The sequence below is a fragment of the Pseudomonas sp. BGA-UO-ETr-WB11 genome, assembly GCF_059567785.1.
In genome coordinates this window covers 56,249-168,409 of record NZ_JCAQOS010000003.1, presented here as the reverse complement: position 1 = coordinate 168,409, position 112,161 = coordinate 56,249, and the positions used below count along the sequence as shown (strand labels likewise).

Sequence of the window (112,161 nt, the reverse complement as noted above, 5' to 3'; positions counted from 1 at the left end):
ACGCTGCAGGGAAAATTGCGGGCCTTGTGCTTCTTGGGCGGCGCCGGTGGTTGCTTGATCAGTCATGACAGAGCCTTATTGTTGATACACAGGTTGAGTGATGGAGTGGGTAATCAGCCTTTGAGCAGTGCGTCGAGCTTGCCGGCGCGCTCCAGGGCATGCAGATCATCGCAGCCGCCAACATGGGTGCTGCCGATCCAGATTTGCGGCACCGAGGTCTTGCCGGCCTTGCGCACCATTTCCGCCCGCAGGGCTGGTTCGCCGTCGACCTTGATCTCGTTGAACGCCACGCCCTTGTTGTTCAGCAGTTGCTTGGCGCGCATGCAGTAGGGGCAATAGTCGCTGGAGTAGATGACGACGTCGACCATCTCACTTCACCAACGGCAGATTTTCGCCGCGCCAGCTGGAGATCCCGCCGCCCAGCTTGGCAGCGGTATAACCAGCCTGCTGCAGCTCGCGGCAAACGGTGCCAGCGTGCTGACCGAGGGCGTCGACGACGATGATGGTCTTGGCCTTGTGCTTATCCAGCTCGACCATGCGCTCGGCGACTTTCTCGTAAGGGATGTTCAGCGCGTCGATGATATGACCGGCGGCGAAGTCCTTGTGTGCGCGCACATCAACAATCACGCCTTGCTCGCTATTGACCAGCGCAGTCAGTTCGCGACAGCTGAGGCTTTTGCCGCCACGCTGCAGCTCGGAAAAGATCAGCAGGGCCAACGCAACCGCGAAGGCACCGGTCAGCAGGTAGTGATTGGTGGCAAATTCAAGCAGATGAGCAAGCATCAATAAATTCCAGAACGCTTAAGATAGCGGCCAGTATACACAGCCCCCAAGGTCGGCCAAACCCCGCCGGACGGTGACTTGAACAGCATCCGGGATTAAAATGCCCGGCTACTTTTACCTCTCCACTACATGGGTCGTACTTATGCCTGCCACGCCAAAACCTCTGGTGCTGATCATCCTGGATGGCTTCGGTCACAGCGACAATCCCGAGTACAACGCCATTTATGCGGCCAACACCCCGGTTTACGACCACCTGCTCGCCACCCAGCCGCACAGCTTGATCTCCGGCTCCGGCATGGATGTGGGCCTGCCGGACGGGCAAATGGGCAACTCCGAGGTCGGCCATATGAACCTCGGTGCCGGCCGTGTGGTGTATCAGGACTTCACCCGAGTGACCAAGGCGATCCGTGACGGCGAGTTCTTCACCAATGCCGCCATCACTGACGCCGTGGATAAGGCCGTCGGCGCGGGCAAGGCCGTGCATATCCTCGGTCTGCTGTCGGATGGCGGCGTGCACAGTCACCAGGACCACTTGGTGGCCATGGCCGAGTTGGCCGCCCAGCGTGGCGCAGACAACATCTACCTGCACGCGTTCCTCGACGGCCGCGACACCCCGCCGAAAAGCGCCCAACCGTCCATCGAGCTGCTCGACGCTACCTTCGCCAAGCTGGGCAAGGGCCGCATCGCCAGCCTTAGCGGTCGCTACTTCGCCATGGACCGCGACAATCGCTGGGACCGTGTCGAGCAGGCCTACAACCTGATCGTCGAAGGCCAGGGCCAGTTCCACGCCGCCACGGCCCTCGAAGGCCTGCAGGCAGCCTATGCCCGTGAAGAAAGCGACGAGTTCGTCAAAGCCACCACCATCGGCGAGGCGGTCAAGGTCGAAGATGGCGATGCTGTGATCTTCATGAACTTCCGCGCCGACCGTGCCCGCGAACTCAGCCGCGCCTTTGTCGAAAGCGACTTTGCCGAGTTTCCGCGCTCGCGCCAGCCGCAACTGGCCGGCTTCGTCACGCTTACCCAGTACGCGGCGAGCATCAAGACCCCCAGCGCCTTCAAACCTGAGCCGCTGACCAACGTGCTCGGCGAATACCTGGCCAAGCAGGGCAAGACCCAGCTGCGCATCGCCGAAACCGAGAAATACGCCCACGTTACCTTCTTCTTCTCCGGCGGCCGCGAAGAGCCGTTCGAGGGCGAAGAGCGCATCCTGATTCCGTCGCCGAACGTCGCCACCTACGACCTGCAGCCGGAGATGAACGCACCGATCGTCACCGACCGCATCGTTGAGGCCATTGAGCAGCTGCGTTATGACGTGATCATCGTCAACTACGCCAACGGCGACATGGTCGGCCACACCGGGGTGTTCAGCGCCGCCGTGGCCGCCGTGGAATGCCTGGACACCTGCGTCGGCCGCATTGTCGCGGCCCTCGACAAGGTTGGCGGCGAAGCCCTGATCACCGCCGACCACGGCAACGTCGAGCAGATGGAAGACGAGTGCACCGGCCAGGCGCACACCGCCCACACCTGCGAGCCGGTGCCGTTCATCTATGTCGGCAAGCGCCCGCTCAGCCTGCGCGAAGGCGGCGTACTGGCGGACGTGGCGCCGACCCTGCTGACCCTGCTGGGCCTGCCGCAACCGACAGAAATGACCGGCAAATCGATCATCAGCTTCAGCTAACCCTGGCCAAGCCAAGAAAACGCCCCCTACGTCAAGTTGGGGGCGTTCTTTTTGTGCCATACCGCGGGCATACTAGGCCGTCGCCCATTCTGGTACCGCACTCCCCATGTTCCGCACCCTGACCGCCCTCCTGTTTGCCTGCCTGCTCAGCCCGGTAATGGCTGACCAGCGCGCCGAAACCCAGCAACAGCTGGATGCCGCGCAGAAAGACGTGGCCGAACTGAAAAAGCTGCTGGAAGCGATCCAGAAGGAGAAATCCGGGGTCCAGGGCGAGCTGAAAAAAACCGAAAGCGAGATGGGCCAGCTGGAGAAGCAGGTCAAAGGCCTGCAGCAAGAGCTGAACAAGAGCAACGAAGAGCTCAAGCGCCTCGACACTGAGAAAAAAAAACTCCAGCAATCACGCCTTGAACAGCAACGCCTGATCGGCATCCAGGCCCGCGCGGCCTACCAGGGCGGCCAGCAGGAATACCTCAAGCTGCTGCTCAACCAGCAAAACCCGGAAAAATTCTCCCGCACCCTCACCTATTACGACTACCTGAGCCAGGCGCGCCTGGAGCAGTTGGCCACCTTCAATGAAACCCTGCGCCAGTTGGCCAATGTCGAGCAGGACATCGCCAACCAGCAGAACCAGCTCAACGAGCAGAAAAGCGCCCTCGATGGCCGCCGCGAACAGCTGGCCGAAGCCCGCAAGGAACGCCAGCTGGCCCTGGCCAAGCTGAACAAGGACCTCTCCGCCCGCGACCAGAAGCTCAAGGCGCGCCAGCAGGAACAGGCGCAACTGGGCAATGTGCTGAAAACCATCGAGGCCACCCTCGCCCGCCAGGCCCGTGAAGCAGCCGAAGCGCGCAAGCTGGAACTGGCCGCCGAACAAGCCCGCCTCAAGGGGGACAAGGCCGGCCCAGGCGCCAATGGCCCGCTGGTGTCCAGCAGCGGCGCCACCTATGGCGGCAATTTTGCCAGCGCCCGCGGCAAGCTGCCGTGGCCGGTCGATGGCCGTCTGGCCGCGCGCTTCGGCACCGTCCGCGGTGGTGATGAGCGGACCAAATGGGACGGCGTACTAATAAGCGCCGGCGCCGGCAGCCAGGTACATGCCGTGCATGGCGGTCGCGTGGTGTTTGCTGACTGGTTGCGCGGCGCCGGCCTTCTGGTCATCCTCGACCATGGCAACGGCTACCTGAGCCTCTATGGCCACAACCAGAGCCTGCTGAAAGACGCCGGACAGATTGTCAAAGCCGGCGAAGCCATCGCCACCGTCGGCACCAGCGGCGGACAGAACACCCCGGCCCTGTATTTCGCCATCCGCCAGCAGGGTCGCCCCAGCGACCCGGCCCAATGGTGTCGCCGCCAAGGCTAGGCCCAGCCGAGCCGAGCCAAGCGCCCCTTATTCTGGAGTTAGTTCGACATGCCGCAGACTTTCCGCCCCACCTCACTGGCCCTCGCGCTCGCCCTGCTGATTGGCTCGCCGGCGCTGCTGGCCAGCGAAAAGACGGTGGAAAAGGTCGCAGCCCCTGCGCCGATCAGCGATGACAAGGCGCCGCTGCCGCTGGAAGAGCTGCGCACCTTCGCCGAGGTCATGGACCGCATCAAGGCCGCCTACGTCGAGCCGGTGGACGACAAGACTCTGCTGGAAAATGCTATCAAGGGCATGCTCAGCAACCTCGATCCGCACTCCGCCTACCTGGAGCCCGAGGCCTATGCCGAGCTGCAGGAAAGCACCAGCGGCGAATTCGGTGGCCTCGGTGTCGAGGTCGGCATCGAAGACGGCTTTATCAAGATCATCTCGCCCATCGACGACACCCCCGCCTCCCAGGCCGGCATCCAGCCCGGTGATCTGATCATCAAAATCGACGGCCAGCCAACCAAGGGCCTGAGCATGACCGAGGCCGTCGACAAGATGCGCGGTAAGGCCGGCAGCAAAATCCTTCTGACCCTGGTGCGCGAAGGCGGCCAGCCGTTCGACGTGGAGTTGATCCGCGCGGTGATCAAGGTCAAGAGCGTGAAGAGCCAGCTGCTCGAAGACCACTACGGCTACCTGCGTATCTCGCAGTTCCAGGTCAACAGCGGCGAAGAAGTCGGCAAGGCCCTGGCAGCCCTGAAGAAGCAGAACGACGGCAAAAAACTACGCGGCATCGTCCTCGACCTGCGCAACAACCCCGGCGGCGTGCTGCAGGCGGCCGTGGAGGTCACCGATCACTTCCTGAAGAAGGGCTTGATCGTCTACACCAAGGGCCGCATCGCCAACTCCGAACTGCGCTTCTCTGCCGACCCGGCCGACGCCAGCGAAGGCGTGCCACTGGTGGTATTGATCAACGGCGGCAGCGCCTCGGCCTCGGAAATCGTCGCCGGCGCCCTGCAGGATCACAAGCGCGGCGTGCTGATGGGCACCGACAGCTTCGGCAAAGGTTCGGTACAGACCGTGCTGCCGCTGAACAACGACCGCGCCCTGAAGATCACCACCGCGCTGTACTTCACTCCCAACGGCCGCTCCATCCAGGCCCAGGGCATCGTGCCGGACATCGAAGTCAGCCGCGCCAAGGTCACCCGCGAACAGGACGACGAGAACTTCAAGGAAGCCGACCTCGCCGGCCACCTGGGCAACGGCAACGGCGGCGCGGACAAACCGTCCAACGGTAAAGGCAAAGCCGCCGGCCAGCCACCAAGACCGCAAGACGACGACTTCCAATTGAGCCAGGCCCTCAACCTGCTCAAGGGCCTGAGCGTCACCCGCGGCGAGTAAATCGCAGAGGTAAAAAAACCGGGCTAGCCCGGTTTTTTTCTGCCGCCAAAACGCCTTAGAGGTAGCGTTTCTCCACCTCAGCGGCAAAGCCGTCGGCGCGCATGGCATCCAGCGCCGCCTGCAGTTTTTGCACCACGGCATCCGGGGTGTCTTTGTTCAGTGCCAGGTAGAGCTGGGCGCTGTCGAAACGCAGGACATTCTTCAAGCCGCTGATGCCTTGCTGCTTGGCCAGGTAACGACCGGCAGGATCGCCGGTGGCCCACAGGTCGATCTCGCCCTTCATCAGCTTCAGCGGGTTTTCCTGATCGCGCAGGGCGCTAAGCGGCTGCACGCCTTGCTTGTTTAGGTGTTCGGAGATGGCATCGCCCTTGTAGGCACCCACTTTGTAGGCCTTGGCCTCTTCCAAACTGGTCAGACTGATGGTGCTGTCGGCGCGCGCCAGCATCACCCAGTCATCCGGCCCCAGAGGCCCAACCCACTTGAAGTCATTCTCACGCTCGGGCAGGCGCGCAGTGCAGAACACCCCGTAACCTGGCTGCTCCAGGGCCATCTTGTAGATGCGCTCCCAAGGGAAACGCAGGGTCAGGCTGTAGTTCACCCCAGCGCGCTTGAACATCTCGCGCACGAGCTCAACGGCGATGCCGCTGATCTTGTCATCACGGGCGAAGTTCTTGCCTTCTGCCGCCATGTTGTAGGGCGGGAAGTTTTCCGTGAGCAATACCAGGCTGGCAGGCTCCTCGGCGCGCACAGCCGCAGTAGACAACAGGCTGACCGCGGTCAGGGCCAGCAGAAGACGTTTGAACATGGTTCGCTACCTTGTATTGAACAACCAATGAAACGGCAAAAGACCCTAGCGCACCACGATGCCGCGGCTGGCCAGATAGGCCTTGGCCTCAGGCACAGTGTATTCGCCAAAGTGGAAAATGCTCGCCGCCAGCACCGCCGCCGCCTTGCCTTCGAGAATGCCGGCGGCCAGGTGTTCGAGGTTGCCGACACCGCCCGACGCAATTACCGGGATTCCGACGGTCTCACTGATGGCGCGCGTCACACCGAGGTCATAACCGCTCTTCACGCCGTCCTGATCCATGCTGGTCAGCAGAATCTCGCCAGCGCCCAGGTCTTCCATCTTCTTCGCCCACAGCACCGCGTCCAGTCCGGTGGGTTTGCGCCCGCCATGGGTGAAGATTTCCCAGCGCGGGGTTTCACCGGGCTTAGAGACCTTCTTCGCGTCGATGGCCACGACAATGCACTGCGAGCCAAAGCGTGCCGCTGCTTCACCGACGAACTCCGGGTTGAACACCGCAGCCGTGTTGATCGACACCTTATCGGCGCCGGCATTCAGCAGGTTGCGGATGTCCTGCACGGTGCGCACGCCGCCACCGACGGTGAGCGGGATAAACACCTGGCTGGCCATGCGCTCAACCGTGTGCAACGTGGTGTCGCGGCCATCGACGCTGGCGGTGATGTCGAGAAAGGTAATCTCGTCGGCGCCCTGCTCGTCATACAGACGGGCGATTTCCACCGGGTCACCGGCATCGCGGATGTTCTCGAACTTGACGCCCTTGACCACCCGACCGTTGTCGACGTCGAGGCAGGGGATGATGCGTTTGGCCAGGGCCATAGTGGTGTCCTCAGCCTTGGTAGGCGTCGCAGAAGGCTTGCGCCTCGGCGACATCCAGGGTGCCTTCGTAGATCGCTCGGCCAGTGATGGCGCCGATGATGCCGGGCGCCTTGGCGGCCAGCAGGGTCTGAATGTCGCCGAGGTTATGGATACCGCCGGAAGCGATTACCGGAATCTTGGTGGCATTGGCCAGCGCAGCGGTAAAGCTCACGTTGCAGCCCTGCATCATGCCGTCTTTGGCGATGTCGGTATAAACGATGGCGGACACGCCGTCCGCTTCAAAGCGCTTGGCCAGGTCGATGACCTGCACGGTGCTGATCTCAGCCCAGCCGTCGGTAGCGACGAAACCGTCCTTGGCATCCAAACCAACAATCACCTTGCCCGGAAACGCCTTGCAGGCGTCTGTCACGAACTGCGGGTCTTTAACCGCCTTGGTGCCGATGATCACGTAGCTAACGCCGGCCTTGACGTAGGCCTCGATGGTTTCCAGCGAGCGGATGCCGCCGCCGATCTGAATCGGCAACTGCGGGTAGCGCTTGGCGATGGCGGTGACCACTTCGCCGTTAACCGGCTGACCTTCGAAGGCGCCGTTCAGGTCGACCAGATGCAAACGCCGGCAACCGCCATCCACCCACTTGGCTGCCATGCTCACCGGGTCATCGGAAAACACCGTGGAGTCGTCCATGCGGCCCTGGCGCAAGCGCACGCAGGCGCCGTCTTTCAGATCGATAGCGGGAATAATCAGCATCGGGTGAACCTGTTCAAGTCGATAAATGGGGTAACGGGTCAGCTCTTCTCGAGCGACCACACGTCGCTTTCGAGGCTGGCGAAGCGCTCGGACAGCAGCGCCTGCACATCGGCAACCGCTTTGTTGTAGTAGTGCGGGGCAATCTCGCTGCTGAACAGATCGAGCACTTCCTGCACCTCGAAGCTGCCCAGTTGCAGCTCGAAGCGCTCATCGAGAAAGCGCTTGAGCAACTGCAACGCGGCCTGTTCCTCACTGGCCTGCAGGCGCAGGATCGGCGCCTTCGCCTTGCCCCGGCTCATTTACCAGCGACCATTCCAGCTGGCGAAGTTCTGCAGCAATTGCAGGCCGTGGGTGTGGCTCTTCTCCGGGTGGAACTGCACGGCAAAACGCGAGCCTTCGGCCAGCGCCGCAGCGAAATCCTTACCGTAGTGCCCGCGCCCGGCCACCTGAGCCTGATTGCCGGCCTCGATGTAGTAGCTGTGCACGAAGTAGAAGCGCGCCATATCGGGAATGTCATGCCACAGCGGGTGCTCAATGCTCTGCTGCACCTGGTTCCAGCCCATGTGCGGCACTTTCAGCTGCTCGCCATCCTCAACCATGCCCTTGCCAAAGAAGCGCACTTGTCCGGGGAACAGGCCGATGCAATCGACACCGTCGTTCTCCTCGCTGCGCTCCATCAGCGCCTGCATGCCGACGCAAATGCCGAGAAACGGCCGGTCGGCACTGACTTCCTGCACCAACTGGTCGAAGCCCAGGCGCTTGATCTCGGCCATGCAATCGCGGATCGCACCAACACCGGGAAACACCACGCGATCGGCTTCACGAATCACCGCCGCATCGCTGGTCACCAGCACTTTGCCGGCGCCAACGTGCTCCAGCGCCTTGGCCACCGAGTGCAGGTTGCCCATGCCGTAATCGATTACTGCTACCGTCTGCATAAGAACCTGCCCGCCCAAAAATCATGCCCGCGTTGCAGCTCAAAAGCGTGCCAGGCAAGGCGTGGAACGCAGCCAATGGTTGTTCCATTGGCAAGTTCCACAACGCTGCATGGCGCGCTTTTGAGCGCAACCCTACGGGACGGGGCCGTTTTTCCGCAGCCCTGCGTTAATCGTCGTTCATTTGGAATAACCAAACTTCTCTCCTCTTGCCTTGCGCTGCGGAAAAACGGCCTCCGGCGCGGGCATGATTTTTGGGCGGGGCAGGTTCTATAGGCAACCCTTGGTCGACGGCATCTGCCCGGCCATGCGCGGGTCCAGCTCGATGGCCATGCGCAGAGCGCGGCCGAAAGCCTTGAACACGGTTTCGATCTGGTGGTGGGTGTTGGTGCCACGCAGGTTGTCGATGTGCAGGCTGACCAGGGCGTGATTGACGAAGCCCTGGAAGAATTCCTGGAACAGATCCACATCGAAGCCGCCGACCACCGCGCGGGTGAACGGCACGTGCATCTGCAGGCCTGGACGCCCAGAGAAGTCGATGACCACGCGCGACAGCGCCTCGTCCAGCGGCACATAGGAGTGGCCGTAACGGGTCATGCCCTTCTTGTCGCCGATGGCCTTGGTAAAGGCCTGGCCAAGGGTGATGCCGACGTCTTCGACGGTGTGGTGGTCGTCGATATGCAGGTCACCGTGACACTCGATATCCAGGTCGATCAGGCCATGACGGGCGATCTGGTCAAGCATGTGTTCAAGGAAGGGAACGCCGATGGCGAACCGCGCCTTGCCCGTGCCGTCCAGGTTGATCGAGACCTTGATCTGCGTCTCCAGGGTGTTGCGCTCGACGCATGCCGTACGTTCGGCCATCACCAGCTCCCAAAATTGGCTTGCGGAAAAGGTCGGCATTATAGGCGGGCCGAGCCTTTGGCGGCTACCGGCGACGGTCGGCCAGGTTTACACTCGCGCGCCATCCCGCCGTCCGAGGAGTCGCCCATGCCGGTTTACGTCGAATTTGTCCGCCAGCCCAGCGCCCAGGACCGCAGCGATCTGGCCAAGGTCTACGCCGATGCGCCGGCCTGGTTGCTGGCCCCGCACGCCGATGCCGACACCCTGATTGCCGTCGGCATCGCCAGCGGCAGGCTGATCGCCGGCCGCTTCAACGACCGCCTGCTGGGCGCCGCGTTGCTCGAACAGGGCGCAGATTGCTGGCGCCTGTCGCATTTGTGCGTGCGCCAGATCACCCGCCAGCGCGGCGTCGGCCGCCGCTTGCTGGATGAAAGCCAGCGCCTGGCCAGCGCAGCCGGCCGGCCTCTGCACCTCGCCGCCCCGGCCGGTCATCTGGAAAGCCAAGCCCTGGCCGCACGCACCGGCCTGCCGCTACAGAGCTACTGAGCCACCGCCCGAAATGGCGCGCCCCGCAGCAGATAGTGCAAACCGAGCAGGCTGCCCAGGCAAAACCCCGCCACCCCGACGCCGACCCACCACTGCGCCGGAGCCAGATAAGCGCCCCAGGCCAGTGCCAGCAGGGCCACACTCAGCAATCGCGCGGCTTCCAGACGCCACAGTCGGCGCCCCTCGAACAGTCGCCCCAAACTGATGCAACCAACCACGATCGCCACCGCCAGCAGCCAGGGCTCCCAGGCGGCAGCCCGTTTGACGCTGGCGAGAAAGGCCAAGGTCAGGGCGTTGATCGCCAGAAACTGAATAAACGCGTACAGCTTGAGGTTGGCCGGATAAGCGCAGTCAAAAACCTGCGCACCCATCTTCGGCCACGGCCGCTGGCGAACATCGGCCGGGCGCCAGCCGGTGGGCATCCACCACAGGCGCAACTTGTCCCACCATGAGTGAGTGGCCCGCGCATCGGCCCAGAGCAGGCGCCACCAACTGAGCTGCAGGCGCAGCGGATCGAAGCTGTTGACGGGCGTAGTCACCCCGTAGCGCACCGGCTCACGCTCCTCGGCAAAGGTGCCGAACAGCTTGTCCCAGACGATAAACACCCCGCCGTGGTTCTTGTCGATGTAGCAGTCGTTCTGGCCGTGGTGCACACGGTGATGGCTGGGCGTGACAAATATCTGCTCCAGCCAGCCCAGGCGCTCGATGTGCTGGGTATGAATCCAGAACTGATAGGCCAGCTGAATCCCCAGCAGGAGCAGAAACAACGGCAATGGCACGCCTAGCAGGGCCAGCGGTAAATAAAACGGCCAGTCGAAGGCGGTTTGAAAGGCGCCTTTGCGCAGTGCCGTCGACAGGTTGAAGTCTTCACTGGAGTGATGGGGTTGATGGGCGCCCCACAGCAGGTTGTAGCGATGCAGGCTGCGGTGCGCCCAGTAGAAGCACAGGTCCACCGCGACAAAGCCGCCCAACCAGACCCAGGGCGAGCCCGCATCCAGCTCCAGCACGCGCGCATGCTCATACAGCCAGGCGTACGGGATCAGCAGCAACAAGCGCAGCGGCCCCTCCAGCACCAGCCGCAGCACGGCACTGTTGATGCTGGTTACGCTGTCTGCCAGACGCCAGGTGTGACGCCCCGTGTGGCGTTCATAGGCGAGCTCCAACAGTATCAGCAGGATGTACAACGGCAACGCCATTACCGCGATATTCACGCTCATTTTGACCCGTACTCGACTTATTCTTGTCACCCAAGCCTAACCCCCACCGCCGTGATGCGCATGGCCGTAGCCGCCAAAGCGCGCCACCAAAGACGCCATCTCGGCCCATCTACCCGGCACAGGGAACCGCGCCAGCACTTCAAGCCTCCAAGGCTACTGACTCGCGGCCGCAAACCGTGGCCCGCGCATTTGCCATCTGTCGATGGTGACGCGCGCGGCCGACGGTATACTCGCGGCCTCACCTGTATGGCTCTCACCACAAGGATTCGTCCATGAAAGCGCTCGGCAAAGTTCTGGGTCTGATATTTCTCGGATTATTGCTGCTGGTTGTCGCCCTCGGCTTCGCCCTCACCCAGCTGTTCGATCCCAACGACTACAAGGACGAAATCCGCCAACTGGCCCGCGACAAGGCCAACTTGGAACTGAGCATCAACGGCGATATTGGCTGGAGCCTGTTCCCCTGGCTGGGCCTGGAGCTGACCGACACCACCCTGGCCAGCGCCGCCACGCCGAACCAGCCGTTTGCCGACCTGCGCCTGCTCGGCCTGTCGGTGCGCGTGTTGCCGCTGCTGCGCAAAGAAGTGCAGATGAGCGATATCCGCATCGACGGCCTCAACCTGACCCTGCAGCGCGACGAAAAAGGCCATGGCAACTGGCAGGACATCGGCCGCCCCGCCAAGCCCGCCAAAGCGCCTGATGCCGGTACCGCCCCCGCCAGCCCGACAACCGCTAGCAGCACTGAAGCAAACGCCAGTCAGCCGCTGCGCCTGGACATCGACAGCCTGACCCTGAGCAACGCGCGCATCGACTACCGCGACGCCAAAAGCGGCCAGCAGTACAGCGCCGAGAATATCCAGCTGAGCACCGGTGCCGTGCGCGAAGGCGCCAGCATCCCCGTGCAACTGAGCGCCTTCTTCGCCAGCAATCAACCCGTGCTGCGCGCCCGCGCCGAGCTGCAAGGCCAGCTGCGCTTCGACCGCGCCCTCAAGCGCTACCAGCTGGAAGACCTGAAACTGTCCGGCGAAGCCTCGGGCGAACCCTTCCAGGGCAAAACCCTGACCTTCGCCACCCAGGGTCAGTTGCTGCTCGACCAAGCCGCACAGATCGCCGAATGGAACGGCCTGAAGCTGTCGGCCAACCAGCTGCGCGCCCTCGGCGAACTCAAGCTGCGTAACCTGGACAAACAGCCGGCCCTGGAAGGCGGCCTGTCGATTGCCCAGTTCAACCTGCGCGAGTTTCTCGACGGCATTGGCCAGCCCGTACCGGCCATGAGCGACAGCAGCGCCCTGGGCAGCGTCGAGCTGGTCAGCCGCCTGCAAGGCAGCGCCAACAGCCTGACCCTGCAAGAGCTGACCCTGAAACTGGACGAGAGCACCTTTACCGGCAACCTGAGTGTCAGCGACTTCGCCAAGCAGGCCGTGCGCGCCCAACTCAAGGGCGACCGCCTGAACCTCGACCGCTACCTGCCGAGCACCAGCAAAGAAGGCGCCAGCGCCCGCCAGAACGAGGTGAAAAACACCCTGGCCGCCGCCGGCCAGGCCGGCACCACCGACCTGCCACAAGCCCCAAGCCAACAGGCCTGGAGTGAAGTCAGCCTGCTGCCCATCGAACGTCTGCGCCGGCTGGATGCCCAGTTCGACCTGAGCCTGGGGCAACTGACCCTGAAGCAATTGCCGATGACCACGGTCACCCTCAAGGCCAGCGGCAAAGACGGCCTGCTCAGCCTCAGCGAACTGCGCGGCGAGCTGTACAACGGCAACTTCAACCACAGCGCCAGCCTCGACGTGCGCCCGGACAGCCCGCAGTTCAAAGTACAGAAAAACATCAGCCGAGTGGACGCTGCCAAGCTGCTCAAAGCCCTGGGGCAAAAACCCACCATCACCGGCACCCTCGACCTCAATGCCGACCTGCAGACCCAAGGCAACAGTCAAAAGGCCTGGATCGACAACCTCAACGGCAAAGCCCACTTCAACCTGCGCGACGGCGTACTCAGCAACGCCAACCTCGAACAGCAACTGTGCCAGGCCATCGCCACCCTCAACCGCAAAAGCCTGAGCGGCGAAACCCGCGGCAAGGACACCGCCTTTGAGTCCCTCGGCGGCAACCTGACCATCACCAACGGCGTGGCTTACAACCCCGACCTCAAGGCCCGCATCCAGGGCCTGAGCGTGAATGGCGACGGCAGCCTCGACCTGCGCGTATTGGGCATGGACTACCGCGTCGGCATCATCATCGAAGGCGACAAGAGCGAAATGCCCGACCCGGCCTGCCAGATCAACCCACGCTATGTCGGCCTCGAATGGCCGCTGCGCTGCCGCGGCCCGCTGGAACTCGGCGCCAAAGCCTGCCGCGTGGACAAAGAAGACCTGGGCAAAGTCGGCGCCAAGCTGGCCACGGAAAAACTCGGCGAGAAGATCGAAGAAAAACTCGGCGACAAAGTCAGCCCCGAGCTGAAAGATGCCCTCAAAGGCCTGTTCAACCGATGACACCTGAGCACTTCGGCAACGCCGTACTCGACTGGTACGACCAGCACGGGCGCAAAGACCTGCCCTGGCAGCAAGGCATCACGCCCTACCGGGTGTGGGTCTCGGAAATCATGCTGCAGCAGACCCAGGTCAGCACCGTGCTTGGCTATTTCGGCCGCTTTATGGATGCCCTGCCCAACGTCCAGGCCCTGGCCGCCGCGCCGGTCGACGAAGTGTTGCACCTGTGGACCGGCCTGGGCTACTACACCCGCGCGCGCAACCTGCAAAAGACCGCGCAGATCGTCGTCGCCGAGCATGGCGCCGAGTTTCCCGCCTCAGTCACCCAGCTCACCGAGCTGCCCGGCATCGGCCGCTCCACTGCAGGCGCCATCGCCAGCCTGAGCATGGGCCTGCGCGCGCCGATTCTGGACGGCAACGTCAAGCGCGTGCTGGCCCGCTACAGCGCCCAGGAAGGCTATCCCGGCGAGCCCAAAGTAGCGGCACAACTGTGGGCACTGGCCGAACAGCTCACCCCCGCCGCACGGGTCAACCATTACACCCAGGCGATGATGGACCTCGGCGCCACCCTCTGCACCCGCAGTAAGCCCAACTGCCTGCTGTGCCCGCTGCAGCGTGGCTGCCAGGCGCACCTGCTGGGCCTGCAAAGCCGCTACCCGATTCCCAAGCCGCGCAAGGTCCTGCCGCAAAAAAGCACCCTGATGCCACTGCTGGCCAACCGCGACGGCGCCATCCTGCTCTACCGCCGTCCGGCCAGCGGCCTGTGGGGCGGCCTCTGGAGTCTGCCCGAGCTACTCGCCGGCGAAGAACTCGACGGCCTGGCCCTGCAGCACGGCCTCATACTCGGCGAACGCCAGGCCTTGCCGGCCCTGACCCACACCTTCAGCCACTTCCAACTGGCCATCGAACCCTGGCTGGTGCACGTCGAACAGGCCAGCAGCGCCGTGGCCGAGGGCGACTGGCTCTGGTATAACCTCGCCACCCCGCCGCGCCTGGGCCTGGCCGCACCGGTCAAAAAGCTGCTGAAACGCGCCGCCGACGAATTGAACGCAGGAGAGTTGTCATGACCCGCACCGTGAATTGCCGCAAGCACAAACAAGAACTGCCAGGCCTGGAGCGTCCGCCGTATCCGGGCGCCAAAGGCGAAGACATCTTCAACAACGTCTCCAAGCAAGCCTGGGACGAGTGGCAGAAGCACCAGACCATGCTGATCAACGAACGCCGCCTGAACATGATGAATGTCGAGGATCGCAAGTTCCTCCAGGGCGAGATGGACAAGTTCCTCTCGGGCCAGGAATACGCCCTGGCGGAAGGCTACGTGCCGCCCAGCGAGTAAGGCATTTGGGCGTAAGCGACGGTAATAGTTAAATATTTTCCAGCTCGCGCTTGACAGGCCAGCGCAAAATCCGTCTAATGCGCCCCGTTGCCCAGATAGCTCAGTCGGTAGAGCAGGGGATTGAAAATCCCCGTGTCGGCGGTTCGATTCCGTCTCTGGGCACCACTAATACCGAGAAACCCCAAGCGAAGTTAAATTCCTTGGGGTTTTTTATTGCCTGCAATCCCTGCTCACTGCCGCCAGCAGATGCAGAGTCGATACTCCCCGGCAACTCGCTGACGCATGCTCACAACCACAGACCAAGCCGCAACGGTCAGGATTTTGTGTTGGCGCGACAGCCAGCATTAGCGATGCGACAAGCTGTCACATGGCTGGCACTTAGCCCTGTTTGGCCGCTTGGCGCTCGCGGAAGCGCTATGCTAGCTTGACGCCTCGCCAGGAAGGCCAGCCCGCTGCCGGAGCGCATTCGAACAAGAAGAGGACACCCCATGGCCGAGGCCACGCCCGCGCTGGAAATTCGCAACCTGCATAAACGCTATGGCGATCTCGAAGTGCTCAAGGGCATCTCCCTGACCGCCCGCGACGGCGATGTGATCTCGATCCTCGGCTCGTCTGGCTCCGGCAAGTCGACCTTTCTGCGCTGCATCAACCTGCTGGAGAACCCTCATCAGGGCCAAATCCTGGTTGCCGGCGAAGAGCTCAAGCTCAAAGCCAGCAAGAATGGCGAGCTGGTGGCTGCCGACAACAAGCAGATCAATCGTATGCGCAGCGAAATCGGCTTCGTGTTCCAGAACTTCAACCTCTGGCCGCACATGAGCGTACTCGACAACATCATCGAGGCACCGCGCCGTGTATTGGGGCAGAGCCGCGCTGAAGCCACCGAAATGGCTGAGGCCTTGCTGGCCAAGGTTGGCATCGCCGACAAGCGCCACGTTTACCCCGCCCAGCTCTCCGGTGGCCAGCAGCAACGTGCCGCGATTGCCCGCACGCTGGCCATGCAACCGAAAGTGATCCTGTTCGATGAGCCAACTTCGGCCCTCGACCCGGAAATGGTACAAGAAGTGCTTAATGTGATCCGCGCGCTCGCCGACGAAGGTCGCACGATGCTGCTGGTTACCCACGAGATGAACTTCGCCCGCCAAGTCTCCAGCGAGGTGGTATTTCTCCACCAGGGGCTGGTTGAAGAACAGGGCTCACCCGAGCAGGTGTTCAACAACCCCAGTTCGGCGCGCTGCAAACAATTCATGTCCAGCAATCACTAACGGAGCTCTATCGCATGCAGAACTACAAAAAAATCCTGCTCGCCGCTGCCGCCACTCTGGCTTTTGGCAGCAGCGCTATGGCCGCCGAAAAAATCAAAATCGGCACCGAAGGCGCCTACCCACCGTTCAACCTGATTGATGCCAGCGGCAAACCGGGCGGCTTCGACGTCGACATCGGCATGGCCCTGTGCGCCCAAATGAAAGCCGAGTGTGAAGTCGTTACTTCCGACTGGGACGGCATCATCCCGGCCCTGAACGCGAAGAAATTCGACGCCATCATCGCCTCCATGTCGATCACCGAAGAGCGCAAGGCTGCAGTCGATTTCACCGACGCTTACTACACCAACAAGCTGCAGTTCATCGCCCCTAAAGGCGGCGACTTCAAAATCGACAAAGCTAGCCTGAAGGGCAAAGTGATCGGCGCCCAACGCGCCACCATCGCTGGCACCTGGCTGGAAGACAACATGGCTGACAGCGTAGAAATCAAACTCTACGACACCCAGGAAAACGCCTACCTCGACCTGACCTCGGGCCGTGTTGACGGTGTGCTGGCTGACAAGTTCGTCAACTGGGAATGGCTGAAGAGCGATGCCGGCAAAGGCTTCGAATTCAAAGGCGACCCAGTATTCGACAACGACAAGATCGGTATTGCCGTGCGCAAGGGCGACCCCCTGCAAGGCAAGCTGAACGAGGCACTGAAAGCCATCGTGGCTGACGGCACCTACAAGAAGATCAACGACAAATACTTCCCGTTCAGCATCTACTGATGCCTGACCGGCGCAGCCTCGCGGCTGCGCCGGCACCACGTAGTATCCCTTGATGACTCTCGACCTCTACGGCTTCGGCCCGGCCCTGCTGGCCGGCACCCTGATGACCATCCAGCTGGCGCTCTGCGCGCTTGCTCTGGGCTTGGTACTTGGGCTGCTTGGCGCACTGGCCAAAACCTCCCCAAACAAGTTTCTGCAATGGCTTGGCGGGACCTATTCGACCATCGTCCGCGGCGTACCCGAACTGCTCTGGGTACTGCTGATCTACTTCGGCACGGTCAACCTGATGCGCGAGCTGGGCACCCTGCTCGGTTATCCGGAGCTTGAACTCAACGCGTTTGCTGCCGGCGTCATCGCCCTCGGCCTGTGCTTCGGCGCTTATGCCACGGAAGTATTCCGCGGCGCGATCCTGGCGATTCCACGCGGTCACCGCGAAGCCGGCCAAGCCCTCGGTCTCTCTAAGGCACGCATTTTCTGGCGCCTCATACTGCCGCAAATGTGGCGTATCGCCCTGCCTGGCCTGGGCAACCTGTTCATGATCCTGATGAAGGACACTGCCCTGGTCTCGGTCATTGGCCTGGAAGAAATCATGCGCCGCTCGCAGATCGCCGTCAGCCTGAGCAAAGAGCCGTTCCACTTCTTCCTGATTGCCGCATTTATCTACTTGAGCCTGACTGTGCTGGCAATGACCGCCATGCACTTCCTTGAAAAACGCGCCAGCCGCGGCTTCAAACGGAGCGCCTCATGAACTGGGAAGTGATCTACAAATTCCTGCCCAAGCTGCTGGAAGGCGCCTGGCTGACGCTGGAGCTGGTGGGCATCGCCGTAATCGCCGGCCTGATCCTCGCCATTCCACTGGGCATCGCCCGCGCTTCCAAGCATTGGTATGTGCGCGCCCTGCCGTATGGCTACATGTTCTTCTTCCGCGGTACTCCGCTGCTGGTGCAGCTGTTTTTGGTCTATTACGGCCTGGCCCAGTTCGACGCCGTGCGCCAGGGGCCGCTGTGGCCGTACCTGCGCGACCCATTCTGGTGCGCCATCATCACCATGACCCTGCACACCGCGGCCTACATCGCAGAGATCCTGCGCGGCGCCATCCAGGCCATTCCACCGGGCGAACTGGAAGCAGCGCGCGCCCTCGGCATGTCGAAAACCCAGACGCTGTTCTGCATCACCCTGCCCCGCGCCGCACGCATCGGCATGCCGGCTTACAGCAACGAAGTGATCCTGATGCTCAAGGCCAGCTCCCTGGCCAGCACCATCACCCTGCTGGAGTTGACCGGCATGTCGCGCACCATCATTGCTCGCACGTACCTGCCAGTAGAGATTTTCTTTGCCGCCGGCATGTTCTACTTGGTGATTGCCTACGCCATGGTCCGCGCCTTCAAAGTGCTGGAGCGGCGTCTACGGGTGGACGCCTGCCAGGGTCGTTGAAACCCCGGGCGCCTGGCGCCCAGGACTTTTCTTCATCCGCAACAGGCTGACTACCCGCGATGCCCACACCCCTGAGTGGTTCCGTACTGCGCCAGCGCTTCGTCGCGCTGGATGCTTTCCTGCTCGCCCACCAGGCGCTCTGGCGACCCAAACCCTTCACCCATCTGCACCTGCCCTGGGAAAACCAGCACCGCTCATTGGCCGACTGGCTGCGCGCGCGCTCACTGGCGCAGGCCGAGGCTGAGCATAACCACCCCGAGCAACTGGCGGCACCAGCGCCCTTCCCGGAGCTGGCGCAGCAGGCCAGCGCACTGAGTGCCGTCGGTGCCTTGCCCAGGACCACGCGTAAAACGCCGCCGGCGCGTCTCAGCGTCGATGTGCCGGGGCGCAAATGGCAACAGATCGACGCCTTCGCCAGCAGCCTGCAATTTCGCCAGCCCACTCGGCATTGGCTCGACTGGTGCGCCGGCAAAGGCCACCTCGGCCGCCTGCTGACGCAGGACGGACAAAGTCTGCGCTGCCTGGAGTACAACGCCGAACTGGTTGAGGCCGGCCAGCGCCTCAGCCAGCGTCACGGCATCACGGCCGAGCACCGCCTGCAAGACGTCCTCTGCGCCAGCACCGCCAACCACTTGCAGGCCATGCACAGCCCTGTGGCTCTGCACGCCTGTGGCGACCTGCATGTACGCCTGTTGCAACTGGCCAGCCACACGGGCTGCCTGCAACTGGCCGTGGCACCCTGCTGCTACAACCGCATCCAGGGCGATAGCTACCAAGCCCTTTCAACCGCGGCCCAAGCCTCGATCCTGCGACTGTCGAAAGACGACCTCGGCCTACCCCTGAGCGAGACAGTCACTGCCGGCACCCGCGTGCGCCGCCTGCGTGATCAGTCCATGGCCCGCCGCCTGGGCTTCGACCTGCTGCAACGAGAACTGCGCGGCATTGATGAGTACCTACCTACACCTTCACTGCCACCGGCTTGGCTGGACAAAAGCTACGCCGACTACTGCTGCGACCTGGCCGCCCTGAAAAACCTGCCCAGCCCATCGGCACGAGACTGGCTCGCCCTCGAAGCCCGTGGCTGGCAACGCCTCGCCGAAGTGCGCAACCTAGAACTGCTGCGCAGCCTGTTCCGCAGACCATTGGAACTCTGGCTGGTACTCGACCGCGCCCTGTATCTGCAAGAACAAGGCTTTCAGGTCACTCTGGGCACCTTCTGCGCCGCCCAACTGTCACCCCGCAACTTATTGCTGCTCGCCGAGCGGGATGCAGTTGCCCACAAAAGCTGTGGATAAGTGTGTGGATGAACGCTGGGCAACTCACGCAAAAGCCCACCAGCCATGGCCTGCGGCTTTTTGCGCACTTTCCAACCAAGAATAAAAATTCAATTAAAACAATGAGTTGAAAATATGCGCAGATTCCAGCGCAAGAGGGCCCACACCCGCACTCGCCCAACGCATTTTGTGCATAACCTTCCTGACCCCACCCACAGCACGCATTTACACCAGTAGAAACAAAGGTTTACAGCCGTCGGCAAATAGCTATAATCACGCCCCACAAATGCCGGTATAGCTCAGTTGGTAGAGCAACTGACTTGTAATCAGTAGGTCCCGGGTTCGACTCCTGGTGCCGGCACCATACGAAACACCGAAAAGGCTCACCGCAAGGTGGGCCTTTTTTGTTTCAGCGCTGCGCACCCGACGCTAGCGCCTCCACCGGCCGAGTATCTGCCAGGCGGTCGATGTTTTTCCGCCGATTGAACTGCGCCATGGCGCCGCGATTCCTTTAAAATCGCCGCCTCTCCATTGCCGGCCCTGGCGTGCGTTGCGCCGCTGGATCGTCCCTTGCCCACGGTTGAAGCTGATCATCATGTCCCTGCCCAAGCACCACCTCGAACTGCTCAGCCCGGCGCGCGATGCCGCTATCGCCAAGGAAGCCATCCTGCATGGCGCCGATGCCGTGTATATCGGTGGGCCGAGCTTCGGCGCGCGGCATAACGCCAGCAACAGCGTGGCGGACATTGCCGGCCTGGTGGAGTTTGCCCACCTGTTCCACGCCAAGGTGTTTGTCACCATCAACACCATCCTGCATGACGACGAGGTGGAGCCGGCGCGTCAGTTGATTCACCAGCTCTACGACGCCGGCGTTGATGCGCTGATCGTGCAGGACATGGGCATTCTCGAGCTGGATATTCCACCGATTGAACTGCATGCCAGCACCCAGACCGATATCCGCACCCTGGAAAAAGCCAAGTTCCTGGCTCAAGCAGGCTTCTCCCAGTTGGTGCTGGCCCGCGAGTTGAACCTGGAAGAAATCCGCACAATCAGCAGCAACGTTGACTCGGCCATCGAGTTCTTTATCCACGGTGCGCTGTGCGTGGCATTTTCCGGGCAGTGCAACATCTCCCACGCGCAGACCGGGCGCAGCGCCAACCGGGGCGACTGCTCGCAGGCCTGCCGCCTGCCGTACACCCTGAAGGACGACCAAGGCCGCGTGGTGGCCTATGACAAGCACCTGCTGTCGATGAAGGACAACAACCAGACCGCCAACCTGATTCACTTGGTGGATGCCGGCGTGCGCTCGTTCAAGATCGAGGGCCGCTACAAGGACATGAGCTATGTGAAGAACATCACCGCTCATTACCGTCAGGAGCTGGATGCGATTCTTACCCAGCGCCCTGAACTGGCGCGCAGCTCCAGCGGACGCACCGAGCACTTCTTCACCCCGGACACGGAAAAGACCTTCCACCGCGGCAGCACCGACTATTTCGTCAGCGACCGCAAGATCGACATCGGCGCGTTCGAGTCGCCCAAATTTGTCGGCTTGCAGGTGGGCGAAGTGCTCAAGGTCGGCAAGCACGATCTAACCGTACAAACCACTGAGCAGTTGAATAACGGTGACGGCCTCAACGTGCTGATCAAACGTGAAGTGGTGGGCTTTCGCGCCAACACTGCCGAGCAACTGGCTCAGTTTGAACAGGACGGCGTAAACGTGTGGCAGTACCGCGTGGTGCCCAACGAGATGCCGGCCGAGCTCAAACAGCTGCGCCCGCAGCATGTGCTCAACCGCAACCTCGACCACAACTGGCAGCAGGCGCTGTTGAAGACCTCCTCCGAACGCCGCGTGGCGGTCAGTTGGCAGGCCCGATTGAGCGAGGCGCAGCTGTGCCTGAGCGTCACCAGCGAGGAGGGGATTTGCGTTGAGGTCAGCCTCAACGGTCCGTTCGGCCCAGCCAAGGATGCCGAGCAGGCCCGCGCCCAACTGAGCGACACCCTGAGCAAGCTGGGCACCACGATGTATTACGTCACCGCTGTGCAGATCGATGCGCCGCAGGCGCTGTTCGTGCCTAACTCGCAACTCAAGGCCCTACGCCGCGAGGCCATCGAGGCGTTGACCGCTGCACGAATTGCAGGCCACCCGCATGGCAGCCGCAAGCCGGTCAGCGTGCCGCCGCCGGTGTACCCGGAGTCACACCTGACCTTCCTCGCCAACGTTTACAACGACAAGGCGCGGGCATTTTATCAGCGCTATGGCGTGCAACTGATTGATGCCGCCTACGAGGCCCATGAGGAAGCCGGCGAGGTGCCGGTGATGATCACCAAGCACTGCCTGCGTTTCTCCTTCAACCTGTGCCCCAAGCAGGCCAAGGGCGTTACCGGCGTGCGCACCAAGGTGGCGGACATGCAGCTGATTCACCAGGACGAAGTGCTGACCCTGAAGTTCGACTGCAAGCCGTGCGAGATGCACATCATCGGCAAGATGAAGGGCCACATCCTCCATCAGCCACAACCCGGCAGCGCCGCCAGCTCGGGCGGCATGGTTGGTTACATCAGCCCTGACGACCTGCTCAAGACCATCAAGCGCAAGCCAGCCAACAAGCCGCACTGATGGCGCTGCCACGCTAACCGAGGCTTAATCCAGCTCGCCGGCCCGCAGCACTTGGCCGTGCATGTCGGTGATGCCGCGCAGGCCGACGCCGAAGGTGGCGAAACCCAGGCGCTGGCGGTGGCTGCGGTAGTCCAGGCGGTCATGATGATGGCCATGGAAGACCGTGCGCACACCAAGGCTTTGGCCCAACTCATCAAGCACGCTGAAGCCATGGGGATGGGCGCTGGGCGCCTCATGGGTCACCAGAATGTCGGCCTGGGTGCTGAACAACGCGGCCAGGTCGCTGGGGAAGATGGTGCTGCGGTGCTTACGCGGCACCCCGTCGCGCCACAGATTGCCCTTGCCGCAACGCGTCGAAAAGGCCTGCGGTGTCAGGTAATTCCACGGCTGTGGCGGCATCCATACCTGCCCGCGAAACACCCCGCCCAGGCCGGCCACTCGCACGCCAGCAATCTCCACCACCCGGCCATGCAGGTTTCTGTCGGCCAGTTGCGAGCCAAACAGGTTGTCGTAATAGAGGTCGTTGTCGGTGTCGTGATTACCGTGGATAAACCACACCTCGGTGAGATCAAGAATGCTCGCCAGCTCAACGTCCAGCGGTCGCCGGGCCTGAATATCGCCCAGCAACACGATGGCCGCAGGACGGTGCAGCATGACGGCATCGAGCACATGGCCGAAGCGCGTATGGGGATCACCGAAGAACAGGATCACCTGGCGGCCCCGCTCAATGGCTGGAGCATCAGAGCGGCCTGCGCATGGCGCCGAACCGTCATCATGGGGTAGCGGCCGGCACCCGGATCAGCCGGGAAAAGTCATCCGCTTCACCAGCCGCCAGCGCCCGCGGATTGAGCAGGGCCTTGCGCTGCAACTCGGCAAACGGCAGGCCGTCGTCATGCACAAGCCCTTTCTCGTAGAGGTATTCCGGCACATAGCCGCTGGCCAGAATCTTCCAGCTGAAGGGCACATGCTGCGGATTGACCCGCGCACTCATCCAGATACCGGTGGTGCAATTGGTGGTCAGTGAGTTGTAGAACTCGGGGTGCTGCTTAAGCGCATTGATGCGCTGCATGTATTCAAGAAACAATTGCCGACCACTGCCCGCGGGCGCCTGGAGGCGATACAGGTAGGTCTGCTCGGGCGGGTCTTGGCGGTAGTTGGTGCGCAGCTTGATCACGTCGCGCTCATCGGCCACCACATAGAACAATTCGTATTGGCGGAAGAAGCCCTTGAGCGTCGAGTAGGCTTCGTGTTTTTCCTTGCGCGTTTCAATCGAGATGGCCAGGTGCTTGCCATCGGCAAAGGCAAAACTGAGAAACACATGGGCTATGGCCGGCCCCATCCAGTAGGACGCGATCAGGTCTACGCCCTGCAATTGGCTCAGGTCGAAATCCTGGTCGTAATAGGCCGGCTGGTAGTCGTACTCGCTGCGGTAGGAAAAATTGCGGATGTTGTGCACCCGCACCCGCTCGCCCGTGATGGTCGCATAGGGCAGCACGGCGACATCGGCTTGCCAGTCACGCTCGTTGGAGGGTTCCAGGGTCTGCCACCACAGCAGAAAACCGCCGAGCGGGAGCAGATAGACCAGCAGCGCCGGCCGCCGCCAGCGTCGCGAGAACAGGCCGAGCAAGGCCACCAGTGAGCACAGGGCAAAAGCGCCGGCCAAAGCCAGGCGTAGGCCACTCTGCACGCCGGTCAGCAGGATCGCCAACGTCCCCCAGATGGCAAAGGCGCTGATGGCCAGACCAAGCAGGCAGAGCGCAACGAGAGCGGTAAGGCGCTTCACGGACATAGGGGCAACTCGGGCAATAAGGCTAAACGACAGCGCCGTTAGGCATAGGTCTCGGCGCTGGCCAGCGGCAGGCCTTGCTGATCTTTGCCCGACAACTGCAACGCCACGCCCTCCAGCCGCGCCAATGGCCAGTCGATGGCCACCTGAGCGTCGTTCCACTGCAGGCAACGCTCATGCTGCGGCGCGTAATAGTCAGTGGTTTTGTAGAGAAACTCGGCGCTGTCCGACAACACCAGAAACCCATGGGCGAAGCCTTCCGGCACCCACATCTGGCGTTTGTTCTCGGCGCTCAGCAGCTCACCCACCCATTGGCCAAACGTCTTTGATCCAGCACGCAAGTCCACCGCCACATCGAAGACCTCGCCGGCCACCACCCGCACCAGCTTGCCCTGGGGTTGCTGCACCTGGTAATGCAGGCCGCGCAGCACGCCCTTGGCCGAGCAGGAGTGGTTGTCCTGAACGAACGGCACGCTGCGACCAATCGCCTCTTCAAAGCGTTGCTGATTGAAGCTCTCGTAGAAGAACCCGCGCTCGTCACCAAAGACTTTCGGTTGCAGCAGCACCACCTCGGGGATGGCCAGGCGTGTGGCTTTCATCAGAATACGGTCTCCACCAGCAGGCGTTTGAGGTATTTGCCGTAGCCATTCTTGGCCAGCGGTGCAGCCAGCGCCTCCAGCTGTTCGGCGCTGATCCAGCGCTGGCGGAAAGCAATCTCTTCCGGACAGGCCACCTTCAGGCCCTGGCGATTTTCCAGGGTGGCGATGAACTGGCTGGCTTCCAGCAACGACTCATGGGTGCCAGTGTCCAGCCAGGCGTAGCCACGGCCCATAATTTCCACCGAGAGGTTGCCCTGCTCCAGATAGATACGGTTGAGGTCGGTGATCTCCAGCTCGCCACGGGCTGACGGCTTGATGCTCTTGGCAATGTCCACCACCTGCTGGTCGTAGAAATACAGGCCAGTGACCGCGTAGTTGGACTTGGGCTTGAGCGGTTTTTCTTCGAGGCTGATGGCCTTACCCTGCCCGTCGAACTCGACCACGCCGTAACGCTCCGGGTCCTGCACGTGATAAGCAAACACGCTGCCGCCCTGCTCGCGGGCCATGGCATTGCTGAGTAGGTCCTGGAAGTCGTGGCCATGGTAGATGTTGTCGCCCAGCACCAATGCCGACAGGTCATTGCCAATAAAGTCTTCGCCAATCAGAAAGGCCTGAGCCAAACCATCCGGCGAAGCCTGCACGGCGTAGCTGATATTCAGCCCCCAGCGCGCGCCGTCACCGAGCAGTTGCTCGAAACGCGGGGTGTCCTGCGGGGTGGAGATGATCAAGATGTCGCGAATCCCCGCCAGCATCAGGGTGGTCAGCGGGTAGTAAATCATCGGCTTGTCGTACACCGGCAGCAACTGTTTGGAAATTGCCAGAGTGGCCGGGTGCAGGCGGGTGCCGGAACCGCCAGCGAGGATGATGCCTTTGCGCTTGATCATGAGGTTGTCTCCAGAACTTCAGTGAGCATCCGTGCCACCCCCACCTGCCAGTGCGGCAAGTGCAGGGCGAAGGCCTTTTGCAGTTTTTGCGTATTCAGCCGTGAATTGGCCGGGCGTTTGGCGGGCGTTGGGTAGGCACTGGTGGCGATGGCGCCGACATGAGCAGCGGGCACCTTAAGTGCCACGCCGGCGGCTGCGGCCTGTTCAAGCACAAAGCACGCATAGGCATGCCAACTGGTCTCGCCGGCTGCAGCCAGGTGATACAAACCGCCCAGTGCAGGCTGCTGGCGCACGGCACGGATAGCATGGGCGCTGACATCCGCCAGCAGCTCGGCGCCGGTCGGCGCGCCAAACTGATCGGCGATCACATTCAGGCTGTCGCGCTCGCGGGCCAGGCGCAGCATGGTCTTGGCGAAGTTGTTACCCCGTGCGGCGTATACCCAGCTGGTGCGCAGGATCAGATGCTCACAGCCGCTGGCCAGGATCGTCTGTTCACCGGCCAGTTTGCTGGCGCCGTACTGGTTCAGCGGGGCGACGGCATCGTCTTCACCCCAGGGCTGCTCACCGTCACCGGCAAACACATAGTCGGTGGAGTAATGCACCAGCAAACTGCCCAGTTGCCGGGCTTCGCGGGCCAGTACGGCGACCGCCTCGGCATTCACCCGCTGGGCCTGCTCGGGCTCGCTCTCGGCCTTGTCCACCGCCGTATAGGCGGCGGCATTGACGATCACATCCGGTGCGAAGCGCTGCAGCGTCGCAGCCAGGCCGTCGAGGTCACGCAGGTCGCCACAGTAATCGCTACTTTTCGAGTCCAGCGCCAGCACCTCACCCAGCGGCGCCAGGCTGCGCTGCAGCTCCCAGCCGACCTGGCCGTTCTTGCCCAGCAGCAAAATCTTCATGCGCTGCGCCCGCTGTAGTTCTTCTCCACCCATTCGCGGTAGGCGCCGGACTGGATATGCGCGACCCAAGGCAGGTTATCCAGGTACCACTGCACAGTCTTGCGGATGCCGCTGTCGAAGGTTTCCGCCGGTTTCCAGCCCAACTCATTGGCCAGTTTGGTCGCATCGATGGCGTAACGACGGTCGTGGCCGGGGCGATCAGTGACGTAGGCAATCTGCTGCTGATACGGCTGGCCATCGGCGCGCGGGCGCAATTCGTCCAGCAGGGCACACACTGTGTGCACGATCTCCAGATTGGGCTTCTCATTCCAGCCGCCAACGTTGTAGGTCTCGCCCAACGCGCCGGCTTCCAGCACACGGCGGATGGCGCTGCAGTGGTCTTTGACATACAGCCAGTCGCGGATCTGCTGACCGTCGCCGTACACCGGCAGGGGCTTGCCGGCCAGGGCATTGACGATCATCAGCGGGATGAGTTTTTCCGGGAAGTGATACGGCCCGTAGTTGTTCGAGCAGTTGGTGGTCAGCACCGGCAGGCCGTAGGTGTGGTGATAGGCGCGCACCAGGTGGTCGCTGGCGGCCTTGCTGGCGGAATAAGGGCTGTTGGGTTCGTACTGATGGCGCTCGCTGAACGCCGGCTCGTCTTTGCTCAGGGAGCCATAGACCTCATCGGTCGACACGTGCAGGAAGCGAAACGCCTGCTGCGCCTCAGGCTCCAGGCCCTTCCAGTACGCACGCACGGCTTCCAGCAGGCGGAAGGTGCCGACGATATTGGTCTCGATAAAGTCTTCCGGGCCATGGATAGAGCGGTCGACATGGGACTCGGCGGCGAAATTAAGGATCGCTCGTGGCTGATGCTCGCTCAGCAAGCCTGCCACCAGGGCGCTGTCACCGATATCGCCGTGGACAAAGATATGCCGGGCATCGCCCTCCAGGCTGGTGAGGTTTTCCAGGTTGCCGGCGTAGGTCAACTTGTCCAGGTTGATCACCGGCTCAGCGGACTGGGCCAGCCAATCCAGAACAAAGTTCGCACCGATAAAGCCTGCACCGCCTGTCACCAGAATTGTCATGCCCTGAACCTCCCTGAAAAACCATCACAAACCCGGCCCAACGCCAGCCAACCCGTGCACAAGGCGCAGCAACAGCACACGCCGCACATATTATCCCGAGCCAGTAGGCATTCGCGAAGCACAGATTGCTGCAGATCAATGCTTCAGCCTTGCCTGACGCCCGTTTAGGGCTATTTTTTAACAGTCATAACAGTTGTCACACGGTTGCAATGCACCTACCCAGAATATTCGGTTACACCTGCCAAATGATCGGTGTGGTATCGAACTGACGTGTGTCAACAACACCTGCTAGCTTCAAGCGCCTACTAAAACCTGACTGACTGATCAACGGAGATGGGAATGACGGACTCGACGCAAAAACTCAGACTAGGTGCACTGATTGCGCTGGTCGTCGGCTCGATGGTCGGCGGCGGGATTTTCTCCCTACCGCAAAACATCGCCGCCAGCGCCAGCGCCGGTGCCACCTTGATCGGCTGGCTGATCACCGGGGTCGGCATGCTGACCCTGGCCTTCGTGTTCCAAACCCTGGCCAACCGCAAGCCACAGCTGGACGGCGGCGTGTATGTGTATGCCAAAGCCGGCTTTGGCGACTACATGGGCTTCTCCTCGGCCTGGGGTTACTGGATCAGCGCATGGATCGGCAACGTCAGCTACATGGTCCTGCTGTTCTCCACCCTTGGTTACATCTTCCCGAATGCCGGCTTTGGTGAAGGCAACACACTGGTAGCCATCATCTGCGCGTCGGTATTGCTGTGGTTGCTGCACTTTCTGGTCCTGCGCGGGATCAAGGAAGCGGCCTTTATTAACACCGTAACCACCGTCGCCAAGATGGTGCCGCTGGCCCTGTTTATCATCATCGCCGTGATCGCCTTCAAGCTGGACGTGTTTACCAGCGACTTCTGGGGCGAGAGCAACAGCGATCTGGGCAGCGTGATGGACCAAGTACGCAACATGATGCTGGTCACCGTTTGGGTGTTTATCGGTATTGAAGGTGCGAGCATCTTCTCGGCCCGCGCCGAAAAACGCTCCGATGTGGGCAAGGCCACGGTACTCGGCTTTATCGGCGTGTTGCTGCTGTTGGTGCTGGTTAACCTGCTGTCACAGGGCATCCTCGCCCAGGCCCAGTTGGCTGGCCTGAAGAACCCCTCAATGGCCGGCGTGCTGGAGCATGTGGTTGGCCCATGGGGCGCCATGCTGATCAGCATCGGCCTGATCGTTTCCCTGGCTGGTGCCCTGCTGTCCTGGACCTTGCTGTGCGCTGAAATTTTGTTTGCCAGCGCCAGCGACCACACCATGCCGGCGTTCCTGCGCAAGGAAAACGCCAACAAGGTGCCGGTCAATGCCCTGTGGCTGTCCAACGGCCTGATCCAGCTGTTCCTGATCATCACCCTGTTCAACGATGCCACCTACCTGAAGCTGCTGTACCTGGCCACGTCGATGATCTTGGTGCCGTACTTCTGGTCCAGCGCCTATGCCGTGCTGCTGGCCGTGCGTGGTGAAACCTACGAGAACGATGCAGGTCAACGTAACAAGGACCTGCTGATCGCCCTGATCTCGACCGTCTACGCCATCTGGCTGGTCTACGCGGCGGGCGTGCAGTACCTGCTGCTGTCGGCGCTGCTTTATGCGCCGGGGGCCATCCTGTTCGCCAAGGCTAAGCACGAGCTCGGCCAACCGGTATTTACCGGGGTGGAAAAACTGATTTTCCTGGGCGTACTGATCGGTGCCGGCATCGCCGCCTACGGTCTCTACGCGGGTTTCCTGAGTCTTTAAAGAGAAGGAGTTCGACAATGTCCAAACAGAAACTCGGCGTTCATTCCGAAGCCGGAAAACTGCACAAAGTGATGGTCTGCTCGCCCGGCCTCGCCCACCTGCGCCTGACGCCGAACAACTGCGATGAATTGCTGTTCGACGACGTTATCTGGGTGAACCAGGCCAAGCGTGACCACTTCGACTTCGTTACCAAGATGCGCGACCGCAATATCGAAGTGGTCGAGATGCACAACCTGCTCACCGACGTGGTGCAGAACCCCGAAGCCCTGAAATGGATTCTCGACCGCAAGACATCGCCCAATCAGGTCGGCATTGGTCTCGGGCAAGAGCTGCGCAGCTGGCTGGAAGGCCAGGAGCCGCGCAAGCTCGCCGAATACCTAATCGGTGGTGTCTCGGGTGCCGACTTGGCCGCCAACGGCGCCAGTGAGCTGGGCAAGATCTTCAACGACTTCATTGGCGAATCCAGCTTTATCCTGCCGCCACTGCCCAACACCCAGTTCACCCGCGACAACAGCTGCTGGATCTACGGTGGCGTGGTACTCAGCCCGATGTACTGGCCGGCGCGTCGCCAGGAAACCCTGCTGATGACGGCCATCTACAAATTCCACCCGGATTTCGTTAACGCCGACTTCAAGGTCTGGTACGGCGATCCCGACGAGGATCACGGCGCCGCCACCCTCGAAGGCGGTGACGTCATGCCCATCGGCAATGGCGTGGTACTGATCGGCATGGGCGAGCGCACCTCGCACCAGGCCATCGGCCAACTGGCCCAGTCGCTGTTCAAGAATGGCGCTGTGCAACGCGTAATCGTCGCCGGCCTGCCCAAGTCCCGTGCGGCTATGCACCTGGACACCGTGTTCAGCTTCTGCGACCGCGACCTGGTCACCATCTTCCCATCGGTGGTTAACCAGATCGTCGCCTTCAGCATTCGACCGGACGAGAAGAGCAAAGGCGGCATGGACATCCGCCGCGAGGCCAAGCCGTTCCTCGACGTGGTGGCCGAATCGCTGAACCTGAAGAAACTGCGCGTGGTGCAAACTGGCGGCGACAGCTACGAAGCTGAACGCGAGCAGTGGGACGACGGCAACAACGTGGTCTGCCTGGAGCCTGGTGTGGTGGTTGGCTACGACCGCAACACCTACACCAACACCTTGCTGCGCAAGGCCGGCGTGGAAGTCATCACCATCAGTGCCGGCGAACTCGGCCGTGGCCGTGGCGGCGGCCACTGCATGACCTGCCCAATCATCCGCGACCCAATCGACTACTAAGCCCCCAACGGCGGCCCCATCCGGGCCGCTGTTTACGCCAGAGCTTAAGCAGTGCTGGCGCTTTACCCCTATTTCTCAAGAGGAAATCTGTTATGGCTTTCAACATGCACAACCGCAACCTGCTCAGCCTGATGCACCACACCAAGCGTGAACTGATGTTCCTGCTCGACCTGTCGCGCGACCTCAAGCGCGCCAAGTACAGCGGCACTGAGACTCAGCACCTGAAAGGCAAAAACATCGCGCTGATCTTCGAAAAGACCTCGACCCGCACCCGTTGTGCCTTCGAAGTCGCGTCCTATGACCAGGGCGCCAACGTCACCTACATCGATCCGAACTCCTCGCAGATCGGTCACAAAGAAACCATGAAAGACACCGCCCGCGTGCTCGGGCGCATGTACGACGCCATCGAGTACCGCGGCTTCAAACAGGAAATCGTTGAAGACCTGGCCAAGTTCGCCGGCGTACCCGTTTTCAACGGCCTGACCGACGAATACCACCCGACCCAGATGCTCGCCGACGTGCTGACCATGCGTGAGCACAGCGACAAGCCTCTGCATGACATCAGCTACGCCTACCTGGGCGACGCGCGCAACAACATGGGTAACTCGCTGCTGCTGATCGGCGCCAAGCTGGGCATGGATGTGCGCATCGCCGCCCCGAAAGCCCTGTGGCCGCTGGAAGAGCTGGTTGAGCAGTGCAAGGCTTTCGCTGCCGAAAGCGGCGCGCGCATCACCCTCACCGAAGACCCGAAAGAAGCGGTCAAGGGCGTCGACTTTATCCACACCGACGTCTGGGTATCGATGGGCGAGCCCGTGGAAGCCTGGGCCGACCGCATCAAGCTGCTGCTGCCGTATCAGGTCAATGCCGAAATGATGAAGGCAAGCGGCACACCGCGCACTCAGTTCATGCACTGCCTGCCGGCGTTCCACAACACCGACACCAAGGTTGGCAAACAGCTGGTCGCGCAGTACCCATTCCTCGCCAACGGCGTGGAAGTGACCGAAGAAGTGTTCGAGTCGCCGGCCTGCATTGCCTTCGACCAGGCGGAAAACCGCATGCACACCATTAAAGCAGTCATGGTTGCCACCCTCGGCAACGTATAACCGTCGCTGCACGCGAGGCGGAGGTACAGCCAACGCCTCGCCCAGAAATTCCTCAGGGTGGAAAAGCGTACAACGCTTCTCCACCCGTTTTGATTCAGGAGATCAATATGCGTCTAGTGATCGCTTTGGGCGGCAACGCCCTGTTACGCCGCGGCGAAGCCATGACCGCCGAGAACCAGCGCGATAACGTGCGTATCGCCTGTGAGCAGATCGCCAAGATCGCCACCGGCAATGAGCTGGTGGTGGCCCACGGCAACGGCCCACAAGTGGGCCTACTGGCCCTGCAGGGCAATGCCTACGATGCCAAGAACCCCTACCCGCTGGACGTGCTCGGCGCCGAAACCGAAGGCATGATCGGCTACATGATCGAACAGGAGTTGGGCAACCTGCTGCCCGTCGAGGTGCCTTTCGCCACCCTGCTCACCCAGGTCGAAGTTGATCCCGCCGACCCGGCCTTCCAGCACATGACCAAGCCCATCGGCCCGGTTTACCCAAAAGCCGAAGCCGAACAACTGGCTGCTGAAAAAGGCTGGACCATTGCCCCGGATGGCGACAAGTTCCGTCGCGTGGTGGCCAGCCCACGGCCCAAGCGTATTTTCGAGATCCGTCCGATCAAGTGGCTGCTGGAAAAAGGCACCATTGTGATTGCCGCAGGCGGTGGCGGCATCCCGACCATGTACCAAGACAACAAACTGGTGGGCGTGGAAGCGGTGATCGACAAAGACCTCTGCTCGGCGTTTTTGGCTGCCGAACTGGAAGCCGAATTACTGGTGATCGCCACCGACGTGGACGCTGTGTACATCGACTGGGGTAAACCGACCCAGAAGGCGGTAGCCCAAGCTCATCCGGACGAGCTGGAGAAGCTCGGTTTTGCCGCGGGTTCCATGGGGCCCAAGGTGCAAGCGGCCTGTGAATTCGCCCGCGAAACGGGCAAAGTCGCAGTGATCGGCTCGCTGCCAGATATCGAGGCTATCGTGCAGGGCACGGCGGGCACCCGGATCAGTACCGCCCAACCCGGCATCAGCTACCGCTAGACTCGCTAAAGCAGTACCGCTCAGGCCCGCACGGCAACCGCCTGCGGGCCTGAGTGCTGTTCGCCATAACGAGAACCACGCCAGACCACAAGGATGCCGCCATGGCCGAGTCAAACAAGAAGATGGGCCTGGTGGCCCTGACCACGCTGGTCACGGTCAATATGATGGGTTCAGGCATCATCCTGCTACCCTCGAGCATGGCCCAACTCGGCGCCGTGTCACTGCTGTCCTGGATCATCACCGCCGCCGGTTCGATGGCCATTGCCTACTGCTTTGCCCAGTGCGGCATCTATTGCACGCGCTCCGGCGGGATGTCGGCCTACAGCGAGGAAGCCCACGGTAGATCGGCGTTCTTCCTCTGTTCCTATTTGTATTTCCTCTCGTTGGTGATCAGCAACGTGGCCATCAGCATCGCCGCGGTGGGTTACCTGACGCCCTTCGTGCCCTGGCTCGGCAGCGGCTCGATTCCGCTGTTTGTCGGCACGCTGAGCATGATCTGGCTGACCACGTTCGCCAATTTCGGCGGCGCCAGCCTGACTGGACGCCTGGGTTCGATCACTGTCTGGGGGATCATCATTCCAGTGGCAGGCCTGTGCGTGATCGGCTGGTTCTGGTTCTCCCCCGCAGTATTCAGCGCCGCCTGGAACCCGAATAAACTCGAGGTCAGCGATGCCATCACCCAGAGCATCCCGCTGACCCTGTGGGCCTTCCTCGGCATGGAATCAGCGGCACAAAACTCCGATGCCGTCGAAAACCCCAAGCGCAACGTGCCGCTGGCCTGCCTGTTCGGCACCCTCGGCGCGGCGGTGGTCTACGTGCTCTCGACCACCGTCATTCAAGGCATCGTGCCCAACGCCGAGCTGGCCAACTCCAGCGCGCCGTTCGCCCTGGTGTATGCGCAGATGTTCAATGACGGCATCGGCAACATCGTCATGGGCCTGGCCGTGCTGGCCTGCGTCGGCTCCCTGCTCGGCTGGCAGTTCACCCTGGCGCAAACCGCCAAGGTCACCGCCGACCAAGGTCTGTTCCCGCGCCTCTTCGCTCGCGTTAATCGCTTCGACGCGCCACTGCTGGGCCTCTTGTGCTGCGCCATCCTACAGAGCCTGATTGCCCTGTCGACCATCTCGCCGAACGTCAGCGAGCAGTTCGGCAAACTGGTCAACCTGGCGGCCGTCACCAACCTGATTCCGTACGTCACCGCCCTCTCGGGCTTGCTGGTGATCATGTACAAGGCCCGCGTGCCACTCGAGGTGTTCCGCCGCAACAGCCTGATCCTGCTGATTGGCATGCTCTACTGCTTCTACGCCCTGTATGCCTCTGGTTTGGAAGCCGTGTTCGGCGCCGCCCTGGTGATGATCGCTGGCTACTTGCTGTTCGGCATCATCGCCAAACGCCTGGTCGCCGAACTGGATAAGAAGGAGCGCGCCCTATGATCGCCCGGCAACCCTACCTGCGCGGCCTCGCCGCCCTGCTACTGACCAGCGCCCTACTGCCTGCTCACGCCGCCGACCACCTGGCGCAGATTCGCGCCAGCGAGACCCTCACCCTCGGCTTCGTCGCCGGTGATGCGCCCTTCTCGGCCGGCACGGCCGAGCAACCCAGCGGCTATGCCATCGAGATGTGCGGCCTGCTCGGTGAGCAGCTCAAGCAACAACTCGCTCTGCCGGCGCTGAAGCTGCACTTTCAACCCCTGACAGCGGCCACGATGCTCAAGGCCGTGGCCGAAGGGCAGGTCGATACGGTGTGCAGCGCGGTGGGCGATACCCTCAAACGCCGCGAGCAGGTGAGTTTTTCTCTGCCCTACTTCGCCGCTGGCCTGGGCGTGGTGGTGCGCCGCGACGCGCCAGCCAGCCTGCTTACGCCCATCAATGAAGGCGCCCAACCACGCGGCCCGGTATGGCGCGCCAGCATCAACCAGGGGCTCAGCCGACACAGCTTCGCGGTACTCAAAGACAGCGTCAGCGTCGACTGGGCAAGGGCGCGGATGCGCGCCCTCGGCCTGCAGTCGGAGCTGCGCGAAGTACCCAGCAATGCCGAAGGACTGGCCATGGTGGTGAACGGCCAGGTCGATGCGTTCTTTGCCGATCGCCTGGTGCTGCTCAACTACCAGGCCGAAAATCCGCGCGGCAGCGAACTGCTGGTGCCCGAGCGCTTGTTCGATGTACTGCCCGTTGCTTTGCCCCTAGCCCGCGGCGACGACGCCTGGCGTCTGGCCGTGGACCGCGGCTTAAGTGCCGTACAACGCAGCGCCGCCGGTCAGGCCCTGTATATCCGCTACTTCGGCCCGCCGAGTGAGCAGAACCAACTGCTGATGAAGCTGTTCCAGCGCCCCGAGTAGTCCGATGGATAGCGCCGTAGGATGGGTGAGCCCGCGATACCCATCGAATAACCAACGGCGCATAAACTCCTGATGGATATCGCTACGCTCCACCCATCCTACCGCCTAGGTGCGGGCGGCTGAGCAAAGGCTAAGCCAGCGCCCGCGCCTGCTCACGCAACAAGAACTTCTGCACCTTGCCGGTGGAGGTCTTGATCAACGGGCCGAACACCACTTTGCCGGGCACCTTGAAGCGCGCCATGTGCTGCTCGCACCAGGCAATCACCTGGGCCTCGCTGAGTTCGGCGCCAACACGCGGGGTGACGAAGGCGCACGGAGTTTCGCCCCACTTGGCGTGGGGCATGGCCACCACCGCGGCTTCGAGAATCTGCGGATGGCGGTACAACACGTCTTCGACTTCGATGGATGAGATGTTTTCACCCCCGGAAATGATGATGTCCTTGCTGCGGTCCTTGATCTCCACATAGCCATCGGCATGCCACACGGCCAGGTCACCGGAGTGGAACCAGCCGCCAGCGAAGGCCTCGGCGGTGGCGCTGGGGTTTTTCAGGTAACCCTTCATCACCACGTTGCCACGCATCATGATCTCGCCAATGGTCTGGCCATCTTTCGGCACCGCCTGCAGGGTGTCCGGATCGGCCACCATCAGGCCGTCCAGCAAGGTGGCGCGCACGCCTTGGCGCGACTTGAGCTTGGCGCGGGCGGCAGGCTCCTGGGCATCCCACTCGCTCTTCCACTCGCAGACCACGCTGGGGCCGTAGGTTTCGGTCAGGCCGTAAACATGGGTAACGCGAAAATCCAGCGCCTCCATGGCCTGGATCACCGCCGCGGGTGGCGCTGCGCCGGCGGTCAGCACCTTGACCGGCCGGGTCTTTAGCGCCTGCAACTCGGCCGGGGCATTGGCCAGCATATTGAGCACGATGGGCGCACCGCAGAAGTGATCGACGCCATGCTCGGCAATCGCCGGGTAGATCGCCTCGGCGCGCACATGGCGCAGGCACACACTGGTGCCGACGGTGGCCGCCAGCGCCCAGGGGAAGCACCAGCCGTTGCAATGGAACATCGGCAGGGTCCACAAGTACACCGGGTTGCGGCCCATGTCCCAGCACAGCACGTTGGACAGCGCATTAAGGTGCGCACCACGGTGGTGATAGACCACGCCCTTGGGGTTGCCGGTGGTACCGGAGGTGTAGTTGAGGGCGATGGCCTGCCACTCGTCAGCGGGCATCTGCCAGGCATAATCCGGGTCACCCTCAGCCAGCAGCGCCTCATAATCCAGCTCGCCGATCAGCTGGCCCTCGCTGTAGGTCGGATCATCGATGCCCACCAGCAACGGGCGGCGAGGCAAATGACTGGTGGCGCGCAGGGCCACTTCGGCAAACTCCTTGTCCACCAGCAGCACCTTGGCCTCGCCGTGCTGGAGGATAAACGCGATGGCCTCGGCATCCAGACGGGTGTTGATGGCATTGATCACCGCGCCGCACATGGGGATGCCGAAGTGCGCTTCGAACAGCGCCGGGCCATTGGGCGCTAACAGCGCCACCGTGTCGCCCACGCCAATGCCGCGCTGACTGAGCGCCGCGGCCAGTTGCGTGCAACGCCGGTAGGTCTGCCCCCAGGTCTGCCGCTGGTCGCCATTGATCAGCGCCGGATGCTCGGGGCAAACGCTCGCCGCCCGCGCCAGAAAGCCCAGTGGGCTGAGTGCCTGAAAGTTCGCCGCATCCCGCGGCATCCCGTATTCATAGGGGTTGAGGGCATTCATGGGCGGCTCCTTGGCGGTGAGTTTATGTCTGTTAGACCATATCAGGCCTGCCCGCCGCCAGCCCCAAGACCTTGGTCGAAAGCGTGACTCAACAGTCAGCCCCCGCGTCAGCTACGCACGAATCAGATTGAGCCACCGCCCTGGGTGCTTGATGGCTGGTGATGCTCGCGGACCAATCCCCCGCCTGTCGCAACCCTTGCAGGGTCGCCAGAAGCCTCACGCAGCCTGCACCTGCCAGGCCATTTTCAGGAGTCTTTGCGTGATGTCTCGTTTACCGGTGATTGTTGGTTTTGGTGGCTATAACGCTGCCGGTCGCAGCTCTGCCCACCACGGTTTCCGCCGCACGGTGATCGAATCGATGAGCCCGACTGACCGCCAGGAAACGCTCGCCAGCCTGGCCATCCTGATGAAGCTGGTGACCTTCAGCGCCGGTCAGTACCACGACCACGACGGCCAGCCGCTGGACCTGGCGGAACTGGAGCAACGCTTCGGCGCGCAGATTCTTGCGTCCACCCTGGTGCGCCGGATCGAGAAGAATCACCTGGATGTGGACGCCGCGCCCTGGCAGAAAAACCTCACGGTCACCGGCCCCGCCGGCAAGCCGCTGAGCTTTATCACCCTGCGCAAGCAACTGCCGGAACCGCTGCCCAGCGACTGGACGGTGGAAGCACTGAACGACAACGACGTGCAGGTCACCCTCTACGACGGCTGTGACATCAAGGTCGACAGCTACCGCAACCTGCCAGTGAAATCCGCCGGCCAGCTGCCGACCGGTTTCGAGCCAGGCGAGCTGTACGCCTCGCGCTTTCACCCGCGCGGCTTGCAGATGACCATCGTCGCGGCCACCGACGCCCTGCGTTCAATCGGCCTGCCGTGGCAGAACATCGTCGACCAGGTGGCTCCCGACGAAATCGCCGTCTACGCCAGCAGTGCTATGAGCCAGCTGGATGAAAATAGCTTCGGTGGCCTGATGCAATCGCGCCTGAAAGGCGGCCGAGTCACCGCAAAACAACTCGCCCTGGGCCTCAACAGCATGCCGGCGGACTTTATCAACGCCTATGTGTTGGGTAGCGTCGGCAGCACCAGCAGCATCACCGGCGCCTGCGCCAGTTTCCTCTACAACCTGCAGAAAGCCACCGACATGATCAGTGCCGGTAAAGCCCGCGTCGTGATTGTTGGCAACAGCGAAGCACCGATTACCCAGGAATGCCTCGACGGTTACGGCGCCATGGGCGCCCTGGCCACCGAAGACGGCCTGCGCCAGATTGAAGGTCAGGAGCAGGTCGACTTCCGCCGCGCCAGCCGCCCATTCGGGCAGAACTGCGGCTTCACCCTGGCGGAGTCCAGCCAGTTTCTGGTGCTGATGGACGACGAGTTGGCCCTGCAACTGGGCGCCGACATCCACGGCGCGGTGCCGGATGTGTTTATCAACGCCGACGGCTTCAAGAAGTCCATCTCCGCCCCCGGCCCTGGCAACTACCTGTGCATGGCCAAGGCCGTGGCCAGCGCCATGCAACTGGTGGGTGAAGACGGCGTGCGCCTGCGCAGCTTCGTGCACGCCCACGGCTCCAGCACCCCGGCCAACCGCGTCACCGAATCGGAGCTGCTGGACCGCGTGGCCGCCAGCTTCGGCATTGCCGACTGGCCGGTGGCGGCGGTCAAATCCTACGTCGGTCACTCACTGGCCAGCGCCAGCGCCGACCAACTGATCTCCGCCCTGGGCAGCTTCAAGTACCAGCTGATTCCAGGGATCAAGACCATCGACGCCGTAGCCGACGACGTACACCGCCAGCACCTGCGCATCTCCCAGGTCGACGTGCCGCGCACCGAGCAGCCCCTGGAGGTGTGCTTTATCAACTCCAAGGGCTTTGGCGGCAACAACGCCAGCGGCGTGGTGCTGGCGCCGCAGGTGGTCGAGCGCATGCTGCGCAAACGCTACGGTGCCGAACGCTTCACCGCCTATGTCGCACAACGCGAACAAACCCGCGCCGCCGCCCAGGCCTACGACCAACAGGCGCTGCAAGGTCAGCTGGAGATCATCTACAACTTCGGCCACGACCTGATCGACGACCAAGGCATCGCCATCAACGGCGAACAGATTCAGGTGCCGGGCTTCAACCAGCCGCTGGTGTTCGACAAGACCTCACGCTTCGCCGACATGCTCGACTGACCCGCTACCAGGACTTGCAGCCCCCGTGGAACCACTCGTTCCGCGGGGCTGGGACGAGTCCGTGTGCAGGCCGAGACACTGCATTTCAGCTATATCAATCAAACTCTTTCGTATAAAAAATTATAAATAAAATTGCTATGATCCCGGCCCGCCATTTTATCTAAGCCAGGCCCTGGCCCATGGGAACGCAATAATGGAAGTCGGTGTACTGGGTTTTATCGTGGCCGGATTGGTGGTCGGTTTTATCGTCGGCATGACCGGTGTCGGCGGTGGCTCACTGATGACGCCGATCCTATTGTGGTTCGGCATCAACCCGGCCACGGCCGTGGGCACTGACTTGCTGTATGCGGCGATCACCAAATCCGGCGGCATTTTTGTTCATCAGAAGAACAAGAACATCGACTGGTCCATCACCGGCTGGCTGACCCTCGGCAGCGTCCCGGCGGCGGCCCTGACCCTGTGGCTGTTGAGCACCCTGCACACCGATACCCAGGCGATGAACGCCATCATCCGTCAGGCACTGGGCTTTGTGCTGTTACTGACGGCCCTGGCCATTCTGTTTAAACAGCAGCTGCTGACCTTTGCCCACAAACATGCCGGCGACCATTACCACCTCAGCGGCCGCAGCCTGAATGCGCTGACCGTAGTTACCGGTGTGATGCTCGGCGTCATGGTCACCCTGACCTCGATTGGCGCCGGCGCCCTGGGCACGGTGGCGTTGTTTCTGCTCTATCCGTTCCTGGCCACCAAGCGCCTGGTCGGCACCGAGATTGCCCACGCCGTACCCCTGACCCTGGTGGCCGGTCTCGGCCATGCCGGCATGGGTAATATGGACTGGGCCCTGCTCGGTTACCTGCTGATGGGCTCGCTGCCGGGCATCTACTTCGGCAGCCACCTGTCCGGGCGCATTCCCGACCAAATCCTGCGGCCGTGCCTGGCCACCATGCTGGTGTTTATCGGCTACAAGCTGGCGTTCTGATCAAGCTGAGCGGCGCTCAATCCAGGGCGCGCGCCAGTTGCACCAACTCGTCACGCCAGGCGGCCGCTTGCGGCAGGGCGAGGAACGACGGGTTGAGGAAGGATTCGCGCGCCTCGTAGGTCAACGCCAGACCCTTGAGGTCGAGCACCTCACCACCTGCGCCTTCGAGCACGCCCTGAGCGGCAGCGGTGTCCCACTGCGAAGTGGGCGCCAGACGCGGGTAGCAATCAGCATTGCCCTCGGCCAACAGACAGAACTTCAGCGAACTGCCGACATTGGCCATGTCCAGGTCACCAAACTGCTCGCTCAAACCGGCGAGCAAGCACTCCTGGGCCGGGCTGGAGTGACGCTTGCTGGCCACCACGGTGAAGGCTTCGCTAGGCGCAATGCGCACGCTGATCGGTTGTGCCTCGGCCTCGACTTCGCTGCGCCAGGCGCCTAGGCCGGCGCCACCGAAATAGCAGCGTCCAGTGGTGGGGATGCCGACCACACCGAACACCACCCGGCCTTGCTCAATCAGTGCGACGTTGACGGTGAACTCCTCGGAACCTGCGATAAATTCCTTGGTGCCGTCCAACGGGTCCACCAGCCACCAGCGGGTCCATTGCGCGCGCTCGCTCAGGGCAATGTCGGCGGCCTCTTCCGAGAGCACCGGGATCTCCGGCGCCAGGGCGTTGAGGCCGGCCAGCAGCAGGTGGTGCGCGGCCAGGTCGGCGGCGGTCACCGGCGAGTCATCAAGCTTGGCGGTCACTGCCGTATCGCAACGCCAGAACGGCAGGGTGACGACACCGGCCTGGCGCACCAGATCGATAACGGCGGGCAGATAGGGATGGCTCATAGGGTGAATTCTCCTCGCTGGGTCAGCAGGTCGCGGACCAGATACAGGGCGGCCAGGGCACGGCCCTCGCTGAATTGCGGATGCTCGACCAGTGCCGACAGTTCGCCGAGGTCGACCCGGTCAACCCGCAGCGGCTCCGGCTCGTCGCCCGGCAGGCTCTGCTCATACAGATCACGGGCCAGGACCACCTGAATCTTCTGGCTCATATAACCCGGCGACAGGCTCAACTCGGCCAGCAGTTCGAGCTGGTGGGCGCCAAAGCCGGCCTCTTCCATCAACTCACGGTTGGCCGCCACCAACACATCTTCGCCCGGTTCAATCAGGCCCTTGGGCAGGGAAATCTGATAGTCGTCGGTGCCGGCGCAGTACTCTTCGACCAGCAGGGCATGACGCGCATCGGCCATCGCCACGATCATCACCGCGCCATAGCCCGTGCCCTTGCTGGCCAGACGCTCGTAGGTGCGCTCAACGCCATTGGCGAAGCGCAACTGCAGTTGCTCAACGCGAAACAGGCGGCTGCTGGCGACAATCTCGCTGGCGAGGACGGTGGGTTTCTGGCGCATGACGGGGCTCCTTGGCGTGGCCGGCGCGTTATCATAGCGCGCTGACGTTACTGCCGCGCTGGCCGTGCGAGCTTTCGCCCTGGCGCCCCAACGAGAATTGCCCATGACCCCGTTGCCCTGGTCCGACATCGATACCGTGCTGCTCGACATGGACGGCACCCTGCTGGACCTGCATTTCGACAACCACTTTTGGCTCGAACACCTGCCCCAGCGCTACGCCGAGCTGCATGGCATCAGCCGCCAGCAGGCCGATGACGAACTGCTGCCGCTGTTCCACCAGCATGCTGGCCAGCTCAACTGGTACTGCACGGATTTCTGGAGCCGCGAGCTGAACCTCTCGGTGCGTGAGCTCAAGCGCGAAGTGGCGCACCTGATCGCCCTGCGCCCGGATGCCGACACCTTTCTGGCGGCCATCCGCGCCGCCGGCAAACGGGTGGTACTGATCACCAATGCCCATCGCGACTCGCTGTCGCTGAAGCTCGAACGGATCGAGCTGGCGCCTTACTTCGACCGTCTGATCAGCTCCCACGACTACGGTTTCCCCAAGGAAGACCAGCAGTTCTGGAGCGCCCTGCAAGCCGACTTCGCCTTCGAGCCGGCACGCGCCCTGTTTATCGACGACAGCCTGCCGATCCTGCGCAGCGCTCGCACTTTCGGCGTCGCCCATCTGTTGGCCGTGCGCCACCCGGACAGCCGTCAACCCGCCAAGGACAGCCAGGAGTTCGCTGCCGTGGACGACTATCGCGACCTGCTGCCGTAGCGACCGATAACGACAGAATCGCGACCTGTGGTTGGTGTCGGCACAAGACCCAGGCGTACACTCCGGCACCTCCTTTTGGCGAGTTACTGAATGCGCGGTTACTGCCTCACCCTTGCCCTGCTGTTGGTCGGCAGCCTGCTCAGCGCCACGAGCCAGGCCGACCACGGCGTACGAGTCTGTCAGCATGCCGTGCAAAAATATGCCTACCGCATTGAGTTGGCAGAGCTGATCCTGGCGCGCACCGCCGCCCAGTATGGGAAAGCCCACATCCACCCCAGCACCCTGCCCGACCCGACACAAGAGCGTTGCCTGAACATGCTTCGCGAAGGCCAGGTCGACCTGGCCTTTGTGCCGCCCAGTGTCGAGCGCCTGCGCGACTTCGCAGTGATCCCCTTCGACCTGCACAACGGCATGCTCGGTTACCGCGTGCTGCTGGTTCGCAAAACCGACGTCGAACGCTTTGCCCAGGTCAACACCCTGGACGACCTGCGCCAACTGCGCGGCGGCTTCGGCAGCCAGTGGAGCGACTTCAGCCTGTTCGCCCGCAACCAGTTGCCGGTGGAAGGCCAGGCCAACCCCGACAACCTGCTGGCAATGCTCGGCAAGCGCCGCTTCGACTACTACCACCGCGGTCTGCACGAGGCCTGGCGTGAGCTGGATGAAGACCCCATCGCCGGCGCCGAACTGATGGTCGAACCGCACTTGGCGCTGGTCTATCACCTACCGGTGTACTTCACCTTCAACCGCAACGACCCGCTGCTCAAGCGCCGCTTCGAACAAGGGCTGGCGATGATTCAGGCCGACGGCAGCCTGCACGCGCTGTTTTCGCGCCACTTCGGCCAACTGGCTAAACAAGCCGGGCTGGAACAACGCACCCTGATCCCACTCGACTACCCCAACCCGCCCGGCCTACCCGCGCCCGACACCCACCTGTGGCTGCAACGCTGACGCGACTCCCGCCGAGCCTGCGAGTTCCCGTACTGCGCGCACAGAATTAAAGGCCGTGACAGGCCTAACACACCCAGATGAACGGGCTTGCAGTCCGCCCCTGGAGCGCCGAGCATTCGCGCCACGTCCACCCGCGAGAGTCATGTCATGAAGTTTGCTTTTTTCCTCCTTCCCCTCAGCCTGACCGCCAGTCTGGCCATGGCCGGCAACAACACCGAAAGCGCCGTTGGCGGTGCCCTCGGCGGCGTACTCGGCACCGTGGTCGGTGAGCAAATCGGCGGTAGCACCGGTGCTGTGATCGGCGCTGGCGTCGGTGGCGCGGCGGGCAGTGCCGTCGGCGCCGACAAGCGCAATCGCACAGAAGCAGCCATCGGCGGCGGCATCGGCGCAGCGGGCGGCCAGGTGATCGGCAGCAAGGTCGGCGGTTCCACTGGCGGCATAATCGGTGCCGGTGTTGGCGGCGCGGCGGGCGGTGCCCTGGGCAACGAATACGGCGACAATAGCCGCAGCCGTGACGACGATGATGATGACTATCGCCGTCATCACGACAACGGCAATCACTACGGCGAGCACAAACACAAGAAGCACAAAAAGCACCGCGACTAAGCACGCGGCGCTACCGACAAAGCCCGGCCACTGTGCCGGGCTTTGTGTTTTCAACTCCGGACGCCAGCCCAACAGCACCCTAAAATCACTCCTGTCTAAGCCTGAAACAGCTATCGCCAATGCGTATAACCAACGCCCGCATATCCATCTAGGATTGGCTTAACCGCACTGCAAAGGAGGAGTCGTATGCAGGTAGCCGGATCCACCAGCAGCTTGCCGATCTCGACCCAGATCATCAAAAAAGCCGGGCAAGCGGCGCAGGCACCTGAAGCCCCGGCCAGCCCGGAGCAGGTCAACCGCGCCGTCGACCGTGCCAGTGATCGAGTCACAGAGAACCAAGCCAGCCGGGAACAAACCCAGACTGATCGCCGTACGTATGCCACACAAATTTACAGTGCCAATAGCCAGCAAAAGCAGATCGACACTTACCTGGCTGTTGCCAGCGAGGGCAAGGTTGACAGCACCTCTGGACCTACGTCAGCCGCACTGCAACTGCGTGACAACGCCACCGGTACAGATCTGCCGGACATACGCGACAACCCAGGCCAGCAACGGCCACCCGCTGAACCGGTTAAACCCGAACCGTACGTTGACACCCGCGCCTGATCTGCCCCGCAGACACGCACAAAAAACCGCCTACGGGCGGTTTTCTTATGTGGGTCTGCCGCCAACGCATGCACTGACAGTGCACCGCACACCCATCCACCCACGTCCATTCAGCCACTATTAGCGGTGTCCACAGCGGCGCACTCAGGCTAGGCTAGCGCCTGTCCTTTGCCTTTGAGAGCCCCGTCATGAGCGACCTGCCCGAGTCCCTGCCCAGCCAGAATCCATTGGCTGCCGAGCCGCTGACCAGCATCGAAGCACGCGTGTTGGGCTGCCTGATCGAGAAACAGGCCACCACCCCGGAAACCTACCCACTGACCCTCAATGCCGTGGTCTTGGCCTGCAACCAGAAGACCAGCCGCGAGCCAGTACTCAACCTCAGCCCTGGCGAGGTCGGCCACGCCTTGCGCAGCCTCGAAGGCCGCGGCCTGTCGCGCCTAGTGATGGGCAGCCGCGCCGACCGCTGGGAGCAACGCACGGAAAAACAGCTGGAGCTGGTGCACGCCCAGGTCATCCTCCTCGGCCTGTTGCTGCTGCGCGGCCCGCAGACGCTTAACGAACTGCTGACCCGCAGCCAGCGCATGCACGACTTCGACGATGTGGCCGACCTGCAACATCAACTCGAACGCCTGATCAGCCGCGACCTGGCATGCCTGCTACCGCGTCAGGCCGGGCAGCGCGAAGATCGCTATATGCACCTACTCGGCAACCCGGATGACCTGCAAGCTGCACTCAGTGCCAGGCCAGCCGAACGCCACGACAGCCAAACCCAGGACAGCCGCTACGAGCAACTGGAGGCGCGCATCGCTGCCCTGGAAGAGCGTCTGAGCCGCCTCGAAGCGCCAGACGACAACCTCTAGGCACTGTGGCCGACAAAAAAGGCGTGCCACTGGCACGCCTTTTTTATTCACCGCGATTGCCCATCGCGCCTTAGCTGGCCAAAGAGAAACGCGCCACCGAGCCATTCAGGGCCGCGGCCATACGTGATAGCTCCTGCCCGGCAATATCGGTATGCCGCGCGCCGTCCAGCACCTGCTGAGACAGGTCGCGAATGCCGATCAGGTTGCGGTCCACCTCACGGGCCACCTGCGCCTGCTGCTCCGAAGCGCTGGCGATCATCAGGTTGCGCTCGTTGATCTGCGAGATCGACAGGGTGATTTCCTCCAGCGCTTCACCCGCTGAACGCGCCACATCCAGCGTCGCACTGGCCAGGCTGTTACTGCTGTGCATGGCCGTGACCGCCTCGTCGGTGTCATGGCGAATACCGCCGATCATCTGTTCGATCTCTTCGGTGGACTGCTGGGTGCGATGGGCCAAGGCCCGCACCTCGTCGGCCACCACGGCAAAACCCCGTCCGGCATCGCCAGCTCGCGCCGCTTCGATGGCCGCGTTGAGGGCCAGCAGGTTGGTCTGATCGGCAATCGCACGGATCACTTCCAGCACCCGACTGATCTCGTGCACACGGCCCGCCAGGTGCTCGATGCATTGCGAGGTGTCGGTGACACCACTGGCCAGGGCACCGATCGACTCCACGGTTTTCAGCACTTGCACGCGCCCGCGCTGGGCGGCTTGTTCGGATTGCCGCGAGGCTTCGGAAGTGCTCACCGCATTGCGCGCCACATCATCCACCGCCGCCGTCATCTGGTTAACCGCTGTGGCAGCCTGTTCAATTTCCTCGCTCTGACGTTGCAGGTTGGCCGTGGTTTCACTGCTTACAGCACTTAACTCCTCCGAAGAAGACGCCACCTGATCGACGGAATGGGAAATCTGCTTAACGATCTGACTCAGGCTTTGCTGCATGCCCTGCATGTCGGCCATCAGGCTGTCGGTATCGCCACTGCGCACCGGCACCTGGCCAGTCAGATCACCCTTGGCAATCTGCCGGACGATCTGCGCGGCAGTCAGTGGCTCGCCACCCAGCGGCCGAGTCACACTGCGGGTGACGATCAGTGCCGCAGCCACCACCAACGCCAGACACACTAGAAGAATACCGATCATGGTGGCGCGCACATTGGTGTAGATCACCACCGCCGTGGTACCACGCTGGGCAAATACCTCGGACTGCAACGCCATCAGACCATTCAGGCTGTCGTAGACCTGCAGCTCAGCGGGCACCACCTGCGTCTGTAACAGCTCGCTGGCCTGTCCCACCTGACCCAGCTCGACCAGCGCCAGTACGGCGCTGAAGGCCGCTACATAAGCCTCACGGTGCGCCTTGAGCTGACGAAACAGTGCTTGGCCCTTAGGCTGATAAAGCAACGGCCCGAGGGTGTCCATGGCCTGAGTGATGCGCTGCTTAGTCACCTGTACCGCTTCACGGGCCTGGACATCATCCTTGTTCAGCAACAGATCCCGGGTGTTGCGCGCGTTGTCGCGCACGCCCGTGGCGATCTGCATGATCGGCTCGACCTTCGGCCAGTCCTGACTGACGATGCTGGTGGCCTGATCGCGTAGGGTAGCCAGATTGCTTAATCCGTATAGCGCCAGCAACAGCAACCCAAGGGGCGCAATGCTGAAACCGAGGAACATACGCACTGCCGTTGTCAGCTTGACGTTCATATGAGTGTTCCTTGCGTGAGCCCGACGCTTGGTTAAGGGCTAGTCAAAGCGAGGTCGTTGACCGTCAGTGCCGACGGACCGCGGGCCAGCAAACATGACTGATCTCGCAGCTTAATCCCGCGTGCGGACGACGCCTCTTGACCAAAGTCAATTAGCTCCCCGGCATGCAGCTTTACCCATTAGCGGCAATGCCTTCTAATCGCCCTACCGTGTGCCCGGTTACGCGGCATAGCCCACACACCCAGGAAATACCCATGGCCGGAAGTAGCCTGTTTACCCTGATCGACGATATCGCCAGCGTCCTCGACGATGTAGCCCTGATGAGCAAGGTGGCGGCCAAGAAGACGGCCGGCGTACTGGGCGACGACCTGGCCCTCAACGCCCAGCAGGTCGCCGGCGTGAGTGCCGACCGTGAGCTGCCGGTGGTTTGGGCGGTGGCCAAGGGCTCGTTCAAAAACAAACTGATTCTGGTGCCGGCGGCCCTGCTGATCGGCACTTTTGCGCCCTGGGCGGTGATCCCACTTCTGATGCTCGGCGGCGCGTTTTTGTGCTTCGAGGGTTTCGAGAAACTCGCACACAAATACCTGCATGACAGTGCCGCCGAGCACGAGGAACTGCGCCAGGCCCTAAGCGATCCTCAGGTAGACCTGCTGGCCTTCGAGAAGGACAAGATTGCCGGCGCCATCCGCACCGACTTTATCCTCTCGGCGGAAATTATCGTCATCACCCTCGGCACCGTGGCCGGCGAACCCTTTATCAAACAGCTGAGCGTGTTGGCCCTGATCGCCGTGGTGATGACCATCGGCGTCTATGGCCTGGTGGCCGGCATCGTCAAGCTCGACGACGCCGGGCTCTATCTCAGCCGCAAGACCTCCAGCCTGCTGCGCGGCGTCGGCAACCTGTTGCTCAGCGCCGCCCCCTGGCTGATGAAAAGCCTGTCAGTGATCGGCACCGCGGCAATGTTCATGGTAGGCGGCGGCATCCTCACCCACGGCATCCCGGCCGCCCACCACCTGATTGAGCAACTGGCCGCCAGCGCTGCCAGCCTGCCCGCCCTCGGCAGCGTGCTGAGCGTGCTCACTGCGCCACTGCTCAATGGCCTGGCCGGCATCGTTGCCGGTGCGCTGGTGCTGGCACTGGTCAGCGGCGCTCAACGTGTATGGATGATGTTCAAGAGTAGGTAACCCGCCGTGAGTGCTGGCCGAGCCCCAAAGCTCGGCTACGCTCAACCACGTTACTTGGCCGATATTCGGACTACCTACTCGAAGCCGCTTCGAAGGGCGGCAGACGTCATATCAATGGAGTATTGATCCATGCGCAAACTCGCCTTGCTCGCAGTTACTGCCGCCTGCCTCTTCACCACACCGGTTTTCGCCAACGAATTTGCAGCACCGCTACAAGCCCAGGCTGAAGCGGCCAAGGCGTGGTTAGGCGACGCCATCATCATTGACTCGCTCAAAGCCCAAAACACTGCGCACGGCAATCTGACCCAGGCAGATATCGACACCCTGGACAAACAGTGGCGTGCAGAAACGACTGCCGCTGAGCAGCCCTTGATCCAGAAGGTGTTGGGCAACCCCCTATCGGCCTATCTCAAACAGAAACAAGCCGCCAGTAACGGGCTGTACGCGGAAATTTTCGTGATGGACAGCAAAGGCCTCAACGCCGGGCAAAGCGCTATCACCTCCGATTACTGGCAAGGCGATGAGGACAAATGGCTGAAGACCTTCTCCGCGGGCGCTAACGCGATCCATTTGGGGGATGTCGAGCAGGACGAATCCACCCAGGCATTTCAGTCGCAACTTAGCCTGCCAATCGTCGACCCTGCCTCCGGAGCAGTGATCGGCGCCATCACCATTGGCATCAACGTCGAGGCGCTGTAATCCCCTCCGCGCATGCAGCATCGCGCGACCTCGAATAGCGGGCTGACGCCAAGGAGCTTGACCATGCAGGGCCTGAGCACACGCTTTAACCCGCGAAACTGGACCATAAACCGCAAGATGGCTGTCGCCGTCGGCAGCCTGGTGGCGATAGGTCTCGCAGTGGTCACGCTGGTCTGCGTGCAGAGCTTCCGCGATGGCATGCTGCGCGAAAACAGCCTCAACAACCTGATCATTTCCAAGCTGGTCGCTGATCGCATTGCCGCGCCCCTGCGCTTTCGCAAGCTCGACAATATCCAACTGGAGGTGAATGCATTGCTGGCACAGAAAGGCTCGGCAATTGAAGTGTTAACGGTCTTTGAGCAAAAAAACGGCTCCTTGGTCAGTCACGACAGTGGCCGTGACCATGCCGTGGACCTGCGCAAACACCTTGAGGCCTCACGCCAGCAATTGGAAAAGGGGCAGCCGTGGTCCGTGCAGACCAATGACCATCTGCTGACCCTATTGCCTGTGATGAGCGGCCAACCCGCGACCTACATCGGCGCCCTAGGCGTGGCCTGGAGCATGCGGCCCATTCAGGAAACCATTCAGCACAGCATCCAGGTCAGCGTGCTGATTTCCAGCCTGGTGGTGCTGGTAATGATTGCCATGGTGGTACTGCTGGTAAGGCTGCTGGTCGTCAAACCCATTGCTGGAATCGTCAAAATCGCCGAGAACATGGCAATGGGTGAAGGCGATCTGACGCAACGAATTCGCTACCAGCGCCAAGATGAGCTGCAAGCACTGACGCAGGCCGTCAACGCGTTCATCGACAAGGTCCATAACGTAGTCAAAAACCTTGCCGAACAAACCGGCGCGTTGACTCACATCGTCAGCAGCTCAAAACGAGTTTCCGACCAAGCCAATGACGCCATTCAGCAGCAGCGCCAACGCCTTGAGCAAATTGCCACAGCCGTGATGCAGATGTCGGTATCCATCAACGACGTCGCCACCAATGCGGGCGAGGCCGACACCGCAGCCGAGGCTGCCGACGCCACATCGCAAGAAGGACAACGAACCGTCGATATTGCCGTGACCAGCATTCGCGCCCTGTCCGACGCTGTCGACCAAGCAAACACGGTCATTGCTCAAGTCGAAAAAGACTCGCAAAGCATCGGTTCCATCGTCGACGTGATCCAAGGCATTGCCGAACAAACCAACCTGCTCGCCCTGAATGCTGCAATTGAGGCGGCCCGCGCGGGCGAGGCGGGAAGAGGATTCGCCGTGGTGGCCGACGAAGTGCGGGCACTGGCCAACAAAACGCAGCAATCGACCGAAACCATCAAGCACATGATCGACAAGCTGCAACTCGGCGCCAAGCAGGCCTGCAGCGTCATGCAAGACGGTCAGGGCCGCGTCAGCGGGGCAGTAGAGATCAGCCAGCATGCCGGCCAGGCGCTCGCCTCCATACGCCAGGTTGTCAGCAATATCACGGGGCGCAATCACTCGATCGTAGCGGCGGCCCGCTCACAGTCCAAAGTCGCGGGGGATATTTCCAACGACCTCAATGAGGTCAGTGCCCTGTCTCAGCACTCGGCCAATAGCGCCGCAGAGTCGGCACGCCTCGGTGGCGAGCTCAGCGAGCTGGCCGCCAAAAGCCAGGCCACCCTGGAACGCTTCAAGATTTAACCGACAGCCGTCCAGCGACACCTGTCAGACCAGCAACCTTAAAGCAGTCTCGGATAAGCACGTCTCTCACGGCCACGTGGCCGGCGAACCCTTTATAAAACAGCTCAGCATGCTGGCCCTGATCGCCGTGGTGATGACCATCGGCGTCTATGGCCTGGCCGGCATCGTTGCCGTGACCACTGGCGCCAGCCGTGGCTGACTCGCACTCAAGGGCGCATAGCCTGCGCAAGCCCTGTTAACCTAAGTAAACAGCCGCTCTGGAGTCTCGCCATGCACCCATTCAATGCCGCACAACCACCGCGCCTGGCCATCCTGCTCGGCTATGCCGGGCTGATCCCGTTTATCAGTGGCGCCATCGGTATCTGGATCACCCCGTCAGCCTGGCGCACGGATGTGTTGACGGCGCTGTTGCACTACGCCGCCGTGATTCTGGCCTTTATGGGGGCAATTCACTGGGGCCTGGCCATGGCCCGCGAGCGCCAAGACGATGCCGCGCACCGGCAGCTAGGGCTGTCGGTGTTGCCCGCCTTGTTGGGATGGTTGGCGATCAGCAGTGGCCTGCCCGCGCTGTTGGCGCTGGCTTTGCTGATCAGCGGCTTTATCGGCCTGTACCTGGCCGATGTGCACGCGGTCAAACTGCAGTTGGCACCCCGCTGGTACACCGCGCTGCGCAAACCCCTAACCGCCGTGGTGCTGATATCACTGCTGGCGGCCTGGGTAGGCGTTCTCGTTCACTAGCCAGGCGGCTTGCCCGCCTGACCTGCGGCGCGCCTAGAAGCGGTCGCGAATAATCACTTCACTGACGGGCAACTTGCCGATGCGTGGCTTGGCATCAACCACCTTCTTACCCACGGCCACCATCAGGGCGATGACATGGTTGTCCGGCAGGTTGATCAGCTTGCCCACGGCGTCGAAATCGAAGCCGTCCATCGGGCAAGAGTCCAGGCCTTTGCCACGGGCGGCGAGCATCAAGGTCTGAGCCATCAGGCCGCTGCTGCGCATCACCTCGTCACGCTGCACCTGGGGCTTGTCGCGGTAGTAGTTGTCGATGGCGCCAGCCATATAGCTCTGCACCTCGGCCGCAGCGCCTTCCCAGACGCGGCCAACATTTGCACTCCAGCTGTCGAGCTGGGCACACACCACCACCAGCATCGAAGCATCGGTCACTTGCGCCTGACCCCAGGCCGCCTCACGGATCTGCGCGCGCAGGGCCGGATCGCTGACCTCAACAAAGCGCACGTGTTGCAGGTTGAATGCCGAAGGGGCGAACAGTGCCAGTTGCAGCAGTTCGTCTTTCTGCTCGCGGCTTAGGGCAAAGGCCGGGTCGAAACCCTTGATGGCGCGGCGAGTGCTGATGGCTTCTTCGATATGCATGCTGGCTCCGGATCGCGGGAAGTAATTGGCCTTAATGGTAGGTGGCAGGCGCAGGCAAAACCATCCGCGATTGCTGATCGAAATCATCGAGCGAGCCGATGACTGCACGCAACACCGACCCCTTAAGTCAAGCAAATGGCTTTTTGTAGCCCGGATGAAATCCGGGGCACTGGAGGCCGAATGCGCCCCGGATTTCATCCGGGCTACCCTCACGCCGTAGGACGCTTGCGCCGCGAATTGCACGGATACATCGGCACCCACAAAAGCCCTGCGCACAACCGGAACATAGCTGGCCAGCCGACCTCAACCGACCGCAGACTGCTCCTGCACCCAGGCGCGCACGGCGGCGTAGGGATAGTTTTCCAGCGCTGCAAAGCCGGGCATACCGCGCGCCTTGAGCTTGCTCAGCAGCGGCACGCTGATACCGCAGAGGAAGCGGGTCAGGCATTCGGCACTCGGCGCCAGTCCGTTGAATTCCAGGTGCCGCTGGCTGAACACCTCACAGAGGGCATTCAGGCTGTGCTCGCTCAATGGCGCCAAGGTGGGCGGCGCGGGCAATCGGGCGATCTGACCATGGCACACCGAGCAATGCCCACAGCGCTGCGGCGCCTGGGCATCGCCAAAATATGCGGCCAGGCGCTGGCTCAGGCATTGCTCGGTGGCGAACAGGTCGAGCATGGCGTGGATACGGGCGATCTCGCTTGCTTCCTGCTGCTGGAAATAGCCATGCAGCTCGGCGCTCAGGGCGGCGGAATCGAAGCGCGCGTCGAGCACGGCATAGACCTCAGTCATCTGCTTGCTTTCCAGCTCAATCCAGCCGCGCTCTTGAAACCAGTCCAGAGCCTTGACCACCCGACCGCGCTCGGCCTGATGCTGGCTGTAGAGGCTGTCGAAATCCACCGTGCACCAGGTCCGCGCCCGCGCCGAGGTGGCGACGATGGCTGCGACAAACTGGCGGCGCTCACCCTCGAACTTATCCAGCAACGCTTCGGGCTCGATCAGGTACTTGAAACGGTATTCGGCGAAGTAGGCATAGCGCGGGGCAATGATGCCGCGCAGTTCCAGCTGCACCAGCAAGGTTTTCAACGGCAACTGACGAATATTGCTCTGCTCGGAAAGCTGATTGAGCATCAACTCCCATTCGCCGCCTTCGCCTGCGCCACGCAGCTCATCCAGCACGCAACGGATACCGGCCAGCTCTGGCGTATCGCCGTAGACGAAATTCTCCAGCACGTTGAGGCTGTCGCGGTTGGCCAACACCAGGCAATCAGAAGGTTGACCATCGCGGCCGGCGCGGCCGATTTCCTGGCTGTAGTTCTCGATGGATTTGGGCAGGTCGAAGTGCACCACGTTGCGAATGTCGGCTTTATCGATGCCCATGCCGAAGGCGATGGTGGCGACGATGCAGTTGATTGCCCCGGCCATGAACTGGCGCTGAATCGCCTCGCGTGCCTCATGCGGCATACCGGCGTGGTAGGCGCTGGCGGCGATGCCACGCTGGCTGAGCTGCGCCGCCACCTGCTCGGCGGTCTTCTGCTGAGTGACGTAGACGATGCTCGGCTCACCGGCCTTGGCGCCCAGCCACTCGACCAACCGCCGCTGCTTGTCACGCCCGGCCACCGGCTCCACCAGCAGATTGAGATTGGCGCGGTAGAAGCCAGTGGTGACCACGTCGTCTGCGGCAATCGCAAACTTCTTCTGCATATCGGCAATCACCGGCGGGGTGGCCGTGGCGGTGAGCAGCAGCACCTGCGGGATAGCGAACTGGTGCTGGTAGTCAGGCAGTTTGAGGTAGTCGGGACGGAAGTTGTGGCCCCACTCGGAGATACAGTGGGCCTCATCGACCACCAGCAGGGAGATCGGCACCTGGCTGATGAAGTTGCGAAAGCGCTCGTTCTTCAAGCGCTCGACCGAAATCATCAGAATCTTCAGCTCGCCGGATTTAGCCTTGGCCATCGTTTCGGCGGCCTGCTCGCGGCTCTGCGCCGAGTCGATGCTGGCGGCGCTGATGCCGCGGGCATGCAGGAACGCCAGTTGGTCCTGCATCAGCGCCAGCAGTGGCGACACCACCAGGGTCAGGTGCGGCAGGTGCAGCGCCGGCAACTGGTAGCACAACGACTTGCCCGAACCGGTGGGAAAGATGGCCGCCGCCGAACGGCCGTCCAGCACGGCCTCGACCACCCGTTGCTGGCCGGGGCGCAGCTGGGTGAAGCCGAAGACGCGGGAAAGGGTAGCCAACATCAGCGCTCACTCCATGATCAAAAAGGTTCAGCCAAGGACAATAGACGCGCCCACAAAAAAACCGCCCGAAGGCGGTTTTTTCACTCAAGGCGCAACGGCTTACAACTGCGGGCCGGCGTTCTTGATGGCGTCGGAAACATCGAACTTCTTGAAGTTGTCGATGAACTTGGCCGCCAGTTCCTTGGCTGCTGCATCGTAGGCTGCCGAATCTGCCCAAGTGTTGCGCGGGTTGAGCAGGTTGGTTTCTACGCCCGGTACGGCTTTCGGCACGTCCAGGTTGATCAGTGGCAGGTGTTCGGTTTCAGCACCGATCAACGCGCCGCTCTGGATCGCTGCGATCACAGCACGGGTAGTCGGGATGTTGAAGCGCTTGCCGACGCCGTAGCCACCGCCAGTCCAGCCGGTGTTGACCAGGTACACCTTGGAGCCGAAGCCCTGGATCCGCTTGATCAGCAGTTCAGCGTACTCGCCAGCCGGACGCGGGAAGAACGGCGCGCCGAAGCAGGTGGAGAAGGTCGACTTGATGCCGCTGCCCGAACCCATTTCGGTGGAACCGACCAGGGCGGTGTAGCCGGACAGGAAGTGATAAGCCGCCTGCTCGTTGTTGAGGATTGACACAGGCGGCAATACGCCGGTCAGGTCGCAGGTCAGGAAGATCACCGCATTCGGCTCGCCGGCACGGTTGGCCTCGACGCGCTTCTCGATCAGCTCCAGCGGGTAAGCGGCACGGCTGTTCTGGGTCAGGCTGGCGTCAGCGTAATCCGGCAGACGGGTAACCGGGTTGAGCACCACGTTTTCCAGCACGGCGCCAAATTGAATGGCTTTCCAGATAACGGGCTCGTTCTTGGCCGACAGGTCGATGCACTTGGCATAGCAACCGCCTTCGATGTTGAACACGGTGCCCACACCCCAGCCGTGCTCGTCGTCACCGATCAGGTAACGGCTTTCGTCGGCCGACAGGGTGGTTTTGCCGGTGCCCGACAGACCGAAGAACAGAGTGGTGTCGCCATCTTCGCCAACGTTAGCCGCGCAGTGCATCGGCAGCACGTCAACGTCTGGCAGCAGGAAGTTCTGCACCGAGAACATGGCTTTCTTCATTTCGCCAGCGTACTGCATGCCCGCCAACAGCACTTTTTTGTCGACAAAGTTGATGATCACGCAACCATCGGAGTTGGTGCCGTCACGCTCTGGCACGCACTCGAAGAACGGCGCGTTGATGATCTGCCACTCGCGCTTGGTGCTTGGGTTGAACTGTTCCGGGTTGATGAACAGGCAACGGCCAAACAGGTTGTGCCACGCGGTTTCGGTGGTCATCTTGACCGCCAGGTAGTGCTCAGGGTGGGCACCTACATGGACGTGGGAGACGAAGCTTTCGCGACCGGCCACATAAGCCTCAACGCGTTCCCACAGGGCGGCGAACTTGTCGGCCGGGAACGGACGGTTGATGCCGCCCCAGGCGATGGCCGCCTCGGTGGTGGATTCTTGCACGATGAAACGGTCAGCCGGGGAACGACCGGTACGGTGACCGGTTTTCACTACCAGCGAACCGTTGGCGGCCAGTTCACCTTCGCCACGCCGGATCGCTTCTTCGATCAGTTGTGCGGCACTAATGTCGGTGTACACGGCGGTATTGGCTTGAGTCATGCGGGTCCCCGTCGGCCAGTGGCCGAGTCCTCCATACGTTTTGTAGTGCCCAGCAAGCAACACTACAGCTGAAAAAGTGCCGGCGATTATGCCAGAAAAGCCCGACTTGGGCGAAAAACACTCAATTTACGCTCTAGCAGGCCGTTGAAAAATGTAGGCGAGGCCGCCGAGACAAGGCAAAAACAGGCGAAGAAGCGGAGTTTACGTGCTGTAAATGAGCATTCTGAGCCTGTTTTTAACGCCGTATCGGCAACGCAGGTAGTTTTTCAACGGCCTGCAAGCCCGAGGGCTTGAGCGCTTTTTAGTGCCGCGTATCCGCTGGCGCCTGGCTGCCGCCACCGGCGAACAGCTGTGCGACGTCAGCCGCATCGAACGAGTAACGCTCGTTGCAGAATTGGCAATCAATCACTACCGCGCCGCCCTGCTCGGCCACCAGGTTCTCGGCATCTTCCAGCCCAAGGCTGACCAAGGCATTACCAGAACGCTCACGCGAGCAGCTGCAGCGAAAGCTCAGGTTATTGGGCTCAAACAGGCGCAGGGTCTCTTCGTGATACAGGCGGTGCAGTAGCGTTTCGTTATCCAGCGCCAACAGTTCTTCGGCGCTCAGGGTGTTGGCTAGGGTCAGCAGGTGCAACCAACTTTCCTGACGTTCATCGGCATCGAGCAGGCGATCAGCCGGCAACTGCTGCAACAGCAGGCCACGGGCACGCCGACCGTCGGCATGCAGCCAGAAACGGGTGGCCAACTGCTCGGAGGTCTGGAAATAGTTGGTCAGGCAGGCGGCCAGGTCAGCGCCGTCCAGATCAACGATGCCTTGGTAGCGTTGGCCCTGAGTGGGCTCAACGGTAATCGCCAGCACACCATCGGGCATCAATTCGCTCAGCGTCGCCAGCTCACCGAGCTGTGCGCTTTCGTAGCGGGCGATGCCACGCAACTCACGGGCACTGGAGCACTCGACCATCAGCAACGGCACAGCACCGTTGGAGCGCGCCTGCAGCACCAGCAAACCGTCGAACTTCAGGGTGCCCACCAGCAAGGCCGCGGCGGCCATCAGCTCGCCCAGCAACTGAGCCACAGCCGGCGGGTAGTCGTGCTTGGCCAATACGTGCTGATAGCTTTCATGCAGCGCGACCAGCTCGCCACGCACATCGCTGTCATCAAAAAGAAAACGCTGGGAGAAATCAGCCATGCCGCAATCGCCGTGTTCAGTCAGGGCCGGCGATTTTAGGCGCAAACCCGCAGTGGCACCAAGCGCCGGTTGTCTATCGGTGTCAGCTAGAAAATCTATTGCTCCTGCGCACCGCGGAAATGCTCGATTTGCCGGCGCTGTTTCTTGCTCGGCCGGCCGTCGGTGGTCATGCCGAGGGCCCCGGCCTTGCGCAGGGCGGCGGCGTTCTCACGTTTGAGCACACTGTCAGGCGTTTCGGTGTACAGCGCCTGGGCCTCGGCGGCGCCACGGCGCACCGCTGACAACGCTTCAACCTTTATTCGGCGCTCATCGAAGCCCTGGCGAATGCTCAGTTCATCGCCGACTTTCGGCTCTTTGCCGGGCTTGCAGCGCTCGCCCTGGCAATGCACCTTACCGCCTTCGATAGCCTCCTTGGCCAGGGCGCGGGTCTTGAAAAAACGCGCGGCCCACAGCCATTTATCCAGGCGAATTTTGTCATCCAAGGATGGCTTGGCAGTCATTGGCACTACTCTGTCAGTGAAACGGCAAGGCGAGATACTCTCGCCATTAGTCAAAGCCGCTGGCTAGGCTCACACTAGCGAACAACCCTTAAGCTTGAGAAGCGTATTGCGCCGGAGTCGATGTGACTAAATTCCCTCAATCCCTAACCTCAACCGGTCCCTGCACGGGCTGCCAGACGGGCCAGGATCTGGATTTTGATTTCGCCTTTGCCTTCCAGCCGATTGTCGACCTGCGTGACCAGTCCATCTTCGCCAACGAGGCCCTGGTTCGCGGCAGCAACGGCGAAGGCGCGCTGTCGGTGCTCAGCCGGGTCAACGATGATAACCGCTACCGTTTCGACCAGCGCTGCCGGACCACCGCGATTGCTCAGGCCAAGGAGCTGGGCATGGACTCTTATTTATCGATCAATTTCCTGCCCAATGCCGTGTATCGCCCGGAGTTGTGCATCCGCAGCACGCTGGAAGCCGCGCGCACCCACAACTTCCCCCTCGACCGGCTGATTTTCGAAACCATCGAAACGGAGCAAGTGGACAACAACAGCCACCTCACCAACATCCTCCGTGAATACCGCGAGTTCGGTTTCAAGACCGCCATCGATGACTTTGGCGCCGGCTATTCCGGTCTCAATTTGCTGGCCGATTTCCAGCCCGACCTGATCAAGCTGGACATGGCGCTGATCCGTAATATCGATCGTGACAAGGCGCGCCAGGCGATCGTCCGCGGGATTGTCACAATGTGTGCGGATCTGGCTGTTACCGTGATCGCCGAGGGCATTGAAACCGCTGGCGAACGCGACTTCCTCGCGGACGCCGGCATCTACCTGATGCAGGGTTACTGGTTTGCCAAACCGGCGTTCAAAGCCCTGGCCGAGATTCCTGCCACGGCCTGGCGCTAAGCCAAGCGCCGTGGCCGCCATGCGGAAAGCGTTTTGAAAACATTCGATCAACTCAGTGTGATTGGCCTGCGCGAGTGGGTAGCCCTGCCCGACCTCGGGGTGGCCGGCCTGCGCGCCAAGATCGACACCGGCGCCAGCACCTCAAGCCTGCATGCCACCGATATTCAGCCCTTCGAACGCGACGGCCATAGCTGGGTGCGTTTCACCGCCCACCTCGGCACCGTCATGCAACTGCGCCATCGCCACTGCGAGGCACCGCTGCTGACGCTAAAAACCATAAAAAGCTCCAACGGCCATACCCAGAGCCGCTATGTGATTCGCACCACCCTGAGCCTGGGTGACCGCAGCTGGCCGGTGGACTTCACACTGACCTGTCGCAAAGCCATGCGCTACCGCTTGCTGATCGGCGCCAATGCCTTGGTGGACGGGCAACTGGTGGTCAATCCGGCACTTTCATATATTCAGGACAAGCCGGCGATCCCGGCTGCCAACTCTACCGTTACGGGTGTTCAATGAAGATCGCTGTGCTGTCGCGCAACCCGCGCCTGTATTCCACCCGCCGCCTGGTCGAAGCCGGCACCGAGCGCGGACATGAGATGGTGGTGATCGACACCCTGCGCGCCTATATGAACATCGCCAGCCACAAGCCGCAGATCCACTACCGCGGCCAGGCGCTGGAAGGCTTCGATGCGGTGATCCCGCGGATCGGCGCTTCGGTGACCTTCTACGGCTGCGCCGTGCTGCGCCAATTCGAGATGATGGGCGTGTTCCCGCTCAACGAATCGGTGGCCATCAGCCGTTCGCGCGACAAGCTGCGCTCATTGCAATTGCTGTCACGGCGCGGCGTCGGCCTGCCGGTGACCGGCTTTGCCCACTCACCGGACGACATCCCCGACCTGATCCGCATGGTCAGCGGCGCGCCGCTGGTGATCAAGGTGCTGGAAGGCACCCAGGGCATCGGCGTGGTGCTGTGCGAAACCGAAACGGCAGCCGAGTCGGTGATCGAGGCCTTTATGGGCCTCAAGCAGAACATCATGGTGCAGGAGTACATCAAGGAAGCCGGCGGTGCCGACATCCGCTGCTTCGTGGTCGGCGACAAAGTGATCGCAGCCATGAAACGCCAGGCCAAGCCCGGTGAATTTCGCTCCAACCTGCACCGTGGTGGTACCGCCAGCCTGATCAAAATCACCCCGGAAGAACGCATGACCGCGATCCGTGCCGCCAAGGTCATGGGCCTGTCGGTGGCCGGCGTCGACATCCTGCGTTCCAATCACGGCCCCTTGGTGATGGAAGTGAACTCCTCACCGGGCCTGGAGGGCATCGAAGTCACCACCAACAAGGACGTGGCCTCGATGATCATCCAGTACATCGAGAAAAACGGCGGCCCGCACCTGACCCGCACCAAGGGCAAGGGCTAAGCGGTGAGCGCTGGGTCAGCCACGTAGGATGGGTTGAGCGCAGCGCTACCCATCAAGGCTTGGGGCGCTACGTCTGGCTCGTCACACCGCGTCGCGCGGCAACATCAGGCCGATCGGCAAACACACCCGGGCTTCCATGCCACCGCCGGAGCGGTTGCGCAGTTCAACACTGCCGCCGTGCAGGGCGGCGATGCGTTTGACGATGGCCAGGCCGAGGCCCGTGCCTTTGCCACCGCGGGCACGGTCGCCACGGATAAACGGATTGAAGATCGCATCCAGCTCCGTCGGATCAACGCCAGCACCACGGTCCAGCACGCTCAGGACCACATAAGGAGCGCCGCAGCTGCCCGTCACGTAAGCCGCCACTTCGACCCCATGGCCGCCGTAGCGCAGGGCGTTTTCGATCAGATTGACCAGCAGGCGTTTGATCGACACGCGGCGTAACGGCAGCGGCGGCATGGCCTCCAGACACAGGCGCACGCGCTCCTGCTGCTGGTTGTAGGGCGCCACCACGTCGTGAATCAGGGCGCCGAGGTCGATCTCTTCCGGCGCCTCGTCGCGGCCGTCGCGGATAAAAGCGAGGAACTGGTCGAGGATGGCGTCCATGTCTTCGATGTCGCGGACCATGTCTTCGGTCAGTTCGGCATCGCTGTGCAGCAATTCCAACGCCAAACGCAGGCGCGTCAGCGGTGTGCGCAGGTCATGGGATACGCCTGCCAGCATCAACTCACGCTCGCGTGCACCCTGCTCAACATCTTCGGCCATCTGGTTAAAGGCGCGGTACACCTCGGCCATCTCGCTCGGTGTATCGCTGGCCGGCAGGCGCACACTGCGCCCCTGGCCGAGCTGGCGAGCGGCGAATACCAGGCGTTTAAGCGGCGCACTGAGCTGGCGTACGAAGATCCAGGCAGCGCCGGTGGACAGCACGCCGATGGCCAGGAACCAGCCCAGCACGCTCCAGATCCGCTGGCCACGCAGCGGGTGCGGATACAGCGGCACGATCAACCACTCTGGGCCCAGACTCGGCGCCCGCACCCATAGGGCCGGTGGGCTCTGCACGCGCACACGCACCTCGGTGTCAGCACCCAACTCGTCCTGCATCTGCCGCTCGAACACCTCGCTGTAGGGCCAATGGTGCTCGCCGGCCGGCACGCTCTCAACTGGCGCGATGCGCAGCCCCGAAGCCTTGGCGATGGCCACCCGCGATTTATCATCCGCCGCCCAGTAGGCGCGCAAGGTCAAGGCGGTGCCGTGGCTGTACTGGCGGTCCACCAGCATGTCCTCGTTCATCATCAGATAAACCAGGGTCAGCGCCTTGGAGAACAGCACCACGCCCAACACCAGCAACAAGGTGCGGGCGAAGAAGCTTTGCGGGAACCACAGCGGGGTTTTCATTAATGCCTAACCACAAAGAGCGGAGGAAACAGGACTGTTGCGTCGCGTCAGTGCCTACTTATTGCCATCCGGCACAAACACATAGCCCACGCCCCAGACCGTCTGGATATAGCGCGGCTTGGACGGGTCCGGCTCGATAAGCCGGCGCAGACGGGAGATCTGCACGTCGATAGAGCGCTCCAGCGCATCCCACTCGCGACCGCGGGCCAGGTTCATCAGCTTGTCGCGGGTCAACGGTTCGCGGGCGTGCTGCACCAGCGCCTTGAGCACGGCGAACTCACCAGTGGTGAGCATGTGTACTTCGTCGCCCTTCTTCAGCTCGCGGGTGGCGAGAAACAGCACGTAGTCACCGAAGCTGACGGTTTCGTCGGCGCTGGTCGGCGCACCCGGCACCACCGGTGCCTGGCGACGCAACACGGCCTTGATCCGCGCCAGCAATTCACGCGGGTTGAACGGCTTGCCGAGGTAGTCGTCAGCGCCCTGCTCAAGGCCCTGGATACGACTGCCCTCGTCGCCCTTGGCGGTGAGCATGATGATCGGCATCTGGTTGTTGCCATCGCGCAGACGCTTGCACGCGGCCATGCCATCTTCGCCCGGCAGCATCAGGTCGAGCACCAACAGGTGAAACAGCTCGCGGCTGAGCATGCGGTCCATCTGCTCGGTGTTTTCCACCGCGCGCACGCGGTAACCCTGCTCGCTGAGGAAGCGTTCAAGCAAACGACGCAGGCCGGGATCGTCATCGACGATGAGGATTTTTTCGCCTTCGACCACGGCAACTTTCGATTCAGGGGGCATAACGGCTCCTTTCATGATTAGGCGATTATGGCGCAGCCACCGTCCGCCTGTACGGCGGCCATTGTTAGCAGATTTGTCCTGCCCGGTGCAGGGCGCCCCGCAGCATGCCGCGCTGGGTATAATGCCGGCCATTTTGCGACGGGCCTGCCGGCCTGCCTGTGTTCACTTTGCGTCAGGTGTCTCTATGCTCAGCATCAACAACCGCATCGCCGAAGAACTGGGCGTGCGCCCGCAACAGGTGGCTGCCGCCGTAGCGCTGCTGGATGAAGGCTCAACCGTGCCCTTTATCGCCCGCTACCGCAAAGAGGTCACCGGCAGCCTCGACGACACCCAACTGCGTAACCTGGAAGAGCGCCTGCGCTACCTGCGCGAGCTGGACGACCGCCGCGCCAGCATCCTCGCCAGCATCGACGAGCAGGGCAAGCTGACCCCCGAGCTGACCCGCGAGATTAACCTGGCCGACACCAAGACCCGCCTCGAAGACTTGTACCTGCCCTACAAGCAAAAGCGCCGCACCAAGGGCCAGATCGCCCTGGAAGCCGGCCTCGGCGAGCTGGCCGACGCCTTGTTCAACGACCCATCGCTGGCCCCGGAAAGCGAAGCGGCGCGCTTTATCGACGCCGAAAAAGGCTTCGCCGACATCAAGGCCGTGCTCGAAGGCGCCAAGTACATCCTCATGGAACGCTTCGCCGAAGACGCCACCCTGCTCGCCAGCCTGCGCAACTTCCTCAAGCAGGAAGCCACCCTGAGCGCGCGCCTGGTGGCCGGCAAGGAAGAAGAAGGGGCAAAGTTTCGCGACTACTTCGAACATGACGAACGCTTCAAGGGCGTGCCGTCGCACCGCGCCCTGGCGATCTTCCGTGGCCGCAACGAAGGCTTCCTCAGCGCCAGCCTGAAAGTCGGCGATGAGCTGCCAGGCAGCATGCACCCCTGCGAGGGCATGATCGGCGAGCGTTTCGGCATCAGCAACCAGGGCCGCCCGGCAGACAAATGGCTGGGCGAAGTGGTGCGTTGGACCTGGAAGGTCAAGCTCTACACCCACCTGGAAACCGACCTGTTCGGTGAGCTGCGCGAAGGCGCCGAAGACGAGGCGATCATGGTCTTTGCCCGCAACCTGCACGACTTGCTGCTGGCTGCGCCGGCCGGTCCGCGGGCGACCCTGGCCCTCGATCCGGGCCTGCGCACCGGCTGCAAGGTGGCGGTAGTGGATGCCACCGGCAAAGTGCTGGACACCGCCACCGTCTACCCGCACGCGCCGCGCAACGACTGGGACGGCACCCTGATGACCCTGGCCAAGTTGTGCGCCAAGCATAAGGTCGACCTGATCTCGATCGGCAACGGCACCGCCAGCCGCGAGACCGACAAACTGGCCGCCGACCTGATCAAGCAACTGCCGAGCCTGAAGCTGACCAAGGTCATGGTGTCTGAGGCCGGCGCCTCGGTGTACTCGGCCTCCGAGCTGGCCGCCAAGGAATTCCCCGACCTCGACGTGTCGCTGCGTGGCGCGGTGTCCATTGCCCGCCGCCTGCAAGACCCGCTGGCCGAACTGGTGAAGATCGACCCGAAATCCATCGGCGTCGGCCAGTACCAACATGACGTCTCGCAACTGAAACTGGCCCGTGGCCTGGACGCGGTGGTGGAAGACTGCGTGAACGCCGTCGGCGTCGATGTAAACACCGCCTCGGTGGCCCTGCTGGCGCGCATCTCCGGCCTGAATACGACGCTGGCGCAGAACATCGTCGCCCACCGCGACGCCCACGGCGCATTCAAGACCCGCGCAGCACTGAAGAAAGTCCCGCGCCTGGGCGACAAGACCTTCGAACAAGCCGCCGGCTTCCTGCGCGTAATGAACGGCGACAACCCGTTGGACGCCTCCGCCGTGCACCCGGAAACCTACCCGCTGGTGGAGCGTATCGCCGCCAACACCGGCCGTGACATTCGCTCGCTGATCGGCGACGCCGGCACCCTCAAGCGCCTCGACCCCAAGCAGTTCACCGACGAGCAGTTCGGCCTGACCACGGTCAGTGACATCCTCGTCGAGCTGGAAAAACCCGGCCGCGACCCGCGCCCGGAGTTCAAGACCGCCGAGTTCCAGGAAGGTGTAGAAAGCCTCAAGGACCTCAAACTGGGCATGCAGCTGGAAGGCGTGGTCACCAACGTGACCAACTTCGGCGCCTTCGTCGATATCGGCGTGCACCAGGACGGCCTGGTACATATTTCGGCGCTGTCAGAGAAGTTCGTTAAAGACCCTTACGAAGTGGTCAAAGCCGGTGACATCGTGCGAGTCAAAGTCATGGAAGTGGACATCCCACGCAACCGCGTAGCCCTGAGCATGCGCATGGGCGATACGCCCGGCGAGAAAGTCGAAGGTCCACGTGGCGGCGCACGTGGCAGTAAGCCGGGCGGCAACACCCCGCGCACCGAACGCCACTCCAGCCAGGACAAGCCTGCCCCGGCCAACGCCGGCATGGCCGCGTTGTTCGCCAACGCCAAGAACATGAGGAAGTAGCCATGAGCGAGCAAGCTTCTGTCGGCAAGAACAGCGCCTTCAGCGATTTGTTGGGCATGTGCATCGACAAAGCCGAGAACGGCGAAGCCCAGGTACGCATGAGCATGCAACCACAACTGCTCAACCTGCACGGGCGGATGCACGGCGGCGCGTTGTTTTCGCTGATCGACACCGCCCTCGGCCAGGCCAGCCACAGCCTGTTCGGCGGCGAAGCCGGCAGCATGACCCTGGAATGCAAGATCAACTACATCCGCGCCGTCAGCGACGGCGAGGTGATCTGCCATGCCAAGGTGCTGAATGCCGGGCGCAAGGTGCACGTGCTGGAGGCCCGCGCCCTGCAGGGCGACAAGCTGGTGGCCACGGCCCAGGCGACCTTTATCTGCAAATAAACCGGCAAACGTAGGATGGGTTGAGCGTAGCGATACCCATCATCACCCCGATGGGTATCACCGCTGCGCGCCTCAACCCATCCCACGACTAAAGCATCCCGTGATTAATTCACTCCGGCCGCCACGCTGCCCCCTTGTAGTGCGCCGCAAGCATCCCCATATTGGCGGGTCAGCCGCGTAAAGGAATTCGACTTTGAGCCCTCTTTTGTCCCGTCGCCTGGCCCTGCTCGGCGAGCGCGCCAACCAGCCTCTGCTCAGCCAGTGCCTGCACGGCATCGAACGCGAATGCCTGCGCGTTGACGGCCACGGCCAGCTGGCCCTGACCCCGCACCCGCAAGCGCTGGGCTCGGCCCTGACCCACCCGCAGATCACCACCGACTATTCCGAGTCGCTGCTGGAATTCATCACCGCGGCGCGCCCCGACCCGGCGCAGACCCTGGATGAACTGCAGCGCATCCATCGCTTCGCCTACAGCCAGCTCGGTGACGAGTACCTGTGGAGCCCATCGATGCCCTGCCCGTTGCCAGAGGAAGAGGTGATTCCGATCGCCCGCTACGGCAACTCCAATATCGGCCGCCTGAAGTACGTGTACCGCCAGGGCCTGGCCCTGCGCTACGGCAAGACCATGCAGTGCATTGCCGGCATTCACTACAATTTCTCCCTGCCGGAAGCGCTGTGGCCCCTGCTGCATGCCGACGAAGGCGAAACCCTCGGCGACCGCGATTACCAGTCGGCGCGCTATATCGCCCTGATCCGCAACTTCCGTCGTTACAGCTGGCTGCTGATGTACCTGTTCGGCGCCTCGCCGGCCCTGGATGCCGGCTTTATGCGCGGCCGCCCGCACCAGTTGCAGCAACTGGATGCCGACACCCTGTACCTGCCCTATGCCACCAGCCTGCGGATGAGCGACCTGGGCTACCAGAGCAGCGCCCAGAGCGGCCTGACGCCCTGCTACGACAACCTCAAGAGCTACACCGACAGCCTGCGCCAGGCCGTGGCCACGCCCTACCCCGCCTACGCCGCGATCGGCACGCAGAAAGACGGTGAGTGGCTGCAGCTGAACAGCAACATCCTGCAGATCGAGAACGAGTACTACTCGACCATCCGCCCAAAGCGCGTCACCGACAGCGGCGAGCGGCCGATCCAGGCGCTGATGGCCCGCGGCGTGCAGTACATCGAAGTACGCTGTCTGGACATCAACCCGTTCCTGCCGCTGGGTATCGACCTGGCCGAAGCACGCTTCCTCGACGCCTTCCTGCTGTTCTGCGCCCTTGAAGACAGCCCGAGCCTGGCCAGCGCCGAATGCCGTGCGGCCAGCGCCAACTTCCTCACCGTGGTCAAGGAAGGTCGGCGCCCCGGCCTGCAACTGCTGCACGAAGGGCAAAACGTTGAACTGAGCACCCTGGCCGCGCAGCTGCTGGACAGCATCGCGCCGCTGGCTGACCTGCTGGACCAGAGCCACGGCGGCGACGCCCACGCCGCCAGCCTGGCGCTGCAGAGGGCCAAGGTCGCCGACCCAAGCCTGACGCCATCGGCGCAGGTTCTGGCGCAGCTCCAGGAGAACGGCGAGAGCTTCGCCCAATTCGCCCTGCGCCACAGCCGCGCCCATGCCGAAACCCTGCGCAGCCAGCCGCTGAGCGCCGCCGAACAGGCTGCCTTTGCCGCCTCGGTAGCCGAATCACTGCAGCAACAGCAAGCCATGGAGGCCGAACCCCAGGGTGATTTCGATGCCTTTGTGGCCGCTTACCAGGCCAGCATCCTGCAGGTTTGACGGCTCACTGACCGGACGTCGACCGACGGCCGGTGCGCAAGCTGGTGCGAGCGTCGATGCCATCACAAAAGCCGACACTGGCGCAGGCAAAGCGCACGTCGGCCTCGGCTTGCTGTCGGGAGAGCGCTAGCATTAGCGCAGTCCTCTCATTGCGAGCTCAGCCATGGCGCCTGTCGCGCTTCCCGACCACGACCAGCACTGGAGTCTGGAAAGCCTCAACAAGGCTTACCAGCAAGGTTACATGGCGGGCCTCACCGGCCACGGCCTGAACCGTCAGCCATATCCGGCAGACGTGCTCGCGGCAGCATGGGAAGCGGGCTGGGACGATGGCGCTGAGCAGTTGCAACGCCAGCAGCGCAGCGCCTGAGTCACCCCGGCGCCGCGCGCAGCAAGTGCCTTACAAGGCCTTTTCGAAGATCTGCGAATTACGCTGATAGTTATACAGCGAGGCACGCGCGGCGGGCAGACGCTCGACGCTGCTGGGCTGAAAGCCGCGCTCGCGAAACCAGTGGGCGGTGCGGGTGGTGAGTACAAACAAGGTGTTCAGGCCCAGATCCCGAGCACGTTCCTCGATGCGTTCCAGCAACTCGTCACCGCGGCCACCGTGGCGATACTCCGGATTAACCGCCAGACACGCCAACTCACCTGCCTGCGAATCGGCAATCGGATACAGCGCCGCGCAGGCGATGATCAGGCCATCACGCTCGACGATGCTGAACTGGCCAATCTCGCGCTCCAGCACCTCACGGGAACGGCGCACCAGAATGCCCTGCTCTTCCAGCGGACTGATCAGGTCGATCAACCCCCCCACATCTTCGATGGTCGCCTCACGCAGCGACTCGAACTGCTCCTGACTGACCAGGGTGCCACCACCGTCGCGGGTGAACAGCTCGGTGAGCAAGGCGCCATCGGCGCTGTAGCTGACGATATGACTGCGCGCCACGCCGGCCCGGCAAGCCTGGGCGGCAGCATCCAGCAGCTCGGCCTGGTAATCGCTACCCAGCCGCGCCAGATGGGCTGGCACCTGCTGCGGACGCAGTTCGCGGATCAGCGCACCGGTGTCATCCAGCAAGCCACGCTCGCTGCTGAACAACAGCAGTTTGTCCGCCTGCAGGTCGATGGCCGCGCGCATGGCCACGTCTTCGCAGGCGAGGTTGAAAATCTCCCCGGTGGGCGAATAGCCCAACGGCGACAACAGCACGATGCTGCGCTCGTCCAGCAAGCGACCAATGCCCTTGCGGTCGACCCGGCGCACTTCGCCGGTGTGGTGATAGTCGACCCCCTCGAGCACGCCGATTGGCCGCGCGGTGACGAAGTTGCCGCCGGACACCCGCAAGCGCGCACCCTGCATCGGCGAAGCGGCCATGTCCATGGACAGGCGCGCCTCGATGGCGATGCGCATCTGGCCGACGGCGTCGATCACGCATTCCAAAGTCGAGCTGTCGGTAATCCGCAAATTGTGGTGAAAGTGCGGCGTCAGGCCACGGGCCGCCAGCCGGGTTTCGATCTGCGGGCGCGAGCCATGCACCAGTACCAGGCGCACGCCAAGACTGTGCAGCAGCACCAGGTCGTGGACGATATTGCCAAAATTGGCATCGGCCACACCCTCACCGGGCAACATCACCACAAAGGTGCAGTCGCGGTGGGCGTTGATATAGGGGGACGCGTGACGGAGCCAGTTAACGTAGTCGTGCATGAGCAAATGAGCCTGTGTTGCACTGCGAGAAAGCGCGAATTTGCCGCGCCAGTTCCAAGTTCGGGCCGAAGCAAGAGGTCACGGCGTTATCGTCGAAGTTGGGGCAGCAGCACGCTCAAGCTCCTTGATACAGATAAATGACAGCGCCGGCTCACAGGCTCGGCCGCAGGCAGTAGTGGTCGATCAGCTGGCGCAGAATCTGCACCGTCGGTTCGATCCGCGCAAGCTCCAGGTACTCGTTGGGCTGGTGCGCGCAAGCGATGTCGCCAGGCCCAAGAATCAGGGTTTCGCAACCGAGCTGCTGAAGATACGGCGCTTCGGTGCCAAAGGCTACCGCATCGGCGGCCTGGCCAGTAAGACGCTCGGCCAGGCGCACCAATTCGCTGTCGGCGGCCTGCTCGAAAGGCGGCACACCGGGGAAGATCGGCCCGTACTCGATGCGCACCTGACGCTGCTCGGCCAGCGGTTGCAGCTTCTGCCGAATCGCCGCACGCAGCACCTCAGGGTCCATGCCCGGCAGCGGCCGCAGGTCGAACTCCAGGGAACACTGGCCACAGATGCGGTTGGGGTTATCGCCACCATGAATGCAACCGAGGTTGAGGGTCGGCTGGGGCACGTTGAACAGGGGATTGAGGTATTCCTGCTGCCATTGCTGGCGCAGCACCAGCAGCTCGCCGATAGCCGCATGCATGGCATCCATAGCATTGCGACCCAGACTCGGGTCGGAGGAGTGGCCGCTCTGACCGAGGATATCGATACGCTCCATCATCACGCCTTTATGCAGGCGGATGGGCTTCAATCCCGTCGGTTCACCAATCACCGCCGCCCGCCCCAGGGGCCGACCGGCTTCGGCCAGGGCGCGAGCGCCGGACATCGAGCTTTCCTCGTCGCAGGTGGCGAGAATCAACAAGGGCTGCTTGAACGGCTGATCGAGCAAAGTGCGCACCGCTTCGATCACCAGCGGGAAGAAGCCCTTCATGTCGCACACGCCCAGGCCCACCCAGCGGTCACCTGACTCAGTGAGGGCCAGCGGGTCGCTCTGCCACAACGCTGCGTCGAACGGCACGGTGTCACTGTGACCAGCCAGCACCAAGCCGCCGGGGCCACTGCCATAGGTGGCGAGGAGATTGGCCTTGCCCGGGGCGATGGTTTGCACCTCGCAGGCGAAGCCGAGGTCACCCAGCCAGCTGGCCAGCAACTCGATAACCGCCAGGTTGGACTGATCCCAGGCGGGCTGGGTGCAGCTCACCGAAGGCGCGGCAATCAAGGCGGCAAACTGCTCTTTGAGAGAAGGCAGGGGCATGGGCGGTCTCCTGTAACCAAGGGCCATCATGCCGCCTTGGCCAGGCAAAAGAAACGCCCAACGCACAGCCGCAAACGCCCGCCTCCCATGGCCTGACGATACGTTCGGCGGATCGCGTCAGCAAAGCCAGTGACGTTCTGGCATAATTCGCGCCCCCTAACTTCCATCGGTCACAAAACCGTCATGTTCGATATCTTCAGTGGGCTTGATGCCTGGGTCGCTGTGAGCTTGTTACTGGCTCTGGCCTTTGTCCTGACCTTCGAATTCATTAATGGTTTCCATGACACTGCTAACGCGGTGGCCACGGTGATCTACACCAAGGCAATGCCACCCCACCTGGCGGTGATTTTGTCCGGTTGCTTCAACTTCCTCGGCGTTTTGCTCGGTGGCGTCGGCGTCGCCTATGCCATCGTCCACCTGCTGCCGGTCGAACTGCTGATCAGCACCAACACCGCCTATGGCTTGGTGATGGTGTTCTCCATGCTCAGCGCCGCCATCGCCTGGAACCTCGGCACTTGGTACTTCGGCATTCCGGCCTCCAGTTCGCACACCCTGATCGGCTCGATCCTCGGGGTTGGCCTGGCCAACGCCCTGATCGCCGACATCCCCCTGAGCACCGGGGTGAACTGGCAAAAAGCGATCGATATCGCCCTGTCGCTGCTGCTCTCGCCGGCCGCCGGCTTTATCGTCGCCGCCCTGATCCTGCTCGGCCTCAAGTGGCTGCGCCGTGAATCGAAGATGCACACCAACCCCGAGCAACGCCTGAGCATCGACGGCAAGAAGCACCCACCGTTCTGGAACCGCCTGGTGCTGGTCCTGTCGGCCATGGGCGTGAGCTTCGTGCACGGCTCCAACGACGGCCAGAAGGGTATCGGCCTGATCATGTTGGTGCTGATCGGCATCGTGCCGGCCAAGTTCGTCCTCGACCTCAACAGCACCACCTACCAGATCGAGCGTACCCGCGACGCGGCCCAGCACTTGAGCGAGTTCTACACCCGTAACAACGACTCGCTGAATGAGTACCTGGCCCTCGGCAAGAACGGCACCACCGAACTGCCAAAGCAGTTCCGCTGCGACGTCAAACTCACCGAACCGACCATCGCCGCGCTGATCAAGAGCCTCGACGGGGTGACCGACTACAACAGCATGGCGCAACAGGATCGCACCCAGGTGCGCCGTTACCTGCTGTGCCTGGACGACACCGCGAAGAAGGTCAGCAAGCTCAAAGAGCTGCCCAAGCGTGAAGTCGCCGACCTCGACAAGCTGCGTAAAGACCTCACTGCTACCACCGAATATGCCCCGTTCTGGGTCATCCTCGCGGTCGCTCTGGCCCTCGGCCTGGGCACCATGATCGGCTGGAAGCGCGTGGTACTGACCGTCGGCGAGAAGATCGGCAAGCAGGGCATGACCTACGCCCAGGGCATGAGTGCGCAGATCACCGCCGCTATTGCCATCGGCATGGCCAACATCTACAGCCTGCCGGTGTCCACCACCCACGTCTTGTCCTCGGGCGTCGCCGGCACCATGGTGGCGAACAAGAGCGGCTTGCAACTGGGCACCGTGCGCACCATCCTGATGGCCTGGGTGTTGACCCTGCCGGCCACCATTGCACTGTCCGCCGGCCTGTTCTGGCTGGGCGTGAAACTGTTCGTCTAAGCTCGCCTGCAGCGTTACTGCACAAAGCCGCCACATGGGCGGCTTTGTGCGCTTGAGCCACCCCATTTTTCGCGAGACTCGATCATGCAGAAAGAAACCGAAATCAAGCTGCGAGTCAGTCGCGAGACCCTCGCTGCCCTGCGCGAGCACCCGTTGCTGAAGAAGCGCAACAAGAGTGGCTGGACCCGCCACGAACTGCTCAACCAGTACTTCGACACCCCGGCACGTGACCTGGCCCAGGCCAAGGTGGCCCTGCGCATCCGCCGCGACGGCGACGATATCATCCAGACCCTGAAGACCCGCGGGCACAGCGTGGCCGGCCTGTCCGAACGCAATGAATACGACTGGCCGCTGAGCAAAGCCAAGCTGGATGCCAAGAAGCTGACCGCCGACTGCTGGCCGGCAAGCCTGGCCGAACTGGACAAGAAGCAGCTGCAAGCCATCTTCAGCACCGACTTCGTCCGTGAAAAAGCCGAAATCGCCTGGGGCCGCGGCAAAGCCAAGGTGGTCATCGAGGCCGCCCTCGACCTCGGCAAAGTCGTCGCCGGCAAGCTCGAAGAAGAAATCTGCGAGCTGGAGCTGGAGCTGCGCGAAGGCGAACCCTCCGCCCTGCTGGAGCTGGCCGCCGAACTGGCTGCTGACCTGGCGCTGATGCCCTGCGATATCAGCAAGGCCGAGCGCGGTTATCGCCTGTTCGACGCCAACAGCTACAGCCTCAGCCTGCCAGCGCCGACCATCGACGCCGAGCAACCGCTGGACGACGCCTTCGCAGCGCTGGCCTGGCATCTGCTGGGCAGCAGCCAGCGCCTGGCCGAGCAATACCGCTTCAATGGCCACTGGCGCCTGCTGGTCGACTGGGTCGCGCAACTCAGCGAACTGCGCGCCTTGCTCGGCAGCCTCGGCCAGGCTGCCCCGCGCAGCAGCAGCAGCGAGCTGCGCAGCCTGCTCGACGCCCTGCTCAACGAGTGGCGCCCACGGGTGCAGGCCGGCGTGCTCGACGACAGCACCCGTCAGGCCGCCCCGGCGCAGTTCGCCGCAGAGCTGCAGGGCACCCGCTGGGGCCTGTTCTCGCTCAACCTGTCGCGCTGGCTGCTAGCCCGCGCCTGGACCGCCGAGCGCAACAACCGCGGCAACCGCCAGGGCGCCGCAGCACTGGGCAACTGGCTGCCGACCCTACTTAAAGACGAAGGCAACGACCTGCAACTGAAGCGCTACCAGCAACAACCGGAAGACCTGGCCGAGCAGCTGCCGCGCCTCGAACGTCTGCTGACCTGGCTGCACCTGGCCCGCAATGTGTTGGACGTGCCGGAAGTCGACCGCCTGTACGGTGAGCTGTGCAAGCTCAGCGAGCTGGCCCAGCGCCCGATCAGCCCGGAGCTGTTGGATGAGCGCATGAGCCAGGCGCAAACTGTGCAAAGCCTCAAAGCCTGGAAAGTGCTGGTCAAGTAAGCTCACAGGCACTGCCGATGTGCCCGCGCCGCGGCCGGTTAAAACCCACCACGGCGCCGGCAAACGCGCTAAATTGACCGCCTGTCGTCACACCCCAAGGATGCTTTATGCCTGCCCACGCCTCGTCTGCCCCGGATCGCTTGCTGGATCTCAACGACCTGCTGCGTGAGCTGGTCAGCCAGGGCTACCTGACCCAGGCCACGGCCGAACAGTGCCTGACCATCCGCCGCAGCGCGGTCAACAACCAGCAGCACCCCCTGGAATTTATCGCCAGCCAGCAGTTGGACAACCTGCGCCATCCAGGCAAGAAGCTCGAACTGGAACACCTCACCGTCTGGCTCGCCGCCCTGGCCAACCAGCCGTACCTGCGCATCGACCCGCTGAAGATCGACGTGGCCGCCGTCACCCCGCTGATGTCCTACGCCTTCGCCCAACGGCACAAGATCCTCGCCGTGGCGGTGGACAAGGACGCCGTGACCATCGCCAGCGCCCAGCCGTTTATGCACAAGTGGGAAAGCGACTTGATGCACGTGCTCAAGCGCCCGATCAAGCGCGTAGTGGCCAACCCCGGCGACATTCAGCGTTTCACCGTGGAGTTCTTCCGCCTGGCCAAGTCGGTCAGCGGCGCCAACAGCATCGACCAGAAGCTCAGTAATTTCGGCAACTTCGAGCAACTGCTCAAGCTCGGCGCCAGCGACCAGGAGCCGGACGCCAACGACTCGCACATCGTCAACATCGTCGACTGGCTGTTCCAGTACGCCTTCCAGCAACGCGCCAGTGACATCCATATTGAACCGCGGCGCGAACAGGGCAGCGTGCGTTTTCGCATCGACGGCGTATTGCACACCGTCTACCAATTCCCCCCGCAAGTGACCATGGCCATCGTCAGTCGCCTGAAATCCCTGGGGCGGATGAACATCGCAGAAAAGCGCAAACCCCAGGACGGCCGGGTAAAAACCAAGACCCCGGACGGCGGCGAGGTGGAGCTGCGCCTGTCCACTCTGCCCACCGCCTTCGGCGAAAAGATGGTGATGCGGATCTTCGACCCGGAAGTGCTGCTGAAAAGCTTCGACCAGTTGGGTTTCTCCCCGGATGACCTGCGCCGCTGGGAGTTCATGACCGCCCAGCCCAACGGCATCATCCTGGTCACCGGCCCCACCGGCTCGGGTAAAACCACCACGCTGTACACCACCCTAAAAAAGCTGGCGACCAGCGAAGTTAACCTGTGCACCATCGAAGACCCGATTGAGATGGTCGAGCCGGCCTTCAACCAGATGCAGGTGCAGGCCAACATCGACCTGACCTTCGCCAGCGGCGTGCGCGCCCTTATGCGCCAAGACCCGGACATCATCATGGTCGGCGAAATCCGCGACCTGGAAACCGCCGAGATGGCCATCCAGGCGGCGCTTACCGGCCACCTGGTGCTCTCCACCCTGCACACCAACGATGCGCCCAGCGCCATCACCCGCCTGCTAGAACTCGGCGTGCCGCACTACCTGCTCAAGGCCACCCTGCTCGGCGTGATGGCCCAGCGCCTGGTGCGCACCCTGTGCCCGCATTGCAAAGTGCCCCACGAGATTGCCGAGGACGACTGGCAGAGCCTGACCAAGCCCTGGAGCTCACCGGTACCGACCGGCGCGCACAAAGCCGTGGGCTGCCTGGAGTGCCGCGACACAGGCTACCGTGGCCGCGCCGGCGTGTATGAAATCATGCAGCTGAACGACAATATCAAGACCCTGATCACCGAAGGCACCGACCTGGTGGCCCTGCGCCGTCAGGCCTTCAAGGAAGGCATGCGCAGCCTGCGCCTGTCCGGCGCACAGAAGGTCGCCGCCGGCCTGACTACCATTGAAGAAGTGCTGCGCGTCACGCCGCAGAGCGAGCAGAGGTAGCTCGGCGGCAGCAGACGCCGCCAGGCACTCCGACTTAACGGCATAACGACGCGCCGTTCAGCAACAAATGGACTTAGCTCGCCCCCGCAACAGCGCTGGCGGGCAGGTACACTGGATCTCTGACCACCCCCATTACAAGGAATCGTTATGCAAATCGGCAGTGTCATGTTGCTCTTCGTCGGCCTCGCAGTGGCCATTCTGTTCATGGGTTTCAAGGTCGTGCCGCAGGGCTACGAATGGACGGTGGAGCGCTTCGGCCGCTACACCAACACCCTGAAACCGGGCCTGAACATCATCGTGCCGGTGATGGACCGCATCGGTCGCAAGCTCAACGTGATGGAAAGCGTGCTGGATATTCCGCCCCAGGAAGTCATCACCGCCGACAACGCCACGGTGCAGATCGACGCCATTTGCTTCTTCCAGATCATCAATTCAGCCCAGGCCGCTTACGAGGTCAACAACCTCGAACACGCGATCCGCAACCTGGTGATGACCAATATCCGCACCGTGCTCGGCTCCATGGAACTGGATGCGATGCTCGGCCAGCGCGACGCGATCAACGAGAAACTGCTGAAGACCGTGGATGAAGCCACCGCGCCCTGGGGCATCAAGATCACCCGCATCGAGATCAAGGACATCAGCCCGCCCGCCGACCTGATGGCCGCCATGTCCGGACAGATGAAAGCCGAACGGATCAAGCGTGCCCAGATCCTCGAAGCTGAGGGCCTGCGCGCCGCGGCGATTCTGACGGCTGAAGGCAAGAAGCAGGGGCAGATTCTCGAAGCCGAAGGCCAGCGCCAGGCCGCGTTCCTCGAAGCCGAAGCCCGCGAACGTGCGGCCCAGGCTGAAGCGGAAGCCACGCGCATGGTGTCGGAGGCGATTGCCGCCGGTAACGTGCAGGCGGTCAACTACTTCGTCGCGCAGAAATACATCGACGCCCTCGGCAAGCTGGCCAGCGCCAACAACAGCAAGGTGATCCTGATGCCGTTGGAAGCCAGCCAGATGATCGGCTCCATCGGCGGCATCGGTGAAATCGTCAAAGCCACCTTCGGCGACAAGAAGGCCTGATTATGTGGGATTACCTGCAAAACCTGTCCTTCTGGGACTGGCTGGCCTTCGGCAGCGTGCTGCTGATCCTCGAAGTGTTCGGTGTTGGCGGCTACTTGCTGTGGACGGGCCTGGCCGCCGCCATTGTCGGCGCCTTGCTGTACCTGTTCCCCGAACTGCCCTGGGCCTGGCAGCTGCTGCTGTTTGGCTGCCTGTCGATCCTCACCGCGGTGTTCTGGTGGCGGCGCCAGCGCGCAGCGGCCAAGCCTTCGGACCAACCGGGGCTGAACCAGCGCGGCAGTGAGCTACAGGGCCGGCAGTTCGTGCTGCACGAAGCCATCGTCGGCGGCCGCGGCAAGATCAAGGCCGGCGACAGTTTGTGGCTGGTAATCGGTCCCGACCTGCCCGTCGGCACACCGATCAAAGTGGTCGGCCAGGACGGCGTACTGCTCAAGGTCCAGCAGGCCGACTGATCCGCCGCTGGTGCTAATCCAGCATCAGGATTAGCGCCAGCACCGCTCGACATTGGCACGTCTGTCCCACACTCTTATGCTTGGTAATTGCCCGATCACAAGAATAAGAGACAGGCCATGCAGCATGAGATCGTAGAACAGCTCCCGCTTCTGCAAGCCAACGGCACCCTGACCGAGCCCGGCTGGGCCCGCCATCCTTACTGGCAATACCAGCGCCAGGCCGTTGCCGCGAGCAGCTGGCGGATCAAGGAGTGGGACTACTACGCCGTGGTCTCCCCCGAGCAATTCGCCATCTGCCTGACCGCCAGCAATCTCGGCTATATCGGGCTTTATGCGATCTGCCTGGTCGACCTGGCGCAAGGCCGCAGCTGGCAAATCGACACCCTGCAGCCGCTGCCACTGGGCCGCCACGCCTTCCCGGAAACTGCCGACAGCGGCGCCATCCAGTTCAGCAATGGGCAGCTGAGCCTGCAGATTGAGCGCGTCGGCGGCGAACATCGCGTGCATTTCTCCAGCACGCAGTTCCAGGGTCCCCATGGCCGCGGCATCGAAGGTGAGCTGACCTTACGCCTGCCCGCGCAGCATGAGTCGATGAACATCGCCACCTCCTGGGCCGAGCAGCGCAAAGCCTTCTACTACAACACCAAGCTCAACTGCCTGCAGGCCAGCGGCCAATTCCGCCAGGCCGGCAAGCATTACCACCTCAGTCCGGTGCGTGACCTTGGCGTGCTCGACTGGGGCCGCGGCGTGTGGACCTACAACAACACCTGGTACTGGGCCTCGGCGTCCGGCTATGTCGACGGCGAGCCCTTTGGCCTCAACCTCGGCTACGGCTTCAGCGACCGCAGCCCGGCCAGCGAGAACCTGCTGCTGTACCGCGGCGTGGCCCATAAGCTGGATCAGGTGGCATTCCATTTCGACCGTAAGAACTGGCTCAAGCCCTGGCAGATGCGCAGCAACGATGGCCGTCTGCAGCTGGACTTCACCCCCTGTGTCGACCGCAACAGCAAACTCAACCTGCTGCTCCTGGCCTCCGAACAGCATCAGGTGTTCGGCCATTACCGCGGCCACGTCACCCTGGAAAACGGCCAGGTCCTGCAACTCAACCACCTGCCCGGCTTTGCCGAAGAAGTGCGCAACCGCTGGTAGGCAGCAGGCACGTCCTAGAGCAGCTTTTGTAGGCTGGGTTGAGCTGGCGATACCCAGCAAATCATCGCCGGCGAGTAAACCCCTGATGGGTATCGCTGCGCTCCACGCCATCCTACGACTGGCGCGCCAGCGCTTAACAGAGGTCAACACACCAGAAACGACAAGGCCGCCCAGTGGGCGGCCTTGTCGTTTGTGGCTAACGCTTAACGGTAGTCATCCACCGGCACACAGGCGCAGTGCAGATTACGGTCGCCATAGACGTTGTCGACGCGGTTCACCGTTGGCCAGTACTTGTGGTCACGGGTGTGCTGCGACGGAGTAACCGCCTCGGCGATGCTGTACGGCCGCTCCCACACGCCAGTGACATCGGCCAGCGAATGCGGCGCGCCCTTGAGCGGGTTGCTCTCGGCTGGCCACTCGCCGGCTTCGACCTTGGCGATCTCGGCGCGGATGCTGAGCATGGCTTCGATAAAGCGATCCAGTTCATGCTTGGACTCACTTTCAGTCGGCTCGATCATCAGCGTGCCCGGCACCGGGAACGACATGGTCGGAGCGTGGAAGCCGTAGTCCATCAGGCGCTTGGCCACGTCTTCTTCGCTGATCCCGGTCTGTGCCTTGAGCGGGCGGATATCGATGATGCACTCGTGGGCCACTCGGCCATTACGGCCGCTGAACAGCACCGGGTAAGCGGCGCTGAGTTTTTCTTTCAGGTAGTTGGCGTTGAGGATCGCCACTTCGGTGGCGTCGGCCAGCTGCGGGCCCATCATGGCGATGTACATCCAGCTGATCGGCAGGATGCTCGCGCTGCCCCAAGGTGCGGCACTGACCGCGCCGTTGCCGGGGTTCGGACCGTCGATCTTGACCACCGGGTGATCGGCTACGAACGGCGCCAGATGCGCACGCACGCCGATCGGGCCCATGCCTGGGCCGCCACCGCCGTGAGGGATACAGAAGGTCTTGTGCAGGTTCATGTGCGACACGTCGGCACCGATGTCGGCCGGACGGGTCAGGCCCACCTGGGCGTTCAAGTTGGCGCCGTCCATGTATACCTGGCCGCCGTGAGCGTGGATAACTTCGCAGATTTCGCGAATGCCTTCCTCGTACACACCGTGGGTCGACGGGTAGGTGGCCATCAGGCAAGACAACTGGTCGCCAGCTTCGGCGGCTTTCTTCTTCAGGTCGTCGAGGTCGACGTTGCCCTGAGTGTCGCACTCGACGATCTGCACCCGCATGCTGGCCATCTGTGCCGACGCCGGGTTGGTGCCGTGGGCCGAGGCCGGGATCAGACAGATATTGCGGTGCGCATCACCACGGCTCTCGTGGTATTTGCGGATTGCCAGCAGGCCGGCGTATTCACCTTGGGCACCCGAGTTGGGCTGCATGCAGATGGCGTCAAAACCGGTGACCGCGCGCAGCCAGGCATCCAGTTCGTCGATCATCAGCTTGTAGCCTTCGGCCTGTTCAGCTGGCACGAAGGGGTGCAGGTTGGCGAATTCCGGCCAGGTGATCGGGATCATCTCGCTGGTGGCGTTGAGCTTCATGGTGCAGGAGCCGAGCGGGATCATCGACTGGTTCAGAGCCAGGTCCTTGATCTCCAGCTGCTTCAGGTAACGCAGCATTTCGGTTTCGCTGTGGTGGGTGTTGAACACCGGGTGGGTCAGGTACGCCGAGGTACGCACCAGCGCAGCCGGGATGCCCGAAGCAACGTCGGTAGCGTCCAGGGCGGCGACATCCAGACCGTGCTCTTCGCCGAGGAACAGGTCGAACAGATTGGCCACGGTGTCAGCGTTGCAGGTTTCGTCCAGGCTGACGCCCAGAGTCGTAGCGTCAACCACGCGCAGGTTGATGCACTGCACATGGGCGCGAGCAAGGATCGCCGCCTGCTGGTCAGCGACGTCGATGGTCAGGGTGTCGAAGAAGTGCGCATTACGGCGCTTCAAGCCTTTCTGCTCAAGGCCGGCCGCCAGCAAGGCGGTCAGGCGCTGCACACGCTGGGCTATGTTCTTCAGGCCCGCCGGGCCATGGTAGACGGCGTAGAAGCTGGCGATATTGGCCAGCAGCGCCTGGGCGGTGCAGATGTTGGAGTTGGCCTTCTCGCGGCGGATGTGTTGCTCGCGGGTTTGCAGGGCCATACGCAGGGCGGTGTTGCCACGGGCGTCTTTCGACACGCCGATGATGCGGCCGGGCATGGCGCGCTTGTACTCGTCGCGGCAGGCGAAGAAGGCGGCGTGCGGGCCACCGTAGCCCATTGGTACGCCGAAACGCTGGGCGCTGCCGAGCACGATGTCGGCACCCAACTCACCCGGCGGGGTCAGCAGCAGCAGGCTGAGCAGGTCGGCCGCCACGCATGCCAGGGCTTGCTGGGCGTGCAGTTGCTCGATGAGCGGGCGCAGGTCGCGGATTTCGCCGAAGCTGTCCGGGTACTGCAGCAAGGCACCAAACACCTGATGGCTGGCGAGGTTGTCGACGCTGTCGATGACCACGTCAAAGCCAAAGGCCTCGGCGCGGGTCTGCACCACGGAGATGGTTTGCGGGTGGCAGTTCTGGTCAACAAAGAACAGGTTGCTCTTGCTCTTGGCTACGCGCTTGGCCATGGCCATGGCTTCGGCAGCGGCGGTGGCTTCGTCGAGCAACGAGGCGCTGGCCAAGTCCAGACCGGTGAGGTCGATGGTCAGTTGCTGGAAGTTCAGCAGCGCTTCCAGGCGACCCTGGGCAATTTCCGGCTGATAAGGGGTGTAGGCGGTGTACCAGCCCGGGCTCATCAGCACGTTGCGGACGATCACGGCCGGGGTCACGGTGCCGTTGTAGCCCATGCCGATCAGGCTGGTCCACAGCTGGTTCTGCTCGGCATAACCACGCAGTTTGGCCAGGGCGGCTTCCTCGTCCAGCGCCGGCGGCAGGTCCAGCGGGCGATTCAGGCGAATCGCCGGCGGCACGGTCTGCTCGATCAGCTCGGCACGGCTGCTCAGGCCCAGGGCCGCAAGCATGGCTTGCTGCTCAGGCGCATCGGGGCCGAGGTGACGGCGCAAAAACGCAGCGGACTGCTGCAGTTGGGACAAGGACTGGGACATGTTCATGCTCTCAAAATGCACAAAGCCTCGAAGGACGAGGCTTTGTGGAATTAACCGGTAATCAGGCTTCGGCAGCGCAGGCAGCGGCATAGCCAGCAGCGTCGAGCAGCGCTTCTATATCAGCGCCATTGCTCGGCTGCAGCTTGAAGAACCAGCTGGCGTACGGGTCGCTGTTGACCAGCTCAGGGCTGTCGGTCAGCACGTCGTTGACGGCCAGCACGGTACCGGCGATCGGCGCGTAGATGTCCGAAGCGGCTTTCACCGACTCCACCACACCGGCTTCCTGGCCGGCAGCCAGTTCGGCACCGACTTCTGGCAGCTCAACGAAAACCACGTCACCCAGGGCTTCCTGAGCGTGGTCGGAAATACCCACGGTGACCGAACCATCGGCTTCCAGGCGGGCCCATTCGTGGCTGGCGGCAAAACGCAGATCGGCGGGGATATTGCTCATGTGAAGCTCCTCAGTAACAGGGATGGGCAACGCAGTGCCCGAATAAAGTTAGCAGGTCAACGATGCCCGCCACCGCAGCGGCGGGCACCGACCGTCGATCAGATCAAGGCCTTACCGTGGCGAACAAAGTTCGCCTGCACCACACGTACCGGGTACCACTTGCCGCGAATTTCCACCTCGGCGCGCTCGCCAGTGGCCGCCGGCACCCGCGCCAGGGCAATCGACTTGCCGAGGGTGGGCGAGAAGCTACCGCTGGTGATTTCGCCTTCGCCGGCGCCTTCGACGCGCACCACCTGGTGAGCGCGCAGCACGCCGCGCTCTTCCAGCACCAGGCCGACCAGTTTGTCGGCCACGCCGGCGTCTTGCTGGGCCTGCAAGGCAGCACGGCCGACGAAGTCACGGCTGGCCGGCTCCCAAGCAATGGTCCAGGCCATGTTGGCGGCCAGGGGCGAAATCTCTTCGCTCATGTCCTGACCGTAGAGGTTCATCCCAGCTTCCAGGCGCAGGGTGTCGCGCGCGCCCAAGCCAATCGGGGCGATACCGGCGCCAACCAGCTCGGCCAGGAAGGCCGGCGCTTCGGCGGCAGGCAGCATGATTTCCAAGCCGTCTTCACCGGTGTAGCCGGTGCGCGCGATAAACCACTCGCCGTCGGGCAGACCCTGGAACGGCTTGAGGCCGTGGATCAGGGTGGCGCGGGCGGTACTGACCAGTTCGGCCGTCTTGGCGCGTGCCTGGGGGCCTTGAATGGCGAGCATGGCCAGATCGGCGCGCTCGTTGAGCACCACGTCAAAACCGGCGGTCTGCTTCTCCATCCAGGCGATGTCTTTGTCGCGGGTCGAAGCATTGACCACCACGCGGTAGCCGTCGGCCGCCAGGTAGACGATCAGGTCGTCGATCACCCCGCCCTGCTCGTTGAGCATGCCGCTGTACAGGGCCTTGCCGAGCAGTTGCAGGCGCTCCACGTCGTTGGCCAGCAGATGCTGCAGGTAGGCCTTGGCCTGGGCACCGCTAACATCCACCACGGTCATGTGCGACACGTCGAACACCCCGCAGTCACGGCGCACCTGATGGTGCTCCTCAACTTGCGAACCGTAATGCAGCGGCATGTCCCAGCCGCCGAAATCGACCATTTTGGCACCCAGAGCCAGGTGCTGATCGTAGAGGGGTGTGCGCTGTCCCATGGAGGACTCCTTGCGGGCGTGGCAACGCTGCGGGCGGCTCTGGCCTGGGCTTTGGCGCGCCTTGAGCGACACCGTGAAAGCCTCGGCAGAGCCAGTTTATTTCTCTGGGCCGCAGCAAATGGCGCGCATTGTAGCCGCTGAGTCGGCCACTGGACACCCGTCAGCCAGTGCCACGGGCCGAACGGCGGATCAGCACTATGACCGGCAGCAGGCCGACCAGCACCACACTCAGGGCCGGCAAGGCGGCGCGGGCCCATTCGCCTTCGCTGGTCATTTCAAAGATGCGCACCGCCAAGGTGTCCCAACCGAAGGGGCGCATCAGCAGGGTGGCGGGCATTTCCTTGAGCACATCGACAAACACCAGCAAGGCCGCCGACAACACACCCGGCAACAGCAACGGCAGGTAAAGACGCACAAACAAACCGGCGCCACCGACCCCGAGGCTGCGCGAGGCTTCCGGCAAGGACGGCCGGATACGTGCCAGGGCACCTTCCAGCGGGCCGTAGGCGACCGCCATAAAGCGCACCAGATACGCCAGCAGCAAGGCTGCCAGGCTGCCCAGCAGCAACGGCTTGCCGGCGCCGCCGAGCAGGCTCGACAGCGGTATCACCAAGGTCTTGTCCAGGTAACTGAACGCCAGCATCAGCGCCACCGCCAGCACCGAACCCGGCAGGGCATAACCGAGGTTGGCCACCGCCACGGCACTGCGCACCGTACGGGTCGGCGCTAAACGGCGAGCAAACACCAGCAGCAAGGCTGCCACCACCGTCAGCAGGGCGGCCAGGCCTCCCAGATAGAGGCTGTGCAGGATCAGGCCGATATAACGCTCATCCAGGTCAAAACGACCGCGCTGCCAGACCCACACCAACAACTGCAGCACAGGGATGACGAAGGCACAGGCGAACACCAGGCCGCACCAGCCGCTGGCCGCCAGCGCTTGCACGCCACGCAGGTGATACAGCGCCTTGCCGCGCGGCCGCTCATTCATGGGTCGCGCGGCACCACGGGCGCGGCGCTCGCCATAGACCAGTAAGGCCACCGCCAGCAGCAACAGGCTGGCCAGTTGGGTGGCGCTGCCAAGGCTGTAGAAGCCGTACCAGGTCTTGTAAATGGCGGTGGTGAAGGTGTCGAAGTTGAACACCGACACCGCGCCGAAATCCGCCAGGGTTTCCATCAGCGCCAGGGCCAGACCTGCACCAATGGCTGGCCGCGCCACCGGCAAGGCCACCCGCCAGAACGCCTGCCAAGGCGACTGACCGAGCACCCGCGCCGCTTCCAGCAAGCCGCGCCCCTGGGCCTGAAAGGCCGCCCGGGCGAGCAGATAGACGTAGGGATAGAACACCAGCACCAACACCACGATCACCCCGCCGGTGGAGCGCACCCGCGGCAGGCGCAGACTGCTGTCCACATACTCGCGCAGCAGGCTCTGCAGCGGCCCGGCATAATCCAGCAGGCCGACAAAGACAAACGCCAGCACATAGGCGGGGATCGCGAACGGCAGCATCAGCGCCCAGTCCAGCCAGCGCCGACCGGGAAATTCGCAGAGGCTGGTCAGCCAGGCCAGGCTGACCCCCAGCAGGGTCACGCCGACGCCAACGCCGAGCAGCAACGTTAGGGTATTGCCCAGCAGGCGCGGCATCTGGGTTTGCCACAGGTGCGCCCAGATCTCGCCATCGACTTCCTGCCAACTGAGCAACAGCACGCTGAGCGGCAACAGCACCAGGCCAGCAATGGCAAAAACGATGGGGTACCAGCGACGCTGGGCACGATGGGCCACGCAAGCTCCTCAAACACAAATCCGCCGGGCAGGGCTCGCACGGCGGCGCAGTATAACCGTGGTGCGCGGACCTTGGCCGCATCAGCAACGACCGAGGTGCCAGCAGCAACAGCTTTCGGCTACCATCGAAGCCTTCTGTGCACCTCAGATAGCCCGCCGTTCCGTCGCCCTGATGACCCGACTTGCAAGGAGCAACCTCATGCAGCCCACGCCACTCCCCGACAAAGTGCTGTCCCGCGGTCTACTGGACGTGCTGATCCGCGCCGGTCTTATCGCCATCCTGGTGATCAGTTGCTACCAGATTTTCCGCCCGTTTCTCGACCTGATGCTCTGGTCGATGATTCTCGCCATCACCCTGTACCCGTTGCACGGCATGCTCCGAGGCAGACTGGGCAGCGACGCGCGCGCCGCCAGCCTGATCGTACTGATCGCCATCACTATCCTGCTGATCCCGGTGTACCTGCTCGGCGACTCGGTGGCCGAGTCGATCCAGCAGACCATCGCAGTGGTCAAAAACGACGCCTTCCGCATTCCGCCGCCAGCCGATTCGGTAGCCACCTGGCCGCTGGTGGGTGAAACCCTGCATGGCTTCTGGCAGCAAGCCGCCACCGACCTTACCGGCCTGCTGCAAAAAGTCGCGCCGCAACTCAAGGGCGTGAGCCTGACGGTGCTGGGCAAGCTGGCCGGGGTTGGCATCGGCTTTCTGATGTTTATCTTTGCCCTGGTGATTGCCGGCATCTTCATGGCCTACGGCGCCAACGGCAGCCACAGCGCGGTGCAGATTGCCGTGCGGGTTTCCGGCCCGGAGCGTGGCCCGCAGATTGCCGAACTGTGCACCGCGACCATTCGCGCCGTGGCCCAGGGCGTGGTCGGCATTGCCTTTATCCAGATGCTGCTGGTCGGTGGCGGCTTCGTCGTCATGGGCATTCCCGGCGCCGGCCTGCTGGCCCTCGCCGTGCTGCTGTTGGGCATCATGCAGTTACCGGCGACCCTGGTGACCATTCCGGTGATCGCCTTCGTGTTTGCCACCGAAGGCGCTACCGCGGCGAGCATTGCCTTTGCCATCTACACCTTCGTCGCCGGCATGGTCGACAACGTGCTCAAGCCGCTGCTGCTAGCGCGCGGCGTGGCCGTACCGATGCCGGTGATCCTCATCGGCGCCCTCGGTGGCATGGTCACCAGCGGCATCATCGGCCTGTTTATCGGCCCGGTGCTGCTGGCGGTCGGTTATCAGCTGTTCTGGCAGTGGGTCGATGATCAGCCCGAAGCCACAGCGCCGGCGGCTGACGACCAGCAACCCACCTGAGCACCCGCCGGGAGCCCCATGGGTTCCCGGCCCTTGCGGAGTCGCGCCCTTGGCCATTGCCCCCACCCGCCTGCTGCTGTTGGCGGCCCTCGGCCTGAGCGGCTGTGTGCGCCTGGGCCCGGATTTCCAGACCGAGCCCGTGACATGGATCGAACACTGGAACAGCCCAGCACTGGAACACGCCAGCCAGCGTCAGCCCCAGGCTGACACCCAACAATGGTGGACGGTGTTCGCCGACCCGGTGCTTAACCGCCTGATCGCCGAGGCCGATGCGCACAACCCGAGCCTGAAGATTGCCGGCCTGCGAGTCATCGAGGCTCGCGCGCAACTGGGCATCGCCCAGAGCGGCCGCTACCCGCAAGTGCAGCAGGCCAGCGCCGACAGCCTGTACCTGGACCGTAATCAATTCGGCGGACGCAACCCGCAGGACAGCAGTTTCTGGCAGCACAGTGCCGGTTTCGACGTGGGCTGGGAGCTGGATTTCTGGGGTCGTTTCAGCCGCGCCATTGAGTCCGCCGACGCCAGCTACTTCGCCGCCCAGGCCAATTATGAAGACGTGCTGGTGCTGCTGCGCGCGCAAATGGCCGACAGCTATTTCGCCCTGCGCACCGCCGAAGCGCGCCTGCAGATCGCCCGCGACAACGCCAAACTGCAAAAACGCAGCTTCGAGATCACCGAACGGCTGTTCAACAGCGGCAACAACGCCGAACTCGACCTGCAACAGGCCAAGACCCAATACCTGGGCACCCTCAGCAGCATTCCCGAGATCGAGAGCCAGGTGCTGCGCACGCGCAACGCCCTGGCCGTGCTGATCGGCCGACCGCCCAGCCAGCTGCCGGAACTGGCGACCAACACCGGACTGATTCCGCTGCTTGAACAGGCCGTGCTCGACGACGTACCCGCCAATCTGCTGCTACGGCGCCCGGATATCCGCGCTGCCGAACTCAAGGTAGCGGCCCAGTCCGCGCGTATCGGTATCGCCGAGGCCGACCTCTACCCAGCCATCACCCTGCTGGGCAGCATTGGCTGGTCGGCCAGCAGCGTCGACGGCGCCGCCGATAACCTCGACCTCGGTGGTGGCCCCAGCCTGCGCTGGAACGTCTTCGACTACGGCCGCCTAACCGACAACGTGCGGGTTCAGGATGCGCGACTGCAACAACTGCTGGTGGCCTATCAGGACAGCGTGCTGCAAGCCGCCCGCGAGGCCGACGACGCCGCCACCGGGCTGAGCAAGGCCCTGGAGCGCGAGCGCATCCTCCGTGAAGCGGCGTTCTCGGCCCAGCGCTCGCTGACCCTGGCCAGCGCCCAGTACCGCGAAGGCTACTCCGACTTCCAGCGCGTGCTGGACGCCCAGCGCGCGCTGTTCGTGCAGCAGGACAGCTACCTGCTCAGCCGCAGCAGCGCGGTCAGCAACCTGATCGCCCTGTACAAGGCCCTCGGCGGCGGCTGGTACAGCCCGCAACCGCTGCTGGATGACGCCACCCGCAAGCAGATGCAGGCCCGCACCGACTGGGGCGATATGCTCGACCCGCCAGCCCCAACCACCGCCAACCAGGTAACCCGCGATGAGTGACACCCCTGCCACCGCTCAATCGGCACCCGCACCCGCCGCCGACCCAGTGAAGAAAGGCGCCCGCTGGGTGGCCATCCTGATCGCCCTGAGCCTGCTCTGGTACTTCCTCGCCGACCGCTTCACCCCTTACACCCAGCAAGCGCGGGTGCAAGCCTACGTGGTGCCGGTGGCCAGCGAAGTGTCCGGACGGGTGATCAAGGTGCAGGCGCACAACAACCAGGACGTCAACGCCGGCGATCTGCTGTTCGAGATCGATCCCGCGCAGTACCAGATCGTCGTCGACCGCGCCCGCGCCGACCTCGAATCAATGCGCCGGCAGATCGGCGCCAGCACCGCCGGCATCGACTCGGCCCTGGCCTCTCTGCGCGCCTATCAGGCCAACGAACTGAAGGCCCGGCAAGACCGCGACCGCCTCGAACGCCTGTATCGCGAGGATGCAGGGACTATCTCCCTGCGCCGCCTGGAGGTTTCCCGCGCCACCCACGAACAGGCCGTCAGCCAGGTCGCCGCCGCCCACGCCGAGGTACAACGGGCCCGCGAACAACAAGGCGGCAGCGAGGACGACAACGCCAAGCTGCGCAGCGCCGCCACGGCACTGAGCAAGGCCGAACTGGACCTGGCCAACACCCAGGTGCGCGCCCGCTCCGCCGGGCTGATCACCGACCTGCGCAGCGATGTCGGCCAGTTCGCCGCCGCCGGCAGCCCGCAGATGACCCTGATCGCCATCCACGACGTGTGGGTGAATGCCGAAATGACCGAGAACAACCTCGGCAAGGTTGAGCCGGGCACACCGGTGGCCATCGTTCTCGACGCCTTCCCCGGCCAGGTCTTTGCCGGCCGCGTGCGCAGCGTCGGCTATGGCGTCAGCGTCGGCAGCAGCACCGCCCCCGGCACCCTGCCGACGGTGCAAAACAGCCGCGATTGGCTGCGTCCGGCACAACGCTTTCCGGTGGTGGTGGAATTCATTCCCGACGAACTGGAAGCACGACGCGGTATCCGCGTTGGCGGTCAGGCCGAGGTAATGGCCTTCCCCAGCAGCGGCAACCCGCTCAACCCGCTGGGGCGGCTGTTTCTACGCCTCATGAGCCTGCTGTCCTATGCCTACTAGGCCCTGGCATGCCGACTAACCGCGACTGGCGCAGCCAGCGCGCGCTGCGCCTGGCCAGTGGCACGGCCCTGTGCCTGGCGATCAGCTTTGGTCTGGCGCTGCCGATCCCGTTTATCGCCCCGCTGATCTGCCTGGTGCTGTTGGCCACCCTACCCCGCCCGCTGCCCCTGAAAGCCGGCATTGGCCTGGCCGTGCTGGCGGCCCTGACCACCGGCAGCGGTCTGTTGCTGATCCCGCTGCTGCGCTATTACCCGGCCAGCGGCGTGGCGATCATCGGCCTGTGTCTGTTTCTAGCCTTTCGCTATGGCCTGCGCGGCGGTAATCCGCTGCTGGTGAAGTTTCTGGTGATTGGCCTGACCATGATCTCGGCCGCCGGCACCGCCGACTTCGGCCTCGCCGTGATGGTCATCGAGGCCTTGGTCAAGGGCCTGCTGCTGGCGGTGCTGGTAGTGGGCCTCAGCCACTGGCTGTTCCCGGAACCCGCCAACAGCCCAGCACCGCCCCAACCCACCCCGCTGCCTGCCGAAGTGGCTAGCTGGGTGGCCCTGCGCGCCGCCCTGGTGGTGCTGCCGGCGTTTCTGCTGGCGCTGATCAACCCCGCCAGCTACATGCCGTTGATCATGCAGGCGGTCAACCTCGGCCAACAAAGTTGCACCACCTCGGCGCGCAACGCCGGCCGCGAACTGCTCGGCTCGACCCTGCTTGGCGGGGTATTGGCGATCACCCTGTGGTATGCCCTCGGCCTGTTCGTGCATCTGTGGATGTTTTTTCTGTGGCTGCTGCTGTTCGGCCTGCTGCTGGCGCGCAAGCTGTTCGCCCTGAGCGCGAGCCGACAGAGCCCGGCCTTCTGGCTGAACAGCTTCACCACGATGATCATTCTGCTCGGCCAGTCAGTGCAGGACAGCGCCAACGGCAAGGACGTGGTCCAGGCCTTTGCCGTGCGCATGAGCCTGTTTATCGCCGTAACCCTATACGCCTGCCTGATGGTTCAGTGGCTGGATCGCCAGCGCCAACCCTCTTCCTTGCCCACTCCTCCCTGACGAGCCGCCCATGCTGATCAACCTGCTCACCGGCCTGCCGGTCATTCTTATCTGCCTGGTCCTGCAGGCGCTGTTTATCGCCGGGTGCATGCGCACCTACCTGCGCTTTCGCCCCTACACCCGAGCCTCCAACGCCGTGCTGCCGGACATCCTGGTGCTGTCAGCGGTGATGCTTCTGCTGATGCTCGGCAACTGCCTGCAAATGGCCCTGTGGGCTGGCCTGTTCGTGCTGTTGGGCGAGTTCGACAGCCTGGTCACGGCACTGTATTTCTCCGGAGTGACCTTTGCCACCCTCGGCTATGGCGACCTGGTGCTGTCGCCGCAATGGCGCCTGCTCAGCGCCCTGGAAGCCGCCAATGGCATCCTCATGTTTGGCGTCTCCACCGCGGTGATGACCGCCGCCGTCAGCGACGTGTTCAAGCACAACCTGACCCGCCATCTGCGACAGCAGCCCTAAATACGGTTAACAGCTTCGCGGTCAAGACCGCTCCCACCAGATCCCGCCTGGAGGCGTAGCCCGGATAAAATCCGGGGGCGAACCTGCAGGGCAACGAGCTCTCCCTGATTTCATCCGGGCTACAAAGAATGCTTAAAACACCAGCCCTAAACGCAAACGCCCCGCACAAGGCGGGGCGTTTTTTTTAACCGGTGCGGATTAGTTCCAGCCGGCGCGGTCCATCAACTTGATGGCTTCCACCTGACGCTTGCCAGCCACTTCCATCGGCACGCTGTCGGCCTTGAAGCTGCCCCAGGCGGCGACTTCTGCCGACGGCTTGATCGCCGGATTGGCCGGGAATTCCTGGTTGATATCGGCAAACAGGTTCTGCGCCTCGGGGCCGGTCATCCACTCCAGCAGCTTTTGCGCCTCGGCGGCATGGGGCGCGTACTTGGTCACGCCAGCGCCGGACAGGTTGACGTGCACGCCACGGTCAGCCTGGTTGGGCCAGAACAGTTTGACCTTGAGGTCCGGGTCCTGCTTGTGCAGACGGGCGAAGTAATAAGTGTTGACCAGGCCCACATCGCACTGGCCGGCGTCGATGGCCTGCAGCAAGGCGGTATCGTCGGCGAACACGTCGGTGGCCAGGTTATCCACCCACCCCTTGAGGATGGTTTCGGTCTTGGCCGCGCCGTGAGTTTCAATCAGGGTAGCGGTCAGCGACTGGTTGTAGACCTTCTTGCTGGTGCGCAGGCACAGGCGGCTGGCCCAGCTCTTGTCGGCCAAGGCTTCGTAGGTCGATAGCTCTGCCGGTTTAACCCGCTCGGTGGAATAGACGATGGTGCGCGCACGCAGCGACAGGCCGGTCCAACTGCCGGTGCTGGAGCGGTACTGAGGCGGAATATTTTGTTCGATGACCGCCGACTGCAGCGGCTTAAGAATGCCCATCTGCTCGGCCTGCCAGAGGTTGCCGGCATCCACGGTGATCAACAGGTCAGCCGGGGTATTGGCGCCTTCGGCCTGCAGTCGCGCCATCAGCGGCGCTTCCTTGTCGGTGATGAACTTGACCTTGACCCCGGTCTTGGCCGTGTAGGCATCGAAGGCCGGTTTGATCAGCTCATCGATTCGCGCGGTGTAAACCACCACTTCGTCGGCCGCCAACAGCGGCATCGACAGGGCGGAAAGGGTCAGGCTGGCAAGCAACGTCTGGCGCAGGCGCATGAAAACGACCTCGGGGAATGGAAACGGGACGAATAGTAATGAATGCTATTTAGGTTAGCAATTACTCTACTCCCATCCCGCACCGATCAATTGTCGCCAATCAATTCCAACGTAACTGTGGCTCGACTAGCAGGCCGTTGAAAACGTAGGCGAGGCAGGCAAGACAAGGCAAAAACGGCCGCAACGTAGCGAAGCGCAGTAACAGCCATAGGCTGGCCCACAGGGCGAGCGTAGCGAGTCAAAAGCGGAATTTACGAGTTGTAAATGAGCATTTGATTCGCTTCGCTCACCCCTTTGGGGTCGTGCTGAAGCACGTTCAGCCTTCGGCTGTGAGGCCGTTTTTAACGCAGTATTGCCAACGCAGGTAGTTCTTCAACGGCCTGCTACAGACGCGCCAACTCCGGCAGATCACCGGACAAGCCCAGGGCCTGGCGGACGAACAGCGCCTTGGCCTCGTTGGCGCCATCGACCAGATTCAGACCACTGTTGCGCAGCCAGCGCAGCGGCAACGGATCGGCCTGGAACAGCCGCTCGAAGCCTTCCATGGCCGCCATCATCGCCAGGTTGTGCGGCATGCGACGGCGTTCGAAGCGACCAAGCACTTTGATATCGGCGAGATTTTCGCCCCGCTCCAATGCGTGCAGCAGCACTTCGGCAAGCACGGCGGCATCGAGGAAACCGAGGTTAACTCCCTGCCCGGCCAGCGGGTGAATGGTGTGGGCGGCATCGCCGATCAGCGCCAGGCCAGGCTCCACATAGCGCTTGGCGTGGCGTTGACGCAGCGGAATGCAATGCCGTGGATCGCTCTCCAGCACATCGCCCAAGCGCCATTCAAAGGCTTTGCCCAACTCGTGGCAGAAGGCGGCATCGTCCAGCGCCATCAGCCGTTCAGCCTCGGCCGGAGTGGTCGACCAGACAATCGAGCACCAGTGCTCGGCATCATCAGCCTTGGCCAGCGGCAGGAAGGCCAATGGACCGTCATCAGTGAAACGCTGCCAGGCAGTCTGCTGGTGAGGTTTGCTGCAGCGCACGCTGGTGACGATGGCGTGGTGCAGGTAATACCACTCACGGGTGGCGCAGCCGGCCAGGCGACGCACCGCTGAATTGGCACCGTCGGCAGCGATCACCAACGGCGCGCGCAACTCGCGGCCATCGGTGAGGGTCAGCAGCCAGTCATCACCGGAGCGGCGCAGCTGCTCCAGGCGAGCGCCCGGCAACAGGCCGAGATCAGCTTCGTAAAGCGCGTCCAGCAGGCCATCCTGCACCACGCGATTTTCGACGATATGGCCGAGCACCTCGGCATGCACGCTGGCGGCGGAAAAATGCACCTGACCGGTGCCGGAACCGTCCCACACCTGCATCTCGCCGTAGGGGCTGGTGCGCCGTGCGGCGATCCCATCCCAGGCGCCGAGGCGCTCAAGAATGCGCTGGCTGGCCGCCGACAAGGCACTGACCCGCGGCTCGAACGCCGCGTTCTGATCGAAGGGTTTGACGCTCAGCGGCCCGCCATCCAGCAGCAGGATTTGCAGCCCGCTGTGTTGCAGGGCCAACGCCAGGGCGCTGCCAACCATACCGGCGCCCACAATGATCAGATCCGCACGCATGTGTATTCCTTAGGCTGCCTGCCGCTCACGCGGCTTGAGTCGTACGTAAAGGGTCTTGTGCACCCGCGCCACCAGCGTACCCTCGCCGTCCCGCACATCCACGTGCAGTTCGGGCAGGTACTTGTCGCCTGCGGCGGTGTGGGTGCGAATGTCCGTCAACAGCGCTTCGTCGATGGCAAAGTTGGCGAACACCGGGCCTTTGCCTGGGGCGATAAAGTCGATACGCGCCGCCTTGTCCCAGACGATGTACTGGCGGCCGAGGCACTCCATCACCATCAGCATGAAAAACGGATCAGTCATCGAATACAGGCTGCCGCCGAACTGGGTGCCGACATAGTTGCGGTTGTACCAGCCCAGGCCCATTTTTACCTGCACCTGTTGGAAGTCCGCGCTGATATGCCGCACCCGCACGCCGGCGCCGATATAGGGCGGATAGAAGTTCAGCGCCCAGCGCAGGAAGCGGGCCTTGCGGGCTAAGGTGCGTGCTTTCATCAATGCGCTCTCAAACGGAACGAGGCCCCAGGCCCATGGCCTGGCGAGCAAACCAGCGCTTGGCTGGCGGTAACAGGTCGAGGCCCAGCAGGCCCAGGTTACGCCCGGCCACCAGCAGCGGCTGGCCGGTGGTGAACAGTTTGGTGACCTGATCGGAGAAGCCCACGGTCATCTGCTGATCGAGGCGCTGACGGTCGAGATAACCCTGCAGGCACGCCAGCTCGCCCAGGGGCGCGGTGCTGGCCAGCAAGCTCTCGGCCAACTCCAGAGTATCGCGCAGGGACAGGTTGTAACCCTGCCCGGCAATCGGATGCAGGCTGTGGGCGGCGTTGCCGAGCACCACCAGATGGGGACGCACCTGCTCCTGGGCCTCGACCAGCGCCAGTGGATACAGATGACGCGCACCGACCTTGCGCAAGGCACCGAGGCGATAGCCAAAGGCGGCTTGCAGCTCATCCAGAAACGCCCGTTCGGGCAGCGCCGCCAGACGCTCAGCATCGGCACCCGGACGGGTCCAGACCAGCGCGCAGCGGTTGTCCGCCAACGGCAGCATGGCCATCGGGCCAGCCTCGGTGAAGCGCTCGAAGGCCTGGCCCTGGTGCGCTTCACTGGGGGTGATATTGGCGATCAGGGCGCTCTGCTGATAGGGCCGTTGGGTCACGGCAATGCCCAGTTGCTCACGCAGACCAGAGCGGCCGCCGTCGGCCAGAATGGCCAGGTCACACTCAAGGCTGGCGCCGTCCTTGAGGGTCAGGCGATAGCCATCGCCAAGGTTATGCATGGCCACCACTTCGTCGGGGCAACGCCAGCTGATGACGTCTTTATCCAGGGCCTGCCACAGGCAATGGCCGAGCCAGGCGTTTTCCACCACATAACCCAGGGCCGGCACACCTTCGTCAGCGGCACTCAAACGTGCGGCGCCGAAGCGGCCACGGTCGGACACATGGATCTGCGCAATCGGCTCGGCGCGCTCGCTGATGCTCGGCCAGATACCCAGACGCTGGTAGATCTGCCGAGTGCCGTAGGACAGCGCGGTGGAACGCGCATCGTAGCTAGGCTGATAACTGTCGCCGGGGGCGAAGGGCTCGATCAGCACGATCTGCCAGCCGCGGGCCTTGGCGCCGGCTTGCAGGGCCAGGGCCAGGCTGGCGCCAACCAGGCCGCCGCCGATGATCGCAAGCTGTACGCGACTCATCAGGCGACCACTGCGCGGGCGGACTGCGCCTCGGCCATCAGGGCTTCGACTTCAGCCACGGTCTTGGGTACGCCGCCGGTGAGAATCTCGCAGCCGCCCTTGGTTACTACCACATCGTCTTCGATACGCACGCCAATACCGCGCCATTTCTTCGCCACGTTCTGGTTGTCGACGGCGATGTAGATGCCCGGCTCCACGGTCATGGCCATGCCGACTTCCAGCTCACGCCATTCGCCGCCGATCTTGTAGTCGCCAACGTCGTGCACATCCATACCCAGCCAGTGGCCGGCGCGGTGCATATAGAAGGGTTTGTAGGCTTCGCTGGCGATCAGCTCATCCACGGCACCGCTCAGCAGGCCCAACTCCACCAGGCCGGCGGTGATCACTTGCACGGTGGCTTCATGGGCGGCGTTCCAGTGTTTGCCGGGGGCGATTTCCTTGAATGCGGCTTCCTGGGAGGCCAGCACCAGCTCGTAGATGGCCTTCTGCTCGGGCGAAAAGGTGCCACTGACCGGGAAGGTGCGGGTGATGTCACTGGCGTAGCAGTCGATCTCGCAGGCGGCGTCGATCAACACCAGATCGCCGTCTTTCAGCAGCGCGTCGTTCTCGCGGTAATGCAGGATGCAGGCGTTTTTGCCGGTGGCGACGATCGAGCCGTAGGCCGGCATTTTCGCGCCGCCCTTGCGGAATTCGTAATCCAGCTCGGCTTCCAGGCTGTACTCATACAATCCGGCGCGGCAGGCCTGCATGGCGCGTACGTGGGCACGGGCGGAAATGTCGGCAGCGGCCTTCATCACCTTCACTTCCGCCGCCGACTTGTACAAGCGCATGTCGTGCAACAGGTGGTCAAGGGCGACAAACTCATTCGGCGGCTGTGCACCCTGACGGGCCTTGGAGCGGATCACGTTGATCCACTCCATCAGGTGACGGTCGAATTCCTGATGGATGCCGAGGGCGTAATAGACCCGCTCACGGCCCTCGATCAGGCCCGGCAGGATCTCGTCGATGTCGCTGATCGGGAAGGCATCATCGGCGCCGAACTGGCTGATGGCGCCATCCTGGCCAGCCCGCAAACCATCCCACAGCTCGCGCTCGGGGTTGCGCTCGCGGCAGAACAGCACGTACTCGCCATGCTCACGACCGGGGATCAGGGCCAGCACCGCTTCCGGCTCGGGGAAGCCGGTGAGGTACTGGAAATCGCTGTCCTGGCGGTAGATATGTTCCACATCGCGGTTGCGGATATACACCGGCGCGGCCGGCAGAATGGCAATGCTGTTGGGCTCCATCTGCGCCATCAGCGCCTTGCGCCGACGGGCATATTCCGCTTTCGGGATGCAGGTCATAACGACTCTCGACTGATCAGTGCAGGGATGGTTTCGGCGCGGCGGCCAGCGGCTTGGCGCACTCGGCGAACAGCAGCAGCGGCGCTACGCGCAGGTACTCCATGACTTCCATGTAGTCGTTCTCGCCGTCTTCGGATTCTTCCAGGGCGCTCTGCACCTGGGCGATAGCGGCCAGGTCCTGCAGCACTTCCATGGCCTCGGCCGACAACGCGGTGTCGCGGGCGGTCAGACCAAAACCACCGAGGAAACCCTGACACCACAAGCCCAAGGCCTGAGCGCGTTCCACCAGCGGCGCATCGTCGCCCGGCAACAGCAGCACCACGGTAACCTCGGAGCCGGACAGCTCGCCTTTGACCATTTCCTGCAGGCCAATCAGCGCCTGACGCACGTTGTCTTGCGGCTCGCTGCCGAGCAGTTCGGTGGCATCCACCAGCCAAGGTTCAAGGTCGAAGCCGGAACCGGCGCAACTGCGACCGAGCAACAGGCCATGCAGCTCGGCCGGCGAAACGGGTTGACCGCTGCTGGCGAGCAGGGTGGCGAAAGCGGCGTACGGGGAATTTTGAGTGGTCATCGGAATAGGTATCTGAACTAGGCGCCAGACGGCGCAATGACTAGAATGAAGGCCTCGTATCCTAGCACCGGCAGACGCGCCAAGACCATTCAAGGCGCTCGACGGGTTTGACCTCACGCCGAGCCGGACCTATATAGTTCCGCTCATTTATCGCCAAGTAGAGAGCCAATGGAAGACGCCGATCTGCGCGCACTGACGGCCAAACTGGAGCTACTGATCCAGAGCGTCGAGCACCTCAAGGTTCAGAACCGGCACCTGCGGGCGAGCGAAAAGGCCTGGCGCGAGGAACGCGCCCATCTGATCGAAAAGAACGAAATGGCCCGGCATAAGGTCGAATCAATGATTTCGCGCCTGAAAGCCCTGGAGCAAGACACATGACCCAAGCCAAGACCCTCACCGTGCAGATCCTCGACAAGGACTACTGCATTGCTTGCCCGGCTGACGAGCGCGCCAACCTGGAAAACGCCGCCCGTTACCTGGACGGCAAGATGCGCGAGATCCGCTCCGGCGGCAAAGTCATCGGTGCCGATCGGGTGGCCGTGATGGCCGCGCTGAACATCACCCACGACCTGCTGCACAAAAAGCAGCGCCTCGATCAACAGGCCGACGAAACCCGCGATTGCGTGCGCGACCTGCTCGGCCGCGTCGACAAGGCCCTGGCCACCCATCCGGATGACCAATAAGGCTGATGGCAGTCCCGCATATTTGGGTATACTGGCCTCACCTCCCTGGTGTGTGCGCCAGTTGGCGATGTCCCTGAGCCGATTCGCACTACCCTGGGGGTTGCAAGTTGAGACCGGTGCGCATGTCCGCCAGACGGAAAGCCTAAAGGTTTCCTGCAACCTCCACCTTGAACTTTCGGGTTCAAGGGCCAAGCCGACAGCGGCACTCCGGGGAGTCATCTTTCTGCCTGCAGCGCCTGTAACATCAAACCGCGCTGCCGTTCGACAAACCCCGCAACACCGCCCACGCAAACAGCCATCGCCATGAACAATGCCGCCGCGCCAAATCGCGCTCAGTTGCGCCGCCAATTGCGCGCTGCTCGTCGTGCCCTCAGCCGCGCTCAGCAACAATGCGCGGCCCGCAATCTGTACAAGCAACTGGCCCAGCACCCGACCTTTCGCCGCGCCCAGCACATTGCCCTGTACCTGCCCAACGATGGCGAGATCGATCCCGGCTGGCTGCTGCGCGCCGCCCAGCGCCGAGGCAAGATCACCTACCTACCGGTACTCAGCGCCTGGCCAAAAACCAAGATGGTGTTTCAGCGCATCAGCCCACGAGACAAGCTGCGCCGCAACCGCTTCAGGATTGCCGAGCCATTAGCCAACCGCGCACGTCAGCGCAAGGTCTGGGCCCTGGACCTGATCTTGTTACCGCTGGTGGGGTTTGATGCCCACGGCGGGCGCCTGGGCATGGGGGGCGGCTTCTATGACCGCAGCCTGGCGCACAAAACGCGCCACCCAGGCATGCACAAGCCGCGGCTGCTAGGCCTGGCCCATGAATGTCAGAAAGTCGAGAAGTTGCCCACGGCCAGCTGGGATGTGCCTTTGCAGGCAACGGTGACCGATCGAGGCTGGTATGGCGTGGCGCGTCGTCCGGGTTGACGCGCAGGGGTTCAGGGTTGCTGCACCTGACTGACCGGCGCCGCGTCCTGGCGCTCCCACAAGCTCTGGGTGTAGCCGGTGGTGACCACCCCCAGACCAAAGACAATAACCAATACCCACAGTAAATCTGGCTTGCGTTTCATCGATTGCCCCCCCTTAAACTTGGCAAACTTCGCACGATGACCGGCGTTATTATTATTTTTCGCCGCAGAACGCAGCATAAGCGAGACTATCGTCCAACAACGTGAAGGCCTGCGCAAGTTCTGGCGTCAGTCAACTGTCGGTCTGTCACATTTTTATTGCAGAGAGCTCCCACCGTGGCCCATTGGCTGATGAAATCGGAACCCGACGAACTGTCCATCCATGACCTGCAACGCCTGGGCCGTGCGCGCTGGGACGGCGTGCGCAACTATCAGGCACGCAACTTCTTGCGCAGCATGCAGGTCGGTGAACTGTTCTTCTTCTATCACTCCAGCTGCCCGCAACCGGGAATTGCCGGTATTGGTCGGATTGCTGCCAGCGCCTATCCCGACCCCACCGCCCTCGAACCCGAGAGCCATTACTTCGACGCCAAGGCCAGCGCCGAGAAGAACCCCTGGAGCGCGATTGACGTCGAGTTCGTGGCCGCCTTTCCAGGCGTTCTCAGCCTGGCACTGCTGCGCAGCCAACTGGCGTTGAGCGACATGGCTCTGCTGCAAAAGGGCAGTCGCCTGTCAGTGATGCCAGTGAGCGCCGAGCAGTGGCAGGCCATTCTCGCCTTGAGCTCCGAGGGGCGTTGATAAGTATCAACACAACTTTTGGCCAAAACCGGCAGACTGCAGGTACTTGCTGCAGAAGGAACTCACATGTCTAGCTCGCACCGCCCCTCGCGTTTATTGGCGATTCCCCTGGTTCTGTTACTGGTCGCCGTCGCGGCCTTTGGCTACTGGCGCTCAGTCAGCAGCCAGCTGCCAGAAGGCCTGAGCATGGCCAACGGCCGCCTCGAAGCCACCGAAGTGCAGATCGCCAGCAAAACCCCTGGGCGTCTGGCCGAAGTGCTGGTCAACGAGGGCGACCGGGTGAGCAAGGATCAGCTGCTCGCACGCCTCGACACCCGCACCCTGGAAGCCAGCCGTACCCAGGCCGAAGCCGAAGTACTGCGGGCCAAACAGACCCTGGCGGCAGCCGAAGCCAATGTGCAGCTGCGCCTCAGCGAACATCACCTGGCCGGCCAGGAGCTCAAGCGCACCACCGAACTGTTCCGCCGTAACTACGCCAGCCGGCAGCTGCTCGACCAGCAGCAATCACGCCTGGAAACCAGCGATGCCGCCGTGAATGCGGCCCAAGCCCAGGTCGGCGCCTTGCAGGCAGCCATAGGCGCCGCCGAGGCCCAGGTGGCGCAGCTCACCAGCGAAATCGACGACAGCAGCCTGCTGGCACCGATCGACGGCATCGTCCAGCTGCGCCTCGCCGAGCCCGGCGAAGTGCTCGGCGCCGGCGGTCGTGTGCTGCTGCTGATCGACGCCAACGATCAGTACATGAACCTCTACCTGCCCGCCGCCCAGGCCGGCGCCCTGGCGGTTGGCGATGAGGCGCGAGTGCTGCTCGACGCCCTACCGGAGCGCCCGCTGCCGGCCAAAATCACCTTTGTCGCGGCCAAATCGCAGTTCACCCCGAAAGAGGTGGAGACCCGCGATGAGCGGCAGAAGCTGGTATTTCGGGTCAAGTTGCGCCTGACTGATCCCGCCGCCGTACCCCAGGCCAAGCCCGGCATGCCCGGCGCCGGTTATGTGCGCACCCAGGCAATGGACTGGCCGGCCAACCTGCAATGAGCGAGCTCGCGGTTAAGGCCAGCGGCCTGGGCCATCGCTACGGGAAACAAACGGCGCTGGAAGGCATTCAGTTCAGCATCGAAGCCGGCACCCGCTGCGCCCTGATCGGCCCGGATGGCGCGGGTAAATCCAGTCTGCTGGGCTTGATCGCCGGGGTGAAAATCCTCCAGCAGGGCGAGCTGGACGTGCTCGGCGGCAGCATCAGCGCGCGCCGCCACCGCACCAGCCTGTACCCGCGCATCGCCTATATGCCGCAAGGGTTGGGGCAGAACCTCTATCCGGAACTGTCGATCCGCGAAAACATCCAGTTCTTTGCCACCCTGTTCGGTCTCAGCAAAGCCGACTTTGAGCAGCGCCTGCCCCAACTGCTCAGCGCCACCGACCTGACCCGCTTTGCCGAGCGCCCGGCCGGCAAACTCTCCGGCGGCATGAAGCAGAAGCTCGGTCTGTGTTGCGCGCTGATCCACGACCCCGACCTGCTGATCCTCGACGAGCCCACCACCGGCGTCGACCCGTTGTCACGGCGCAGCTTCTGGGAGCTGGTCGAGCAGGTACGCCGCGAGCGTCCGCAACTGACCCTGCTGGTGGCCACCGCCTATATGGAAGAGGCCGCACAGTTCGAGCAATGCCTGATGCTCGACCGCGGCAAGCTGATCGCTCAAGGCCCGACGGCCGAGCTCGCCGCCGCCACCCCGAGCGGCAAACTCGACGCCGCCTTTACCCACTTCCAGGGTGCCCAAGCCGGCCAACATCAGGCTCTGGTGATTCCGCCACTGGCGGCTGGCGAGGCAGAAACCGCTATCGAAGCCACGGACCTGACCCTGCGCTTTGGCGATTTCACTGCCGTCGACAAGGTCAGCTTTGCCATTCGCCGCGGCGAGATCTTTGGCTTTCTCGGCTCCAACGGCTGCGGCAAGACCACCACCATGAAGGTCCTCACTGGCCTGCTGGCCGCCACGGAGGGCAGTGCCAAGTTGTTTGGCAAACAGGTGGATGCCAAGGACCTGGAAACCCGCAAGCGCGTTGGCTTTATGTCGCAGAGTTTCTCGCTCTACGGCGAGCTCAGCGTGCAGCAGAACCTGGAGCTGCACGCGCGCCTGTTCGACCTGCCCGCTGCCGAAGGCGTGGCCCGTAGCCAGGCGCTGATGCAGCGCTTCAGCCTCAGCGAGGTGGCCCAGCAGCAGTCCGGCGAGCTGCCTCTCGGCGTGCGTCAGCGGTTATCCCTGGCGGTGGCGGTGCTGCATAAACCGGAGGTGCTGATCCTCGATGAGCCCACGTCCGGGGTCGACCCAGCCGCCCGCGATGATTTCTGGCGGCTGCTGATCGAACTGTCACGCGAGCAGGGCGTGACCATCTTTCTCTCCACCCACTTTATGAACGAAGCCGAACGCTGCGACCGCATCTCGCTGATGCACGCCGGCCAGGTGCTTGCCTGCGACACCCCGGCCGCGCTGCAGCAGCAGTTCGCCGGCGCCACCCTGGAAGATGCCTTTATCACCTGCCTGGAGCAGGCCCAGGCTGCAGCTCCGACTGACAAAGCCGGCCAACCCGCCGAGCCCAGCGAGAAGGCGGCCCCCGAGCACGAACCCAAAACCACGGCCACCGCCAACACCCCGGTGCCGGTCAGCCCGCGTTTCAGCGTGCGCCGTCTGCGTGCGGTGGCGGTGCGCGAAGGCAAGGAGCTGCGCCGCGACCCGGTGCGCCTGGCGTTCGCCCTGCTCGGCTCGATGTTTATGATGGTGATTTTCGGCTATGGCATCTCCCTCGACGTGGAGAACCTGCGCTTCGCCGCTTTCGACCAGGACAACTCGGCGCAGAGTCGCAGTTATCTGGAAGCCTTCCGCGGCTCACGCTACTTCGAGGAGCACGCCCCGGTCAGCTCGCCGCAGGAGCTGCACCAGCGCCTGCAACGCTCGGAGGTGAAGATCGTCCTGGAAATCCCGCCCGGCTTCGGCCGCGACCTGTATGCCGGACGTCAGCCGCAAGTGGCAGTGTGGCTGGATGGCAGCATGCCGTTCCGCGCCGAAACCAGCCGCAACTACATCGAAGCCGTGCACTTGGAAAACCTCACCGCCCTGGCCGCCAACAGCAGCACATCGAGCACAGCAACGGCCAGCGCCGGCCTGGAAACCCGCTTTCGCTACAACCAGGACGTGGTCAGCGTAAACGCCATCGGCCCCGGCGTGATGGCGCTGATTCTGGTGTTTATCCCGGCCATGCTCACCGCCCTCGGCGTGGTGCGCGAGAAGGAGCTGGGCTCGATCAGCAACTTCTACTCCACCCCGCTCAGCCGCCTGGAGTTCCTGTTCGGCAAGCAGCTGCCCTATATCGCCGTCAGCCTGCTCAACCTGGCATTGCTGGTGGCCATCAACCGCTGGCTGTTTGGCGTGCCGCTCAAGGGCAGCGTGCTGACCCTGGCCTTCGGCGGCCTGCTGTATGTGCTGGCGACCACCAGCCTCGGCCTGCTCATCTCGGCGTTCACCAAGACCCAGATCGCGGCAATCCTAGGCACCATGATTCTTACCAGCCTGCCGACCATCCAGTTTTCCGGGCTGATCGTGCCGCGCTCATCCCTGGCCGGCGGCGCGGCACTGATGGGCGATCTGTTCCCGGCCGGTTACTTTCTCGACATCGCCGTCGGCACCTTCACCAAGGCCCTCGATATACGCCAACTGTGGCCCCAGTGCCTGGCCCTGTTCGGCTTCTTTGTGGTGTTCACCGGCCTCAGCGTGGCCTTGCTGAAAAAGCAGGAGGCTTGAGATGAAACGTCTGGCGCACATCTACCGCCTCGGCCTGAAGGAACTCACCAGCCTGCGCCACGACAGCGTGCTGCTGGTCTTCCTGCTGTATGCCTTCAGCGTGGCCATCTACATGCCGGCCAAGGGTTCGATCATGGGCGTGCACAACGCCAGCGTAGCGATCGTCGACGAGGACCGCAGCGCTCTCTCGCGCAAGCTCGCCGACGCCCTGCTGCCACCGGAGTTCCAGGCACCCGTACCGCTGGCCTACGACAAGATGGACAGCGCCCTGGACAACGCCGACTTCACTTTCGTCCTCAACGTGCCGCCCAACTTCCAGAGCGACCTGCTGGCCGGCCGCCAGCCGCAGGTGCAACTCAACGTCGACGCCACCGCCATGAGCCAAGCCTTTATGGGCGCCGGTTACCTGGGGCGAATTTTCCAGCGTGAGCTGCTGGAGTACAGCCAGCAGACGACACCCAGCCCGATCGGCATGACCACCCGTGCGCTGTTCAACCCCAATCTGGAGGGCGGCTGGTTCCTGGCGGTGATTCAGATCGTCAACAACATCACCATTCTCGCCATCATCCTCACCGGCACCGCGCTGCTGCGCGAGCGCGAGCATGGCACCCTCGATCACCTGTTGGTGCTGCCGCTGACGGCGCTGGAGATCATGCTGGCGAAGATTCTCAGCAACGCTCTGGTGGTGGTGCTGTGCACCTGGGTGTCACTGGAGTTGGTAGTGAAAGGCTTGATTGGCGTGCCGCTGGCCGGGCCGCAGCCGATGTTTCTCGCGGTGACCGCGCTGTACCTGTTTGCCAGCACGGCGCTGGGGATTTTCCTCGCCACCCTGGCACGCTCGATCCCGCAGTTCGGCCTGCTGAGCATCCCAGTGATTATCCCGATGCTGCTGCTCTCGGGCGGCACCACACCGCTGGACAGCATGCCGACCTGGCTGCAGTGGGTGATGCAGGTGTCGCCCTCGACCCACTTTGTCAGCCTGTCCCAGGCGATCCTGTTCCGCCATGCCAGCCTGGAGCTGATCTGGCCGGAGCTGCTGGCCCTGACCAGCATCGGCTTGGTGTTCTTCGCCATCGCCCTGGGGCGCTTCCGCAAGAGTTTGGCGGCCTAAAAGCGCTATGAAGGTATTGCCCCGGATTGCATCCGGGCTACAGGTCTGCGCGGGAGTTTGACAGCCTGACGATGGAGAAAGCGTAGCGAGCGAAGGTTAAGCAAGGCGGCGGAGCTGGGAAAAAGCGGAGTTGGCTGGTGCCAATGAGCATTTGTCCCAGCTCCGCCAACGCCGCATAACCGAGCGCAGTAGCTTCCCTATTGCAGGATCAGGTTGTTGAACAGCAGGTCTTCAACATAGGGCTTGCCCTCTTCCTGCTCCAGCACCTGCTGCACTTGCTTAAGGGCTTCCTGGCGGAGCTTCTCTTTGGCATCCATGCTGCCGAGGGTTTCGTCGGTCTGCTGGGAAAACAGCTGCACCAGCTGATTGCGGATCAGCGGTTCGTGGTATTTAACCTTCTCCTCAGCCTCGCTGCCGGTGACTTTCAGGGCGATGTCGGCCTTGTAGAACTTCATCTTCATGCCGGAGCTGTAGTTGCCCACCAGCGCCGGGATGATGCCGACGTACATGACTTTCGGCGCGGCGTTTTCGCCTTCTTCCTTTTTCTCTTCCTGGGCGTGGGCGGCAAACGGCAAGGACAGGGCCAGCAGCAGTGCGATGAAAGCTTTCACAGAGGTCATTCCTGAGAGGGGTGGTGCCTAGAGTAGGTCCTAGCATAGCCATTGCCGCCGTCGCACCCAAGCCCAATGCTTATACAGTGCCATCAGAAGCGACCATGCTCGTTGACCAGCGACCACCGCTGCCTACACTGGGCGACCATAACAACTAACGGAGTAACCCCATGAAAGCCGTGCTGTGCAAAGCCTTCGGCCCTGCCGAAACCCTGGTATTGGAAGACGTTGCCAGCCCTGAGGTGAAGAAAACCGAGATCGTGCTGGACGTGCATGCTGCCGGGGTCAACTTCCCGGACACCCTGATCATCGAAGGCAAGTATCAGTTCAAGCCGCCTTTCCCATTTTCTCCGGGTGGCGAAGCGGCCGGCGTAGTGGCGGCAGTCGGCGAAAAAGTCAGTCATGTCAAAGTCGGTGACCGGGTCATGGCCCTGACCGGCTGGGGCAGCTTTGCCGAACAGGTGGCGGTGCCGGGTTACAACGTCATGCCGATTCCGGCCGGCATGGACTTCAACAGCGCTGCCGCCTTCGGCATGACCTACGGCACCTCGATGCACGCCCTCAAGCAGCGCGCCAACCTGCAGCCGGGCGAAACCCTGCTGGTACTCGGTGCCTCCGGCGGTGTCGGCCTGGCCGCAGTGGAAATTGGCAAGGCCATGGGTGCCAAGGTGATCGCCGCCGCCAGCAGCGCAGAGAAACTGGCCGTGGCCAAAGCCGCTGGCGCCGATGAGCTGATCAACTACAGCGAAACCAGCCTGAAGGACGAAGTGAAGCGCCTGACCGGCGGCCAGGGTGTGGACGTGATCTACGATCCGGTGGGCGGCGACCTGTTCGACCAGGCCATTCGCAGCATCGCCTGGAACGGCCGCCTGCTGGTGGTAGGTTTTGCCAGCGGGCGCATCCCGGAACTGCCGGTCAACCTCTGCCTACTCAAGGGCGCAGCAGTGCTCGGGGTGTTCTGGGGCGCGTTCGCCCAGCGCCAGCCGCAGGACAACGCGGCCAACTTCCAGCAGCTGTTCGCCTGGCACGCCGAAGGCAAGGTCACACCGCTGGTGTCGCAAGTCTTCCCGCTGGAACAGGCCGCCGAAGCGATCAATGCCCTCGGTCAGCGCAAGGCAGTCGGCAAAGTCGTGGTGCAGGTACGCTGAACTGCGTTTTGTAGGATGGGTTGAGCCTGCGATACCCATCGGTTGCGGCCCATGGGTATCGCTGCGCTCAACCCATCCTACGCAAAGAAAAAGGCCGCCCGAGGGCGGCCTTTTCTATTCCAGCGATTCAATCGCGCGGCGCGTAGGCAAATACGTCGGCGCGCATCTGCTGGGCATCCATACCCGCTTCCACCAGGGCATCCAGGGTCGCGTAGACCATCCCTGGCGAGCCACTGGCATACACGTGCAAGGGCTTGAGGTCGGCAAAGTCTTCACGCACCGCCGCATGCAGTAAACCCCGACGGCCCGGCCAGCGCGGGTCTTCACTGACCACGCGCTGTACACGCAGATTGGCCAGGGTCTGCCACTCCTGCCAATGCGGCAGCTCATAGAAATCCGCCGCCGTACGCGCGCCCCAGTAGAGGTGCACCGGGTATTTGAAGCCGGCCGCACGACAGTGCTCGATCAGGCTGTGCATCTGCGCCATGCCCGTGCCCGCGGCAATCAGCACCAACGGCCCTTCCGGCAACTCGGCCAAATGGGTGTCGCCGAAAGGCAATTGAATGCGCGCCAGCCCGTCGCGCTGCAATTGGGCCAGCAACTCCAGGCTGCTGGCTTCGCGCCCGAGGATATGCAACTCCAGCTCGCGCCCGCAGTGCGGTGCCGAGGCCAGGGAAAAGGCCGCCGGCTCGCTGCCCGCCCGCTCTATCAACAGATACTGCCCAGCGTGGTAGCGCGGCACCTTGCCCGCCGGCGTACGCAAGCGCACCCGCCAGACATCACCGCCAATCTCGGCACACTCAATCAACTGACAGCTGAGCCGGTGCTGCGGCAATTCGCCCGGTGCCAGCACGCCATCCCAGTGCAACAGGCAGTCTTCCAACGGCTCGGCCAGGCAGGTAAACAGCTCGCCATGCTCGCGCTCCTCACCACTCTGGCGCACCCGCCCCTGAATCAGCAGGGCCGCGCAGATATGGCAATTGCCGTTGCGACAGCTTTGCGGGCAGTCATAACCGAGGCGTCGCGCGCCATCGAGGATGCGCTCGCCGGGTTGCAACACAAGCACTGCACCTGAGGGTTGCAGGGTGACGTTCATCAGTCGATCCCCAACTCGGCCCACATGGCGTCAACGCGCTGCTTGATGGCCTCGTCCTGAACGATGGCGCGGCCCCATTCGCGATTGGTTTCGCCCGGCCATTTGTTCGTCGCATCCAGGCCCATTTTCGAGCCCAGGCCGGAGATCGGCGAAGCGAAGTCGAGGTAGTCGATTGGCGTGTTGTCGATCAGCACCGTGTCGCGCTTGGGGTCCATGCGCGTGGTGATGGCCCAAATCACGTCATTCCAGTCGCGGGCATTGATGTCGTCATCGGTGACGATAACGAACTTGGTGTACATAAACTGGCGCAGGAAACTCCACACCCCAAGCATCACGCGCTTGGCGTGGCCGGGGTACTGCTTCTTGATGGTGACCACCGCCATACGGTACGAGCAACCTTCCGGCGGCAGGTAGAAGTCGACAATCTCGGGAAACTGCTTCTGCAGGATCGGCACGAACACTTCGTTCAGCGCCACGCCGAGAATTGCCGGCTCATCCGGCGGACGGCCGGTGTAGGTGCTGTGGTAGATCGGCTTTTGCCGGCGGGTAATGCGCTCGACAGTAAACACCGGAAAGGTATCGACTTCGTTGTAGTAACCGGTGTGGTCGCCGTAAGGCCCTTCCGGCGCAGTTTCGCCAGGATGAATCACCCCTTCGAGGACGATCTCAGCACTGGCCGGCACCTGCAGGTCGCTGCCACGGGCCTTGACCAGTTCGGTGCGATGACCGCGCAGCAGGCCAGCAAACGCATACTCGGACAAGGTGTCCGGCACTGGCGTAACAGCACCGAGAATGGTCGCCGGATCGGCACCGAGGGCCACGCACACCGGGTAGGGACGATCCGGGTACTTCTCGCACCACTCACGGAAATCCAGGGCGCCGCCACGGTGGCTGAGCCAGCGCATGATCACCTTGTTGCGGCCGATCACCTGCTGACGATAAATACCGAGGTTCTGCCGCTCTTTATTCGGCCCCTTGGTGATGGTCAGGCCCCAGGTAATCAACGGGCCAACATCGCCCGGCCAGCAGGTTTGCACCGGCAGCTTGGTGAGGTCGACATCATCGCCCTCCTCGATCACTTCCTGGCAGGGCGCGTCCTTGACCACCTTGGGCGCCATGGCCAGCACCTTGCGAAAGATCGGCAACTTGCTCCAGGCATCCTTCAGCCCTTTGGGCGGCTCCGGCTCCTTGAGAAAGGCCAGCAGCTTGCCGATTTCGCGCAGCTCGCTGACTTCTTCCGCGCCCATGCCCAAGGCCACGCGCTTGGGTGTGCCGAACAGGTTGCCGAGCACCGGCATGTCGAAACCCGTGGGGTTTTCAAACAGCAGCGCCGGGCCGCCCTTGCGCAGGGTGCGGTCGCAGATTTCAGTCATTTCCAGCACGGGTGAAACTGGCGCGCTGATACGCTTGAGTTCGCCGCGCTGTTCAAGACCGCGGATAAAGTCGCGAAGGTCGCGATACTGCATGCTAGAGCCCCATTTGCGGCGCACGAGTCGAAGGCTAAAGTTTAGCGCCGAACTCGGTTATTCAGAAGAAGCAATCGGCCAGCGCCAGTGGCAGACAGACAAAAGCCGGGTTTCCCCGGCTCTTGTGCGCTGCAACATACTGACGCTTATTTGCGCTTCATGGACATGAAGAACTCTTCGTTAGTCTTGGTCTGCTTCAGCTTGTCGAGCAGGAAGTCGATCGCTGCGATTTCGTCCATCGGGTGCAGCAGCTTGCGCAGAATCCACATGCGCTGCAGCTCGTCTTCGGCCGTCAGCAACTCTTCGCGGCGGGTACCGGATTTGTTGATGTTGATGGCCGGGAATACGCGCTTCTCGGAAACACGGCGATCAAGGATCAGCTCCATGTTGCCGGTGCCCTTGAACTCTTCGTAGATCACTTCGTCCATCTTCGAGCCGGTTTCCACCAGCGCAGTGGCGATGATGGTCAGCGAACCGCCTTCTTCGATGTTACGCGCGGCGCCAAAGAAGCGTTTCGGCTTCTCTAGGGCGTGGGCGTCGACACCACCGGTGAGGACCTTGCCGGAGCTCGGGATCACGGTGTTGTAGGCACGCGCCAGACGGGTGATGGAGTCGAGCAGGATGACCACGTCTTTCTTGTGCTCAACCAGGCGCTTGGCCTTCTCGATCACCATTTCGGCCACTTGCACGTGGCGAGTTGGCGGCTCGTCGAAGGTCGAGGCAACCACTTCGCCGCGCACAGTGCGCTGCATCTCGGTTACTTCTTCCGGACGCTCATCGATCAACAGAACGATCAGGTGGCATTCCGGGTTGTTGCGCGCGATGTTGGCGGCAATGTTCTGCAGCATGATGGTCTTGCCCGCTTTCGGCGGAGCAACGATCAGGCCGCGCTGACCTTTACCGATGGGTGCACACAGGTCGATGACCCGGCCGGTAAGGTCTTCTGTGGAGCCGTTACCGGCTTCCATCACCAGACGCTTGGTGGGGAACAACGGCGTCAGGTTTTCGAACAGGATCTTGTTCTTGGCGTTTTCCGGACGGTCGTAGTTGATCGTGTCGACCTTGAGCAGGGCGAAATAACGCTCGCCTTCTTTCGGCGGGCGGATCTTGCCAACGATGGTGTCGCCGGTACGCAGGTTGAAACGACGGATCTGGCTGGGCGACACATAGATGTCGTCTGGGCCAGCCAGGTAGGACGAGTCAGCGGAGCGCAGGAAGCCGAAGCCGTCCTGGAGAATCTCCAGCACGCCATCACCGGAAATTTCCTCGCCGCCTTTAGCGTGTTTTTTCAACAACGAGAAAATCACATCTTGCTTGCGCGAACGGGCCATATTTTCTATGCCCAGTTGTTCGGCCATTTCCAGCAGTTCGGTAATCGGCTTTTGCTTGAGTTCGGTCAGATTCATAGGAATGACGTAATCACGAGGAGAGAGGTAAGCACTTGGCTTAAGAGGCCGCGCCGCGAGGAAGGCGACAAGATCGCTACACTGGATTCGCATTCAGAATGCGTCGGCGACGGCTGGTAGAGGGCAACGGAGAAACCGTTGCGAGCCGAATGTAACACCGGCTTTAGGCAGCCGTCCAGCCTTCCAATAGAAAAAGCCCCGCAGTTTGCGGGGCTTTTAGCACAACGCTGATCGGCGGCAGCGCCGCACGCAATCAGATGTTGGCGTCGAGGAACGCAGCCAGTTGCGACTTGGACAGGGCGCCCACTTTAGTGGCTTCGACGTTGCCGTTCTTGAACAGCATCAGGGTCGGAATGCCACGTACGCCAAACTTCGGCGGAGTGTCCTGGTTTTCATCGATGTTCAATTTGCACACTTTCAGTTTGCCCTGGTAGGTCTGGGCAATTTCGTCCAGTACCGGCGCAATCATCTTGCACGGGCCACACCATTCAGCCCAGTAATCGACCAGTACTGCGCCTTCAGCCTTGAGTACATCTTGTTCGAAGCTGGCGTCAGTAACATTGGTGATGAATTCGCTCATGGAAAATCTCCGCGGTCGCAAGCAATAAGTGACGCGCATGATAGCCCGCCTTGACGCTCGCTGAAAGGCGCAGACGATTAAGCCTAGCTATCGCCATAGCGGTTAGAATCGATCAACCGCCCAGACGCGCGGCGCGACATTGCGCCGCGGCCACCTGACGCGACCGGGCATAAACCCCTATCATGGCGAGATCTTGCCGTTCCGCATCGAGACCTATCAACCATGCTGCAAGCCGCTGCCAAGCACTTTTCCATGATCGCCGCCATTGACCTGGGCTCCAACAGCTTCCATATGGTTCTGGCCAAAGCCGATCATGGCGAGATCCGCATCCTTGAGCGCCTCGGCGAAAAGGTTCAGCTGGCTGCCGGCATCGATGAGCAACGCTTAATGAGCGAAGAAGCCATGCAGCGCGGCCTCGACTGCCTGCGTCGCTTTGCCCAGCTGATCATCGGCCTACCGGAAGGTGCGGTGCGCATCGTCGGCACCAACGCCCTGCGCGAAGCGCGCAACCGCGGCGAATTTATCCGCCGCGCCGAAGCCATTCTGGGCCACCCGGTGGAAGTTATTTCTGGCCGCGAAGAGGCACGCCTGATCTACCTCGGCGTCTCCCACAGCAGTGCCGACACCCCCGGCAAACGCCTGGTGGTGGACATCGGCGGCGGCAGCACCGAATTCATCGTCGGCCAACGCTTTGAGCCGCTGCTGCGCGAAAGCCTGCAGATGGGCTGTGTCAGCTTCACGCAGCGTTATTTCCGCGACGGCAAGATCACCCCTGCACGCTATGCCCAGGCCTACACCGCCGCCCGCCTGGAGCTGATGGGCATCGAGCACGCCCTGCGCCGTCTCGGCTGGCAGGAAGCCCTGGGCGCCTCGGGCACCATTCGCGCCATTGGCCTGGTGCTCAAGGAAGCCGGGCAAGGCAACGGCGGGATCAACCCGACCGGGCTGACCTGGCTCAAGCGCAAAGTGCTGAAGCTCGGCGAAGTCGACAAACTGGATTTGCCCGGCATCAAACCCGACCGCCGGAGTATTTTCCCGGCCGGCCTGGCGATCATGGAAGCCATCTCCGACGCCCTGTCGCTGGAAGGCATGAGCCACTCCGAAGGCGCGCTGCGTGAGGGCGTGCTTTATGACCTGCTAGGCCGTCATCAGCACGAGGACGTGCGTGAGCGCACCCTCAGCGCTCTGCAGGAGCGCTACCACGTCGACCTGGAGCAAGCCACGCGGGTCGAGGAAAAAGCCTTGTCGGCATTCGATCAAGTGGCAACCGACTGGCAGCTGGACGACGAGTGGCGCGACCTGTTGATCTGGGCCGCACGGGTCCACGAAATCGGCCTGGATATCGCCCACTACCACTACCACAAACACGGTGCTTACCTGATTGAGCACTCGGACCTGGCCGGTTTCTCGCGCCTCGACCAGCAGATGCTGGCCCTGCTGGTGCGTGGCCATCGGCGCAATATCCCCAAAGACAAGCTCAGCGACTTCGCCGATCAAGGGCAAAGCCTGCTGCGCCTCTGCGTGCTGCTGCGCTTCGCCATCCTCTTCCACCACATCCGTGGCAGTCAGGAAATGCCCAAGGTCGCTCTCCAGGCCGGCCCGCAGAGCCTCGACATACGCTTCCCTGCCGACTGGCTTGAGGCCAACCCACTGACCCAGGCCGACTTCGCCCAAGAAGCCGACTGGCTGAAACGCATCGGTTTTACCCTGCGCATCAGCTAACCCGCCGCTTAAGTTCACCACCACTCAGCAATCAGGCACAAAAAAGCCCCGGCAGACGCGCTGCGCGGGGCCTGTTCAGGCGTGCGGCGTTTATCGCACCGGCGGCAAGCTGGTGAGCTTCTCCAGCAAGGTCGCCTGGGCATTGCGGTGGTGCTGATTGCCGCTGGGCGTATGGCGCACATAACGGCCATCAGGCTGCAGAATCCAGCTCTGGGTGTTGTCCGTCAGGTAGGTTTCAAGCTCCTTCTTGACGCGCAGGATCAGGCGCTTGCCTTCGATCGGGAAGCAAGTCTCGACGCGCTTGTCGAGGTTGCGCTCCATCAGGTCGGCACTCGACAGATACAGCTGCTCTTCACCACCGTTGTAGAAGTAGTAGATGCGGCTGTGCTCGAGGAAGCGACCGATGATCGAGCGCACCTGAATGTTGTGCGACACGCCCGGCACACCTGGACGCAGGCAGCACATGCCGCGCACCACCAGGTCGATCTTCACCCCGCACTGACTGGCTTTGTACAACGCACGGATGATCTTCGGATCAGTCAGCGAGTTGATCTTGGCCATGATGTGCGCCGGCTTGCCATCGCTGGCGAACTGGGTTTCCCGCGCGATCATGTCGAGAATGCCCTTCTTCAGGGTGAAGGGTGCGTGCAGCAGCTTCTTCATGCGCAAGGTCTTGCCCATGCCGATCAGCTGACTAAACAGCTTGGACACGTCCTCACACAGCGCCTCATCCGAGGTCAGCAGGCTGTAGTCGGTGTACAACTTGGCATTGCCGGCGTGGTAGTTGCCGGTGCCGAGGTGGGCATAGCGAACGATCTCGCCGCTCTCGCGACGCAGAATCAGCATCATCTTGGCGTGGGTCTTGAAGCCGACCACACCGTAAATCACCACCGCACCGGCGGCCTGCAGGCGACTGGCCAGGGCCAGGTTGGACTCTTCATCGAAGCGCGCACGCAGCTCGATCACCGCAGTGACTTCCTTGCCGTTACGGGCAGCCTCCACCAGTGCATCGACGATTTCCGAGTTAGCCCCGGAACGGTACAGGGTCTGTTTGATGGCCAGCACGTGCGGGTCTTTGGCGGCCTGGCGCAGCAGGTCGACCACTGGGGTGAACGACTCGAACGGGTGCAACAAGAGGATGTCCTGCTTGCTCACCACGTTGAAGATGTTCTCGCTGTTCTGCAGTGCCTTGGGGATCACCGGGGTAAACGGCTTGCACTGCAGCTCCGGGTGGCTGGCCAGACCGGTGATGCTGAACAGACGCGTAAGGTTGACCGGGCCATTGACCCGATACAGCTCGCTGTCGCTCAGGCTGAACTGCTTG

General features: G+C 62.7%; 104 protein-coding genes, 2 tRNA genes, 1 other RNA gene and 2 pseudogenes (2 of these 109 only partly in view). 61 read left to right on the top strand and 48 right to left on the bottom strand.

Annotated features, from left to right (window positions below; translation table 11 throughout):
* The 3 genes in view from secB to AC56DI_RS02250 are tightly spaced (at most 47 nt apart) and all read right to left on the bottom strand, a layout consistent with a single transcriptional unit that may run on beyond the window.
* Window positions 1–66, bottom strand: partial view of a protein-export chaperone SecB gene (gene secB / locus AC56DI_RS02260; protein ID WP_496344753.1) — the beginning only. The gene continues 408 nt to the left of window position 1, outside the view; only the first 66 of its 474 coding nucleotides appear in the window; it begins with the start codon at window positions 64–66; its stop codon lies off the left edge, out of view.
* A 47-nt stretch (window positions 67–113) separates the two neighbouring features.
* Window positions 114–368: a glutaredoxin 3 gene (grxC, locus tag AC56DI_RS02255; RefSeq protein ID WP_496344752.1), complete on the bottom strand. Its 255-nt coding sequence runs from the start codon at window positions 366–368 to the stop codon at window positions 114–116.
* Window position 369: 1 nt separating this feature from the next.
* Window positions 370–783 (bottom strand): rhodanese-like domain-containing protein, encoded by a 414-nt coding sequence (locus AC56DI_RS02250; protein ID WP_496344751.1) that lies wholly within the window; start codon window positions 781–783, stop codon window positions 370–372.
* Window positions 784–925: 142 nt separating this feature from the next.
* On the opposite strand from AC56DI_RS02250, the gene gpmI reads away from it, so the two are divergent.
* The 3 genes from gpmI (at window position 926) to AC56DI_RS02235 (ending at window position 5,198) form a co-directional block, all read left to right on the top strand.
* Window positions 926–2,461 (top strand): 2,3-bisphosphoglycerate-independent phosphoglycerate mutase, encoded by a 1,536-nt coding sequence (gene gpmI, locus AC56DI_RS02245; protein WP_496344750.1) that lies wholly within the window; start codon window positions 926–928, stop codon window positions 2,459–2,461.
* A 106-nt stretch (window positions 2,462–2,567) separates the two neighbouring features.
* On the top strand, window positions 2,568–3,815 hold the full coding sequence (locus tag AC56DI_RS02240) for a murein hydrolase activator EnvC family protein (RefSeq protein ID WP_496344749.1): 1,248 nt from the start codon (window positions 2,568–2,570) through the stop codon (window positions 3,813–3,815).
* A 48-nt stretch (window positions 3,816–3,863) separates the two neighbouring features.
* Entirely contained in the window at window positions 3,864–5,198 is a 1,335-nt protein-coding gene (locus AC56DI_RS02235) for a S41 family peptidase (protein ID WP_324520300.1), read from the top strand.
* Between the two features lie 55 nt (window positions 5,199–5,253).
* Here the strand turns inward: AC56DI_RS02235 and AC56DI_RS02230 are convergent, their stop codons facing one another.
* From AC56DI_RS02230 to hisB, 6 genes are all read right to left on the bottom strand, one after another.
* Window positions 5,254–6,003, bottom strand: a complete 750-nt coding sequence (locus tag AC56DI_RS02230; protein WP_496344748.1) for a substrate-binding periplasmic protein — start codon at window positions 6,001–6,003, stop codon at window positions 5,254–5,256.
* 45 nt (window positions 6,004–6,048) lie between these two features.
* Entirely contained in the window at window positions 6,049–6,819 is a 771-nt protein-coding gene (gene hisF, locus AC56DI_RS02225; protein WP_324520302.1) for an imidazole glycerol phosphate synthase subunit HisF, read from the bottom strand.
* A 10-nt stretch (window positions 6,820–6,829) separates the two neighbouring features.
* Complete coding sequence (gene hisA, locus AC56DI_RS02220; RefSeq protein WP_324520303.1) at window positions 6,830–7,567, bottom strand: 1-(5-phosphoribosyl)-5-[(5-phosphoribosylamino)methylideneamino]imidazole-4-carboxamide isomerase; 738 nt, start codon at window positions 7,565–7,567, stop codon at window positions 6,830–6,832.
* Between the two features lie 38 nt (window positions 7,568–7,605).
* Window positions 7,606–7,866: a DUF2164 domain-containing protein gene (locus AC56DI_RS02215; protein ID WP_496344747.1), complete on the bottom strand. Its 261-nt coding sequence runs from the start codon at window positions 7,864–7,866 to the stop codon at window positions 7,606–7,608.
* A complete protein-coding gene (hisH, locus tag AC56DI_RS02210) occupies window positions 7,867–8,505 on the bottom strand; it encodes an imidazole glycerol phosphate synthase subunit HisH (RefSeq protein ID WP_496344746.1) in 639 nt (212 codons plus the stop codon).
* A gap of 267 nt (window positions 8,506–8,772) precedes the next feature.
* Complete coding sequence (hisB, locus tag AC56DI_RS02205) at window positions 8,773–9,366, bottom strand: imidazoleglycerol-phosphate dehydratase HisB (protein ID WP_324520306.1); 594 nt, start codon at window positions 9,364–9,366, stop codon at window positions 8,773–8,775.
* A gap of 126 nt (window positions 9,367–9,492) precedes the next feature.
* Here hisB and AC56DI_RS02200 point away from each other — a divergent pair, with 126 nt between their 5' ends.
* Window positions 9,493–9,891 carry an acetyl-CoA sensor PanZ family protein gene (locus tag AC56DI_RS02200; RefSeq protein ID WP_496344745.1) on the top strand — a complete coding sequence of 133 codons (399 nt, stop codon included), beginning with the start codon at window positions 9,493–9,495 and terminating at the stop codon, window positions 9,889–9,891.
* Here the strand turns inward: AC56DI_RS02200 and AC56DI_RS02195 are convergent.
* A complete protein-coding gene (locus AC56DI_RS02195; RefSeq protein WP_496344744.1) occupies window positions 9,885–11,108 on the bottom strand; it encodes a sterol desaturase family protein in 1,224 nt (407 codons plus the stop codon). The genes AC56DI_RS02200 and AC56DI_RS02195 overlap by 7 nt on opposite strands.
* Window positions 11,109–11,380: 272 nt before the next feature.
* Between AC56DI_RS02195 and AC56DI_RS02190 the strand changes: the two genes are divergently transcribed.
* The 11 genes from AC56DI_RS02190 (at window position 11,381) to AC56DI_RS02140 (ending at window position 22,278) form a co-directional block, all read left to right on the top strand.
* A complete protein-coding gene (locus tag AC56DI_RS02190; RefSeq protein ID WP_496344743.1) occupies window positions 11,381–13,594 on the top strand; it encodes an AsmA family protein in 2,214 nt (737 codons plus the stop codon).
* Entirely contained in the window at window positions 13,591–14,658 is a 1,068-nt protein-coding gene (gene mutY, locus AC56DI_RS02185) for an A/G-specific adenine glycosylase (RefSeq protein WP_496344742.1), read from the top strand. The genes AC56DI_RS02190 and mutY overlap by 4 nt, the downstream gene beginning before the upstream one ends.
* On the top strand, window positions 14,655–14,927 hold the full coding sequence (locus tag AC56DI_RS02180) for an oxidative damage protection protein (RefSeq protein WP_324520311.1): 273 nt from the start codon (window positions 14,655–14,657) through the stop codon (window positions 14,925–14,927). Before mutY ends, AC56DI_RS02180 begins: the two co-directional genes overlap by 4 nt.
* Before the next feature lie 89 nt (window positions 14,928–15,016).
* Window positions 15,017–15,092: transfer RNA gene (locus AC56DI_RS02175), tRNA-Phe, on the top strand.
* Window positions 15,093–15,415: 323 nt separating this feature from the next.
* The gene (locus AC56DI_RS02170; protein WP_496344741.1) at window positions 15,416–16,189 is read left to right on the top strand and encodes an ABC transporter ATP-binding protein; all 774 of its coding nucleotides are present in this window, start codon (window positions 15,416–15,418) and stop codon (window positions 16,187–16,189) included.
* Between the two features lie 14 nt (window positions 16,190–16,203).
* Complete coding sequence (locus AC56DI_RS02165; protein ID WP_496344740.1) at window positions 16,204–16,956, top strand: ABC transporter substrate-binding protein; 753 nt, start codon at window positions 16,204–16,206, stop codon at window positions 16,954–16,956.
* 52 nt (window positions 16,957–17,008) lie between these two features.
* A complete protein-coding gene (locus tag AC56DI_RS02160; RefSeq protein WP_496344739.1) occupies window positions 17,009–17,704 on the top strand; it encodes an ABC transporter permease in 696 nt (231 codons plus the stop codon).
* Window positions 17,701–18,390, top strand: coding sequence for an ABC transporter permease (locus AC56DI_RS02155; protein WP_496344738.1), 690 nt, complete (start codon window positions 17,701–17,703; stop codon window positions 18,388–18,390). The genes AC56DI_RS02160 and AC56DI_RS02155 overlap by 4 nt, the downstream gene beginning before the upstream one ends.
* A 59-nt stretch (window positions 18,391–18,449) precedes the next feature.
* Window positions 18,450–19,685 (top strand): methyltransferase, encoded by a 1,236-nt coding sequence (locus tag AC56DI_RS02150; protein WP_496344737.1) that lies wholly within the window; start codon window positions 18,450–18,452, stop codon window positions 19,683–19,685.
* A 267-nt stretch (window positions 19,686–19,952) separates the two neighbouring features.
* Window positions 19,953–20,028, top strand: a tRNA-Thr gene (locus tag AC56DI_RS02145).
* A 231-nt stretch (window positions 20,029–20,259) separates the two neighbouring features.
* On the top strand, window positions 20,260–22,278 hold the full coding sequence (locus tag AC56DI_RS02140) for a peptidase U32 family protein (protein ID WP_496344736.1): 2,019 nt from the start codon (window positions 20,260–20,262) through the stop codon (window positions 22,276–22,278).
* A 24-nt stretch (window positions 22,279–22,302) separates the two neighbouring features.
* On the opposite strand, the gene AC56DI_RS02135 is transcribed toward AC56DI_RS02140, so the two are convergent.
* The 6 genes from AC56DI_RS02135 to rfbB all read right to left on the bottom strand — a co-directional run bounded on the left by AC56DI_RS02135 (window position 22,303) and on the right by rfbB (window position 27,513).
* The gene (locus tag AC56DI_RS02135) at window positions 22,303–22,989 is read right to left on the bottom strand and encodes a metallophosphoesterase family protein (protein ID WP_496344735.1); all 687 of its coding nucleotides are present in this window, start codon (window positions 22,987–22,989) and stop codon (window positions 22,303–22,305) included.
* Window positions 22,990–23,050: 61 nt separating this feature from the next.
* Complete coding sequence (locus AC56DI_RS02130; RefSeq protein ID WP_496344734.1) at window positions 23,051–24,067, bottom strand: Lnb N-terminal periplasmic domain-containing protein; 1,017 nt, start codon at window positions 24,065–24,067, stop codon at window positions 23,051–23,053.
* Window positions 24,068–24,105: 38 nt separating this feature from the next.
* Window positions 24,106–24,663 (bottom strand): dTDP-4-dehydrorhamnose 3,5-epimerase, encoded by a 558-nt coding sequence (rfbC, locus tag AC56DI_RS02125; protein ID WP_496344733.1) that lies wholly within the window; start codon window positions 24,661–24,663, stop codon window positions 24,106–24,108.
* Complete coding sequence (gene rfbA, locus AC56DI_RS02120) at window positions 24,663–25,544, bottom strand: glucose-1-phosphate thymidylyltransferase RfbA (protein WP_496344903.1); 882 nt, start codon at window positions 25,542–25,544, stop codon at window positions 24,663–24,665. The genes rfbC and rfbA overlap by 1 nt, the downstream gene beginning before the upstream one ends.
* Window positions 25,544–26,446: a dTDP-4-dehydrorhamnose reductase gene (gene rfbD, locus AC56DI_RS02115; RefSeq protein WP_496344732.1), complete on the bottom strand. Its 903-nt coding sequence runs from the start codon at window positions 26,444–26,446 to the stop codon at window positions 25,544–25,546. Before rfbD ends, rfbA begins: the two co-directional genes overlap by 1 nt.
* Entirely contained in the window at window positions 26,443–27,513 is a 1,071-nt protein-coding gene (gene rfbB, locus AC56DI_RS02110) for a dTDP-glucose 4,6-dehydratase (protein WP_496344731.1), read from the bottom strand. Before rfbB ends, rfbD begins: the two co-directional genes overlap by 4 nt.
* Window positions 27,514–27,852: 339 nt before the next feature.
* On the opposite strand from rfbB, the gene arcD reads away from it, so the two are divergent.
* The 6 genes from arcD (at window position 27,853) to AC56DI_RS02080 (ending at window position 35,029) form a co-directional block, all read left to right on the top strand.
* Complete coding sequence (gene arcD / locus AC56DI_RS02105; protein WP_496344730.1) at window positions 27,853–29,286, top strand: arginine-ornithine antiporter; 1,434 nt, start codon at window positions 27,853–27,855, stop codon at window positions 29,284–29,286.
* Window positions 29,287–29,303: 17 nt separating this feature from the next.
* Window positions 29,304–30,554: an arginine deiminase gene (gene arcA, locus AC56DI_RS02100; RefSeq protein ID WP_496344729.1), complete on the top strand. Its 1,251-nt coding sequence runs from the start codon at window positions 29,304–29,306 to the stop codon at window positions 30,552–30,554.
* Between the two features lie 92 nt (window positions 30,555–30,646).
* Complete coding sequence (locus AC56DI_RS02095; protein WP_422588949.1) at window positions 30,647–31,657, top strand: ornithine carbamoyltransferase; 1,011 nt, start codon at window positions 30,647–30,649, stop codon at window positions 31,655–31,657.
* 107 nt (window positions 31,658–31,764) lie between these two features.
* Complete coding sequence (gene arcC, locus AC56DI_RS02090; protein ID WP_496344728.1) at window positions 31,765–32,691, top strand: carbamate kinase; 927 nt, start codon at window positions 31,765–31,767, stop codon at window positions 32,689–32,691.
* Window positions 32,692–32,792: 101 nt separating this feature from the next.
* Window positions 32,793–34,124: a putrescine-ornithine antiporter gene (potE, locus tag AC56DI_RS02085; protein ID WP_496344727.1), complete on the top strand. Its 1,332-nt coding sequence runs from the start codon at window positions 32,793–32,795 to the stop codon at window positions 34,122–34,124.
* A complete protein-coding gene (locus AC56DI_RS02080) occupies window positions 34,121–35,029 on the top strand; it encodes an amino acid ABC transporter substrate-binding protein (RefSeq protein WP_496344726.1) in 909 nt (302 codons plus the stop codon). Before potE ends, AC56DI_RS02080 begins: the two co-directional genes overlap by 4 nt.
* A 130-nt stretch (window positions 35,030–35,159) precedes the next feature.
* Here AC56DI_RS02080 and AC56DI_RS02075 read toward each other — a convergent pair whose 3' ends face one another.
* Window positions 35,160–36,791: an acyl-CoA synthetase gene (locus AC56DI_RS02075; RefSeq protein WP_496344725.1), complete on the bottom strand. Its 1,632-nt coding sequence runs from the start codon at window positions 36,789–36,791 to the stop codon at window positions 35,160–35,162.
* 262 nt (window positions 36,792–37,053) lie between these two features.
* Between AC56DI_RS02075 and AC56DI_RS02070 the strand changes: the two genes are divergently transcribed.
* Entirely contained in the window at window positions 37,054–38,961 is a 1,908-nt protein-coding gene (locus AC56DI_RS02070) for a beta-ketoacyl synthase (protein WP_496344724.1), read from the top strand.
* Window positions 38,962–39,154: 193 nt separating this feature from the next.
* Window positions 39,155–39,940: a sulfite exporter TauE/SafE family protein gene (locus tag AC56DI_RS02065; protein ID WP_496344723.1), complete on the top strand. Its 786-nt coding sequence runs from the start codon at window positions 39,155–39,157 to the stop codon at window positions 39,938–39,940.
* A gap of 16 nt (window positions 39,941–39,956) precedes the next feature.
* Here the strand turns inward: AC56DI_RS02065 and cysQ are convergent, their stop codons facing one another.
* Entirely contained in the window at window positions 39,957–40,778 is an 822-nt protein-coding gene (gene cysQ, locus AC56DI_RS02060) for a 3'(2'),5'-bisphosphate nucleotidase CysQ (protein WP_496344722.1), read from the bottom strand.
* The gene (nudE, locus tag AC56DI_RS02055) at window positions 40,775–41,341 is read right to left on the bottom strand and encodes an ADP compounds hydrolase NudE (RefSeq protein WP_496344721.1); all 567 of its coding nucleotides are present in this window, start codon (window positions 41,339–41,341) and stop codon (window positions 40,775–40,777) included. The genes cysQ and nudE overlap by 4 nt, the downstream gene beginning before the upstream one ends.
* A 103-nt stretch (window positions 41,342–41,444) precedes the next feature.
* Between nudE and yrfG the strand changes: the two genes are divergently transcribed.
* From yrfG to AC56DI_RS02030, 5 genes are all read left to right on the top strand, one after another.
* Window positions 41,445–42,101 (top strand): GMP/IMP nucleotidase, encoded by a 657-nt coding sequence (yrfG, locus tag AC56DI_RS02050; protein WP_496344720.1) that lies wholly within the window; start codon window positions 41,445–41,447, stop codon window positions 42,099–42,101.
* A gap of 90 nt (window positions 42,102–42,191) precedes the next feature.
* Window positions 42,192–43,049, top strand: a complete 858-nt coding sequence (locus AC56DI_RS02045) for a substrate-binding periplasmic protein (RefSeq protein WP_496344719.1) — start codon at window positions 42,192–42,194, stop codon at window positions 43,047–43,049.
* A gap of 147 nt (window positions 43,050–43,196) precedes the next feature.
* Entirely contained in the window at window positions 43,197–43,655 is a 459-nt protein-coding gene (locus AC56DI_RS02040) for a YMGG-like glycine zipper-containing protein (RefSeq protein ID WP_496344718.1), read from the top strand.
* Window positions 43,656–43,841: 186 nt separating this feature from the next.
* Window positions 43,842–44,261 carry a hypothetical protein gene (locus AC56DI_RS02035; protein WP_496344717.1) on the top strand — a complete coding sequence of 140 codons (420 nt, stop codon included), beginning with the start codon at window positions 43,842–43,844 and terminating at the stop codon, window positions 44,259–44,261.
* A gap of 188 nt (window positions 44,262–44,449) precedes the next feature.
* Window positions 44,450–45,121 (top strand): YceH family protein, encoded by a 672-nt coding sequence (locus tag AC56DI_RS02030; RefSeq protein WP_496344716.1) that lies wholly within the window; start codon window positions 44,450–44,452, stop codon window positions 45,119–45,121.
* A gap of 70 nt (window positions 45,122–45,191) precedes the next feature.
* On the opposite strand, the gene AC56DI_RS02025 is transcribed toward AC56DI_RS02030, so the two are convergent.
* Both AC56DI_RS02025 and AC56DI_RS02020 read right to left on the bottom strand, forming a co-directional pair.
* The gene (locus AC56DI_RS02025; protein WP_496344902.1) at window positions 45,192–45,902 is read right to left on the bottom strand and encodes a methyl-accepting chemotaxis protein; all 711 of its coding nucleotides are present in this window, start codon (window positions 45,900–45,902) and stop codon (window positions 45,192–45,194) included.
* A gap of 423 nt (window positions 45,903–46,325) precedes the next feature.
* A pseudogene (locus AC56DI_RS02020) lies at window positions 46,326–46,820 on the bottom strand (MCP four helix bundle domain-containing protein); the annotation flags it as partial.
* Window positions 46,821–47,074: 254 nt separating this feature from the next.
* On the opposite strand from AC56DI_RS02020, the gene AC56DI_RS02015 reads away from it, so the two are divergent.
* The 5 genes and pseudogenes from AC56DI_RS02015 to AC56DI_RS01995 all read left to right on the top strand — a co-directional run bounded on the left by AC56DI_RS02015 (window position 47,075) and on the right by AC56DI_RS01995 (window position 51,106).
* Entirely contained in the window at window positions 47,075–48,004 is a 930-nt protein-coding gene (locus tag AC56DI_RS02015; RefSeq protein WP_496344715.1) for a DUF808 domain-containing protein, read from the top strand.
* A gap of 129 nt (window positions 48,005–48,133) precedes the next feature.
* Entirely contained in the window at window positions 48,134–48,703 is a 570-nt protein-coding gene (locus AC56DI_RS02010; RefSeq protein WP_496344714.1) for a hypothetical protein, read from the top strand.
* A 12-nt stretch (window positions 48,704–48,715) separates the two neighbouring features.
* Window positions 48,716–49,510, top strand: a pseudogene (locus tag AC56DI_RS02005) (HAMP domain-containing protein); the annotation flags it as partial.
* A 147-nt stretch (window positions 49,511–49,657) separates the two neighbouring features.
* A complete protein-coding gene (locus AC56DI_RS02000) occupies window positions 49,658–50,368 on the top strand; it encodes a methyl-accepting chemotaxis protein (RefSeq protein ID WP_496344901.1) in 711 nt (236 codons plus the stop codon).
* 270 nt (window positions 50,369–50,638) lie between these two features.
* Window positions 50,639–51,106, top strand: a complete 468-nt coding sequence (locus AC56DI_RS01995) for a DUF3429 domain-containing protein (RefSeq protein WP_496344713.1) — start codon at window positions 50,639–50,641, stop codon at window positions 51,104–51,106.
* Window positions 51,107–51,139: 33 nt separating this feature from the next.
* On the opposite strand, the gene AC56DI_RS01990 is transcribed toward AC56DI_RS01995, so the two are convergent.
* The 5 genes from AC56DI_RS01990 to AC56DI_RS01970 form a co-directional block, all read right to left on the bottom strand.
* Window positions 51,140–51,742 carry a nitroreductase family protein gene (locus AC56DI_RS01990; RefSeq protein WP_496344712.1) on the bottom strand — a complete coding sequence of 201 codons (603 nt, stop codon included), beginning with the start codon at window positions 51,740–51,742 and terminating at the stop codon, window positions 51,140–51,142.
* Window positions 51,743–52,045: 303 nt separating this feature from the next.
* A complete protein-coding gene (locus tag AC56DI_RS01985; RefSeq protein ID WP_496344711.1) occupies window positions 52,046–53,983 on the bottom strand; it encodes a RecQ family ATP-dependent DNA helicase in 1,938 nt (645 codons plus the stop codon).
* Between the two features lie 99 nt (window positions 53,984–54,082).
* Window positions 54,083–55,627 carry a phosphoenolpyruvate carboxykinase gene (locus AC56DI_RS01980; protein WP_324519238.1) on the bottom strand — a complete coding sequence of 515 codons (1,545 nt, stop codon included), beginning with the start codon at window positions 55,625–55,627 and terminating at the stop codon, window positions 54,083–54,085.
* A 301-nt stretch (window positions 55,628–55,928) separates the two neighbouring features.
* Window positions 55,929–56,816, bottom strand: coding sequence for an Hsp33 family molecular chaperone HslO (gene hslO, locus AC56DI_RS01975; RefSeq protein WP_496344710.1), 888 nt, complete (start codon window positions 56,814–56,816; stop codon window positions 55,929–55,931).
* 95 nt (window positions 56,817–56,911) lie between these two features.
* Entirely contained in the window at window positions 56,912–57,316 is a 405-nt protein-coding gene (locus AC56DI_RS01970) for an RNA-binding S4 domain-containing protein (protein ID WP_324519236.1), read from the bottom strand.
* Between the two features lie 122 nt (window positions 57,317–57,438).
* Here AC56DI_RS01970 and rimA point away from each other — a divergent pair, with 122 nt between their 5' ends.
* From rimA to rimK, 3 genes are read left to right on the top strand one after another with little or no spacing between them, the layout of a single operon-like run.
* Complete coding sequence (gene rimA, locus AC56DI_RS01965; protein WP_496344709.1) at window positions 57,439–58,212, top strand: S6 modification regulatory phosphodiesterase RimA; 774 nt, start codon at window positions 57,439–57,441, stop codon at window positions 58,210–58,212.
* Window positions 58,213–58,245: 33 nt separating this feature from the next.
* Window positions 58,246–58,728, top strand: a complete 483-nt coding sequence (rimB, locus tag AC56DI_RS01960; RefSeq protein WP_324519234.1) for a retropepsin-like aspartic endopeptidase RimB — start codon at window positions 58,246–58,248, stop codon at window positions 58,726–58,728.
* Complete coding sequence (gene rimK / locus AC56DI_RS01955; protein ID WP_496344708.1) at window positions 58,725–59,630, top strand: 30S ribosomal protein S6--L-glutamate ligase; 906 nt, start codon at window positions 58,725–58,727, stop codon at window positions 59,628–59,630. The genes rimB and rimK overlap by 4 nt, the downstream gene beginning before the upstream one ends.
* Window positions 59,631–59,711: 81 nt before the next feature.
* Here rimK and AC56DI_RS01950 read toward each other — a convergent pair whose 3' ends face one another.
* Together AC56DI_RS01950 and ompR are read right to left on the bottom strand one after the other, a co-directional pair.
* Window positions 59,712–61,025: an ATP-binding protein gene (locus AC56DI_RS01950; protein WP_496344707.1), complete on the bottom strand. Its 1,314-nt coding sequence runs from the start codon at window positions 61,023–61,025 to the stop codon at window positions 59,712–59,714.
* Between the two features lie 54 nt (window positions 61,026–61,079).
* Window positions 61,080–61,820: an osmolarity response regulator transcription factor OmpR gene (gene ompR, locus AC56DI_RS01945; protein WP_496344706.1), complete on the bottom strand. Its 741-nt coding sequence runs from the start codon at window positions 61,818–61,820 to the stop codon at window positions 61,080–61,082.
* 184 nt (window positions 61,821–62,004) lie between these two features.
* Here ompR and AC56DI_RS01940 point away from each other — a divergent pair, with 184 nt between their 5' ends.
* From AC56DI_RS01940 to gshA, 3 genes are all read left to right on the top strand, one after another.
* Complete coding sequence (locus AC56DI_RS01940) at window positions 62,005–64,329, top strand: Tex family protein (RefSeq protein WP_496344705.1); 2,325 nt, start codon at window positions 62,005–62,007, stop codon at window positions 64,327–64,329.
* 2 nt (window positions 64,330–64,331) lie between these two features.
* Window positions 64,332–64,718 carry a PaaI family thioesterase gene (locus AC56DI_RS01935; protein ID WP_496344704.1) on the top strand — a complete coding sequence of 129 codons (387 nt, stop codon included), beginning with the start codon at window positions 64,332–64,334 and terminating at the stop codon, window positions 64,716–64,718.
* A gap of 193 nt (window positions 64,719–64,911) precedes the next feature.
* On the top strand, window positions 64,912–66,489 hold the full coding sequence (gene gshA / locus AC56DI_RS01930) for a glutamate--cysteine ligase (protein WP_496344703.1): 1,578 nt from the start codon (window positions 64,912–64,914) through the stop codon (window positions 66,487–66,489).
* A 4-nt stretch (window positions 66,490–66,493) separates the two neighbouring features.
* Here gshA and AC56DI_RS01925 read toward each other — a convergent pair whose 3' ends face one another.
* Window positions 66,494–66,622 (bottom strand): hypothetical protein, encoded by a 129-nt coding sequence (locus AC56DI_RS01925; protein WP_496344702.1) that lies wholly within the window; start codon window positions 66,620–66,622, stop codon window positions 66,494–66,496.
* A gap of 30 nt (window positions 66,623–66,652) precedes the next feature.
* Here AC56DI_RS01925 and rmf point away from each other — a divergent pair, with 30 nt between their 5' ends.
* Window positions 66,653–66,856 carry a ribosome modulation factor gene (gene rmf / locus AC56DI_RS01920; RefSeq protein WP_422587945.1) on the top strand — a complete coding sequence of 68 codons (204 nt, stop codon included), beginning with the start codon at window positions 66,653–66,655 and terminating at the stop codon, window positions 66,854–66,856.
* A gap of 30 nt (window positions 66,857–66,886) precedes the next feature.
* Here rmf and argA read toward each other — a convergent pair whose 3' ends face one another.
* Window positions 66,887–68,185, bottom strand: a complete 1,299-nt coding sequence (argA, locus tag AC56DI_RS01915; RefSeq protein ID WP_496344701.1) for an amino-acid N-acetyltransferase — start codon at window positions 68,183–68,185, stop codon at window positions 66,887–66,889.
* Between the two features lie 151 nt (window positions 68,186–68,336).
* Complete coding sequence (argE, locus tag AC56DI_RS01910; protein ID WP_496344700.1) at window positions 68,337–69,488, bottom strand: acetylornithine deacetylase; 1,152 nt, start codon at window positions 69,486–69,488, stop codon at window positions 68,337–68,339.
* A gap of 183 nt (window positions 69,489–69,671) precedes the next feature.
* Here argE and AC56DI_RS01905 point away from each other — a divergent pair, with 183 nt between their 5' ends.
* The 6 genes from AC56DI_RS01905 (at window position 69,672) to AC56DI_RS01880 (ending at window position 77,154) form a co-directional block, all read left to right on the top strand.
* Window positions 69,672–71,144: an inorganic phosphate transporter gene (locus AC56DI_RS01905; protein ID WP_496344699.1), complete on the top strand. Its 1,473-nt coding sequence runs from the start codon at window positions 69,672–69,674 to the stop codon at window positions 71,142–71,144.
* Between the two features lie 84 nt (window positions 71,145–71,228).
* Window positions 71,229–72,593: a CYTH domain-containing protein gene (locus AC56DI_RS01900; protein ID WP_496344698.1), complete on the top strand. Its 1,365-nt coding sequence runs from the start codon at window positions 71,229–71,231 to the stop codon at window positions 72,591–72,593.
* A gap of 107 nt (window positions 72,594–72,700) precedes the next feature.
* Window positions 72,701–74,485 (top strand): type IV pilus assembly ATPase TfpB, encoded by a 1,785-nt coding sequence (gene tfpB / locus AC56DI_RS01895; protein ID WP_496344697.1) that lies wholly within the window; start codon window positions 72,701–72,703, stop codon window positions 74,483–74,485.
* 147 nt (window positions 74,486–74,632) lie between these two features.
* Window positions 74,633–75,553: an SPFH domain-containing protein gene (locus AC56DI_RS01890; RefSeq protein ID WP_496344696.1), complete on the top strand. Its 921-nt coding sequence runs from the start codon at window positions 74,633–74,635 to the stop codon at window positions 75,551–75,553.
* A gap of 2 nt (window positions 75,554–75,555) precedes the next feature.
* Window positions 75,556–76,005 (top strand): NfeD family protein, encoded by a 450-nt coding sequence (locus tag AC56DI_RS01885; RefSeq protein ID WP_496344695.1) that lies wholly within the window; start codon window positions 75,556–75,558, stop codon window positions 76,003–76,005.
* A 117-nt stretch (window positions 76,006–76,122) separates the two neighbouring features.
* Window positions 76,123–77,154, top strand: a complete 1,032-nt coding sequence (locus tag AC56DI_RS01880; RefSeq protein ID WP_496344694.1) for a DUF2804 domain-containing protein — start codon at window positions 76,123–76,125, stop codon at window positions 77,152–77,154.
* A gap of 203 nt (window positions 77,155–77,357) precedes the next feature.
* Here the strand turns inward: AC56DI_RS01880 and gcvP are convergent, their stop codons facing one another.
* From gcvP to AC56DI_RS01860, 4 genes are all read right to left on the bottom strand, one after another.
* Window positions 77,358–80,231, bottom strand: a complete 2,874-nt coding sequence (gcvP, locus tag AC56DI_RS01875) for an aminomethyl-transferring glycine dehydrogenase (RefSeq protein WP_496344693.1) — start codon at window positions 80,229–80,231, stop codon at window positions 77,358–77,360.
* 55 nt (window positions 80,232–80,286) lie between these two features.
* Window positions 80,287–80,676, bottom strand: coding sequence for a glycine cleavage system protein GcvH (gene gcvH / locus AC56DI_RS01870; protein WP_324519215.1), 390 nt, complete (start codon window positions 80,674–80,676; stop codon window positions 80,287–80,289).
* A 98-nt stretch (window positions 80,677–80,774) separates the two neighbouring features.
* Window positions 80,775–81,857 carry a glycine cleavage system aminomethyltransferase GcvT gene (gene gcvT / locus AC56DI_RS01865; RefSeq protein WP_496344692.1) on the bottom strand — a complete coding sequence of 361 codons (1,083 nt, stop codon included), beginning with the start codon at window positions 81,855–81,857 and terminating at the stop codon, window positions 80,775–80,777.
* A 160-nt stretch (window positions 81,858–82,017) separates the two neighbouring features.
* On the bottom strand, window positions 82,018–83,634 hold the full coding sequence (locus AC56DI_RS01860; RefSeq protein WP_496344691.1) for an ABC transporter permease: 1,617 nt from the start codon (window positions 83,632–83,634) through the stop codon (window positions 82,018–82,020).
* Window positions 83,635–83,833: 199 nt separating this feature from the next.
* Between AC56DI_RS01860 and AC56DI_RS01855 the strand changes: the two genes are divergently transcribed.
* From AC56DI_RS01855 to AC56DI_RS01835, 5 genes are read left to right on the top strand one after another with little or no spacing between them, the layout of a single operon-like run.
* Complete coding sequence (locus tag AC56DI_RS01855) at window positions 83,834–84,940, top strand: AI-2E family transporter (protein ID WP_496344690.1); 1,107 nt, start codon at window positions 83,834–83,836, stop codon at window positions 84,938–84,940.
* A 49-nt stretch (window positions 84,941–84,989) separates the two neighbouring features.
* Complete coding sequence (locus AC56DI_RS01850; protein WP_496344689.1) at window positions 84,990–86,513, top strand: efflux transporter outer membrane subunit; 1,524 nt, start codon at window positions 84,990–84,992, stop codon at window positions 86,511–86,513.
* Window positions 86,506–87,621, top strand: coding sequence for an HlyD family secretion protein (locus AC56DI_RS01845; RefSeq protein WP_496344688.1), 1,116 nt, complete (start codon window positions 86,506–86,508; stop codon window positions 87,619–87,621). The genes AC56DI_RS01850 and AC56DI_RS01845 overlap by 8 nt, the downstream gene beginning before the upstream one ends.
* 8 nt (window positions 87,622–87,629) lie before the next feature.
* A complete protein-coding gene (locus tag AC56DI_RS01840) occupies window positions 87,630–88,661 on the top strand; it encodes a DUF2955 domain-containing protein (protein ID WP_496344687.1) in 1,032 nt (343 codons plus the stop codon).
* Between the two features lie 10 nt (window positions 88,662–88,671).
* Window positions 88,672–89,118 carry a potassium channel family protein gene (locus AC56DI_RS01835; protein ID WP_496344686.1) on the top strand — a complete coding sequence of 149 codons (447 nt, stop codon included), beginning with the start codon at window positions 88,672–88,674 and terminating at the stop codon, window positions 89,116–89,118.
* 198 nt (window positions 89,119–89,316) lie between these two features.
* Here the strand turns inward: AC56DI_RS01835 and AC56DI_RS01830 are convergent, their stop codons facing one another.
* The 6 genes from AC56DI_RS01830 to AC56DI_RS01805 form a co-directional block, all read right to left on the bottom strand.
* On the bottom strand, window positions 89,317–90,318 hold the full coding sequence (locus AC56DI_RS01830; protein WP_496344685.1) for an extracellular solute-binding protein: 1,002 nt from the start codon (window positions 90,316–90,318) through the stop codon (window positions 89,317–89,319).
* A gap of 383 nt (window positions 90,319–90,701) precedes the next feature.
* Window positions 90,702–91,922 (bottom strand): 2-octaprenyl-3-methyl-6-methoxy-1,4-benzoquinol hydroxylase, encoded by a 1,221-nt coding sequence (locus AC56DI_RS01825; protein ID WP_496344684.1) that lies wholly within the window; start codon window positions 91,920–91,922, stop codon window positions 90,702–90,704.
* Between the two features lie 9 nt (window positions 91,923–91,931).
* On the bottom strand, window positions 91,932–92,414 hold the full coding sequence (locus AC56DI_RS01820; RefSeq protein WP_496344683.1) for a DUF4442 domain-containing protein: 483 nt from the start codon (window positions 92,412–92,414) through the stop codon (window positions 91,932–91,934).
* A 10-nt stretch (window positions 92,415–92,424) separates the two neighbouring features.
* On the bottom strand, window positions 92,425–93,609 hold the full coding sequence (ubiH, locus tag AC56DI_RS01815) for a 2-octaprenyl-6-methoxyphenyl hydroxylase (protein ID WP_496344682.1): 1,185 nt from the start codon (window positions 93,607–93,609) through the stop codon (window positions 92,425–92,427).
* Window positions 93,609–94,952 carry a Xaa-Pro aminopeptidase gene (pepP, locus tag AC56DI_RS01810; protein ID WP_496344681.1) on the bottom strand — a complete coding sequence of 448 codons (1,344 nt, stop codon included), beginning with the start codon at window positions 94,950–94,952 and terminating at the stop codon, window positions 93,609–93,611. Before pepP ends, ubiH begins: the two co-directional genes overlap by 1 nt.
* 16 nt (window positions 94,953–94,968) lie before the next feature.
* A complete protein-coding gene (locus tag AC56DI_RS01805) occupies window positions 94,969–95,523 on the bottom strand; it encodes a YecA/YgfB family protein (protein ID WP_496344680.1) in 555 nt (184 codons plus the stop codon).
* A 168-nt stretch (window positions 95,524–95,691) separates the two neighbouring features.
* On the opposite strand from AC56DI_RS01805, the gene AC56DI_RS01800 reads away from it, so the two are divergent.
* From AC56DI_RS01800 to AC56DI_RS01785, 4 genes are all read left to right on the top strand, one after another.
* A complete protein-coding gene (locus AC56DI_RS01800) occupies window positions 95,692–95,901 on the top strand; it encodes a TIGR02449 family protein (protein WP_324519200.1) in 210 nt (69 codons plus the stop codon).
* A complete protein-coding gene (locus AC56DI_RS01795) occupies window positions 95,898–96,206 on the top strand; it encodes a cell division protein ZapA (protein ID WP_324519199.1) in 309 nt (102 codons plus the stop codon). Before AC56DI_RS01800 ends, AC56DI_RS01795 begins: the two co-directional genes overlap by 4 nt.
* A 39-nt stretch (window positions 96,207–96,245) precedes the next feature.
* A non-coding RNA gene (ssrS, locus tag AC56DI_RS01790) (6S RNA) lies at window positions 96,246–96,424 on the top strand.
* A gap of 85 nt (window positions 96,425–96,509) precedes the next feature.
* Window positions 96,510–97,127 (top strand): 5-formyltetrahydrofolate cyclo-ligase, encoded by a 618-nt coding sequence (locus AC56DI_RS01785; RefSeq protein WP_496344679.1) that lies wholly within the window; start codon window positions 96,510–96,512, stop codon window positions 97,125–97,127.
* 11 nt (window positions 97,128–97,138) lie between these two features.
* Here AC56DI_RS01785 and AC56DI_RS01780 read toward each other — a convergent pair whose 3' ends face one another.
* Entirely contained in the window at window positions 97,139–97,270 is a 132-nt protein-coding gene (locus tag AC56DI_RS01780; protein ID WP_422587973.1) for a hypothetical protein, read from the bottom strand.
* 189 nt (window positions 97,271–97,459) lie between these two features.
* Here AC56DI_RS01780 and AC56DI_RS01775 point away from each other — a divergent pair, with 189 nt between their 5' ends.
* The 4 genes from AC56DI_RS01775 (at window position 97,460) to AC56DI_RS01760 (ending at window position 102,808) form a co-directional block, all read left to right on the top strand.
* Window positions 97,460–97,906: an EVE domain-containing protein gene (locus tag AC56DI_RS01775; protein WP_496344678.1), complete on the top strand. Its 447-nt coding sequence runs from the start codon at window positions 97,460–97,462 to the stop codon at window positions 97,904–97,906.
* 66 nt (window positions 97,907–97,972) lie between these two features.
* Window positions 97,973–98,938, top strand: coding sequence for an HlyD family secretion protein (locus AC56DI_RS01770; RefSeq protein ID WP_496344677.1), 966 nt, complete (start codon window positions 97,973–97,975; stop codon window positions 98,936–98,938).
* The gene (gene rbbA, locus AC56DI_RS01765; RefSeq protein WP_496344676.1) at window positions 98,935–101,697 is read left to right on the top strand and encodes a ribosome-associated ATPase/putative transporter RbbA; all 2,763 of its coding nucleotides are present in this window, start codon (window positions 98,935–98,937) and stop codon (window positions 101,695–101,697) included. The genes AC56DI_RS01770 and rbbA overlap by 4 nt, the downstream gene beginning before the upstream one ends.
* Before the next feature lies 1 nt (window position 101,698).
* The gene (locus AC56DI_RS01760; protein ID WP_324519193.1) at window positions 101,699–102,808 is read left to right on the top strand and encodes an ABC transporter permease; all 1,110 of its coding nucleotides are present in this window, start codon (window positions 101,699–101,701) and stop codon (window positions 102,806–102,808) included.
* A 197-nt stretch (window positions 102,809–103,005) separates the two neighbouring features.
* Here the strand turns inward: AC56DI_RS01760 and AC56DI_RS01755 are convergent, their stop codons facing one another.
* Window positions 103,006–103,419: a flagellar basal body-associated protein FliL gene (locus AC56DI_RS01755; RefSeq protein WP_496344675.1), complete on the bottom strand. Its 414-nt coding sequence runs from the start codon at window positions 103,417–103,419 to the stop codon at window positions 103,006–103,008.
* 170 nt (window positions 103,420–103,589) lie between these two features.
* On the opposite strand from AC56DI_RS01755, the gene AC56DI_RS01750 reads away from it, so the two are divergent.
* The gene (locus AC56DI_RS01750; protein WP_496344674.1) at window positions 103,590–104,567 is read left to right on the top strand and encodes an NADPH:quinone oxidoreductase family protein; all 978 of its coding nucleotides are present in this window, start codon (window positions 103,590–103,592) and stop codon (window positions 104,565–104,567) included.
* A gap of 127 nt (window positions 104,568–104,694) precedes the next feature.
* Here AC56DI_RS01750 and AC56DI_RS01745 read toward each other — a convergent pair whose 3' ends face one another.
* The 4 genes from AC56DI_RS01745 to trxA all read right to left on the bottom strand — a co-directional run bounded on the left by AC56DI_RS01745 (window position 104,695) and on the right by trxA (window position 109,115).
* The gene (locus AC56DI_RS01745; RefSeq protein WP_496344673.1) at window positions 104,695–105,663 is read right to left on the bottom strand and encodes a CDP-6-deoxy-delta-3,4-glucoseen reductase; all 969 of its coding nucleotides are present in this window, start codon (window positions 105,661–105,663) and stop codon (window positions 104,695–104,697) included.
* Window positions 105,663–107,129, bottom strand: coding sequence for a 4-hydroxy-3-polyprenylbenzoate decarboxylase (ubiD, locus tag AC56DI_RS01740; RefSeq protein WP_496344672.1), 1,467 nt, complete (start codon window positions 107,127–107,129; stop codon window positions 105,663–105,665). The genes AC56DI_RS01745 and ubiD overlap by 1 nt, the downstream gene beginning before the upstream one ends.
* A 146-nt stretch (window positions 107,130–107,275) precedes the next feature.
* Window positions 107,276–108,535, bottom strand: a complete 1,260-nt coding sequence (gene rho / locus AC56DI_RS01735) for a transcription termination factor Rho (protein WP_324519188.1) — start codon at window positions 108,533–108,535, stop codon at window positions 107,276–107,278.
* A gap of 253 nt (window positions 108,536–108,788) precedes the next feature.
* Entirely contained in the window at window positions 108,789–109,115 is a 327-nt protein-coding gene (gene trxA, locus AC56DI_RS01730) for a thioredoxin TrxA (protein ID WP_324519187.1), read from the bottom strand.
* 222 nt (window positions 109,116–109,337) lie between these two features.
* Here trxA and ppx point away from each other — a divergent pair, with 222 nt between their 5' ends.
* Window positions 109,338–110,837 (top strand): exopolyphosphatase, encoded by a 1,500-nt coding sequence (ppx, locus tag AC56DI_RS01725; RefSeq protein ID WP_496344671.1) that lies wholly within the window; start codon window positions 109,338–109,340, stop codon window positions 110,835–110,837.
* Window positions 110,838–110,927: 90 nt separating this feature from the next.
* On the opposite strand, the gene ppk1 is transcribed toward ppx, so the two are convergent.
* Window positions 110,928–112,161, bottom strand: the 3' portion of a protein-coding gene (ppk1, locus tag AC56DI_RS01720) for a polyphosphate kinase 1 (RefSeq protein ID WP_496344670.1). Its footprint extends 962 nt past the window's final position; 1,234 of the gene's 2,196 nt are visible here — the last part of the coding sequence; its start codon lies off the right edge, out of view — the gene reads right to left on this strand; it ends in the stop codon at window positions 110,928–110,930.

Bases quoted from the DNA above. Each gene is read 5' to 3' on its own strand.
- AC56DI_RS02235 (WP_324520300.1), top strand. From the start codon at position 3,864: ATGCCGCAGACTTTCCGCCCCACCTCACTGGCCCTCGCGCTCGCCCTG.
- AC56DI_RS02180 (WP_324520311.1), top strand. From the start codon at position 14,655: ATGACCCGCACCGTGAATTGCCGCAAGCACAAACAAGAACTGCCAGGC.
- mutY (WP_496344742.1), top strand. From the start codon at position 13,591: ATGACACCTGAGCACTTCGGCAACGCCGTACTCGACTGGTACGACCAG.
- hisH (WP_496344746.1), bottom strand. From the start codon at position 8,505: ATGCAGACGGTAGCAGTAATCGATTACGGCATGGGCAACCTGCACTCG.
- AC56DI_RS01995 (WP_496344713.1), top strand. From the start codon at position 50,639: ATGCACCCATTCAATGCCGCACAACCACCGCGCCTGGCCATCCTGCTC.
- AC56DI_RS01855 (WP_496344690.1), top strand. From the start codon at position 83,834: ATGCAGCCCACGCCACTCCCCGACAAAGTGCTGTCCCGCGGTCTACTG.
- ppx (WP_496344671.1), top strand. From the start codon at position 109,338: ATGCTGCAAGCCGCTGCCAAGCACTTTTCCATGATCGCCGCCATTGAC.
- AC56DI_RS01750 (WP_496344674.1), top strand. From the start codon at position 103,590: ATGAAAGCCGTGCTGTGCAAAGCCTTCGGCCCTGCCGAAACCCTGGTA.
- AC56DI_RS02190 (WP_496344743.1), top strand. From the start codon at position 11,381: ATGAAAGCGCTCGGCAAAGTTCTGGGTCTGATATTTCTCGGATTATTG.
- hisA (WP_324520303.1), bottom strand. From the start codon at position 7,567: ATGCTGATTATTCCCGCTATCGATCTGAAAGACGGCGCCTGCGTGCGC.
- AC56DI_RS02025 (WP_496344902.1), bottom strand. From the start codon at position 45,902: ATGACGGCGGCGGTGGATGATGTGGCGCGCAATGCGGTGAGCACTTCC.
- AC56DI_RS01925 (WP_496344702.1), bottom strand. From the start codon at position 66,622: ATGCTAGCGCTCTCCCGACAGCAAGCCGAGGCCGACGTGCGCTTTGCC.
- argA (WP_496344701.1), bottom strand. From the start codon at position 68,185: ATGCACGACTACGTTAACTGGCTCCGTCACGCGTCCCCCTATATCAAC.
- AC56DI_RS01805 (WP_496344680.1), bottom strand. From the start codon at position 95,523: ATGACCACTCAAAATTCCCCGTACGCCGCTTTCGCCACCCTGCTCGCC.
- AC56DI_RS01980 (WP_324519238.1), bottom strand. From the start codon at position 55,627: ATGACTCAAGCCAATACCGCCGTGTACACCGACATTAGTGCCGCACAA.
- AC56DI_RS01970 (WP_324519236.1), bottom strand. From the start codon at position 57,316: ATGACTGCCAAGCCATCCTTGGATGACAAAATTCGCCTGGATAAATGG.
- AC56DI_RS01780 (WP_422587973.1), bottom strand. From the start codon at position 97,270: ATGAAACGCAAGCCAGATTTACTGTGGGTATTGGTTATTGTCTTTGGT.
- gcvH (WP_324519215.1), bottom strand. From the start codon at position 80,676: ATGAGCAATATCCCCGCCGATCTGCGTTTTGCCGCCAGCCACGAATGG.
- AC56DI_RS02010 (WP_496344714.1), top strand. From the start codon at position 48,134: ATGCGCAAACTCGCCTTGCTCGCAGTTACTGCCGCCTGCCTCTTCACC.
- AC56DI_RS02150 (WP_496344737.1), top strand. From the start codon at position 18,450: ATGCCCACACCCCTGAGTGGTTCCGTACTGCGCCAGCGCTTCGTCGCG.
- pepP (WP_496344681.1), bottom strand. From the start codon at position 94,952: ATGACCTGCATCCCGAAAGCGGAATATGCCCGTCGGCGCAAGGCGCTG.
- grxC (WP_496344752.1), bottom strand. From the start codon at position 368: ATGGTCGACGTCGTCATCTACTCCAGCGACTATTGCCCCTACTGCATG.
- AC56DI_RS01880 (WP_496344694.1), top strand. From the start codon at position 76,123: ATGCAGCATGAGATCGTAGAACAGCTCCCGCTTCTGCAAGCCAACGGC.
- AC56DI_RS01845 (WP_496344688.1), top strand. From the start codon at position 86,506: ATGAGTGACACCCCTGCCACCGCTCAATCGGCACCCGCACCCGCCGCC.
- AC56DI_RS01890 (WP_496344696.1), top strand. From the start codon at position 74,633: ATGCAAATCGGCAGTGTCATGTTGCTCTTCGTCGGCCTCGCAGTGGCC.
- AC56DI_RS01825 (WP_496344684.1), bottom strand. From the start codon at position 91,922: ATGCGTGCGGATCTGATCATTGTGGGCGCCGGTATGGTTGGCAGCGCC.
- trxA (WP_324519187.1), bottom strand. From the start codon at position 109,115: ATGAGCGAATTCATCACCAATGTTACTGACGCCAGCTTCGAACAAGAT.
- AC56DI_RS02030 (WP_496344716.1), top strand. From the start codon at position 44,450: ATGAGCGACCTGCCCGAGTCCCTGCCCAGCCAGAATCCATTGGCTGCC.
- ompR (WP_496344706.1), bottom strand. From the start codon at position 61,820: ATGCCCCCTGAATCGAAAGTTGCCGTGGTCGAAGGCGAAAAAATCCTC.
- gcvP (WP_496344693.1), bottom strand. From the start codon at position 80,231: ATGAACATGTCCCAGTCCTTGTCCCAACTGCAGCAGTCCGCTGCGTTT.
- AC56DI_RS02065 (WP_496344723.1), top strand. From the start codon at position 39,155: ATGGAAGTCGGTGTACTGGGTTTTATCGTGGCCGGATTGGTGGTCGGT.
- AC56DI_RS01830 (WP_496344685.1), bottom strand. From the start codon at position 90,318: ATGCGCCTGCGCCAGACGTTGCTTGCCAGCCTGACCCTTTCCGCCCTG.
- ubiH (WP_496344682.1), bottom strand. From the start codon at position 93,609: ATGAGTCGCGTACAGCTTGCGATCATCGGCGGCGGCCTGGTTGGCGCC.
- AC56DI_RS02040 (WP_496344718.1), top strand. From the start codon at position 43,197: ATGAAGTTTGCTTTTTTCCTCCTTCCCCTCAGCCTGACCGCCAGTCTG.
- AC56DI_RS02240 (WP_496344749.1), top strand. From the start codon at position 2,568: ATGTTCCGCACCCTGACCGCCCTCCTGTTTGCCTGCCTGCTCAGCCCG.
- AC56DI_RS02095 (WP_422588949.1), top strand. From the start codon at position 30,647: ATGGCTTTCAACATGCACAACCGCAACCTGCTCAGCCTGATGCACCAC.
- AC56DI_RS01985 (WP_496344711.1), bottom strand. From the start codon at position 53,983: ATGTTGGCTACCCTTTCCCGCGTCTTCGGCTTCACCCAGCTGCGCCCC.
- rimK (WP_496344708.1), top strand. From the start codon at position 58,725: ATGAAGATCGCTGTGCTGTCGCGCAACCCGCGCCTGTATTCCACCCGC.
- arcA (WP_496344729.1), top strand. From the start codon at position 29,304: ATGTCCAAACAGAAACTCGGCGTTCATTCCGAAGCCGGAAAACTGCAC.
- AC56DI_RS02200 (WP_496344745.1), top strand. From the start codon at position 9,493: ATGCCGGTTTACGTCGAATTTGTCCGCCAGCCCAGCGCCCAGGACCGC.
- arcC (WP_496344728.1), top strand. From the start codon at position 31,765: ATGCGTCTAGTGATCGCTTTGGGCGGCAACGCCCTGTTACGCCGCGGC.
- AC56DI_RS02160 (WP_496344739.1), top strand. From the start codon at position 17,009: ATGACTCTCGACCTCTACGGCTTCGGCCCGGCCCTGCTGGCCGGCACC.
- rfbB (WP_496344731.1), bottom strand. From the start codon at position 27,513: ATGACAATTCTGGTGACAGGCGGTGCAGGCTTTATCGGTGCGAACTTT.
- AC56DI_RS01940 (WP_496344705.1), top strand. From the start codon at position 62,005: ATGCTCAGCATCAACAACCGCATCGCCGAAGAACTGGGCGTGCGCCCG.
- hisF (WP_324520302.1), bottom strand. From the start codon at position 6,819: ATGGCCCTGGCCAAACGCATCATCCCCTGCCTCGACGTCGACAACGGT.
- tfpB (WP_496344697.1), top strand. From the start codon at position 72,701: ATGCCTGCCCACGCCTCGTCTGCCCCGGATCGCTTGCTGGATCTCAAC.
- AC56DI_RS02000 (WP_496344901.1), top strand. From the start codon at position 49,658: ATGCAGATGTCGGTATCCATCAACGACGTCGCCACCAATGCGGGCGAG.
- AC56DI_RS01770 (WP_496344677.1), top strand. From the start codon at position 97,973: ATGTCTAGCTCGCACCGCCCCTCGCGTTTATTGGCGATTCCCCTGGTT.
- AC56DI_RS02165 (WP_496344740.1), top strand. From the start codon at position 16,204: ATGCAGAACTACAAAAAAATCCTGCTCGCCGCTGCCGCCACTCTGGCT.
- AC56DI_RS02155 (WP_496344738.1), top strand. From the start codon at position 17,701: ATGAACTGGGAAGTGATCTACAAATTCCTGCCCAAGCTGCTGGAAGGC.
- AC56DI_RS01820 (WP_496344683.1), bottom strand. From the start codon at position 92,414: ATGAAAGCACGCACCTTAGCCCGCAAGGCCCGCTTCCTGCGCTGGGCG.
- AC56DI_RS02140 (WP_496344736.1), top strand. From the start codon at position 20,260: ATGTCCCTGCCCAAGCACCACCTCGAACTGCTCAGCCCGGCGCGCGAT.
- AC56DI_RS01775 (WP_496344678.1), top strand. From the start codon at position 97,460: ATGAAATCGGAACCCGACGAACTGTCCATCCATGACCTGCAACGCCTG.
- yrfG (WP_496344720.1), top strand. From the start codon at position 41,445: ATGACCCCGTTGCCCTGGTCCGACATCGATACCGTGCTGCTCGACATG.
- AC56DI_RS02230 (WP_496344748.1), bottom strand. From the start codon at position 6,003: ATGTTCAAACGTCTTCTGCTGGCCCTGACCGCGGTCAGCCTGTTGTCT.
- gcvT (WP_496344692.1), bottom strand. From the start codon at position 81,857: ATGGGACAGCGCACACCCCTCTACGATCAGCACCTGGCTCTGGGTGCC.
- cysQ (WP_496344722.1), bottom strand. From the start codon at position 40,778: ATGAGCCATCCCTATCTGCCCGCCGTTATCGATCTGGTGCGCCAGGCC.
- AC56DI_RS01795 (WP_324519199.1), top strand. From the start codon at position 95,898: ATGACCCAAGCCAAGACCCTCACCGTGCAGATCCTCGACAAGGACTAC.
- rmf (WP_422587945.1), top strand. From the start codon at position 66,653: ATGGCGCCTGTCGCGCTTCCCGACCACGACCAGCACTGGAGTCTGGAA.
- arcD (WP_496344730.1), top strand. From the start codon at position 27,853: ATGACGGACTCGACGCAAAAACTCAGACTAGGTGCACTGATTGCGCTG.
- AC56DI_RS01760 (WP_324519193.1), top strand. From the start codon at position 101,699: ATGAAACGTCTGGCGCACATCTACCGCCTCGGCCTGAAGGAACTCACC.
- rfbD (WP_496344732.1), bottom strand. From the start codon at position 26,446: ATGAAGATTTTGCTGCTGGGCAAGAACGGCCAGGTCGGCTGGGAGCTG.
- hslO (WP_496344710.1), bottom strand. From the start codon at position 56,816: ATGGCTGATTTCTCCCAGCGTTTTCTTTTTGATGACAGCGATGTGCGT.
- rho (WP_324519188.1), bottom strand. From the start codon at position 108,535: ATGAATCTGACCGAACTCAAGCAAAAGCCGATTACCGAACTGCTGGAA.
- hisB (WP_324520306.1), bottom strand. From the start codon at position 9,366: ATGGCCGAACGTACGGCATGCGTCGAGCGCAACACCCTGGAGACGCAG.
- AC56DI_RS02080 (WP_496344726.1), top strand. From the start codon at position 34,121: ATGATCGCCCGGCAACCCTACCTGCGCGGCCTCGCCGCCCTGCTACTG.
- rbbA (WP_496344676.1), top strand. From the start codon at position 98,935: ATGAGCGAGCTCGCGGTTAAGGCCAGCGGCCTGGGCCATCGCTACGGG.
- AC56DI_RS02195 (WP_496344744.1), bottom strand. From the start codon at position 11,108: ATGAGCGTGAATATCGCGGTAATGGCGTTGCCGTTGTACATCCTGCTG.
- ubiD (WP_496344672.1), bottom strand. From the start codon at position 107,129: ATGCAGTATCGCGACCTTCGCGACTTTATCCGCGGTCTTGAACAGCGC.
- AC56DI_RS02170 (WP_496344741.1), top strand. From the start codon at position 15,416: ATGGCCGAGGCCACGCCCGCGCTGGAAATTCGCAACCTGCATAAACGC.
- AC56DI_RS02070 (WP_496344724.1), top strand. From the start codon at position 37,054: ATGTCTCGTTTACCGGTGATTGTTGGTTTTGGTGGCTATAACGCTGCC.
- AC56DI_RS01900 (WP_496344698.1), top strand. From the start codon at position 71,229: ATGCAGAAAGAAACCGAAATCAAGCTGCGAGTCAGTCGCGAGACCCTC.
- gpmI (WP_496344750.1), top strand. From the start codon at position 926: ATGCCTGCCACGCCAAAACCTCTGGTGCTGATCATCCTGGATGGCTTC.
- AC56DI_RS01885 (WP_496344695.1), top strand. From the start codon at position 75,556: ATGTGGGATTACCTGCAAAACCTGTCCTTCTGGGACTGGCTGGCCTTC.
- AC56DI_RS01745 (WP_496344673.1), bottom strand. From the start codon at position 105,663: ATGAACGTCACCCTGCAACCCTCAGGTGCAGTGCTTGTGTTGCAACCC.
- AC56DI_RS01990 (WP_496344712.1), bottom strand. From the start codon at position 51,742: ATGCATATCGAAGAAGCCATCAGCACTCGCCGCGCCATCAAGGGTTTC.
- AC56DI_RS01840 (WP_496344687.1), top strand. From the start codon at position 87,630: ATGCCGACTAACCGCGACTGGCGCAGCCAGCGCGCGCTGCGCCTGGCC.
- AC56DI_RS01950 (WP_496344707.1), bottom strand. From the start codon at position 61,025: ATGAAAACCCCGCTGTGGTTCCCGCAAAGCTTCTTCGCCCGCACCTTG.
- potE (WP_496344727.1), top strand. From the start codon at position 32,793: ATGGCCGAGTCAAACAAGAAGATGGGCCTGGTGGCCCTGACCACGCTG.
- AC56DI_RS01785 (WP_496344679.1), top strand. From the start codon at position 96,510: ATGAACAATGCCGCCGCGCCAAATCGCGCTCAGTTGCGCCGCCAATTG.
- AC56DI_RS01905 (WP_496344699.1), top strand. From the start codon at position 69,672: ATGTTCGATATCTTCAGTGGGCTTGATGCCTGGGTCGCTGTGAGCTTG.
- rfbC (WP_496344733.1), bottom strand. From the start codon at position 24,663: ATGAAAGCCACACGCCTGGCCATCCCCGAGGTGGTGCTGCTGCAACCG.
- nudE (WP_496344721.1), bottom strand. From the start codon at position 41,341: ATGCGCCAGAAACCCACCGTCCTCGCCAGCGAGATTGTCGCCAGCAGC.
- AC56DI_RS01935 (WP_496344704.1), top strand. From the start codon at position 64,332: ATGAGCGAGCAAGCTTCTGTCGGCAAGAACAGCGCCTTCAGCGATTTG.
- AC56DI_RS02015 (WP_496344715.1), top strand. From the start codon at position 47,075: ATGGCCGGAAGTAGCCTGTTTACCCTGATCGACGATATCGCCAGCGTC.
- AC56DI_RS02215 (WP_496344747.1), bottom strand. From the start codon at position 7,866: ATGAGCCGGGGCAAGGCGAAGGCGCCGATCCTGCGCCTGCAGGCCAGT.
- AC56DI_RS02250 (WP_496344751.1), bottom strand. From the start codon at position 783: ATGCTTGCTCATCTGCTTGAATTTGCCACCAATCACTACCTGCTGACC.
- AC56DI_RS02035 (WP_496344717.1), top strand. From the start codon at position 43,842: ATGCAGGTAGCCGGATCCACCAGCAGCTTGCCGATCTCGACCCAGATC.
- AC56DI_RS02130 (WP_496344734.1), bottom strand. From the start codon at position 24,067: ATGTCCGTGAAGCGCCTTACCGCTCTCGTTGCGCTCTGCCTGCTTGGT.
- AC56DI_RS01835 (WP_496344686.1), top strand. From the start codon at position 88,672: ATGCTGATCAACCTGCTCACCGGCCTGCCGGTCATTCTTATCTGCCTG.
- AC56DI_RS02075 (WP_496344725.1), bottom strand. From the start codon at position 36,791: ATGAATGCCCTCAACCCCTATGAATACGGGATGCCGCGGGATGCGGCG.
- AC56DI_RS01800 (WP_324519200.1), top strand. From the start codon at position 95,692: ATGGAAGACGCCGATCTGCGCGCACTGACGGCCAAACTGGAGCTACTG.
- AC56DI_RS02045 (WP_496344719.1), top strand. From the start codon at position 42,192: ATGCGCGGTTACTGCCTCACCCTTGCCCTGCTGTTGGTCGGCAGCCTG.
- argE (WP_496344700.1), bottom strand. From the start codon at position 69,488: ATGCCCCTGCCTTCTCTCAAAGAGCAGTTTGCCGCCTTGATTGCCGCG.